The organism is Novosphingobium sp. TK71, assembly GCF_055361505.1.
The window spans coordinates 292,283-405,683 of sequence record NZ_JBSZKA010000001.1; the positions used below are offsets into that span (position 1 = coordinate 292,283).

At 62.1% G+C, this 113,401-nt stretch carries 111 protein-coding genes and 2 pseudogenes (2 of these 113 cut by a window edge); 68 read left to right on the top strand and 45 right to left on the bottom strand.

Annotated features, from left to right (window positions below; all coding sequences use genetic code 11):
- Window positions 1-71 carry the start of a class I SAM-dependent methyltransferase gene (locus ACXJ16_RS17690; RefSeq protein ID WP_463922871.1) on the bottom strand. Its footprint begins 511 nt before the window's first position, so only the first 71 of its 582 coding nucleotides appear in the window; the start codon lies at window positions 69-71; its stop codon lies beyond the left edge, outside the window.
- Between the two features lie 426 nt (window positions 72-497).
- Window positions 498-662 carry a hypothetical protein gene (locus ACXJ16_RS17695; RefSeq protein WP_463922872.1) on the bottom strand — a complete coding sequence of 55 codons (165 nt, stop codon included), beginning with the start codon at window positions 660-662 and terminating at the stop codon, window positions 498-500.
- On the opposite strand from ACXJ16_RS17695, the gene ACXJ16_RS17700 reads away from it, so the two are divergent.
- Complete coding sequence (locus ACXJ16_RS17700; protein WP_463922873.1) at window positions 643-1,401, top strand: SIMPL domain-containing protein; 759 nt, start codon at window positions 643-645, stop codon at window positions 1,399-1,401. The two genes, ACXJ16_RS17695 and ACXJ16_RS17700, sit on opposite strands and share 20 nt — an antisense overlap.
- 230 nt (window positions 1,402-1,631) lie before the next feature.
- Here ACXJ16_RS17700 and ACXJ16_RS17705 read toward each other — a convergent pair whose 3' ends face one another.
- Window positions 1,632-2,747 carry an aminotransferase class I/II-fold pyridoxal phosphate-dependent enzyme gene (locus tag ACXJ16_RS17705; RefSeq protein WP_463922874.1) on the bottom strand — a complete coding sequence of 372 codons (1,116 nt, stop codon included), beginning with the start codon at window positions 2,745-2,747 and terminating at the stop codon, window positions 1,632-1,634.
- Window positions 2,748-2,963: 216 nt separating this feature from the next.
- Here ACXJ16_RS17705 and ACXJ16_RS17710 point away from each other — a divergent pair, with 216 nt between their 5' ends.
- From ACXJ16_RS17710 to ACXJ16_RS17795, 18 genes are all read left to right on the top strand, one after another.
- Window positions 2,964-4,160 (top strand): DUF932 domain-containing protein, encoded by a 1,197-nt coding sequence (locus tag ACXJ16_RS17710; RefSeq protein WP_463922875.1) that lies wholly within the window; start codon window positions 2,964-2,966, stop codon window positions 4,158-4,160.
- Window positions 4,161-4,170: 10 nt separating this feature from the next.
- Complete coding sequence (locus tag ACXJ16_RS17715) at window positions 4,171-4,788, top strand: hypothetical protein (protein WP_463922876.1); 618 nt, start codon at window positions 4,171-4,173, stop codon at window positions 4,786-4,788.
- 101 nt (window positions 4,789-4,889) lie between these two features.
- Complete coding sequence (locus tag ACXJ16_RS17720) at window positions 4,890-5,093, top strand: hypothetical protein (RefSeq protein ID WP_463922877.1); 204 nt, start codon at window positions 4,890-4,892, stop codon at window positions 5,091-5,093.
- Window positions 5,094-5,170: 77 nt separating this feature from the next.
- On the top strand, window positions 5,171-6,043 hold the full coding sequence (locus ACXJ16_RS17725) for a Mom family adenine methylcarbamoylation protein (protein ID WP_463922878.1): 873 nt from the start codon (window positions 5,171-5,173) through the stop codon (window positions 6,041-6,043).
- 77 nt (window positions 6,044-6,120) lie between these two features.
- Window positions 6,121-6,342 (top strand): hypothetical protein, encoded by a 222-nt coding sequence (locus ACXJ16_RS17730; RefSeq protein WP_463922879.1) that lies wholly within the window; start codon window positions 6,121-6,123, stop codon window positions 6,340-6,342.
- Window positions 6,343-6,384: 42 nt separating this feature from the next.
- Window positions 6,385-6,615, top strand: a complete 231-nt coding sequence (locus ACXJ16_RS17735; RefSeq protein ID WP_463922880.1) for a sigma factor-like helix-turn-helix DNA-binding protein — start codon at window positions 6,385-6,387, stop codon at window positions 6,613-6,615.
- A gap of 55 nt (window positions 6,616-6,670) precedes the next feature.
- Window positions 6,671-7,357, top strand: a complete 687-nt coding sequence (locus ACXJ16_RS17740) for a DUF5983 family protein (protein ID WP_463922881.1) — start codon at window positions 6,671-6,673, stop codon at window positions 7,355-7,357.
- 11 nt (window positions 7,358-7,368) lie between these two features.
- A complete protein-coding gene (locus ACXJ16_RS17745; RefSeq protein WP_463922882.1) occupies window positions 7,369-7,881 on the top strand; it encodes a hypothetical protein in 513 nt (170 codons plus the stop codon).
- A 45-nt stretch (window positions 7,882-7,926) separates the two neighbouring features.
- Window positions 7,927-9,060, top strand: a complete 1,134-nt coding sequence (locus ACXJ16_RS17750; RefSeq protein ID WP_463922883.1) for a phosphoadenosine phosphosulfate reductase domain-containing protein — start codon at window positions 7,927-7,929, stop codon at window positions 9,058-9,060.
- 110 nt (window positions 9,061-9,170) lie between these two features.
- On the top strand, window positions 9,171-9,632 hold the full coding sequence (locus ACXJ16_RS17755) for a hypothetical protein (protein WP_463922884.1): 462 nt from the start codon (window positions 9,171-9,173) through the stop codon (window positions 9,630-9,632).
- A gap of 18 nt (window positions 9,633-9,650) precedes the next feature.
- Entirely contained in the window at window positions 9,651-9,971 is a 321-nt protein-coding gene (locus ACXJ16_RS17760) for a hypothetical protein (protein WP_463922885.1), read from the top strand.
- A 136-nt stretch (window positions 9,972-10,107) separates the two neighbouring features.
- Window positions 10,108-11,688, top strand: a complete 1,581-nt coding sequence (locus ACXJ16_RS17765; RefSeq protein WP_463922886.1) for an ATP-binding protein — start codon at window positions 10,108-10,110, stop codon at window positions 11,686-11,688.
- Window positions 11,689-11,736: 48 nt separating this feature from the next.
- Window positions 11,737-12,081, top strand: a complete 345-nt coding sequence (locus tag ACXJ16_RS17770) for a DUF5983 family protein (protein WP_463922887.1) — start codon at window positions 11,737-11,739, stop codon at window positions 12,079-12,081.
- Window positions 12,078-12,284, top strand: a complete 207-nt coding sequence (locus ACXJ16_RS17775; RefSeq protein WP_463922889.1) for a hypothetical protein — start codon at window positions 12,078-12,080, stop codon at window positions 12,282-12,284. The genes ACXJ16_RS17770 and ACXJ16_RS17775 overlap by 4 nt, the downstream gene beginning before the upstream one ends.
- Window positions 12,285-12,338: 54 nt before the next feature.
- Window positions 12,339-12,692, top strand: coding sequence for a hypothetical protein (locus ACXJ16_RS17780; protein WP_463922890.1), 354 nt, complete (start codon window positions 12,339-12,341; stop codon window positions 12,690-12,692).
- A gap of 76 nt (window positions 12,693-12,768) precedes the next feature.
- A complete protein-coding gene (locus ACXJ16_RS17785; RefSeq protein ID WP_463922891.1) occupies window positions 12,769-13,179 on the top strand; it encodes a hypothetical protein in 411 nt (136 codons plus the stop codon).
- Between the two features lie 48 nt (window positions 13,180-13,227).
- Entirely contained in the window at window positions 13,228-13,737 is a 510-nt protein-coding gene (locus tag ACXJ16_RS17790) for a hypothetical protein (protein ID WP_463922892.1), read from the top strand.
- 11 nt (window positions 13,738-13,748) lie between these two features.
- Complete coding sequence (locus tag ACXJ16_RS17795; protein WP_463922893.1) at window positions 13,749-13,919, top strand: hypothetical protein; 171 nt, start codon at window positions 13,749-13,751, stop codon at window positions 13,917-13,919.
- Window positions 13,920-13,952: 33 nt separating this feature from the next.
- Here the strand turns inward: ACXJ16_RS17795 and ACXJ16_RS17800 are convergent, their stop codons facing one another.
- Together ACXJ16_RS17800 and ACXJ16_RS17805 are read right to left on the bottom strand one after the other, a co-directional pair.
- Complete coding sequence (locus ACXJ16_RS17800; RefSeq protein WP_463922894.1) at window positions 13,953-14,573, bottom strand: UPF0149 family protein; 621 nt, start codon at window positions 14,571-14,573, stop codon at window positions 13,953-13,955.
- Between the two features lie 139 nt (window positions 14,574-14,712).
- Window positions 14,713-15,102 carry a hypothetical protein gene (locus ACXJ16_RS17805; RefSeq protein WP_463922895.1) on the bottom strand — a complete coding sequence of 130 codons (390 nt, stop codon included), beginning with the start codon at window positions 15,100-15,102 and terminating at the stop codon, window positions 14,713-14,715.
- A 150-nt stretch (window positions 15,103-15,252) separates the two neighbouring features.
- Between ACXJ16_RS17805 and ACXJ16_RS17810 the strand changes: the two genes are divergently transcribed.
- On the top strand, window positions 15,253-15,456 hold the full coding sequence (locus ACXJ16_RS17810; protein WP_463922896.1) for a DUF5818 domain-containing protein: 204 nt from the start codon (window positions 15,253-15,255) through the stop codon (window positions 15,454-15,456).
- Window positions 15,457-15,508: 52 nt separating this feature from the next.
- On the opposite strand, the gene ACXJ16_RS17815 is transcribed toward ACXJ16_RS17810, so the two are convergent.
- Window positions 15,509-16,444 (bottom strand): fused MFS/spermidine synthase, encoded by a 936-nt coding sequence (locus ACXJ16_RS17815; protein WP_463922897.1) that lies wholly within the window; start codon window positions 16,442-16,444, stop codon window positions 15,509-15,511.
- Window positions 16,437-16,655, bottom strand: coding sequence for a hypothetical protein (locus ACXJ16_RS17820; RefSeq protein ID WP_463922898.1), 219 nt, complete (start codon window positions 16,653-16,655; stop codon window positions 16,437-16,439). The genes ACXJ16_RS17815 and ACXJ16_RS17820 overlap by 8 nt, the downstream gene beginning before the upstream one ends.
- 161 nt (window positions 16,656-16,816) lie before the next feature.
- Here ACXJ16_RS17820 and ACXJ16_RS17825 point away from each other — a divergent pair, with 161 nt between their 5' ends.
- The 4 genes from ACXJ16_RS17825 to ACXJ16_RS17840 are packed head-to-tail and all read left to right on the top strand — an operon-like array spanning window position 16,817 to window position 18,455.
- Window positions 16,817-17,080: a helix-turn-helix domain-containing protein gene (locus ACXJ16_RS17825; protein WP_463922899.1), complete on the top strand. Its 264-nt coding sequence runs from the start codon at window positions 16,817-16,819 to the stop codon at window positions 17,078-17,080.
- Between the two features lie 21 nt (window positions 17,081-17,101).
- Window positions 17,102-17,410 (top strand): alkylphosphonate utilization protein, encoded by a 309-nt coding sequence (locus ACXJ16_RS17830; protein WP_463922900.1) that lies wholly within the window; start codon window positions 17,102-17,104, stop codon window positions 17,408-17,410.
- Complete coding sequence (locus tag ACXJ16_RS17835; RefSeq protein ID WP_463922902.1) at window positions 17,410-17,715, top strand: DUF167 domain-containing protein; 306 nt, start codon at window positions 17,410-17,412, stop codon at window positions 17,713-17,715. The genes ACXJ16_RS17830 and ACXJ16_RS17835 overlap by 1 nt, the downstream gene beginning before the upstream one ends.
- Window positions 17,709-18,455 (top strand): YoaK family protein, encoded by a 747-nt coding sequence (locus tag ACXJ16_RS17840; RefSeq protein WP_463922903.1) that lies wholly within the window; start codon window positions 17,709-17,711, stop codon window positions 18,453-18,455. Before ACXJ16_RS17835 ends, ACXJ16_RS17840 begins: the two co-directional genes overlap by 7 nt.
- A 124-nt stretch (window positions 18,456-18,579) precedes the next feature.
- Here ACXJ16_RS17840 and ACXJ16_RS17845 read toward each other — a convergent pair whose 3' ends face one another.
- Entirely contained in the window at window positions 18,580-18,954 is a 375-nt protein-coding gene (locus ACXJ16_RS17845) for an ArsR/SmtB family transcription factor (RefSeq protein ID WP_463922904.1), read from the bottom strand.
- 158 nt (window positions 18,955-19,112) lie between these two features.
- On the opposite strand from ACXJ16_RS17845, the gene ACXJ16_RS17850 reads away from it, so the two are divergent.
- Genes ACXJ16_RS17850 through ACXJ16_RS17860 form a run of 3 tightly spaced genes read left to right on the top strand, consistent with a single transcriptional unit; the run spans window position 19,113 to window position 22,085 of the window.
- The gene (locus ACXJ16_RS17850; RefSeq protein WP_463922905.1) at window positions 19,113-21,062 is read left to right on the top strand and encodes an FTR1 family protein; all 1,950 of its coding nucleotides are present in this window, start codon (window positions 19,113-19,115) and stop codon (window positions 21,060-21,062) included.
- Window positions 21,059-21,337 carry a hypothetical protein gene (locus tag ACXJ16_RS17855; RefSeq protein WP_463922906.1) on the top strand — a complete coding sequence of 93 codons (279 nt, stop codon included), beginning with the start codon at window positions 21,059-21,061 and terminating at the stop codon, window positions 21,335-21,337. The genes ACXJ16_RS17850 and ACXJ16_RS17855 overlap by 4 nt, the downstream gene beginning before the upstream one ends.
- A gap of 55 nt (window positions 21,338-21,392) precedes the next feature.
- A complete protein-coding gene (locus ACXJ16_RS17860; protein ID WP_463922907.1) occupies window positions 21,393-22,085 on the top strand; it encodes a hypothetical protein in 693 nt (230 codons plus the stop codon).
- Between the two features lie 108 nt (window positions 22,086-22,193).
- On the opposite strand, the gene ACXJ16_RS17865 is transcribed toward ACXJ16_RS17860, so the two are convergent.
- Genes ACXJ16_RS17865 through ACXJ16_RS17875 form a run of 3 tightly spaced genes read right to left on the bottom strand, consistent with a single transcriptional unit; the run spans window position 22,194 to window position 27,006 of the window.
- A complete protein-coding gene (locus ACXJ16_RS17865) occupies window positions 22,194-24,626 on the bottom strand; it encodes an AAA family ATPase (protein ID WP_463922909.1) in 2,433 nt (810 codons plus the stop codon).
- On the bottom strand, window positions 24,623-25,252 hold the full coding sequence (locus tag ACXJ16_RS17870; protein ID WP_463922911.1) for a hypothetical protein: 630 nt from the start codon (window positions 25,250-25,252) through the stop codon (window positions 24,623-24,625). Before ACXJ16_RS17870 ends, ACXJ16_RS17865 begins: the two co-directional genes overlap by 4 nt.
- Window positions 25,249-27,006, bottom strand: coding sequence for an SIR2 family protein (locus tag ACXJ16_RS17875; protein ID WP_463922912.1), 1,758 nt, complete (start codon window positions 27,004-27,006; stop codon window positions 25,249-25,251). The genes ACXJ16_RS17870 and ACXJ16_RS17875 overlap by 4 nt, the downstream gene beginning before the upstream one ends.
- 495 nt (window positions 27,007-27,501) lie before the next feature.
- Between ACXJ16_RS17875 and ACXJ16_RS17880 the strand changes: the two genes are divergently transcribed.
- From ACXJ16_RS17880 to ACXJ16_RS17890, 3 genes are all read left to right on the top strand, one after another.
- Window positions 27,502-28,818, top strand: coding sequence for a hypothetical protein (locus ACXJ16_RS17880; protein WP_463922913.1), 1,317 nt, complete (start codon window positions 27,502-27,504; stop codon window positions 28,816-28,818).
- Between the two features lie 757 nt (window positions 28,819-29,575).
- Window positions 29,576-30,067, top strand: coding sequence for a DUF736 domain-containing protein (locus tag ACXJ16_RS17885; protein WP_463922914.1), 492 nt, complete (start codon window positions 29,576-29,578; stop codon window positions 30,065-30,067).
- An 81-nt stretch (window positions 30,068-30,148) separates the two neighbouring features.
- Window positions 30,149-31,162 carry a DUF2493 domain-containing protein gene (locus tag ACXJ16_RS17890; RefSeq protein WP_463922915.1) on the top strand — a complete coding sequence of 338 codons (1,014 nt, stop codon included), beginning with the start codon at window positions 30,149-30,151 and terminating at the stop codon, window positions 31,160-31,162.
- 150 nt (window positions 31,163-31,312) lie between these two features.
- On the opposite strand, the gene ACXJ16_RS17895 is transcribed toward ACXJ16_RS17890, so the two are convergent.
- The gene (locus ACXJ16_RS17895; RefSeq protein WP_463922917.1) at window positions 31,313-31,669 is read right to left on the bottom strand and encodes a hypothetical protein; all 357 of its coding nucleotides are present in this window, start codon (window positions 31,667-31,669) and stop codon (window positions 31,313-31,315) included.
- A 467-nt stretch (window positions 31,670-32,136) separates the two neighbouring features.
- Between ACXJ16_RS17895 and ACXJ16_RS17900 the strand changes: the two genes are divergently transcribed.
- From ACXJ16_RS17900 to tnpC, 12 genes are all read left to right on the top strand, one after another.
- Window positions 32,137-32,439 carry a hypothetical protein gene (locus ACXJ16_RS17900; protein WP_463922918.1) on the top strand — a complete coding sequence of 101 codons (303 nt, stop codon included), beginning with the start codon at window positions 32,137-32,139 and terminating at the stop codon, window positions 32,437-32,439.
- Complete coding sequence (locus ACXJ16_RS17905) at window positions 32,436-34,484, top strand: type IV secretion system DNA-binding domain-containing protein (RefSeq protein ID WP_463922919.1); 2,049 nt, start codon at window positions 32,436-32,438, stop codon at window positions 34,482-34,484. The genes ACXJ16_RS17900 and ACXJ16_RS17905 overlap by 4 nt, the downstream gene beginning before the upstream one ends.
- On the top strand, window positions 34,481-37,456 hold the full coding sequence (gene mobF, locus ACXJ16_RS17910) for a MobF family relaxase (protein WP_463922920.1): 2,976 nt from the start codon (window positions 34,481-34,483) through the stop codon (window positions 37,454-37,456). The genes ACXJ16_RS17905 and mobF overlap by 4 nt, the downstream gene beginning before the upstream one ends.
- Window positions 37,446-37,994, top strand: a complete 549-nt coding sequence (locus tag ACXJ16_RS17915) for a restriction endonuclease (protein ID WP_463922921.1) — start codon at window positions 37,446-37,448, stop codon at window positions 37,992-37,994. Before mobF ends, ACXJ16_RS17915 begins: the two co-directional genes overlap by 11 nt.
- A gap of 44 nt (window positions 37,995-38,038) precedes the next feature.
- A complete protein-coding gene (locus ACXJ16_RS17920) occupies window positions 38,039-38,599 on the top strand; it encodes a lytic transglycosylase domain-containing protein (protein ID WP_463922922.1) in 561 nt (186 codons plus the stop codon).
- A complete protein-coding gene (locus tag ACXJ16_RS17925) occupies window positions 38,596-38,778 on the top strand; it encodes a hypothetical protein (RefSeq protein WP_463922923.1) in 183 nt (60 codons plus the stop codon). Before ACXJ16_RS17920 ends, ACXJ16_RS17925 begins: the two co-directional genes overlap by 4 nt.
- Before the next feature lie 36 nt (window positions 38,779-38,814).
- Window positions 38,815-39,060 carry a type II toxin-antitoxin system Phd/YefM family antitoxin gene (locus tag ACXJ16_RS17930; protein ID WP_463923292.1) on the top strand — a complete coding sequence of 82 codons (246 nt, stop codon included), beginning with the start codon at window positions 38,815-38,817 and terminating at the stop codon, window positions 39,058-39,060.
- On the top strand, window positions 39,057-39,521 hold the full coding sequence (locus ACXJ16_RS17935; RefSeq protein WP_463922924.1) for a PIN domain-containing protein: 465 nt from the start codon (window positions 39,057-39,059) through the stop codon (window positions 39,519-39,521). Before ACXJ16_RS17930 ends, ACXJ16_RS17935 begins: the two co-directional genes overlap by 4 nt.
- On the top strand, window positions 39,518-41,353 hold the full coding sequence (locus tag ACXJ16_RS17940) for a recombinase family protein (RefSeq protein WP_463922925.1): 1,836 nt from the start codon (window positions 39,518-39,520) through the stop codon (window positions 41,351-41,353). The genes ACXJ16_RS17935 and ACXJ16_RS17940 overlap by 4 nt, the downstream gene beginning before the upstream one ends.
- Window positions 41,354-41,386: 33 nt before the next feature.
- On the top strand, window positions 41,387-41,755 hold the full coding sequence (tnpA, locus tag ACXJ16_RS17945; RefSeq protein WP_454798499.1) for an IS66-like element accessory protein TnpA: 369 nt from the start codon (window positions 41,387-41,389) through the stop codon (window positions 41,753-41,755).
- Window positions 41,746-42,093, top strand: a complete 348-nt coding sequence (gene tnpB / locus ACXJ16_RS17950) for an IS66 family insertion sequence element accessory protein TnpB (protein WP_142633893.1) — start codon at window positions 41,746-41,748, stop codon at window positions 42,091-42,093. The genes tnpA and tnpB overlap by 10 nt, the downstream gene beginning before the upstream one ends.
- Before the next feature lie 72 nt (window positions 42,094-42,165).
- Entirely contained in the window at window positions 42,166-43,809 is a 1,644-nt protein-coding gene (gene tnpC / locus ACXJ16_RS17955) for an IS66 family transposase (RefSeq protein ID WP_463923293.1), read from the top strand.
- Window positions 43,810-43,983: 174 nt separating this feature from the next.
- Here tnpC and ACXJ16_RS17960 read toward each other — a convergent pair.
- The 4 genes and pseudogenes from ACXJ16_RS17960 to ACXJ16_RS17975 form a co-directional block, all read right to left on the bottom strand.
- Window positions 43,984-44,214 (bottom strand): annotated as a pseudogene (locus ACXJ16_RS17960) (SDR family NAD(P)-dependent oxidoreductase); the annotation flags it as partial.
- Between the two features lie 31 nt (window positions 44,215-44,245).
- A complete protein-coding gene (locus tag ACXJ16_RS17965; RefSeq protein ID WP_054436067.1) occupies window positions 44,246-45,076 on the bottom strand; it encodes an alpha/beta fold hydrolase in 831 nt (276 codons plus the stop codon).
- Window positions 45,077-45,134: 58 nt separating this feature from the next.
- Window positions 45,135-45,854: a hypothetical protein gene (locus ACXJ16_RS17970; RefSeq protein ID WP_463922926.1), complete on the bottom strand. Its 720-nt coding sequence runs from the start codon at window positions 45,852-45,854 to the stop codon at window positions 45,135-45,137.
- 11 nt (window positions 45,855-45,865) lie between these two features.
- Window positions 45,866-46,690, bottom strand: coding sequence for an alpha/beta fold hydrolase (locus tag ACXJ16_RS17975; RefSeq protein ID WP_054436069.1), 825 nt, complete (start codon window positions 46,688-46,690; stop codon window positions 45,866-45,868).
- 148 nt (window positions 46,691-46,838) lie between these two features.
- Here ACXJ16_RS17975 and ACXJ16_RS17980 point away from each other — a divergent pair, with 148 nt between their 5' ends.
- Complete coding sequence (locus ACXJ16_RS17980; RefSeq protein WP_132470080.1) at window positions 46,839-47,780, top strand: GlxA family transcriptional regulator; 942 nt, start codon at window positions 46,839-46,841, stop codon at window positions 47,778-47,780.
- Window positions 47,781-47,873: 93 nt separating this feature from the next.
- On the opposite strand, the gene ACXJ16_RS17985 is transcribed toward ACXJ16_RS17980, so the two are convergent.
- The 7 genes from ACXJ16_RS17985 to ACXJ16_RS18015 all read right to left on the bottom strand — a co-directional run bounded on the left by ACXJ16_RS17985 (window position 47,874) and on the right by ACXJ16_RS18015 (window position 54,293).
- Window positions 47,874-48,905 (bottom strand): zinc-binding alcohol dehydrogenase family protein, encoded by a 1,032-nt coding sequence (locus ACXJ16_RS17985; RefSeq protein WP_463922927.1) that lies wholly within the window; start codon window positions 48,903-48,905, stop codon window positions 47,874-47,876.
- A 64-nt stretch (window positions 48,906-48,969) separates the two neighbouring features.
- On the bottom strand, window positions 48,970-49,689 hold the full coding sequence (locus ACXJ16_RS17990; protein ID WP_463922928.1) for a hypothetical protein: 720 nt from the start codon (window positions 49,687-49,689) through the stop codon (window positions 48,970-48,972).
- A 692-nt stretch (window positions 49,690-50,381) separates the two neighbouring features.
- On the bottom strand, window positions 50,382-51,254 hold the full coding sequence (locus tag ACXJ16_RS17995) for a prenyltransferase/squalene oxidase repeat-containing protein (RefSeq protein WP_443486866.1): 873 nt from the start codon (window positions 51,252-51,254) through the stop codon (window positions 50,382-50,384).
- Window positions 51,255-51,599: 345 nt separating this feature from the next.
- The gene (locus tag ACXJ16_RS18000; protein ID WP_463922929.1) at window positions 51,600-52,502 is read right to left on the bottom strand and encodes a dihydrodipicolinate synthase family protein; all 903 of its coding nucleotides are present in this window, start codon (window positions 52,500-52,502) and stop codon (window positions 51,600-51,602) included.
- An 18-nt stretch (window positions 52,503-52,520) separates the two neighbouring features.
- Complete coding sequence (locus tag ACXJ16_RS18005) at window positions 52,521-53,138, bottom strand: LysE family translocator (protein WP_463922930.1); 618 nt, start codon at window positions 53,136-53,138, stop codon at window positions 52,521-52,523.
- A 1-nt stretch (window position 53,139) separates the two neighbouring features.
- Complete coding sequence (locus ACXJ16_RS18010; protein WP_463922931.1) at window positions 53,140-53,460, bottom strand: DMT family transporter; 321 nt, start codon at window positions 53,458-53,460, stop codon at window positions 53,140-53,142.
- Window positions 53,461-53,672: 212 nt separating this feature from the next.
- Window positions 53,673-54,293 carry a LysE/ArgO family amino acid transporter gene (locus tag ACXJ16_RS18015; RefSeq protein WP_463922932.1) on the bottom strand — a complete coding sequence of 207 codons (621 nt, stop codon included), beginning with the start codon at window positions 54,291-54,293 and terminating at the stop codon, window positions 53,673-53,675.
- 73 nt (window positions 54,294-54,366) lie between these two features.
- On the opposite strand from ACXJ16_RS18015, the gene ACXJ16_RS18020 reads away from it, so the two are divergent.
- Window positions 54,367-55,257 carry a LysR family transcriptional regulator ArgP gene (locus tag ACXJ16_RS18020; protein ID WP_463922933.1) on the top strand — a complete coding sequence of 297 codons (891 nt, stop codon included), beginning with the start codon at window positions 54,367-54,369 and terminating at the stop codon, window positions 55,255-55,257.
- Between the two features lie 162 nt (window positions 55,258-55,419).
- Here ACXJ16_RS18020 and ACXJ16_RS18025 read toward each other — a convergent pair whose 3' ends face one another.
- A complete protein-coding gene (locus ACXJ16_RS18025; protein WP_463922934.1) occupies window positions 55,420-56,052 on the bottom strand; it encodes a tyrosine-type recombinase/integrase in 633 nt (210 codons plus the stop codon).
- Between the two features lie 422 nt (window positions 56,053-56,474).
- Between ACXJ16_RS18025 and ACXJ16_RS18030 the strand changes: the two genes are divergently transcribed.
- The 3 genes from ACXJ16_RS18030 (at window position 56,475) to ACXJ16_RS18040 (ending at window position 61,681) form a co-directional block, all read left to right on the top strand.
- Window positions 56,475-57,983 (top strand): ATPase domain-containing protein, encoded by a 1,509-nt coding sequence (locus ACXJ16_RS18030; RefSeq protein ID WP_454797971.1) that lies wholly within the window; start codon window positions 56,475-56,477, stop codon window positions 57,981-57,983.
- A gap of 1 nt (window position 57,984) precedes the next feature.
- On the top strand, window positions 57,985-60,831 hold the full coding sequence (locus ACXJ16_RS18035) for a PAS domain-containing protein (RefSeq protein ID WP_463922935.1): 2,847 nt from the start codon (window positions 57,985-57,987) through the stop codon (window positions 60,829-60,831).
- 604 nt (window positions 60,832-61,435) lie between these two features.
- Window positions 61,436-61,681, top strand: coding sequence for a hypothetical protein (locus ACXJ16_RS18040; RefSeq protein ID WP_463922936.1), 246 nt, complete (start codon window positions 61,436-61,438; stop codon window positions 61,679-61,681).
- Window positions 61,682-61,811: 130 nt separating this feature from the next.
- Here the strand turns inward: ACXJ16_RS18040 and ACXJ16_RS18045 are convergent, their stop codons facing one another.
- Window positions 61,812-62,399 (bottom strand): hypothetical protein, encoded by a 588-nt coding sequence (locus tag ACXJ16_RS18045; RefSeq protein ID WP_463922937.1) that lies wholly within the window; start codon window positions 62,397-62,399, stop codon window positions 61,812-61,814.
- A gap of 102 nt (window positions 62,400-62,501) precedes the next feature.
- Complete coding sequence (locus ACXJ16_RS18050) at window positions 62,502-63,563, bottom strand: SDR family oxidoreductase (protein ID WP_463923294.1); 1,062 nt, start codon at window positions 63,561-63,563, stop codon at window positions 62,502-62,504.
- A gap of 104 nt (window positions 63,564-63,667) precedes the next feature.
- Here ACXJ16_RS18050 and ACXJ16_RS18055 point away from each other — a divergent pair, with 104 nt between their 5' ends.
- A complete protein-coding gene (locus tag ACXJ16_RS18055; protein ID WP_463922938.1) occupies window positions 63,668-64,048 on the top strand; it encodes a winged helix-turn-helix transcriptional regulator in 381 nt (126 codons plus the stop codon).
- Window positions 64,049-64,362: 314 nt separating this feature from the next.
- Here ACXJ16_RS18055 and ACXJ16_RS18060 read toward each other — a convergent pair whose 3' ends face one another.
- Together ACXJ16_RS18060 and ACXJ16_RS18065 are read right to left on the bottom strand one after the other, a co-directional pair.
- Window positions 64,363-65,793: a dihydrolipoyl dehydrogenase gene (locus ACXJ16_RS18060; protein ID WP_463922939.1), complete on the bottom strand. Its 1,431-nt coding sequence runs from the start codon at window positions 65,791-65,793 to the stop codon at window positions 64,363-64,365.
- 43 nt (window positions 65,794-65,836) lie between these two features.
- Entirely contained in the window at window positions 65,837-66,595 is a 759-nt protein-coding gene (locus ACXJ16_RS18065) for a hypothetical protein (protein WP_463922940.1), read from the bottom strand.
- A gap of 593 nt (window positions 66,596-67,188) precedes the next feature.
- On the opposite strand from ACXJ16_RS18065, the gene ACXJ16_RS18070 reads away from it, so the two are divergent.
- Window positions 67,189-67,503, top strand: coding sequence for a UCP036055 family protein (locus tag ACXJ16_RS18070; RefSeq protein WP_463922941.1), 315 nt, complete (start codon window positions 67,189-67,191; stop codon window positions 67,501-67,503).
- A 39-nt stretch (window positions 67,504-67,542) separates the two neighbouring features.
- On the opposite strand, the gene ACXJ16_RS18075 is transcribed toward ACXJ16_RS18070, so the two are convergent.
- From ACXJ16_RS18075 to ACXJ16_RS18090, 4 genes are all read right to left on the bottom strand, one after another.
- Window positions 67,543-68,544, bottom strand: a complete 1,002-nt coding sequence (locus ACXJ16_RS18075) for a hypothetical protein (protein ID WP_463922942.1) — start codon at window positions 68,542-68,544, stop codon at window positions 67,543-67,545.
- Window positions 68,541-72,470: a hypothetical protein gene (locus tag ACXJ16_RS18080; protein WP_463922943.1), complete on the bottom strand. Its 3,930-nt coding sequence runs from the start codon at window positions 72,468-72,470 to the stop codon at window positions 68,541-68,543. Before ACXJ16_RS18080 ends, ACXJ16_RS18075 begins: the two co-directional genes overlap by 4 nt.
- Window positions 72,467-76,468: a hypothetical protein gene (locus ACXJ16_RS18085; protein ID WP_463922944.1), complete on the bottom strand. Its 4,002-nt coding sequence runs from the start codon at window positions 76,466-76,468 to the stop codon at window positions 72,467-72,469. The genes ACXJ16_RS18080 and ACXJ16_RS18085 overlap by 4 nt, the downstream gene beginning before the upstream one ends.
- A 536-nt stretch (window positions 76,469-77,004) precedes the next feature.
- Window positions 77,005-77,451 carry a MarR family winged helix-turn-helix transcriptional regulator gene (locus ACXJ16_RS18090; protein ID WP_054436096.1) on the bottom strand — a complete coding sequence of 149 codons (447 nt, stop codon included), beginning with the start codon at window positions 77,449-77,451 and terminating at the stop codon, window positions 77,005-77,007.
- A gap of 310 nt (window positions 77,452-77,761) precedes the next feature.
- On the opposite strand from ACXJ16_RS18090, the gene ectA reads away from it, so the two are divergent.
- The 10 genes from ectA (at window position 77,762) to ACXJ16_RS18140 (ending at window position 87,543) form a co-directional block, all read left to right on the top strand.
- Window positions 77,762-78,253, top strand: a complete 492-nt coding sequence (gene ectA / locus ACXJ16_RS18095) for a diaminobutyrate acetyltransferase (RefSeq protein WP_132470082.1) — start codon at window positions 77,762-77,764, stop codon at window positions 78,251-78,253.
- Window positions 78,254-78,270: 17 nt separating this feature from the next.
- Window positions 78,271-79,587 carry a diaminobutyrate--2-oxoglutarate transaminase gene (gene ectB / locus ACXJ16_RS18100; RefSeq protein ID WP_463922945.1) on the top strand — a complete coding sequence of 439 codons (1,317 nt, stop codon included), beginning with the start codon at window positions 78,271-78,273 and terminating at the stop codon, window positions 79,585-79,587.
- A 30-nt stretch (window positions 79,588-79,617) separates the two neighbouring features.
- Complete coding sequence (locus tag ACXJ16_RS18105; RefSeq protein WP_463922946.1) at window positions 79,618-80,004, top strand: ectoine synthase; 387 nt, start codon at window positions 79,618-79,620, stop codon at window positions 80,002-80,004.
- Between the two features lie 18 nt (window positions 80,005-80,022).
- Window positions 80,023-80,949 carry an ectoine hydroxylase gene (gene thpD, locus ACXJ16_RS18110; protein WP_463922947.1) on the top strand — a complete coding sequence of 309 codons (927 nt, stop codon included), beginning with the start codon at window positions 80,023-80,025 and terminating at the stop codon, window positions 80,947-80,949.
- Window positions 80,946-82,385, top strand: a complete 1,440-nt coding sequence (locus ACXJ16_RS18115) for an aspartate kinase (protein WP_463922948.1) — start codon at window positions 80,946-80,948, stop codon at window positions 82,383-82,385. The genes thpD and ACXJ16_RS18115 overlap by 4 nt, the downstream gene beginning before the upstream one ends.
- Before the next feature lie 51 nt (window positions 82,386-82,436).
- Complete coding sequence (locus ACXJ16_RS18120) at window positions 82,437-83,705, top strand: MFS transporter (protein WP_324699394.1); 1,269 nt, start codon at window positions 82,437-82,439, stop codon at window positions 83,703-83,705.
- Window positions 83,706-83,722: 17 nt separating this feature from the next.
- Entirely contained in the window at window positions 83,723-85,051 is a 1,329-nt protein-coding gene (locus ACXJ16_RS18125; protein WP_463923295.1) for an MFS transporter, read from the top strand.
- A 104-nt stretch (window positions 85,052-85,155) separates the two neighbouring features.
- The gene (locus tag ACXJ16_RS18130) at window positions 85,156-86,394 is read left to right on the top strand and encodes a mechanosensitive ion channel family protein (protein WP_463922949.1); all 1,239 of its coding nucleotides are present in this window, start codon (window positions 85,156-85,158) and stop codon (window positions 86,392-86,394) included.
- A 3-nt stretch (window positions 86,395-86,397) separates the two neighbouring features.
- Complete coding sequence (locus tag ACXJ16_RS18135) at window positions 86,398-87,237, top strand: hypothetical protein (protein WP_463922950.1); 840 nt, start codon at window positions 86,398-86,400, stop codon at window positions 87,235-87,237.
- Between the two features lie 63 nt (window positions 87,238-87,300).
- A complete protein-coding gene (locus ACXJ16_RS18140) occupies window positions 87,301-87,543 on the top strand; it encodes a hypothetical protein (protein ID WP_054436102.1) in 243 nt (80 codons plus the stop codon).
- Between the two features lie 13 nt (window positions 87,544-87,556).
- Here the strand turns inward: ACXJ16_RS18140 and nhaA are convergent.
- The 6 genes and pseudogenes from nhaA to ACXJ16_RS18170 all read right to left on the bottom strand — a co-directional run bounded on the left by nhaA (window position 87,557) and on the right by ACXJ16_RS18170 (window position 92,607).
- Window positions 87,557-88,650 (bottom strand): annotated as a pseudogene (gene nhaA, locus ACXJ16_RS18145) (Na+/H+ antiporter NhaA).
- 790 nt (window positions 88,651-89,440) lie between these two features.
- A complete protein-coding gene (locus tag ACXJ16_RS18150; protein WP_463922951.1) occupies window positions 89,441-90,196 on the bottom strand; it encodes an HvfC/BufC family peptide modification chaperone in 756 nt (251 codons plus the stop codon).
- The gene (gene bufB / locus ACXJ16_RS18155; RefSeq protein ID WP_463922952.1) at window positions 90,193-91,023 is read right to left on the bottom strand and encodes an MNIO family bufferin maturase; all 831 of its coding nucleotides are present in this window, start codon (window positions 91,021-91,023) and stop codon (window positions 90,193-90,195) included. Before bufB ends, ACXJ16_RS18150 begins: the two co-directional genes overlap by 4 nt.
- Before the next feature lie 59 nt (window positions 91,024-91,082).
- Window positions 91,083-91,355, bottom strand: coding sequence for a BufA2 family periplasmic bufferin-type metallophore (bufA2, locus tag ACXJ16_RS18160; RefSeq protein ID WP_054436105.1), 273 nt, complete (start codon window positions 91,353-91,355; stop codon window positions 91,083-91,085).
- 74 nt (window positions 91,356-91,429) lie between these two features.
- Window positions 91,430-92,071, bottom strand: a complete 642-nt coding sequence (locus ACXJ16_RS18165; RefSeq protein WP_054436106.1) for a DUF1109 domain-containing protein — start codon at window positions 92,069-92,071, stop codon at window positions 91,430-91,432.
- Entirely contained in the window at window positions 92,068-92,607 is a 540-nt protein-coding gene (locus ACXJ16_RS18170) for a sigma-70 family RNA polymerase sigma factor (RefSeq protein WP_054436107.1), read from the bottom strand. Before ACXJ16_RS18170 ends, ACXJ16_RS18165 begins: the two co-directional genes overlap by 4 nt.
- Window positions 92,608-92,799: 192 nt before the next feature.
- Between ACXJ16_RS18170 and ACXJ16_RS18175 the strand changes: the two genes are divergently transcribed.
- The 4 genes from ACXJ16_RS18175 (at window position 92,800) to ACXJ16_RS18190 (ending at window position 96,067) form a co-directional block, all read left to right on the top strand.
- On the top strand, window positions 92,800-93,072 hold the full coding sequence (locus ACXJ16_RS18175; RefSeq protein ID WP_054436108.1) for a BufA1 family periplasmic bufferin-type metallophore: 273 nt from the start codon (window positions 92,800-92,802) through the stop codon (window positions 93,070-93,072).
- A gap of 70 nt (window positions 93,073-93,142) precedes the next feature.
- Entirely contained in the window at window positions 93,143-93,616 is a 474-nt protein-coding gene (locus tag ACXJ16_RS18180) for a DoxX family protein (protein ID WP_054436110.1), read from the top strand.
- 947 nt (window positions 93,617-94,563) lie between these two features.
- Entirely contained in the window at window positions 94,564-95,577 is a 1,014-nt protein-coding gene (locus tag ACXJ16_RS18185; RefSeq protein WP_463922953.1) for a serine hydrolase domain-containing protein, read from the top strand.
- Between the two features lie 13 nt (window positions 95,578-95,590).
- Entirely contained in the window at window positions 95,591-96,067 is a 477-nt protein-coding gene (locus ACXJ16_RS18190; protein WP_463922954.1) for a nuclear transport factor 2 family protein, read from the top strand.
- Window positions 96,068-96,540: 473 nt separating this feature from the next.
- Here ACXJ16_RS18190 and ACXJ16_RS18195 read toward each other — a convergent pair whose 3' ends face one another.
- The 3 genes from ACXJ16_RS18195 to ACXJ16_RS18205 all read right to left on the bottom strand — a co-directional run bounded on the left by ACXJ16_RS18195 (window position 96,541) and on the right by ACXJ16_RS18205 (window position 100,734).
- Window positions 96,541-96,846 (bottom strand): Rossmann-fold NAD(P)-binding domain-containing protein, encoded by a 306-nt coding sequence (locus ACXJ16_RS18195; RefSeq protein ID WP_463922955.1) that lies wholly within the window; start codon window positions 96,844-96,846, stop codon window positions 96,541-96,543.
- 67 nt (window positions 96,847-96,913) lie between these two features.
- Window positions 96,914-97,966 (bottom strand): MBL fold metallo-hydrolase, encoded by a 1,053-nt coding sequence (locus tag ACXJ16_RS18200; protein ID WP_463922956.1) that lies wholly within the window; start codon window positions 97,964-97,966, stop codon window positions 96,914-96,916.
- A complete protein-coding gene (locus ACXJ16_RS18205) occupies window positions 97,966-100,734 on the bottom strand; it encodes a TonB-dependent receptor (protein WP_463922957.1) in 2,769 nt (922 codons plus the stop codon). The genes ACXJ16_RS18200 and ACXJ16_RS18205 overlap by 1 nt, the downstream gene beginning before the upstream one ends.
- 362 nt (window positions 100,735-101,096) lie before the next feature.
- Here ACXJ16_RS18205 and ACXJ16_RS18210 point away from each other — a divergent pair, with 362 nt between their 5' ends.
- Window positions 101,097-101,249 carry a type 2 periplasmic-binding domain-containing protein gene (locus tag ACXJ16_RS18210; protein ID WP_463922958.1) on the top strand — a complete coding sequence of 51 codons (153 nt, stop codon included), beginning with the start codon at window positions 101,097-101,099 and terminating at the stop codon, window positions 101,247-101,249.
- Window positions 101,250-101,257: 8 nt separating this feature from the next.
- Here ACXJ16_RS18210 and ACXJ16_RS18215 read toward each other — a convergent pair whose 3' ends face one another.
- Window positions 101,258-101,902, bottom strand: coding sequence for a TetR/AcrR family transcriptional regulator (locus tag ACXJ16_RS18215; protein WP_231635480.1), 645 nt, complete (start codon window positions 101,900-101,902; stop codon window positions 101,258-101,260).
- A gap of 200 nt (window positions 101,903-102,102) precedes the next feature.
- On the opposite strand from ACXJ16_RS18215, the gene ACXJ16_RS18220 reads away from it, so the two are divergent.
- The 3 genes from ACXJ16_RS18220 (at window position 102,103) to ACXJ16_RS18230 (ending at window position 108,890) form a co-directional block, all read left to right on the top strand.
- Window positions 102,103-104,406 carry a TonB-dependent receptor gene (locus ACXJ16_RS18220; protein ID WP_463922959.1) on the top strand — a complete coding sequence of 768 codons (2,304 nt, stop codon included), beginning with the start codon at window positions 102,103-102,105 and terminating at the stop codon, window positions 104,404-104,406.
- 13 nt (window positions 104,407-104,419) lie between these two features.
- Complete coding sequence (locus ACXJ16_RS18225; protein WP_463922960.1) at window positions 104,420-105,739, top strand: glycoside hydrolase family 1 protein; 1,320 nt, start codon at window positions 104,420-104,422, stop codon at window positions 105,737-105,739.
- Between the two features lie 70 nt (window positions 105,740-105,809).
- Window positions 105,810-108,890 (top strand): alpha-L-rhamnosidase, encoded by a 3,081-nt coding sequence (locus ACXJ16_RS18230; protein ID WP_463922961.1) that lies wholly within the window; start codon window positions 105,810-105,812, stop codon window positions 108,888-108,890.
- On the opposite strand, the gene ACXJ16_RS18235 is transcribed toward ACXJ16_RS18230, so the two are convergent.
- The gene (locus tag ACXJ16_RS18235; protein WP_463922962.1) at window positions 108,887-109,816 is read right to left on the bottom strand and encodes a LysR family transcriptional regulator; all 930 of its coding nucleotides are present in this window, start codon (window positions 109,814-109,816) and stop codon (window positions 108,887-108,889) included. The two genes, ACXJ16_RS18230 and ACXJ16_RS18235, sit on opposite strands and share 4 nt — an antisense overlap.
- Before the next feature lie 101 nt (window positions 109,817-109,917).
- Between ACXJ16_RS18235 and ACXJ16_RS18240 the strand changes: the two genes are divergently transcribed.
- The gene (locus ACXJ16_RS18240) at window positions 109,918-110,967 is read left to right on the top strand and encodes a Rieske 2Fe-2S domain-containing protein (protein ID WP_463922963.1); all 1,050 of its coding nucleotides are present in this window, start codon (window positions 109,918-109,920) and stop codon (window positions 110,965-110,967) included.
- Window positions 110,968-111,418: 451 nt separating this feature from the next.
- Here ACXJ16_RS18240 and ACXJ16_RS18245 read toward each other — a convergent pair whose 3' ends face one another.
- Window positions 111,419-112,900 carry an alginate export family protein gene (locus tag ACXJ16_RS18245; protein WP_463922964.1) on the bottom strand — a complete coding sequence of 494 codons (1,482 nt, stop codon included), beginning with the start codon at window positions 112,898-112,900 and terminating at the stop codon, window positions 111,419-111,421.
- An 86-nt stretch (window positions 112,901-112,986) separates the two neighbouring features.
- Window positions 112,987-113,401: the final stretch of an MFS transporter gene (locus ACXJ16_RS18250; protein WP_463922965.1), read on the bottom strand. It continues 893 nt past the right edge of the window; the window shows 415 of its 1,308 coding nt (coding positions 894-1,308); the start codon falls outside the window, past its right edge; it ends in the stop codon at window positions 112,987-112,989.

Consider the following 113,401-nt stretch of genomic DNA (forward strand, 5'->3'; position numbering starts at 1 on the left):
CCGATCTCGGATCGGATCGCTATGAACCTGTCGGCAACAGCTTCCCAGCCTAGGGAATGGTCGGTCGTCACCAAATGCCTCCAGCTTATTGTGAGGATCAGCGTAACAACCGCTCAACTGGCGGAGAAGTGCCTATTTTGCCAATATCGTCCAAGTTGATCGAGAAACAGGCAATTATCCCTGTCCGTCATACTATTACGGGTAATGCACTGGTGCGCAGACCTAACGGATCGCCGATGTTCGCGCTTCTCCGGTTCCGCTGGCCAACGTCAATAAGAGCGGTCAGATTCGACAGATGACGTTTGATCGGAAATCAGGCGCTCTCTCCGACTATCAGGTGTTTGAGGGGCCAATCGGCATCGTTGCACGCAATGCCTGGACAACCTGCAAACCCGGCAAACTTTAACGGGACAGACGTCGCCAACCGTCGCTGTCCCGCAGTGAGCTGCCATTTTGCAGGGCACGACATCAGGACCTCGCACTCAATATGAACCCGCTCAACTGGCGGTAAAGGCCAAAATCGCGCCGATCCACTGCGATTTACCGATAATCAGCTCGTTTCGGCAACCTGTAGCAATCCCGCCATGGGTTGTGCCGGGAGTGCTGACAGCTACACTGGCCGTGCCATCATCGGAGATATCCATGCGCCGCTTCGCCGTCATTCTTCTTATCCTCCTACCATCCGCTGCTATCGCGCAATCCGATGGCGACGCGCGGCCCAGGATCGTTGTCACCAGCGCCGCAACGATCCCGAGTCCGCCCGACCGTGCCGTCGTCAACTTCTCCGTCCACGGCGAGGGCGCTACCAGCGACGAGGCCGTGCGCGCCATGGTGGCGAAACGCGAAGCGATCGAGAAGGGGCTGGCTGGCGTTTCCGCCCAGCCCGACATACGTGCCGCGCAGGTCGGCATCGCTGAGGTCCGCGGTCGCGATTGCAATCGCAACGGTTACGGCAATCCGCGTCTGTCGACAGGCGAATGCGCCATCATTGGCTATACCGCCGATCTTCAGGTCGAAGTTCGCACCGCAGCGGTGAACGAGGCCGGAACGATGGTGTCGCTTGCCGGCCGGCTCGGCGCAACCAACCCCCGCATCGACCGCTTCTTCCTTGCCGAAGATAAGGAGATACGGCGGCGCGGGGTCGCAGAGGCGCTGGCCGAGGCCAAGCTACAGGCCGAAGCCATTGCGCGCGCCTCCGGTGTCAAGTTGGGCGGCATACTCAGTGTCTCAAACCTAAGCTTCAACGGTCCAGGCCCCTATGACGACATCGTTGTCTCGGCGCAGCGCGTCAGTGCGCCTCCGCCGCCGCCACCGCCGCCGCCGCCAGTCGCAATCGGACTGAAGCCCCGCGCGATCGAAACGCAGGTGCGCGTGCAGGTAGTCTACGCGATTGTGCCCTGACCGTCAGTCGTCGTTGTCGAAATCAACAGGAGCGATAGGCGACGTTCCCCATGTCGATTGACGAATGACCGCTCCATAGAGCACGACAAAAAGACCAATCCCGACGCGGCGCGCCCGCGCGGGGGGACCCTATCCGGTTCCCTGGAGGCCCGCGATCGTTAGATCTTACACGCTCCTGTTTCCCCTTATGAAGCAGCCTGGGAACGGGCAATTGATTACAGTCATATCGTTCAGTTCGATATCGCCCCAAGGAGATGAGCTCGCATCGTCGAAACCGCGCCCTCGAAACCGTCCGCCTGTTGCGCGAAGCCGATGCGAAGATGTGCCGGGTGGCCGAAGCAGTCGCCGGGAGCGACGAGCACGCCATTGTCGGCAAGAGCCCGACAAAATGGCCGGCTGTCGCGGCCGTCGATGAACCACGGGAAGCAGGTTGTGCCGCCGCGGGGCCGCACCCATGCGAGGATACCATCGACCGCAACCATGAGATCGTCCAAAAGCGCCAGATTTGCAGCGGCGATACGATCAAGACGCGACAGGACGCTGTGCCGCTCGCGCAATGCCTGCGCTGCCAGCCGTTCCGTCAAGGGCGAGCCACTGATCGTGAAATAGCTGCGGGCGTCGATGATCCGGCGACGGCGGGCGGCGTCATGATCCACGATCCAGCCGGTGCGAAGGCCAGGCAACGAGAACGCCTTTGAAAGGTCGCTCGTCACTATCACACCATCGATGCTGGCCGCCGAGGGCAGCCGCTGCCCGAAATAGAGCGGATGATAGACTTCGTCGACGATCAGCGCGATGCCGCGCGGGGCTAGCTGGCAGGCAAGTCTTTCGATCTCGGCCCGCTCCATCACGGATCCGGTGGGATTGTGCGGTGTGTTGACGACGACGACGACGGTATCGGCGTCGGTCATCGCCAGCACCGCCTCCGCCCCCAGTGTGAAGCCGGTCTTGGGTGAAAGGCTATAGGAACGGACGGCAAGACCCCACACTCCCGCCATTGCCGCATAGGCCGGATAACCGGGATCAGGCAGTACGACGTTGCCACCCGGCCGGGCATGCAGGCAAAGCAGGATCGACAGCGCTTCGGACGAGCCTGTGGTGACGACGACGGCCTCCGGCGTGACCTCCTGAAAGTCGGCGATCGCCTCGCGTAGTTCGCTTCCTCCCTCGGGCGGCGCATAACTCAGGACGGTCGCGCCAATGTCGGCCCCGGTCGCGTCCAGGGCGGCGATTTCGCCGGCCGACCATCGAGGGCCGGTGCTGGACGCGAGATTGAACGCGATGGGCGGCTGCGCGAAATCATAGGCTGACAGCCAGTGATCGAGAAGAAAGGGGGGCAGCTTCATAGCTTACCCCTATCGCACGCGCTGATCCATGGCGAAACATCCATGAGCCAATCAGACTGAAGAGGCATTCAACAATTCCGCAATGGCCGGCGACATTTCCCGCGATCGTATCACGCGCCAAGCCCCGAGCCGATACGGGACAGGATGGAGGGAAGGGGGTGGGGGAAGGTTGGCCGGTCCGAAGCGGATCGGGCTGTTCCAACCAGGAGATGTCCCATGGCAACGCTTGCCCAGCATATCGACGCGCCCCAGGTCTCTGGCGCCTACAAGGTCGACATATCCCGCGGTCGCAACATCGGGCGGGTCTCGTCCGAATGGTATTCGCGTCCCGACGACGAAAAATTCCTCTCCCTCGACGATCTCTATGAAAGCGTTCGCCGTCGCGCCGACCGCGCACGCACGCGCATCGTCGAAAGTCGCGACGTCCGCGTCGAGGCGAGCATGGACAATGCCGAGCGCCTCAGCCTCATCGTTCCCGGCGAAGCCGAACCGATCGCCCCCACCAACTGGTCGTTCGGGCAATTGTCGAGCCTGGTAGGCGCTCCCGCCTCATATTTGCGGAGCCTGCCTGCCGCGCTCGCCGGCATCAATCTCCAGCATGGCCTCCTGAGCCATCGTGGCGAGCAGGTGAAGCTCCTCAAGACCGACGAGGGGCGTGCCGAACTGCGCGCCGTCACCGGGCCCGATTATGGCCGGATCTGGGACCATGAACTGGTCGCGGCCGTCCGGAAGTTCGCGGGCAACGGTGTTTCCGATACGCGCTGGAAGGTTCCGGGCGTGCTCGACTGGCGGTCGATGCGCTATAACCCCTATGTCGACGTCACGCGCGAGACGACGACCCTCTATGCGTCGGATCGCGACGTTTTCCTGTTCCTGGTCGATGACACGCATCCGATCGAAGCGGGAAAATTGCCGAATGGTGACCCCGATCTCTTCTTCCGCGGCTTCTATTGCTGGAACTCGGAAGTTGGCTCCAAGACATTGGGAATTGCGACTTTCTATCTGCGCGCCGTGTGCATGAATCGCAATCTGTGGGGCGTCGAAAATTTCGAGGAGATCCGGGTACGCCACTCGAAATTCGCCGCCAACCGCTTCGCCCATGAGGCGGCGCCCGCGCTCGAGACCTTCGCCGACTCTTCGGCGCTGAGCTTCATCGAGGGCATCAAGACGGCACGCGGCCGCATCGTCGCACGGTCCGACGAGGATCGCGACTCCTTCCTGCGCAAGAACGGCTTCTCCAAGACCGACACCGCGAAGATCATCCAGTCGGTGATCGCCGAAGAAGGCCATCCGCCCGCCAGCCTGTTCGATTTCGTGCAGGGCATCACCGCGCACGCCCGCGCCAAATCCAACCAGGACACGCGGCTCGAAATCGAGGGCAAGGCGCGCAAGCTCTTCGCCAAGGCTAACTGAGGAGGTCGCCATGCGGAGCTTCACGATCGAAAGCACCTACCGGCTGCCGGTCTTCCGCCACCGGACCTATGAGGCGGCCACCCCCGAAGATGCCTGCCGGCTCGCTATCGAGGACGGGGACTGGACCGGTCAGAAGGAGGATTATGAGAATAGCGGAGCCGCTTACCTGACCGGTATCTGGCCCGGTGTGGACAGCGCCTATATCGCCCCCGCGTTGGCGCTTCCGCCCGGTTTCGCCGAGAACGAATATCCGCCACCGGCGACCGGGATGGAATCGGACACGCCGATAGCGGCTCCCCTCATGCCGCGCTGTCGCCATTGTGGCAGCGCGGACATCTGTCGGGACGCGAACGCCATTTGGGACGAGATCGCGCAAGCCTGGTCGCTGCTCGCAACCTATGACAGCCAGACCTGCGAGCGTTGCGGCGCGGACAGCAACAACCTCGCTCTCTGGGTTCCGGTCGCAGAGGCTGGCTCGGCCACCGCTTTCCTGTGGGAAGTTGTTCAGGCGCTCGAAGCCACGTCCCTCGCCTGGGAAGCGGAATTCCAGCGCTTCTGCACCGAAAGCCATGGCCATCTGACGGCTTATGAAGCCGCTAGCCGATGGCGCAGCGCCGCGGGCGCCTGACCGTCCGGTCCTGTCACCGGGCCGATCTTCAATACCCGCTCACCTCAAGGCGGCTTCGACCCAGGTCGGAGCCGCCCTTTTCATATCGAAAGGATCCGATCATGCACGCATTCGCTCAGGTCGAAATGCAGACCTTCACCGTCACCGTTGAATTCTCCAGCGGCGGCGAGCCCTATGCAATCGAGACTTACATAGTCGAGGCAACCGACTGGTATCGGGCCCAGCGCGACGCGCTCGAAATGTCTGTCTCCAGTCCCTACGACAATGTGCGCATCCCCGACCTCACGCGCCGCGTGATCGCATAGTAGCCAGCCCGGCGTTCTCCCGCCGCCGATCGCGGCATGGGCGGGAGAAGTCGCCGCCGCAACCGGAGTGTCGCCAAATGATCACCACCAGAAGCCAACGCTGGCGCGATCGGCGCTGCCGCTGGGTGCCCGGCGCCACCGAGATCGACCCCAGGCGGTTCGCCGTCGATATCATCGACACCGTCAAACAGGCCGCCCCCTTCGTGCGCCAGCATCACTATGCCGCCTCGATGCCGGTCACTCGCCTGTCGATCGGTCTTTTCCGAAACGGCGCCGGCGGACGATCCGACCTGGTCGGCGTCTGCGTCTTCGCCCACCCGGTCAACAACGCCAGCGTCCCCAAATCAGCGGGCCTTTCCGATCCGCGCAGCGCCTGCGACCTCGGACGCCTCGTGCTGCTCGACGACACCGGCGGCAACGCCGAAACCTGGATGCTCTCGCGCGCCTTCAAACTGCTGCGCCGCGAGAAGCCGGAGATCGTGTCGGTCATCTCCTATGCCGATCCGATCCGCCGCACCGACGAGCAGGGCCAGGTGTTCATGCCCGGCCATGTCGGCACGCTCTATTGCGTGATGGGTAGCCGCTATACCGGCCGCTCGTCCGCACGCATCGATCTTATCCTGCCCAACGGCCAGCCGATCTCGAGCCGGGCGATCTCGAAAATCCGTAACGACGAATGCGGTCAACGCTATGCTGCCGAGCAACTCGCCGCCGCCGGTGCCCGGACCCGTCGCTCCGGCGAGGATGGAGCGCACTGGCTCGCCGATCTCGAACGCTCCGGCTTCCTGCGCCGTCAAAAGCACCCGGGCAACCATGTCTATCTGTTCCCGCTTACCAAAGCGGCGCGGATTGCGGCGCGGGCGGTGCCGAGCCTGCCCTATCCCGAACTCGATCGCGGCACGTCCGCCGGAGATGTGACAGCGCTCCCACTGCTTGCCCACGCAGCCTGAGGCAAATCGAAGCAGTCGGAGGGAAGGGGGCGGGAATGGGGTGCCGGTCAGGGATCGGCCCGACGGAGAACCCCACCATGTCCGATCATGACGCCCGCGCCCTCCTTGTCGAGGCGCTCGATTTCTTCAACGACCATCCCCGCTTCAGCCTTCGACGCGACCGGCGTCGGACGAGCTACGAACTCGCCGCGCGGATCGATGCCTTCCTTGCGCCCGACACTGCCGATCTGCCGGTCGTGGCTGCCGCCGGCGAACGCTGGCCTAACGCTCATATCCTACGGATCGACCCTGAGGAGTAGATCGTCCAGCGCGATGGCGACGGCTATTGGGTGCGGGCATGGGTGCGCGTGGATGCAGCCGGTCTTGCTGACGTCGGCGCTGCGTCGATTGACCGATACGCCAGCGCGGTCGCCGCACTGCCGGAGATCACCCGTCAGCTTCTCCTGGCGGATTTCCTTGGCGACGAGGATTTCACTACGATCGCGGCCCGTCTCGGGATCACCACGCACGAGGTCGAGCAGCATATTGCCGACGCACTCGCCGCCATCGCCCAGGCGCTTGACCGGGCCTGATCACACGCTCGGAGTGCCCGTTCGCGCACCCGGCACATCCCCAGGGAGACAATTCATGACCCATATGACAAGGGACGATTTCGCGCGCCTGCTGGCCCGGGCACGCACGACCATCGCCGACGCTGCTCCGACGGCCCATATCCTCTGCGATGAATTGGCGCAGGCCGAGCGGCTCGTGCACGATCACGTCGTTCCCTGGGCGGCCGACATCCACGCCGCGTTCATCGACCATCGTCATGGAGGTGATCTCTACGCCGCCTTCACGCGCGAGGCGCTCATGGCCGAGGTGGCCTCATTCTGCCGCGAATGGTGGCCGGACATCCGTGACGGGCGTGATCCCTCGACGCTCTCAGACGAAGACGCAAGTTCGATCTACTTCGACGCGCAAGAAGAGGAATATCTCTGGACAGACCGCATCTCAATCGAGGCACCCGCGGTCGACTCATCTCATGCACTGCGTGTCGGTCGCCATCTCGTGATCAGCACCAGCCATATCCGTCCCGCCACCGCGGAGCTTCTCGACCAATGGGCGCAGATGATCCCCGAATCCCGCCCGCTCGGTGTCGCTGAGGCCGGCTATGGCTGGTTCGTTCTGACGGGTCCGCGTGACAGCCTGGAGCGCGAAATGGTCCCGAACGAGCTTTGGGCCGCTGTCGAGTTCGCGCGCGCACAGGGCTGCCGTTGGCTTCTTCTCGATCGTGATGCGGATTGCGTCGACGATCTCGAAACGTTCGAGTGGTGAAGGGCGGCGCCATGACCCACCGCTCCTCCCGGGCCGAGGTTCGCAATCCGGTCCTCGGTCTTCCCGCCGCGCGGCTCATCCTGGCCATGCCTGCCGATATCCGCGCTCTGCTCGCGGTGCTGCTGCTCGACCTGGCCGCCGATTCGCGCCGTCGTGCCCGATCGAGCTGGGACAGCCGCAAGGCATTTGTCGCTGCTTACTGGGCCACGCTTGCCGTCTATGCCGGACATATCGCCCGCATCCTTGCCGGCGCCGGGCGGCGAGCTGCTTCGCGCAAGCCCTTTCGCGTCATCCAGCGCGGCTTTCCAGAGCTTTCTGCAGCGAACTGGGCGGAAGCCTCCAGCCTCTATTGCGAGCGCCGCGACCGTTCGGGTCTGGGCGCCAGCATGTTCCCCGAGGCTCTGCTCCTGATCGCCGAAACGCCCGTGGGGCGGATCAGCTATAACGGCCGGATCTGGCTGCCCGGCGAATGGGAGCCCGGCGCGGAGCCCCTCTACGACAACAGGCCGCCTGTCGACCGCTGACCGGCGCGCGGTCGCGCCGATCCACCGCACCCGAGGAGACCCCGCATGGGCGCAGCTCTTGCGCGCGGCTTGTTCGCCGCACCTGACGATCCATTGCCCGCTATTGACGAGACGGTGCTGGCGGCCATCAGGGGTGGTGCCTGGTTCGCCTTCAATCTTTCGGGTGGCAAGGATTCCACCGCCTCGGCCCATGCTGCTATCGCGCTGCTTGATGCCTTGGGCCATCCCCGCGATCGACGGATTGCAATCCACGCGGACCTCGGCCGGGCGGAATGGCGGTCGACCCCGGCTATGGTTGCAGCGATCGCCGACAGGCTGGGGATTCCCCTGCTGGTTGTCAGCCGATCGGCAGGCGACATGGTGGCACGCTGGGAACAACGCTTTCTCTCCGGCAAGCGCCGTTACGAGGCGCTCGAGACCTATAATCTCATCGGCCCATGGTCATCGGCATCGCTGCGTTTCTGCACGTCCGAACTGAAGGTCCAGGTGATCGGCCCCGAACTGGCGCGTCGCTATCGGGGTGAGACTATCGTTTCGGTCATCGGCCTGCGCCGCGACGAAAGCCCGAGCCGGCGCTCGACCCCGATTTCCCGAAGCGACGAACGTTTCGCGAAGCCACGCAATGCCGCTGGTACGCACATGCTCAGCTGGCATCCGGCGGTCGACTGGAGCGTTGACGATGTGTTCGGGATCCATGAGCGCCACGGGCTGCCGTTGCACGAAGCCTATGTCCGCTACCGCACGACGCGTCTGTCCTGTGCTTTTTGCGTGCTTGGATCCGCGCACGATTTGGCTGCCTCCGCGCAAGCTCCCGGCAATCTCGATCTCTACTGCCATCTCGTGGCGATCGAGCTGGATTCGACCTTCTCCTTCCAGCCCCAACGATGGCTCGCCGATGTTGCGCCCCAATTGCTGTCAGCCGCACGTCTTCGCGAGGTCGCCCGCGTCAAAGCGCGGTCCCATGAGCGCCGGACGCTCGAAGCGGCAATGCCCCCGGAACTGCGGTTCGTGAAGGGCTGGCCACCACGCATGCCGAGCCTGGCCGAGGCCTCGCTGATCACCAAGGCCCGCGCGCCGATCCTCGCCCATCACGGCCTCGCCGACCATTTTCCCGACGCTGCCGCAGTCCAGGCGCGGTTCGCAGACCTCCTTGCCGCGAAGGCCGAACGGTCCCGGTAGCGAGCCGGAGGGGAGGGCTCCTGTTGAAGATGCGTCGGGCGAGTTTCGCCTGTGCGTCCCCCTGCTGCCGAATGCGCAGCCCCATGCCTCCATGATCGAAGGAACAGCCAATGGACATCATCGTCTCTCGGTCCCGCATTCCGGGCACCGCCTCGACCTATCACTATCGCGCCCTCGTGCCACTGGCCGAAGTGGCGCTCGAGCGGCGCCCGCGCTGCGTCGTCATCCAGGCCCGAATCGGCTATGGACGGGCGCCCTCGACCCGCATCGCCGATGTCGTCGCACCCGCCGCCTGGTATGAGCGTGATCTGGCGACCCCCTTGGGCCTCGCGGCGCGGCTCAATCTGGTCGCGCGGCGGATCGAGGCGCTCATAGTCCGCGCCGTCTATCCTGAGATGACGGCACGGCTGACCCCGCTGATGCTCGCGCTCGACTTCGATCCCGGCGAGGCCAGCTACCGCGTCGCCGTCGCTGACCTCAATGCAGCGTTCGACCGGTTCGCGCCAGGCATCGACAGGCTCATGGCAGCTGATCTCGGCCTCTACCAGGGCTGCGACCTGCGCGCCGCCTGACACCGAAAGGACCCCGTCATGGCCCACTATTCCGAAGGCAGCCTCGAAACCGCCGCCTGCCTCTGGGAGGCGGTTCTGGCCCTGCGCTCCCGGCCGATCACGGATCCCGATGCGATCGGCCTCGCTCTCGCGATCGGCAAAACGTTCGATGCGCTCGGCACCGCTGCGCTGCGGCTGACTGTGGTTGGCTGGACCGATGCCGTCGAAGCGTCCTGGCGCAAGGTCGAGAAGGACTATCCGCTCTGCTTCGACTGGGATTTTGTGCCTGGCTGGATCATCGACCACATCGACTGGTCCGATCCATTCCACCCCGCCGTAATGCAAAGGGGAGGGGGATGAGGGCTCATGCGGCGGGGAATTGGTCTCCGTCAGACAGGAGTCCCATCCCATGTCCTTTCCTGCCACCATCCGGCCCGAGGTCGGCAAGTCGCTCATCACCAAGGTCTCACGCCTGTTCAACGGCACGCTCGGCGATGTGCTGCTGGAGCTTTTTCAGAACGCCCGTCGTGCCGGTGCGCGCGCGATCCATGTCGCGGTCTATAATCTCCCCGCCGGCATTGCGCTGTCCATCTATGACGACGGTTGCGGCATCGACGATCCCGCCAACCTTCTGACCCTCGGCGTTTCGGGCTGGCAGCAGGATATCCGTTCCCGCGAGGATCCAGCCGGCATGGGGGTATTCAGCCTCGCCGGCCGCGATGTGGTTGTCCGCTCCTGCTCGCGAGCGGCCGGACGGGGGTGGTCGGTCCATATTCCGGCTGATGGATGGGAAGGGGCTGTGCCGCTCGCAATAGAGTCGTGCGGGATCGTGCGCGGCACCGAGGTCCAGATCATGCTGCCGGCCGCCTGGGAGGAGCAGCTTGGGTCAGCACTGCGCGTCGCGGCCCGATATTTCCCGCTGCCGGTTCATTTCGCGGGCGCGCAGCTTCCGTGCGAAGACTTTCTCGCCGGTGCGGAACGGATCGAGTTGTGGGAAGGCTGTCGCATCGGTATCTTCCACGACGGCACGACTGAGGCAGTCCACACGCCCCGGATCAATTTCCATGGCGTCACGGTCGCCTCCCGGCTTCCCACTCTGAGCGAAATCGAGAGTCCCCATAGCTGGCGGGTACGGGTCGATATCGCCGACGCGCCGGCGCTTCAGCTCGTGCTCCCCGCGCGCAAGGAAATGGTCGAGAACGAGGCACTGTCCCGGCTCAGGGAAGCGGCCGAGGTCGCGCTTTACCGAACCATCGCCTGTGAAGCGTCTCATCGCCTTCCCTATAAAGCATGGGCCAGAGCCAAGGAACTTGGTGTCTTTCTCCCCGAAGCGGAAGCATCCCTCAATAGCTGGATCCCTACCGTTGCTGACACAGCCAACCGATATCAGGGAACGGCCGTCCGGTCAGGGCCGATGATCATCATGACCGACCATGAACCAGATATCGAGCAGGCGCTCGCCCGCGCGCTCGACAAGGCCTCGCCCCTTGAAGGCAAACTCGTGCAGGAAAATCGCGATTTCGAGGGCTACCAATGGTATGACGGACTGTCACGTCTCCTGTCCTGCGGCTTCGTGATGAAACGGAACGGAATCCTGCATCGATATGCGGATGACGTCGCTTTGCCCGACGACTTCGAATGCGGGCCGGTCGAGGCACTCAGTGCCGAAATCGTTCTACAACATGGCGCTACCTCACCGACCGAACCCGCCATCTACCGCGTGCCCACGGACATGCTGGTCTGCAAAAATGCCTCCTGGACGCTCGACGAGGCGACCATCCTGTTCGACAGCGAGGCCAATGTGCAGCCGGACGCGCTTGCCGACCTGATGTACGCCAGCCTGTTCTGTTATTCCGACGATTGCGAGCGCGATAGCTGGGATACGCAATCGCTCGCATTCGAGCGTGAAGCCCACAATCTCGCCAACCTGCTGTTGCTTGGCGAGGACGAAGCGCTGCTCGCCCAATTGCGCGAGGCGGTTTTCGAACACGTCCAGTGGCTCATCCCGGATGGCCAGTTCCTCACGATCTCCGCTGACAGGAGCAGGCTCTCGCTCTCGCTCGATCAGGCGGCCTGACCCCATCGGCCGAACCTCGCGCAAACCCTCAGGAAGGAGAGACACCTCATGCGCCGTTCCTCGCTTTTCGTCTGCTCGACTGCCCATCTGCCCGTGGCTGAGCGTCGTCACATCGATCACCTGATCGCCGTCGCGCCGCGCGGGGCGGATGGACGTGTCGAAGTCGGTCATCCCGATCTGGTGTTCGAACCCTATGTCTATGGCTTCTTCGTCCACACCTGCGTCGTCGGGTGCGGCGGCGAAGCGCCCGACATCAGCCCGGAATTCTGGGCAACCCTGAAGGCGGCATTCGACAGGGATGCCTCCTGGGTCCTGTTCGACCGCGACGAGCCTGTGTCGCCTGGCCTCCCTGTCTTTCCAGTTCCCGAATGTCCTGAGGAGCATCCGTCATGATCGCCGCCACCCAGACACCGTCCGGTGCGTCCGCGCCTGCGACGCTTGCAACCTTCGATCGTGCCTACGCCGTTGCTGTTCAGAAGCGCCGCGAAACCGGACGGCCGCAATTCGTGTTGCGCACGGGCGACCCGCTCCAGCCCTTCCGCGTCTCTGCCACCGGCCCCAAGCGCAACCAGTCACTGATGACCCTCATTGCCTGATGCATGCGAGCCGGCCTCGGACCGGCTCTCCCACCTTAATCAAGGAACAGGGAAATGTCCAACAGCGCCACAAGTCGGTCCGCCGGCCAGGCAGATCCAACGCCACTGGCGGAGCCATATCTCGAACTGACCGAGGAAGAATTCCTCGATCGCTTCCAGCCGCTCCCGAACCATCTTTCCGACACCGCCGGATTTGATTTCGGGGAAGGGGGATGCCTCTTCGAGGCCTCGAGCCCGGAACTTGCCTTCGTTCGCGCGCAGCCACCCGCAAAGGTCTGGACGATCGTGGAGGGAGACGATGGCATGGAGATCACCGACGGCCTGCATATCGTCAACCGCCTCGGCTATCTGGTGACCGCCCGGTGCTGCCCTGCGAACACCACCATCAGCGTCTCCCTCGAGGGATGACCACAGTCAAGCCAGGTCGCGCTTCGTCGACCAATCGACCTTTCCAGTTTGAGTCTGTCGCTTCAGGAGCGCGATCATGTCTGAACCTCTCCGTGCGCCGTTCGCGGCCGCAAACGATGATGCCGTCCATGCCAAGCTGTCCGATACTCCCGTGGTTGCCGCCTGGGGCATGGGTGTCGACAGCACCGCAATGATCATAGAGTGGGTCAAGCAGGGCCTGCCCTTGTCAGTCGTCCTCACGGCCGACACAGGGGTAGAGCGCGAGGAGACCTACGCCTATCTTCCGATCTTCCAGCGCTGGATGGACAGGCATCATATCGAACATCATGTCGTGCGCTATGTCCCCAAGCGCTTCAAACACTGGCCGCCTTACTTCTCGCTGCTTGAAAATTGCCTCACCAACGCGACGCTGCCGTCGATCAGCTTTGGTCGTCATTCCTGTTCGCAAAAATGGAAGATTCAGCCTCAAGATCAATGGGTTGAATGATGGACTCCCGCCCAGCAAATATGGGCCAGAGGAGGTCGTGTTGTAAAGTTGATCGGCTATGATAGCTCCCCAGCCGACAGTCGGCGCTATGCCCATCGCGAAGGTCATATCAGCGACCGCTATGATTATCACTACCCCTTGCGCGAATGGGATTGGGATCGGGAGGCCTGTATCAGGCGTATTCGCGCTGAGGGCCTGCCCGTGCCGATCAAATCGGCCTGCTGGCTTTGCCTGGCCCAAAAATCGACCGAGTTGATGACGCTGCCCCCGTGGTGCCTCAGGCTCATCGTGCTGGTCGAGGCGCGCGCCGCTCCACGTCTTGTGACCGTCGAGGGGTTATGGCGCAAGTCTACTCGCGAGAGGCCCGGATCCATGACGCGCTTCATTCGCGAACGCGGCCTGCTGCCAATTGCAGAAGTCGATGCCATCGTTGCCGGTGCGCCGGTTGATCTCATCGATTTTCAGCGCGTTGCCGCACAAATCCCGCTCGCCGAGCGCCCGACGATGCGTGACTGGATCGAGCGCTTCAACGATGGTGTGGTGCGGCTCGCTGCCTGACGATCATTGTCATGCTGCTGGCCAACCCGCTGCACCATGATGGGCCCAATCCGTCGGACGAATTTGTCCGAGGTGCCTTCATGGTCAATGCGTTCAAAAGGCACGATATCAACGTCGCCGAGCAGCGTCTGCTGGCAACCCGAGGACTCGATGAGCCGCGGCACGTCCTGTCGATTTCTTGAACAGGCGCAGACTCCTGTTTCCACTGTCGGCCCTCAATGGACACCGCAGCATTTCTTATATTTGCGGCCCGACCCACAGGGGCAGGGATCGTTCCGGCCGACCTTGGTCCGCCGAACCGTCGCAGGACGATAGACATCGTTCTCAATCCGCCACTGATGCAACATCTCCACCCAGATCGGGAGGAGATCAGCCGCCTCTGCATCCCATCGGTCTTCCTCGGACCGATCGAGATCGCGGTCGCCATTGGCGAAGTCCCGCAACGTGCCGATGCCAGCCAGCGCCGCGTGACAACCAGCATCATCGTCCGCTTCGATACGACCCCAGCCGGCCGGCGACAGCGCCATGGCTTGCGCAAACCCGTCGATCCACATCTCCCACAATGTCTCACCGGTGCGGGTGTCGGTTTCGAGCACGGGCTCATAGGCGCCCGGATGCTCAAGCGAATCGACAATCGCGTGATAATGGATCATCACGAGGTTGAGGAATGCCTGCAGATCTTCCTCGGACTTGAAGTCCGGTTCCCCATCGCCTTCATCGCCTGCCCAGATGAGTGGAACCCATTGGCCCGGCGTGATGAGGTCCGGGCTGACCACGATTCCTGTCAGGAACCCGTCCAACTGCGAAATCAGCATCGCGCCGGGCTGATCGAGCAACTGGCGGTCCAGCACGTCGAGATAGTCGGGTTCGCACTCCATGGTCCCTGTTTAACGCCAACCTCGGCGGCAGTCATCGTACCGCTGCTGACGGGTGCAAGACAGGACCATCTTCATTCGCGGCCCAGGGTTGCCATATCTACCGATCCAAAGCCGCCGAGATGACCGGCGCCATATCGACGCGCCGCTTCATGATATCCGTGAGCCAGACCAGATGTGCAGCGGCTTCGGCCAGAGGCAATTCACAGACCTCCCCGAACAGCTCCCTCTGATAGTCGAGGTCCCGCTCCAGTATATCGCGTAGCCGAACCCGCGCCGGGCTGTCATCCTCGTTGACCTCGGCATTCGCCTCGCGCGCCGCATCGAGAAACGCCTCGGCCAGTTCCTGGGCCTCATAATAGCCGCCGTTCAGCCCCTCGCTTGCGGCTAGGCTCGCCAGCCGCCGGCGCACCAACGGCAAGTCGGGATCCACCGCCGCGTCGTTCAGCGGCAGGTTGAAATCATAGGCAGCAAGAAAGTCCCGGATCATGCGGCCTTGCAGAACATAGAATGAACAATATTGCAACCCTTCTAATTCGCGTGGCATAGTCAATTGCATGTCCGGTTCTGTTTTTTGCGCCCGTCTTTTTCTTGTAGCGCGCCGCCCGAAAGTGGCAGCCGATGCGGGGAACCAGCACCGATGACCGCGAGCAAACCGCCGCTGCGACTGCGCGGGATCGTGCGAATCAGTGAGCGCGGTCCCCTGCTCGAGATCGATGGCGGTCCGATCTGGCGGCTCGATACGAGCGAAGATCTGGAATCCCACCGTGACCTGGCTGTCCGCGTAGAGGCCTGGCCTCGCGGGGCGAGTCTCCTCGAATTGCTCTGGATCGGGCCGGCCTGAGCCCTGCCAGCCCATGCAACCTTGATCCGGCCCACCTCACAGGTTCCAGCGTTCACTGGCCGCGACAGCCGGGTCCAGCGCAGCGCATCCAGCGCTGCAACTCCGGTGCGATTCGCCGCGCCTTTGCCGCATAGTCGACGACCTCGTGCGACATGAAATCCTGCGCCGAGCGACGGAGCGCCTCGGGCGAAGGCGGAAAAATCGTATCGGCGCTTGCAAAGACGATGCGGTTGCCGCGTCGTTCGGCGGGGATGGCGATAGCCCTCCCGTCGAAGCTGGCCGCAATACGGCGCTTCAGGAGTGTAAAGGCCGTCGCATTGTCGCAGAGATTTGCGACCAGGAGACCCTCGCTTCCGAGCCTTGACCGGCAGCTGTCATAGAAGGCGCGCTCGCTCAGCGCCTGCGGAAGCCCACGGCTGTCGAAACCGTCCAGGAGCAGCACATCGGGGTGGCCATTGGCCTTCGCCACATAGTCCACGCCATCGGCGCAGATGACCCGGAACCGGTGATCGTCCGCCGGCACATGAAAATGATCCCTGATCGCAATGACCTCCGGGTCGATCTCCACCACCGTGATGTCACAGTCGGCAAGGCAGCGATAGCAGGCCTTCGCGAGCGACCCGCCGCCCAGGCCGATCATCTCGATATGCCGGGGAGCCGGGCGGAAAAGCCGGAACCCCATCATCACCCGTGTGTAATCGAACAGGAGATGGTCGGGGTCGCTCAGCTTCATTCCGCTCTGCACCGTTGTCCAGTCGAACAGCAGCGACAACATGTCCCCGAACCGGAACAACATCGGTCCTGCCGCGCCGAACGGCGCATCGAGCGCTATCGGAATTTGTCCGGCGCCATCTAACCGGCCCTGCAGGTTCGAACCCGGCTGCGGCCGCTCGAACCGCAGGTCGAAGATCAGGTCGTGAAACTGGTCGAGATCGACCTCTTCGCAAGGCGACGCCTGTTCGATCGCGCGAACCACCGCGTCATCCATCCTGCATCTTCCCGGACGAAGTTTGCGCAGGGGGACCGGACAGGTCGCGCTCCCATCGCACGCGTTCCGCAGCGTTCAGCGCCTCCAGCCGCGAAAGCCTTTCGGCGTCGTCACGTCCAAGCGACTGCTTGGCCAGACCCTCGCGAACGAAATCGCGCAGCAGCATATTCTGCAGCAGGAGAAACCCCATGAACCGCGTCGCTGCCTTCATCAGATCGCCATCCGCTGTGCGGAACGAGAACGCGCGACGCGCTTCACCTTGGTGGTCACACAATCATACCCGATTTGATCATTGAGATGAGTTAGTATGTAGCACATGGAATATTAAGTTGTAAGATTGCATTATGATGTTTTATACATCATATGTCCTCAATGATCACCTCTCAGCAAATGCGGGCGGCGCGGGCGCTGCTTGGAATCGACCAGAAGCGACTGGCGGAGCTGTCCGGCGTGTCGCTTCCCACGATCCAGCGGATGGAAACATCCGACGGGCAAGTGCGCGGCGTCGTGGAGACACTGGTCAAGGTTGTCTCTGCACTGGAGCGCGAAGGGATTGAGTTGATCGGTGACAATGCGCCGAGCCATGGCACCGGGCGTGGCGTGCGCTTGCGCCACACCGCCTTGGTCCAGAACTGACAAACGAGTGGAAACGGACCGATGACCGTTAGCGGCGAAAATTATGTCTATGACGAGGAGAGCGCCGAATGGATGCCCGCCTCTGAACTGGCGGAGCGGCAACGCGCCAGCAGGCGGGTGGAAGTCCGTGACGCGGTCGGCAATCTGCTAGCCGATGGCGACCAGGTCACGCTCATCAAGGATCTGGACGTCAAAGGCGCCGGGCAGACACTCAAGCGCGGCACGCTCATCAAGTCAATCCGCCTGACCGGCGACGATCAGGAAATCGACTGCAAGTTCGACGGCATAAAGGGCCTGGTCCTGCGCGCCGAGTTTGTCCGCAAGCGCTGATGGCGCGGCGCAAGATCCCGATGCCGTCCGCCGCGGCCATTCGCGATCTGGCGGACGGGGAGGGGCGCCTCGCGATCCGGGCGGTGCCCAATGCCTCGGCCGACGCCATCCTTCTACCGTCCGATCACGGCGCATCCGCACTGCTCGTTAGGACTACGGCAACAGCGCAGGGGGGCAAGGCGAACGCGGCGATTCTACGGCTTCTCGCCGAAGCGCTGGACGAGCCGGCCTCCGCGCTTGCATTGCTGCGCGGCGGCAACGGCCGAAAGAAACTTGTTCGCATTGGGGTGAGGCCTCCGTGCTGATCCGCCAGGGCGATGCGCGTGACAGTCGTCTCGACCGGAAGCTGGCTTTCGCGCTGGCCGCCGTAGCGGGTGGACTCAATGCCGCCGCCTTTCACGAGGTCGGCTTCTACTCGGCCAATATGACCGGTAATCTATCGGCCCTGTCCAGCCTGCTGGCCATGGGACAATGGGCCCATGGCCTGGGCTATTTTGCCGTCGTCCTCGCCTTCATCGTCGGCGCATTGGTCTCGACGCTCGCGATCGGCGCGGGCCTGCGACGCGGTATCATCACCATCTACGCCCATGTCATCCTGGGGGAGGGCGCACTGCTCGCCATGCTCGCAGCTTCCCGCATGGCGCTGGATCGCGCGGCCGGTGTGCCCTTGCTCATCATCGGTCTGGCCTTCCTCATGGGGCTGCAAAATGCCATCGTGACGCACATCTCAGATGCTCGCGTGCGCACGACGCACGTCTCGGGCATGTCGACCGATATCGGCATCGGGCTCGCGCGAGTCATCGATATCCTGCGCGGGAAAGCGCCGGGGACCGATCAAGAAGCGATCATGACCCGGTTGCGCCTCCATGGCGGCACTGTGCTGTCCTTTTTTCTCGGTGGTGTCATGGGGGTACTCGCATGGCGTATCGTCGGCGATCTCTGTTTCGCCCTCGCTGGAGTTTTGCTGGCCATCACTGCGCTGGCCTCGATCGGAAGAGCCCCGCAAATGGCGGTGCAGTGTGAACCGCCAGACTGCGGCCGGTAAATAGAACGCAACCAGATATATGCTAAGCGTCGGCAGGCCTCCCAAGCGTCGCAAAACCATCTGTTTGTCGTCACTCCTGTCGCTTTACTGAAAGCGATCGAGAAAAAGGAAACGCTCGGTCTCTCTATCGTTGCTCGACAAGCGACGCCGCTGGCCTCGGCCGCCCGGTGCATTTGGCGAACAATGCAATGGCTTGGTCGCAAACCTTGCAATGGCCTTCGCAGCAATCGTGCATGAGGAACGCCACAAGATCGGACAACGCCGTTAAAATGGCACTGTAGATAATCGGCGGGCCCTCGCGACGGCTTTCGATCAAGCCGGATTGCTGAAGCTGATTGAGGTGAAACGATGGGCGCGATGGGGACGTGTCGCCCAGCGCCTCGCCGATCGCTCCGGCAGACCGTCCATCCGCATCCGCCACCACAAGTAACCGGACGATCCGGAGGCGGGCTTGGTTGGAAATGGCGGCGAAGGCAGCGAGTGCTTGATTATCGTCCACCTGTCGCCCAACAGTTCAAGTTCATTTGAAATATAGCCGTTCCCGGCGGACGGCGCAAACGAGGCGTTCGGATGGATAATCATCGGATCGCCACGCACGGGCCATCAAGCGGCTTCGTTTCGTGGCTCAACAGACTGCTTCGAAACTTATCCTCGCTAATGCGCCGCAATCGCGATACGTATTGCCCGCTAACGCTCGGGTTGCTGGCCGTCGCCGTCCTTAGCATCGCCACGCCTGCGGCGGCTCAAACCGCACCCGCACAAACGGCGTGGCGGCTGCTCGACTATATCGCGGTCGATTATCCCGAGGCGGTCACGGACGGGAAAATCGCCAACGCTGGCGAATATGCCGAAATGCAGGAGTTCTCCGCGACGGCCGCCAAGCTGATCGGGGAGCTGCCGGCGTCCTCGGCACGCGCAGGCCTCGAGCGCCAGGCCGGCAACCTGCAACGGATCATCGCCGCGAAAGCGCCGCCGCCCGCCATCGCGACGGCTGCGCGCGGCCTCGCCGCCGATCTCATCAAGGCCTATCCAGTGCCGCTGGCGCCGACGAGCGCGCCCGACGTGGCGCGCGGGAAGGCGCTTTACGCGCAGCACTGCGCAAGCTGCCACGGCGCGACCGGCCACGGTGACGGCCCGCAAGCGCATGCCCTTGATCCCGTGCCGATCGCCTTCGCCGATGAAGCGCGGGCGCGCGAGCGCAGCGTCTTCGCGCTCTATCAGGTGATCGAACAGGGGCTCGACGGCACAAGCATGGTGAGCTTTGCCGAGCTGCCTGCACAAGACCGTTGGGCGCTGGCCTTCTATGCCGGGTCGTTCGCCTATCCGGAGCGCGAGGCGAACGTCGGCAAGGCGCTGTGGGATGGCGATGCCGATCTTCGCAAGCGCCTCGATCTGGAAAAGCTGGTCGGCACGACGCCGGCCGCGCTGGGGACGCAAATCGGCGACGACAAGGCCCGTCAGCTCATGGCCTATCTGCGCCATCATCCCGAAGCGACGATCGCGGCCGAAGCGGCGGGAACGCTGGCGCTGGCCCGCACCCGGCTTGACGACGCCCTGGGTGCCTATGCCCGGGGTGATCGCAAGGCTGCGACCGATCTGGCGCTTTCGGCCTATCTCGACGGGTTCGAGCGGGCCGAGGCGGTGCTGTCGGCGCGGGACAATGCGCTGATGATCCGCATCGAGGGCGCGATGGCCGATCTGCGCGCCGGGATCGCCAAAGGTGAGCCGGTCGCGACCGTCAAGGATCGCGTCGCCACATTGGACGGCCTGTTCGCCGATGCCGAAACGGCCCTCGCCCCAAGCGAGGCATCGGCCACGTCGAGCTTCGTGGCCGCGTTCACCATCCTCGCGCGCGAAGGATTGGAAGCCCTGTTGATCGTCGTCGCCATGATCGCCTTCCTGAGCAAAGCCGACCGACGCGACATGCTGCCCTATGTGCATGGTGGTTGGGTCGCCGCCCTCGTCGCCGGGGCCGCCACCTGGGCGGCGGCGACGTGGATCATCGAAATCAGCGGTGCGAGCCGCGAGCTGACCGAAGGGTTCGGCGGGGTGTTCGCCGCGATCGTGCTGCTGTGGGTCGGAATCTGGATGCACGGCAAGAGCAACGCCGATGCATGGCAACGCTATATCCGCGATAAGCTGAGCAAAGCGCTCAACCGCGGATCGGCATGGTTCCTGTTCCTGCTTTCCTTCGTCGTCGTCTATCGTGAGGTTTTCGAGACGATCCTGTTCTATGCCGCCATTTGGGGCCAGGGGAATGGCGGCGCGGTCATAGCGGGCGCGCTCGCGGCCGTTGCGCTGCTCGCGGTCATCGCCTTCGTGATGATGCGCTACAGCCGCACGCTGCCGATCGGCAAGTTCTTCGCCTACAGTTCGGCGCTGATCGCGGTGCTGGCCGTGGTCCTGATCGGCAAAGGGAGCGCCGCGCTGCAAGAAGCCGGCTATCTCCCCGTCACCCCGTGGCCGGGGCTTCCCCGAAGCGAGTTGCTGGGGATCTACCCGACGCGGGAGACGATCGTGGCGCAGCTCGTCATGGCCGTGCTGCTGATCGCCGGCTTCCTGTGGAACCGGCGCAGCGCCGCAAAGGCGGGGGAGACGCCGGCATGACGATCGCAACCACGCGCGACCATCTCAAAACGCACCAGGTCGCAATCTACTTCGCGGCGGTGATCGCGGGCGACGCGAGGGCCAAGCGACGCAAGCTGGACCCGAAACTCCGCGTCGCCATCTTTGCCCTGCTCGGTCTGACCGACGAGACTAAGGGGAGAGGGATCAGCCTCGTTTTCACTAATGCCGCGCTCGAGACAATGGGTGTACCGGTCTTCCGACTACCGCCCTGGCGCGGCCTGGGTCATGATGGCACGTGCACGCGCAACCCGTAATGATCGCAGACCACGACTCTTGACCCAGGATATGCCGCCGCCGAGGCCACCCTTCATGTCCGAGCTTGTCGGTACCCTCATAACCCCTGTCGTGATCTTCTACGTGGCGGGATGCCTTTTGAGCTTCGGCTATTTCCAGGGGATCAGCCCTGCTTTGCTGACGGTCTTCACACCCACCGAACTTGCGATGGCAGGGCTGGCCCGTATCACGGCGAGTCTGGCGAGTCTGTCGGTGTTCGCAATGTTCCTGGCCCTGATTGCAGCGGCTATAGCGCGGCGCGTTTCGACTTCGAGGCCAAACCCTGTATGGAATCGTCTGATCGGCGTCCTTTGCATTCTCAACACCGCCATGATGGTCTTTGGGCTATTCTCCATGGGCATCTTCAGCAGTTTGCTGGGCATCGCGGCCATCATGCTGATCGGCATCATCGGTGTCGCCTTGCTATTCGGATGGGAAGAGAGGTTGCGGGAAACGGCAAGGCCCTTTTTCTATGTCTTCGTCCTCATGGTGTCGCTGCTTGGGCTCCTCGCCCTTGGCGAGGGGAGTTTCACGTTGGCCATGACCCCCCGTTCGGCTGAAAGGATCAGCGTGCCTGTCAATGGTGTAATGCGTGAAGCAGCGCTCATGGCCTTGGGGTCCGGTGCGATGATCTACCATCTGGACAATTGTTTCTATGTCTCCGGGCCCCGTGGCGAAAGTCCTCTGAAAGTCAATTGTCGACCGCAAGGCATGGCTGCCAATAGCTGAAGCGGTAAACAAGGCGAATGCCCGCAAACAGGCACCAGGTATCTCCGCTTCGGTCCGACAATTCACTGAAAGGGACTTGGAGCGGCATCCTCTGCCTTGATCGCAAGCTCAGGCCGCCACGAGAAGCGCGGTCTCTTCCTTGAAGGCGTACCGGCGCGAAATGCAAACGCTGTCGCGGCGCGGACCGCGCGACAGTTCGAGCGTCAGCAGGCTGTCCTCGGCAAAGGCGGGGCTGAGTTCAAGCTTGAGATACTCGAACAATTGCCGGTCGTGCACCGCGATCATGATCTGCCGACCATGCTCTTTCGAAAGCGTCCGCAACAGCGCGGCAAAATGCGCAATATGCACATCGTCCATCGACTGGACCGGGTCGTCGAGGATCAGCCAGGGCAGTTCCTTGGGCACCGAAAGGTGCAACGCGATGAACAGGGTCAGGGCGGCCGTGTTGAGATTGCCGGCGCTGAGCATCGCACCGGGAGTGCCGCCGGCCGCGCCGCCGTCGCGATGCTCCGTGATCAGCCTGGGCTGAAGCTTCTGCGTCGATTCTGACGGAATGCGAAAGGCCGGCACGAAAGGCTCGGCAGGCGCGAGCCGTACGAACAGGTCCCGCCAAACGCGGTTCAGCCTGTCGTTGAATTCCCGCCTGATGATCCCCGAGCGGACGCTATCGACCGTATTGCGAATCAGATTGCCCTGATCCCTCAGCATCTGCGCACGCTCAAGTGCCTGGTCCGCCCGTTGCCAGGCGGCAAAGTCCGTCGCGATCCGCTCATCGATCTCCTTGCGTCGCGTGAGCGCCGACCGGATCGTCGCGATGAAATCGCCGCCCCTCCGCCGCTTTGCCAGCCGTGCCTCCAGTTGCGACGCCTGACCAGAAAGCAGCGTATCCAGCCGGGACACGCCCGCTCCGAAGCTCTCACCTTCGGCCAGCGGATCGGCACCGACCGCAAGCGCGAACTCGCTCAGCGTTTCACGGGCGGCCGTCAGCGCCATATGACGCGTCTCTTGTTCCGTCACCGCCCTGCGGCTCGCCACATCCGCCGCGCGCAATCGCGCGCCCTCTGCCAGCACATCGGCAAGGCCATCGAGTTCTGTGATAAGGGCATCGACAGACGCAAGGCGCCGGTCCAGATTGGCCAGCGCTTCCTCGTCCGGCTTGCGCGTGCCGATCGTCTCGATTTCCCGCTCCAGCCGCTCGATGACGACCTGCACTTCACTTCGTGCCCGGCCCAAGGTCAGCAGCCGCTCGGCAGACGCCGAAAGACTACGCACCTTATTGTGAACATGGTCGCTCAGCGGCACCTTGCTCACTTCGCTGAATTCTCGGTCGCAGACCGGGCAGGCCTCATCCGTGATAAAGGCGGTAAGCTCCGCCAATGCGGACCCGAGGCTGCCGGCGCTACTCGCCAATTGCCCCACTTCGGCATCGATCGTGTCGCGTTGGCGCAGCGCAACATCGCGCTCATCCTGCGCAACCGTGTGGCGGGAAATATCTCCGCGGGCCTGGGTCACCCGATCGGTCAACTGCTTCTGTTCAATCCGCAGCCGGCTGAGCGCCGTGCGCGCTGCCTGTTCCGGCGCGCTCTCCAGTGAGACATCGGGGAGCAGGGCCTCGACCCGCGCCCTTAACACCGTGACTTGCCCTTCATGCGCGTCCTGCCAGGCCGCATAGGCCTCCCCACTATCCATATCATCCGACTGCCGGGCCGGATCGGTGCTCTCTGCCGCGCTTTGTGCGCTCTCGATCTCGCGGCGCAGCGCGGCAAGCTTTCGCTGCTGGTCGCTGAGGGCCGCAAAAGCTCCTGTCTCGCTCTCGTCCTTCAACGCTCCTTCGACCGCTTCGAGATTGTCCTCGCGGACCTCGAGCGACAGGCTCAGTTCGATCGCAATCGCCGCCAAATCCGCCAACGCGCTTGCGACCTGCTCCTGCTCGAGCTTTTGCGACTTGCGCTGATCCGACAACAGCCGATCGATCCGGCTCCGCTCATTCTCGGCCGTCTGCCAGCCATCGACTGTCTTGCGGACATTGCGCACGTCGGCGAGCGGCTTCAGGCCCCCCTCAAGCGCATCGAGACGATCGAGCCCCAGCAGTTTGCCCACGAACTGCGCGAGCGGGGAGGCGGCATCATTTCCTGCATCCTGATAGATCTGAAGCAATTGCCCCAGAAGCGATTGCGGCAGAAAGGCGCGCTCCCTGAAAAATGTGGCCTTGGCCTCGCCGAGCGCCGACAGCGATTCCACCCCGGAGGCATCGAGGACCGCCTTGAACGATTGCTCGGACTCTCCAAGCAGGGTCTTGACCAGCACGCTGCCCACCGCTGCAGAGCGATGAAGCAGTTGCTTCTCATAGCCCTGGTCCGCCCGTTCCAGAGATTGCACCCTGCCGGTCAACGCCAACTCTATCGCAGAAAGCAGACTCGTCTTGCCCGCTCCATTCTCGCCGTGAACAAGCACCACCTTTGCATCGAGCGGCGCGTGCACCTGTCCCCGGATGCTTCGGAAGTTGGTGATGTCGAGGCTCTTCAAAAGGAGATCGCTCATGATTGCTTCCCAGCCGCGTCCGCCTGGAACGCTTGATCGATCGCTGTCGCGACCGCATCTGTCACCGCCTGTTCGCCGTTGCTGGAGGCAGCGATGACGGCTTCGAGCAGGGCCTGGTCTAAATCCTTTGGAAGCGCCTTCACCAGCTGCTCCATGGCCGGACCGCTATCTGGCCCCTCGGCGGGAGCTACCGGCAAGGTAAGAGGCAGCAGCACGCGGATGCGGTCACTCAGTTGCTCGCGTGCAATGTCGTCGACCGGTGTGCCATCGGCATCGAGGGCGATCCCTTCCACCGGCAACACGCGGCAGGTCTCCGACAAAGCCTCAACGCCTTCCGCCAGGACAGCACCGGCAAGAATCAGCGTCACAACATAATGCGACCCGGTCACGTCGAGCGCACGGCTCAAGGCCTCGACGCGTTGCCGAACGCGCGCGCCGTCCCGGTCCCCGAAATCCCCCGTCGTGGTGTCGACGAACAGCACCAGATCGAGGGCCCGTCCTTCGCTCCCGCGCATCGCGCCCGTAAATCCGAACTCTACACCGGCGACCTTGAACGGCGTCGCGAGATCGACGTAGCCGGCCGCCTTCAGGCATTTCCGGATCGCCAGGACCAGCGGCGCGCTCACAGCATCATCTCCGTCGCGAAGGCCTGCTGAAGCTCGGCACCATCGGCACAGCGGTTGAGTAGCGCGCCCACGCTGACATGCGTTTCGCCAATATGGCCGGTTCGACCCGGCGCCCCCCGCACGCGCCGTGCCGACGCGCCGCCGCCGACCAGTTGCTGCCAGGCATCGTCGCCGTGGACGATGATCGGATTGTCGTTCGCAAAAGCGCCTTGCGCTTTGAGCGCGATGGCCTCGGTGGCGGATTTAACGAGAAACACCGGGCGATCGATGCCGTTGGCCCGGAGCGAGCGGGCGGTCATCGCGCCCGCGTTCAGATCATCGGTCAGCGGCGCCCGCAGTTCCCACTGGCCTGCGGTGCGCCCGTTTTGCAGAAGAGCCAGGGCTACGCCGAGCTTCGCGAGCCCCGAGCCCAAAGCATTAGCGTCCGCCGGCATCAACTGCGGCGTCGAACTGCACAGCGCTTCATAGCTATCCGCATTATGGGGCAAGGCACCGCCACGAAACAGGGACAAGGTTCTCGACCACAGCGCGATCGCCCGATTGACGAAGGCGGTCCTGTTCGTTTCTCCCGGCGCCGGCAAAGCGGCGGCGGCTATATCGTCCCGCAAATGCGACAGCGCCGGCGCGAGCGCAGCCGCGATCGGACCTTTCCCGGCTTGAGCGAGGCCAAGGTCCATGAGGCGCGCCAGCTTGTCGGTCAGCAACTTCAGAACCAGGGCGATCAGGACCTTTTCGCCCCATGACCGCAGCAGGGATGCGTCGTCGATGACCCCCATATTGTCATTATAGATATCGCCATAGACAAGCGTAAGGACGTCACGCTGCCCTTGCTGGATCTCATCCTCGCAGAAAACCTGCGCCATCGCATTGGGCGCGCAGGGCCAGGGCCATGCGTTCGCCTCCGCTGCCGATGCAAACACCGTCTGGAGGTTCATGTCCTGGATCGACAGGCCCATGACCAGCGTCTTGCTGTTGGTCGCAAGGCCCAGAATCTGATTGCGCATGGCCGCAAACTCATTGCCGACCGGCCATCGCAAGATCTGCGGGTGACTGCCGATCAGATGGCGCCTGAATATATCGGGCTCATTCGTTGCGTGGACGATACAGCCATGAAACTTCAGCAGCCGCGCGCGCCCTGGCGCGCTGCGCAAATGAGCGGGATCGACGACCACCTGCAATATGCCAGGCACGCCATTGCCCAACCGTTCGACCGCCGCTTCGATGAACCCGTCCCAGTTGGCTGACGCCACCGTCTGTACCGCCCCTTCGAGAATAAGAATGGCGATGCAAAGATGCTCCGCAGCCGGGGCGGCTGAATGCTCGAACGCGCGCCTGATATCGACCGCATTCCAAAGCACATAATCGGCGGGCTTGCCGTTTATGCGTACATCCAACACCCGCGAATATTGGTTCCAGAGGCGATCAATGATTGCGTCGTGCTCCGGCCATGCAGCGAGCGGTTGCGCATATTGGGCTTCCACCGTCGCCGGGTCGATCTGCGCAAGCATCAGAATGCGCTGGAGCGCGGGCAGGAAATCGGCGGAGGTGGCGGGATCGACGACGCCCTCCCGGATATGGTCGAAGGCCCGCTCGATGAGCCCGCCGAGATTGGGGGCCTGCCGCGAGATGCCCGAACCCACCCACAGCGCGAACTCACCATTTTCGACAGCGTTCGCTACCGCCTCGAACTCGGTTTCGAACTTGGCAAGCACCTCGCGCACCGAAATCTGATTAGCCGTCGGAGGCAATGCCACGTGTCTACATCTCCCCTTGGCAGCACTGTCGCGCCACCTTAGCCAAGACACTATCTTTCCGAACGCTTTTGTCCAGCTTTGGAAAGACCAATCTGTCGATGACCACAATTGCTTCAGCAAGGTAAAGACATAACAAATAACGCCGCGCCATGAAAATAGGACGGGGGATGCGGTTGTTGGCTGGCCGCACAGGGATATTGGCGGGACCGACGCGCCGCCGTCCCTCCAAAATTCGCTCCTGCGCACGTCGCCGGAAAGGATATCTTTGCGCCGACGCCCTGTCGGATATGATGCGCCCATGCTGATCTCTCAATCTCCCGGCGATATCGCGCATCGACGCAATAGACCGCCCCTCTCTGAGATCGCCGGTGACTGAAGGCCCGGTCGATCCTCATCCGGAACTCGCACCCTTGCGCGGACCGGCGCATGACCTCTTCCGTCGGATGACGCTCGAGCGTTTTCGATGCCCTGACCTTATGGGGCCGCCCCCCGGACATGCGCCTGGCGACCCGTTGCGCGTCCGCCTGGAGCACAGGCGACGAAGCTGTACTCGCCGGCGTCTTCCATCTCTTTCAAACCAAGGAGTTTCTCTGCATCGCTTTTATGCGCGACGGGAGCGGTCGCTATCGGCCCTTCCAGCGGTCGCCGATGTTACCCTCGTGCAGAGCCGGAGACCTCGCCATCGCGCACGACCTCGGCGCGGGCTTCGCCCAAGCCGCGGGCGAGACTGAACCCGATGCGTTGCCCGCCGGAATCGACCTGTTCACGCCGGCTCCGGGTGTGACGCGCTTTCATCCCGCCTTCGAGATGCTGCGTGATGGCTTCAATCAGCGCTCGGCGCGGCAGTTGCTTGAATATATCGCCCCTTGGGTCGTCGATCGTGACGGCAATTTCGTGCGGGACTTTCAGACCAGCGGCTATAGTGCGCGGGTTTGGGAACTCTATCTTTGGACCGCTTTCATGGCCCTCGGCTTCGAGATCGACGTCGGTTGCGCGGTTCCAGACTTCCGCTTGGTGAAGCAGCGGCAGACGCTGTTCGTCGAAGCGACCACCGCCAATGGCCCTGACCCATTCCTCTCCGCCATGGCACCGGGCGAACCTCGCTTACCGGACGGCGACCTTGCCGCCTTTCTCGAACATGAGATGCCGATCATCTTTGGTTCGCCGCTCTTTTCCAAGCTCCAAAAGCGATATTGGACGCAGCCGCATGTCGCGGGTCATCCCTTGATCCTCGCCATAGCGGATTTCCATTCGCCAGCGTCCATGCGTTGGTCCCACACCGCGTTACCGTTCCTCCTTTATGGTTTCGGTATCGATTATGGCGTGAACGCTGCGGACGGACTTTACGGGATTGAGAAGCCCCTCGCCCAGCATATCGGCCGCAAAACGATCCCAAGCAACTTCTTTGCCCAGCCCGGGACCGAGCATATCTCCGCCGTGCTATCTTCCAATGCCGGAACCATCGTGAAGTTCAGCCGCATGGGATTGCGGGCAGGCTTTGGTGATCCGTGGGTCAGTCTAGTGCGCAAGGGCGTCCTCGATAATCCCACCGGCGGCTTCGAAGGAATCCCCTTCAATATCGATGTGGAAAGCCCTGACTATGAGGAGGGATGGGCTGATGAACTCCATCTCTATCATAATCCCAATGCTCTCCACCCCGTCGACGAATCCCTGTTTCCCGGTTATTGCCCACATCGGCGTGCAAGAAGGCGAGCGCCTCATCAGAACGCCAGCCACACAGGTCCTGTGGTCCCACACGGTCTCCCACGATTTCCTCCGTCGCACCGCCGGTCGGCCGCAGGGATGGGATGAAGGGACCCAGCTATAGTGGGGCAAGCGGATCAGTCCGGGAACCGGGATCGGTATTAACAGGGCGGATGCCCGCAAGGGCGGGCACCGGGCTCTATCTCCGCTTCGCTCCGACCAAGCCCCCTTCGGGGTCTTGTCCGCTGCGCGGTCACGATCCCTTCCGCGGGGGTGTGGGCAGGAAAGGTGGCATGCAAGAGCCCCCGCATTGAGGCACGACCTGTGCTTCTGCAGGCTTCGCCTAAGGAATCGCGCTAGTCGCGCGATGCGGATCGTGGAGCCAGCAGACAAGCCATCACCCCCTTCGCCGCCTCCGCAGGATCCGCGCGTTGCAGAACCGGTTTCGGACACAACGAGTTGCGTCGGGACCAAGCTGCGCTAGGCGAAAAGGGGCCGGCGACGTTTGTCTGTTTTCAACAGAAGCGCCGGCCCCTTTTCACCAAGCTCCGCTAAGTCCCTCCCGTGCCTGTTGTGTCCAAGGGCCCGGTCCTGCGCCTTCGGACCTGCGAAGGCGGCTCCGGGTGCGATGACTTGTCAGCCGGTCCACGCTCCCTTTCCATTCAAGCGGAACCGACCGCTTACGCGGCCGGTGCGTCTTCGTCTTTTTTAGGCCGCTGGCGCGGCCGCTTCTTGCTCAGGCTCACCAGGTACGATGGATTTCTGTCAAGAAATCAATGTCATAGAAGTAATGGAGGGGAGGGAGTATGGTTCTAATGTGGCCGGGAAAGATGAACGGGCCACGCTACAGAGAAAGGATGAAGTCATGAAGATCGGTAGCTTTAAGTTTGACGAGCGCGCTAGCGATATTATCGGCAAGATTGCCACACGCGAGATGCGCTTTCCCTACCTCATCATGCGCCGCGTCGAGGATCGACAGAGCGATAGCGCCCCCGTCTATGAGATTTACGAGACGAACCGCGCTGGCGACGAAATCCAGATCGGTGTCGTCTGGGAACGCAAGATGCGCTCCAATGACGAGGTTTTTCTGTCCGGTATGATCGACGATCCGAGCTTCCGCGAACCATTGCCCATCGCCCTTTTCGGCGACGAGACCAACGGCTTTGACGTCCAGTGGCGGCGCGAACGGGAGCGCGAGGCACAGGGCGGCGGCTTTGGTGCGCGCAGCGGCGGCGGTCAGCGGCAAGGCGGTTTCGGTGGACGGTCGGGCGGCGGTTTCTCCGGCGGCAGCACCGCAGGGCCGGACGGCGGCTATACCGGCGGCGGGCGCGGCCTTGACGATGAGGTGCCCTTCTAAGGGCTAATCAAGGCGGGCCGGGGGAGCGCTGGAACGCTTCCCCGGTCCTGAACCGTCATCCCGTCACAAGGAGTGCATCCCATGAGCAAGCCAACGGCCTTGCGCAGTGTTAGCAGCTTTGCCGACCTGCCGGAACTCTATGCCGAACTTACCGCTACGCCCGATTTCGTGGCGTCCTTCGGCGATCCTCTCCCGCTATCCATCATCGAACCCGACGAGGAACCGGGCGAATTTTTCATGCCCGATCCCATCGCCGCACAGGCAGAATGCGGCGGCATCATCGCCGCCATTTTCGACTTGCTAGGCGATACGCGGCTGGACCCGCTCGCCCCGGAACTCGCATGGGGCTTCGTCAACAGCTTCCATTTCGTCGCGAACAAGCTGGAAAGCCGCGAGGACAGGCTGGCCGATACCCTGCGCGACATGGCCCGCCGACTGGAACCGGGCGAAGTGTTCAACAAGGAACTGGAAGACACCCAGCTTGAATGCCAGTCGGTCGCCGAACAGCGCGCCGCCATGGAAGCGATGCGCGACTATGCCGCCGCCATGTATCGCGCCTATGCTGGTCGCCCATGGTCGCCTGCCAAGGGATCGCGCGCGTCCCATGTCACCACCGCCAGCCAGATTTCGGCGCTCGATTTCCTCCGCGCACGATCCGAACGGCGGCGCGACCGATACGACCCGCAAGGCCCCGTCGTCGTCGTTTCCGGCCCGCAGGACTGGCACGATTGGCGCATCATCTGGGGGCGGCTCGACCAGATTAGGACGCGCATTCCGCATATGGTGCTTGTCACCACCGGGCAGCGCGCCGGAGTGGATGCAGCCGCAGCCGCATGGGCCGCACAGCGAGGCGTTGTCTGCATCGCCTTCGGTCTTTATGGGCGCGGCAACGGAAAAGCCTTCAAGCGCAACCGGAACATTGCCGAGCTTATGCCGGTCGAGGCGCTCTTGTGCGAAGGGTCGGGCATCCAGTCGAGCCTCTATGACCTGTTTAACCCGCAACAGGGCCACCGCGTCCCGACCCATGTTTTCATGCGGGCGGATCAGGAAGCCGATGTGCCGATCAAGCGCAAGCGGCGCGTCATAGCGGCCTGACCGTATAGACACCACCAGAAGGGCCGGGGCGGGTAACCGCTCCCGGCCCCTTGTCGTGCCTTTGGCACGAGCGGGGGAAACCCGAACGGTTTCCCTTGGCAGCACTCCTTTTGCCGGGCGTACCGCCCGCCAACGTCGCTCCCCTTTCCGCTAAGGATGCACAGCCGCCTGGCTCTCGCCTCCGGCATCCGATCCGGAGACCTGACCAGCACCGGACTTGCGCCTCGCCGTACCACCACCCTTCGTGGAGGTGCTACGCTCTGCCGGACTATCGACAATAGCAGGAAGCGCCTTCAAGGCAGTCAACGCAGCACCGCCGCCAACCCTGATCGCTTGGCCCAGCACATCGCGAAATTCGCGCTCGCTCAGTCTTTCCACTGCTAGCTCGGTCGCCAGCTTCCCATAATGTGAGCGCAACGTGCGCCGCACCGTCTCGGCTTCCCGTGCCAGATTCTGCTGATCGGCCTCAATCTTCGCCAGCCGCTCGCGTTCCGTCATCTTCGGCATTCTTCGACTCCTTACACAAGGAGGTCTGTCCGCCGCCACCGACTATCTATCAAGAAGCATCGCGGTGCAATGGTTTCCCCACAACAGGACCACGATCAGCAAGCCCGCTTTCCCCGATCGGGGAGGCCCGCCGCGACCGGGATCGCACGGGCGCAGCGGGCAGGCGCGCTGCGGAGAAGGCACGCACGCCGGAGGCGGGGAGAATGCACCCCACGCACGGGTGCTGCGGGCGCGAATCGCGCGGATTTCCGCCAGTTTTCGTTGGCACAGTCCGGCAGTCGCTTTGGCACACATCGTCTGCCAGTGGCAGCCACGCCGGATCATCGCTCGGCCTAAGCGATTGTTCTGCCGTGGCACTCAGTGGCTGCCAACGGCAGTTTTCATAAATTCTTGTTATTGCATAGTAAATCGGCTATAAGAGAAGCGCTTCACCACGTTGCTGGCGTGTCGGACAAGGAGTCCGCCGCTTGGCACGCATCACTATCCGCATAGACGACGACCTCTATGCGCGCCTTTCTGTTCAGGCGCGCAATGCCGGTCTCGGCGCCGCGACCTACTGTCGCGATATTCTCGAACGCTTCGAAGGCACCGATCCTTCTGGCTATCACGCCCGCTTCGACGAGCTCCATGCGACGGCCATCCAGGCCTTCGCGATTCTCGCCACGTCGGTCGGCGAGCGGTCCCCCGACATCCTCCAGAAGGGATTGGGCGAAGCGCGCCGACTCCTCCGTGAAAGGGGGCTGCTCGATCCTGAGCAGGACCGGTCATGAGTATCTTCCGTCACGACACGCTGGGCTCCTGGACGAGGGGAGGCCAGGCCATCGTCCACAACGTCCGCATGACCACGCAGGTCTTCTACCAGACCTTCCTCGCGGGGCTGGTGATCTGGATCGGCGGGATCATCTGGTACGCGCTCGAGAAATCATCCGAGTACGAACGCTTCGTTCTGATGAAGCTCGGACAGGCTGCCTTCATGGGGGATGCCGTCCCCGGTAACGTAACCCCGATCCTGTTCAAGACACCGGAAGGCAAACAATACTGGACCAGCCCTAAGGCGCTTCTCGATTCCGGTCTCGCGCACAAGACGCTCGAAGCTTTCGAGACCTATCTTCTGCACGGGGCCGCGATATCCGGCCTTTTCGCCCTGGCCATGCTGGGGTGGGCCTGGTTCTACTTCACCCGGACGGGAAGGGGCCTCGGTTCCAACCAGTTCCTGCGCGGCGCGCGGTTCGGAACGGTGCGGCAGGTGCGCCGGGCGCTGTGGCGTCATGCCAAGGGCAGTTTCGAGATCGGTGGTGTCAACGTCCCCGATGCCTTCGAGCCGGAGCACATCCTGCTCTGCGGTGCGCCCGGCACCGGCAAAACCAACATCATCGTAAAAATGCTCGACGGGATTCGGAAGCGGAAGCGCCGCGCGATCGTCTATGACACGGCCGGCACCTTCGTCGAAAAATTCTACCGGCCGGGGATCGATATCCTGCTCAATCCGCTCGACGCACGGGCGGATTGCTGGTCGCCCTGGGTCGACGTCCCGAGGGACTATCATTACGACCAGATCGCCGAGTCCACGATCCCTGACAAGACCGGCGATCCCTTCTGGGCGAAGGCGGCGCGCGGTACGCTGGTCGCCGTCTTGCGGAAGCTGGCTCGGCAGGAACGCACCCTCGTTTCGATCCTGCTCGACACGCTCCTGCGCTCCAAGCTGAAGGATCTCGCCGCTTTTGCAGCCGGCACCGATGCGGCGGCATTCATCTCGACCGAGGGCGAGCGTACCAGCGCCGGCATTCAGGCCGAACTCGCCTCCGTCATGCGCAGCTTCTCCTATCTCGATGATACCGCAGACGGCTTCTCGATCCGTGACTGGGTCGCCAACGAGAAGGACGACAGCTGGCTGTTCATCACCGTGAAGGCGGATCAGCTTCCGTCCCTCCGCCCCCTGATCACGGTATGGCTCGACATCGCCATCAGCGCGATCATGAGCATGACGCCTGATCGCAACCGGCGCCTCTATTGCGTCATCGACGAACTGCCGACGCTCCAGCGTTTGCCCTCGCTCGGCGACTTCCTTGCCCGCGCGCGGAAGTATGGAGGCTGCGGTATCCTCGGCTTCCAGAGCTACCCCCAGCTTGAGGCGACCTACGGCATCCAGGATGCTGCGGCCATCACAGGCTACTGCTCCACGTGGGTGGCGCTGCGGGCTAACGACACCCCCACGGCGAAGCATGTCAGCGAAAATCTCGGCCAGGCAGAGCAGGTCGAGGCGAACGAGGGCATGTCCTATGGTGTGAACGACATGCGCGACGGCGTAAACCTCTCGCGCATGCAGGTGACGCGGCCGCTGGTCATGCATACCGAGGTCACCAACCTGCCAAACCTGATGGGCTATCTGCGGTTCGGTCGCAGTTTGCCGGTGGTCCGGTTTGAGGACAGCTACAACAAAGTCGATTCCATTGGTGAGGCGTTTGAGGAGCGGGGCACTGCGCCCATTCGGATGGCGGTTCCAACGCCAGCGGAGCCCCCAACGCCGACAGATCCCACAGCACCGGCCAAGCCGAAAACGACCCCGGCGAAACGGCGGCGTGCTGTCCCCGGCGATCGGGGAGCCGAACTGCCTCTGGTGCCCCCAAGCGAGCCGACCGAACCGGCCAGCACGCCCTCTGATGATGGACCGGCGTCTCCTCCGGCGCAAAACGACCGGGAAGAGGACGCGAGCAACCCGCCACCACCACTCGAGTTGTTCGGGAAGCCGGCCGGCTTCCGTCTCAGCCAGCACGGCCGCCATGACGGGGCCCGCAATGCAGCGAGGCCGGCATGATCAATCCGATCCGCCTCAAGGGCAAGCCCGCCAACATCGCCCGATATTACACGGTCGGTGATTATTATACGAAGGGTGCCAACGAGCATTCCGAATGGGGTGGCAAAATCGCCACCGAACTGGGACTGGAAGGCGAAGTCGATCCCGTCGTCTTCAAGGAACTCTTGGCCGGTAAGGTCGGCGACCAGCAACTAGGCCGTCGCCGTAAGGACGGCAATATCCAACATCATCCAGGTTGGGACTTCGCGGTCAACGCACCCAAATCGGTATCGATCATGGCGCTGGTGGCCGGTGATGACAGGATCATCGAGGCCCATGAGCAGGCGGTCGGTGTCGCACTCGCCTATCTTCAGGAACATGCCACGATGCGGCATCGCGTCAATGGGGAGGTCACCGAGAAGACGACCGGCCGGCTGATCTGGGCGCGCTTCACCGAGCACGCGTCTCGAGAGCTCGACCCTCATCTCCACACGCACGTCGTCGTCATGAACATCACGGACGAACGGGATGAAGCGAAAAAGGTCAGCCTGGAAACGCGCGCGATGTTCGCCGAACAGATGGCGGCGGGACAGGTGTACCGCAATGAACTGGCGCATCTCCTCCGGGAGCGCGGCTACGATGTCGAGTTCGACCCGCGTCGTGGCCTGTTCGAGATCAGGGGCGTCCCCCAAGACCTGATCACCGACATGTCGCAGCGCGCCGAACAGATCGATGCTCATGCAAAAGAGCATGGCCTGACCGGGCAGGCGGCACGTCAGAAGTCCTTCTACGCCACCCGAGGACCAAAGCAGAAAACCTCCCTGGAAGAGCTGCACCAGCGTTGGGACGGGCGGCTCGGTCAATATGCCGAGACGGTGAAGAACGTGCGCGCCGAGGCAGAGAAGATCGGAGAGCGCAGTATCGATGTCGAGGCGCAGACGGCGGCGCGGGCCATGCTGTTCGGCTTGCGTCAATCTGAAGGCAAGGAGGCGGTCAACAATCTCGGCCGGCTGTTGCAGACGGCCCTGGCTTCACATGTCGGCGAGGTTCGCCTGTCTGATATTCGTCCCGTGATCGAGGAACATCAAGCCCGGGCTAAACTTCTCGAAACCCGGCACCGTACCGGCGACGAGATCCACACACGTGGTCGGACGTCACGCAGGACGGCGCGCCTCGAAATGGCGCTCTCCGATCATCTTGCCCTGGCCCTTACGGACGCCAACCCCCTCGCATCTATTGAAGCCCTCAGGGATGCAGGTCTTGCCCACAACCTCAACCCCGAGCAGCGCACCGCCTTGCTTCACCTGGGTCGGAGCGAAGACAGGATCGTAGGTGTCCACGGTGTCGCCGGCTCGGGCAAGTCGACCATCATCGGCGCATTGCGGGACGCAGCCGGTGAGGATGCGACCCTCATCGCCCTCGCTCCGACTTCTTCGGCGGCAGCGGAACTGGGAAAGAAAGCCAACATCGAGTCGCGCACTGTCGCCAGTCTTCTTGCGAGTGGCGGCGCGAGAATCGATGAAGGTCATGTCCTTGTCGTCGACGAGGCCGGGCAGCTCGGCAACCGCCAGGCGGTGCGTCTGCTCGAGATCAGCAGGACCACAGGCGCACGCCTCCTACTGATCGGTGACACCCGTCAGACGGGAGCGATCGAACAGGGCAAGCCGTTCTGGTTGATGCAACGCCTTGGCCTTCCCAAGGCGGAGTTGCGGGAGCCGGTTCGGCAAGAAACGGATAAGATGACACAGGCCGTGCGGCTGGCACGGCTCCAGAACTACGACGGTTCGCTTAGCTCGCTGGACAAAGTGACGACCGCGGACGACAGCGAAAAGCTTGCCGTGTCGCTCGTTGCGGACTGGACGCGCCTCAGTCCGGAAAGACGCGAGAAGACGAACATTCTCGTGCTTGAGAATGCGACCCGTCTGATCGTGAACACCAAGATCCGCGAGGCGCTGAAAACGGAAGGTGCGATCGCTGCCGAGGAAACCCGGCTGGCGATTTTGGCGCCATCCGGCATGACCGAGCAGGAGAAGCATTTTGCGCGCTTTTACTCGCGCGGACAGGTCGTGGTGTTCTCGCGCGACAATGTCGGGCTCGGGATCGCCCGGGACGCGGAATATAGGGTCATCGGTGTGGGGCGAGACGTTCGAGGGCGCCAGACGGTCAACCTTGTCGATGAACACGGCCGCACCATACAATGGGATCCGCGTCTGGGACGGGCCTCCCAGATCAATGTTTTCAAGGAGGAGCAGCGCGAGCTTGCAGCCGGCGACCGTATTCAGTGGCGTCTGGTCAACAAGGAACTGGATCTCAAAAACGCGGAGCGAGGCACCGTAGAACGTCTCGACGGTACGGTGGCCACGATCCGATGGGATCGCGATGGTCGGAGCCAGGAAATCGATCTCTCCCGGCACAAGAACTGGGACCATGGCTATAGTGAAACCATCTACTCCGCGCAGTCCAAGACTTACGACTGGGTTTATGTGTTGGCGCCTGTCAACTCGTTGCTCGTTACCGGGCAAAATTTCTACACAGCGATCACCCGCGCGCGATTCGGCGCCAGTCTGTGGACGGACAATCGCCAGAAGCTGGTCGAAAAGCTGAAGCAGCGTACGGGCGAGAAGACATCTTCGCTCCAGGCGCTGGGACGGATCGAGCGGGACAGCGTGAAGGGCCGGTCGGCCCGCCACGCCGAACGCTGGGACAGGCTCCGCGACGAACAGCGCGCCGAACGCGAGGGGCGCAAGGACAATACGGCGGCGCTAAGTGACTCTGCACAGAGTCCAAAGCCCTCGGGACTGGCTGAGCACATCGCCGATCGCGCGTTGTCAGCCGCGTCTTTCATGGACCGGTGGGTTACATCCATGCTCGAACGAAGTCCCCATCGAGGCGATGACCGGGAAGATGGGCGCGCCGCCGCGACGGCGCCTCAACCGTCTTCCGAGCCTGCCCATGCTCCTTCCCAGGATCACGGAGGCGGTCATGATCGCTGATTGGGCTATATGGCTTGTCGTCTTCGGGGCTGTGCTCCTTTTCTGGCTCATTCGTGGTTCGCAGATTCCAGTAAAACACCGATGGCGACGCCGTCAGGCACGCATCATGTGCCGGCAATTGCAGGGTCGCGACCGCTCTCAGCCTCCGGCCGTTGTTTTCGCCCGGTTGCGCCGCATGGATCCCTTGGCTTTCGAGGAATTGCTTCTGGAATGCTTTGAGCGTCGCGCGATCCACGTAGTCCGAAACCATCGCTACACCGGCGATGGAGGTATCGATGGGAAGGTTAGAATCTGCGGTTGGGTCTGGCTAGTCCAAGCCAAGCGCTACGCAGATACGATACGGCCGGAACATGTTGAGGCGTTCGCGCAGCTATGTACCGCAAAGAGTATGCCGGGGCTGTTCATTCATACTGGACGAACCGGACCATCGACACGAACGCTGCTCAATCGCCATCCTCATATCCAGATCATATCGGGAGATCAGCTTCTCGCCCTCATTCGCGGTGAACCCGTCCTGGTCAGGGGGAAGCGCATATGAGAGTCCCCCTTGTGCGCCCACGCTGGCGGCCGGGGCTCTATGGCTTGCCGGCGCTCGTAGCAGGCGTCGTCGTCCTGTCCGGTTCAGCTGCAGCAGCGTCTCCTCCGATCGGGCCTGCCGCCGCAGAACGTGAGATCGGCCGATGTATTCAATTCGCATCGGCGGGCAGATCATGGCTTGAAAAGACGCTTTGGGGCCTGCGTGATCAGGAAGCCGGATGGATCGGTGCCGAGGTTCCGAACCGCAACGGAACACATGACCTCGGGCCACTCCAGGTAAACAGCTCCTGGGTAGCCAGGTTGTCTGTTCTGGTCGACCGAGATCCCGGCCAAGTGCGCAACTGGCTGATCCACGATCCGTGCTTCAACGTGCAGGCCGCCAAGTGGCTGTTCCTTTCGGGGTTGCGCACAAGCGGCAGCTATTGGCAGGCTGTAGGCATCTATCACAGCCCGACACAGTGGCGGCAAGAACGCTATCGCAAAAACGTTGCACGGCGCCTGATTTCAAGGTTCGGGACGAATGTATTTTCACCCATGCCGCCGAGGCCCGCCTCTCAACGACCGGAAAACCGTTCCTCTCCCCTTGCTGAGGGGAAGCCGCAATGACCGGTTCAAACGGCGAGCCACAGGTATCGCGGAACCCTGCGGACGATCTGGACGAGCGGATTCTTCGCATAGCAGCCGCAATTGGCCGGCACCTTGCCAGAGAGGAGATGGCGCGGAAAGGGCGCGCAAATGGCGTGCCGGAAATCAGCGATCCCCCATTGGAAGAAAGAGATGATTGAGGTATAGTTCTAGCCGAAATAGCAGAGGGTTTGGATATGCGTGCCTGGCAACTTCAGGAAGCGAAAGACCAGCTCAGCGAAGTGATTGAAACGGCACAGGCCCGTGGACCTCAAATGATCACGCGCCATGGCCGACCTCGCGCGGTGCTGCTTTCTGCTGCGGACTATTCTGCCATGACGTCCCAAAGGCCGGACTTTCAGGAATGGTTGTTGGGCGGTCCCAAGGCGAACCTCGCGTTACCTGAGTCGACACTCCGCGCCATAGGGGAGGGAGAGGGTTGAAAGGCAATGAGAACTTCCTCCTGAGCACCGACGTGCTGGTCGAAACCCGAAGAATGCCGATGCATCCGAACGTCGAGCGGTTTCTGAAGGAAACGGAATCAAACAGGCTGTTTCTCAGTGTTCTCAGCTTGGGAGAACTGCGTCGGCGGGCAAGGGATCTCCGCGAGGCTGATCCCGAAGCAGCAGTCCGTTTCCAGGATTGGCTGGATGAGGCAAAGCACAGCTTCGAGGATAGGCTCCTGTCGGTCGACGCGGAGGCGGCAGACGCATGGAGCGCCTCAGGAAATGACGACGTTCATTCGGTCATCGCTTCGCTCGTTGCTGCGACGGCAGCGTCCAACAGTCTCATTCTCGTCACCCGCAATGCCAAAGAGGGCATAGGGATGAACATTCGGACTCTAAATCCTTGGCATGCAGCCTTCCGCACAAGGCCGGCACCCACGACCGGAGACGCATCTTGACCCGCACTGTGCTTTACGCCCGATACTCGACCGATATGCAAAGTCAGACCTCGATTGACGACCAGTTCGCCATTTGCCGCGATCAAGCAGTCCGGGAGGGATGGCGCATCATCGGAACCTATCAGGATGCAGCAATCTCTGGCGCCTCCGTAATTCTGAGGCCGGGAATTCAATCGCTGCTTCAGGACGCACAACTCGGCAAATTCGACACGATCCTTGCCGAAGCGCTCGATCGCATATCCAGAGATCAGGCTGATGTCGCGACTCTGTATAAGCACTTTCAGTTCGCTGGCGTGAAACTGATTACCATCGCAGAAGGCGAGATATCGGAGCTGCACGTAGGACTGAAGGGTACGATGAATGCCCTTTTTCTCAAGGATCTTGCGAAGAAAACGCACCGAGGGCTAAGGGGTCGGGTCGAGAAGGGCAAATCGGGCGGCGGTCTGTGTTACGGCTATAACGTGCTGAAGAGGGTCGATGCGAGCGGCGAACTGGTTCGCGGCGAGAGATCAATCAACGAGGCGGAAGCTCTCGTCGTCCAACGGATCTTCCGAGAGTTCTCCAATGGCAAGAGCCCCCGCGCGATCGCGTGCGACCTAAATCACGATAACGTCCCCGGCCCATTCGGCAAACAGTGGTCGGATACGACAATCAGAGGACATGCGGCGCGCAAGACCGGCATCCTCCACAATGAACTCTACATCGGCGTGCTGGTCTGGAATCGGCAGAGATTCATCAAGAACCCGTCGACGGGAAAGCGGGTCTCCAGGCCCAACCCTGAATCCGAATGGATCAGGAAGGATGTGCCGGAAATGCGCATCCTGACTGACGAGCTGTGGCAGGCGGCGCGTCAACGCGCGGAAGAAATTGGCGAGCGTTATAAGGCCGTGGCGGATGGAATTCGCGCATCCAAAGGAAAACGGCTTCGCAACCTGCATCGGCCGGTCTTCCTGTTCTCGGGTATGATCGAGTGCGGCGTTTGCGGCGGGAACTGCACGATCATCGTCAACGATCGATACGGCTGCAACAACCACTTCCGAAAGGGCATGTGCAGCAACAATCGAACGATCCGGCGTGAGATGCTGGAGAAACGTGCGCTTCATGGAATATCGGAGCGCCTCGTCTCTGCGGACGCAGTGAAGCAGGCCGTGGCCAGTTACATCGAGCAAATCAATTCCGCCAACCGGGAGCAACGCGCTCAGGCGGAACTGGACCGCCGTAGTTTAGACAAGGTCGAACGCGCGATCGCAGGGATTCTCTCTGCGATCGAGGATGGCATGTATCAGCCATCCATGAAGGCCCGATTGAGCGATCTGGAACAGCAGCGTGATGAACTGCAACATCGACACGTTGAACATTCGGTAGTGGTCCCGGACATCCATCCGAACGTCGCAGAGCTATACCGGCGGCGCGTTGCATATCTGATAGAGGCTCTGAAAGACCCAGCGCTGCGGGATGAGGTGGCCCAGGATATTCGATCAATCGTTGGGAAAATCATCATATCGCCCGGCCCTGACCGAGGACAGGTTTACGCGGAGTTGTGCGGGCAACTCATGGGAATTCTCAATGCTGTAAGCAAGGAAGGCGGGGGAGGGGGCCAATTATACCAACGGGGACTGCGCCCTCCCGCAACCAACGTCGGTATAACTCCGGGATCCAAAGTTATACCAACAGGGGAAGCCAGCCCCCGCAACCAACACTTACAATCAAAACAGCATCTTAAGGCAATCGTCGAAATCGGCGAGGGCTCCGATGTGCCTAGCACAACGCTAGCACATTTGTACCCATCCGGTGGCTCGCGCCTTGTCGATGAGGTAAGCGACCGGTCTTAAGTACGCTCTTAAGAGTGCGCTTAGGAGCGGTCGATGGGTCAGATGACAGTGTTTTCCGGGCCTGAGCGGCGTCGCCGTTGGAGCGACGAGGAACGGCTGAAGATCCTGAGCGAGGCCTTCGCGCCCGGGGCCTGCGTCGCCGAGGTCGCACGGCGACGTGATGTGTCGACTGCGCTGGTCTACACGTGGCGGCGTAAGCTGCGCGATGCTCACTCCGAGCCCGAACCGGACGATTTGGCGGCTCCCGGTTTCGCCGCGGCCGTGATGATCGAAGATATCGACGTCGCTCCTTCCGGCTTGCAGCCCGCGATCGTCATCGACCTGGCGCGCGGCAAGCGGATCAGCATTTTTGCCTCGGCTTCGCCGGCGCTGGTGGCCTCGGCGTTGAAGGCATTGCGATGATTCCCTCAGGCGCCCGTGTGTGGATCGCGATGGGGCACACGGATATGCGCAAGGGGATGCAGGGACTCGCTTTGCTGGTCCAACAGGGCCTCAAGCGCGATCCCCATGGCGGCGATCTGTTCGTGTTCCGCGGGCGGGCCGGATCTCTGGTGAAGCTGATCTGGCACGACGGGATCGGTATGTCGCTCTACGCCAAGCGGCTCGAGAAGGGACGCTTTGTCTGGCCATCGGCGAAGGACGGGATGGTGTCGCTGACAGCTTCGCAACTCGCCTGCCTGCTCGACGGGATCGACTGGCGCAACCCGCAGTATTCCTGGCGTCCGCAGAGCGCTGGATAGGGACGTCGTTTTCTTCTCCAGCGGAGCATTTTGCGCTTCATTTGGGTGGGTTTCTGTGATTCCATCGCGGTCATGGAAGCCGTCGTTTCGCCCCTTCCTGACGATATTGAAGCGCTCAAGGCGCTGCTGGCGAGTGCGACCCAGCGGGCCGATGAGGCCGAAGCCAAGCTCGCCAATGCCCATGCCCGGGAGAGCGCCACCGAGGCGGTGATCGCGCACCTCAAGCTACAGATCGCCAAGCTCAGACGCGAGCAGTACGGTGCCAGCGCCGAGCGCACCCGCCGCCTGCTCGACCAAATGGAACTGCAGCTCGAAGATCTCGAAGCCGACGCCGCCGAGGACGATCTTGCTGCCGAGGTTGCGGCCGAGAAGACCGCTACCGTCACCGCCTTCGAACGCAAGCGGCCGGCCAGGAAGCCGTTTCCCGAACACCTGCCGCGCGAGCGGGTCATCGTGCCGGCGCCGTGCTCTTGCCCGGCCTGTGGCGGCAGCAGGCTGTCCAAGCTGGGCGAGGACGTCACCGAGACGCTTGAGGTAATCCCGCGCGCCTGGAAGGTCGTCCAGACCGTGCGCGAGAAGTTCTCCTGCCGGGACTGCGAGACGATCACACAGCCGCCGGCGCCCTTCCACGTCGTACCGCGTGGCTGGGCTGGCCCCAGCTTCCTCGCCATGCTGCTGTTCGAGAAGTACGGCCAGCACCAGCCCCTCAACCGCCAGGCCGAGCGCTTCGCCCGCGAAGGCGTGCCGCTGAGCACCTCGACGCTTGCCGACCAGGTCGGTGCCGCCGCCTTTGCGCTGACGCCGCTGTATCGCCTCATCGAGGCGCACGTCCTCGCTGCCGAGCGATTGCATGGCGACGATACGACCGTGCCCGTCATGGCCAAGGTGAAGACCGATACGGCCAGACTCTGGGTCTACGTGCGCGATGACCGACCGTTCGCCGGCGCCGATCCGCCCGCAGCGCTGTTCCACTACTCGCGCGATCGGCGCGGAGATCATCCAAGAGCGCATCTATCGTCGTGGTCAGGGATCCTGCAGGCCGATGCCTATGGTGGTTACGGCGAGCTCTATGCTCCCGGACGCATGCCTGCGCCCGTGCTCGAGGCCGGCTGCTTTGCCCACGCGCGGCGCAAGTTCTTCGAACTGGCCGACGTTGCCAGTGCGGCCCGCAAGAAGAGCCGCGGCAAGCATGCTGGCATGATCTACCCGATCGCGATCGAGGCCGTGCAGCGGATCGATGCTCTGTTCGATATCGAGCGCGGCATCAATGGCAAGGATGCTACCGAGCGGCTCGCTGTGCGCCAGGAACTGAGTGCGCCTCTTATTGCCGAACTGCATGCCTGGCTCACCACCCAGTTCGCCAGGCTGTCGCGCAACCACGACCTAGCCAAGGCCATCAACTACATGCTGCGCCGCTGGGACGCCTTCACTCGCTTCCTTGAGGACGGCCAGGTCTGCCTGACCAACAATGCCGCCGAACGCGCCCTGCGCTGCGTGCCGCTCGGACGGAAGGCCTGGCTGTTCTGCGGATCCGATCGCGGCGGCCAGCGCGCAGCAATCCTCTACACCCTGATCCAGACCGCCCGGCTGAACGATGTCGATCCGCAGGCCTGGCTCGCCGATGTGCTCGCTCGCATTGCCGAGCATCCGGCCCGCCAACTCGACGAGTTGCTGCCCTGGAAGTGGCAGCCCAACCAGCGATCCATTATCGCCTAGTCAGAGCTGTGCGGCGGCCTTCACCGGATGGTTACGCACATTTGCGCAGTTTTGCGATTTGTAAGACATTCCGGCCCAGGCTCCCCTTGCAGCACTGGCGGTTTGTCATGCAGAGGCACGAGATCTTAGGCGGAAAGGTCCAGGTTTACCGGCGCATCGACGGTCGCCGACGGCGAGGCGCTGCTCGATCTTGGTGACGTCACTGTCCAGCGTGAGGTCTGCCGGGATAATTTCGACGGCGACTCCGTTTTCGCTGCGGAGCCGCTCGCCTAGCTGCGCCATGCGCGCGAAATCGCACGCAACGAGGACGAGGTCGTGACCACGCTTCGCGAGACGGTCGGCATAGACTGCGCCAATCCCGGCCGATGCCCCGGTAACGAGAGCGACGCCCTTGGAACTGGTCATGAGATTTCTCCATTTCGATGAGGGCGATCGTTCAGCCCTGGATGAAGGCGAGCAGGTCGGGGTTGAGCACATCAGAGTGCGTGGTCAGCATGCCGTGGGGATACCCCTTGTAAACCTTGAGCTGACCATGCCTCAACAGCCTGATCGACAGCTCCGCGGCGGCCGCAATCGGCACGACCTGGTCATCATCGCCATGCATCACCAGCGTAGGCACATCGATCGCCCGGAGATCCTGCGTGAAGTCGGTCTCGGAAAAGACGGCGATGCAGTCGTAATGTGCCTTGGCTCCGCCGATCATGCCCTGCCGCCACCAGTTCTGGATCGTGCCCGGATAGAGTTTCGCGCCCGGACGGTTGAAGCCGTAAAAGGGACCGCTCGCCACATCGAGATAAAACTGCGCTCGGTTGGCGGCGAGCGCCTCGCGGAAACCGTCGAACACCGCCATCGGGGTGCCGCTCGGATTCTTCTCGGACTGCACCATGATCGGCGGCACCGCACCGACGAGCACCGCCTTGGCGACACGGCCAGGCTTGGCGCGGGCGACATAGCGCGCTGCCTCGCCGCCGCCGGTCGAATGGCCGATATGGACTGCGTCCTTGAGATCGAGATGGTCGGTGAGCGCCACGACATCGGCGACATAGGTGTCCATGTCATTGCCGGTGTCGGTCTGGGTCGAGCGGCCATGCCCACGCCGGTCATGGGCGATCACGCGATAGCCGTGGGACAGGAAGAACAGCATCTGTGCGTCCCAGTCATCCGCACTGAGCGGCCAGCCATGGTGGAAGACGATCGGCTGTGCGTGCGTGGGACCCCAGTCCTTGTAGAAAATCTCGGTGCCGTCCGCGAGTTTGAGAGTGGGCATGAAAGAAACTCCAGTTTCGAATGTGTCGGATGATGGCGGGTCGCCTTGGCGAGCAGCGTCACTCAAATCGATAATCCGAAAGATCCACCCCGACGATGAGGGGCTTGGCGGCGGGTGTGTTGTCCGGATTGCGCGGATAAACCCGAAACTTGGAGGGCAGCACGATACCCTCGACCACTACTGGTTCGAGAAGATAGCGCGCTGCCGCGTTATCGCCCTGGATCTCGACCTCATAGTCGTGGCGACGCACCAGGCCATCTGGACCGATGTATAAGGTCTGCTCGCTGCTGTGGGTGGCGATGGTCGCGGGAAAGGTCACCCGCAGGCGGCGCCAGGTTTCGCCTTGCTCCAACCAGGGCGCAATCTCCTCCGCCACGACGCCCGGCTGCGCGAGGATGAAGGGCGAGGTCAGGTAGGTCCACATCGTATAGCCCGAGAAATAGGCGAGTTGCGGATCGCTCCAATGCGTCTCCATCGCGAATCCCGCAAAGCTTGCACGCGGCTGCGTGAGCCTCTCGATCACATCGCCTTCCGGCGTCTCGATCGTCACCTCGTCCGGCGTGAAACGCGATCGGTTATGCGTCGGGTGGAACGGCCAGTGGGAGACCTCCTCCTTTCGCAGGTTCACCCGCACATCGGCGTGGGTAAGCGTGTCCGGCCGGCCCTTCAGATCCCAGAGAATGCCGAACTGGTGGAGCCTGGCTGTCAGGAAGGAAAACCGCCGGAACCGCTCAAGGCCACCATGAGCTTCGATCACCTGCTGCTGAAGATCGCGCATCTGTTTTCTCCTCACGCGTCCAGAAAGGTTCGGCAATGGGCGACGAACGTCTCGGGGTATTGGAACAGCGCGCCATGGCCAGAGTCCGGATAAAGGACGAGTTGCGCGTTCTTCATCGCCTTGAACATGGTGTAGGCATTGATGCTGGGAAACATCGTGTCGTCGCTGCCATGTACGATGAGCGCGGGGTGCCCGATGGCGCGCAGCGCCATATCGCCTTCATCCCTCGCGGCGCACCAGCCGATTATCGCCTTCGCCTGCGGCTCGCTGACATCGTCACCGCTGTCCGGGTCACGGTCCTGCGTGCGCGCGGTTGCCCGGGTGACGAATGCCTTGCCCGCGCGCTGACTTTCTTCGGAGGGCGTGAAGAACAAGGGCAGGCGCACATCCGGCGCGTCCTTCGCAAACGCGTCCTCCACGACGGCGAGCAGATGTTCCTCGCCGCCTCGCGGCGCCGCGCCGGCGATGATGATCTTGCGGATCAATCCGGGGTGCTGCCCGGCGAGGACCTGAGCGAGCATGCCGCCGAGGGAGAAGCCGAGAAGATCGACCTTGGAGAGGCCAAGCCCGCGTATGAACGTCTCGGCATCCGCCGCCATCTGCTCCACGCTGTCGGGTGTTGTTCCCGTCGAGGTGCCGATGCCGCGGTTGTCGAAGACGATGACGGGCCGCGTCTCGGCGAGACTGTTAACAACGGCCGGGTCCCAGGCATCCATCGTCCCGGTAAAATGCTGCATCAGAACGAGCGGCGTTCCGGCGGTGGAGCCGAGGCGCCGGTAAGCGTAGCGTACGCCGTCGGCGTCGAGATGATCGGTCCTTGCGGTTTCGAGTGACATGCGGTTTCCTGTGACTGACAACTGAGGGATGGCTATCAGGGGCGTTGCGGCGCCGACAGGACGCAGATGCCATCATTCCGGCCATGGGCATGGCGAGCCACCGCCGAAGCACCTATTTTCCGGCGGAGACAAAGTTTTCGGAGAAAGCATGAAGATCGGCCTCGTCCTGTGCCCCGGTTTCCAACCCGTCTGCTTCGGAGCCGTCGCGGCGTTCGACGTGGCCAATAAGCAAGCCGGCAAGACGCTCTACGACATGCGCGTGCTCTCGGAGGAAGGCGGACTGGTCGCCTCCACATCCGGCATGCAGGTCATGACGGAAGCGCTCGATGACACGCCCTACGACACGCTGATCGTCGCTGCGGGCCTGGAGATTCCAACATCCTCGCCGGGTCTCGTTCGTCTCCTTCGCGCCGCCGCGCTTGACGCCCGCCGCGTCGCGGCGATCTGCCTCGGCTCGTTCATCCTCGGAGACGCCGGCCTGTTGAACGGCCGGCGCGCCACGACGCACTGGCGTTACGCCCAGACTCTGCAGGACCGGTTTCCGGGCTGCCAGGTCGACATGGACAAGATCTACGTCGCGGACGGCCCGATCTGGACATCGGCCGGCATGACGGCGGGAACCGACCTCGTCGTCGGCCTTATCGAGCGCGACCATGGAGTCGAGGTCGCCCGCTCGGTCGCGAAGGGCATGGTGATGTACCATCGCCGCCCGGGCGGACAGTCGCAGCATTCCACATTGCTTGACCTCGGCGCCAACGAGGACAGGGTCCAGCGCGCGCTGAACTTCGCCCGACAGAACCTCGCCCAAAGCCTGACGATCGACGATCTTGCCGAGGCGGCCTGCCTCAGCTCGCGACAGTTCACGCGGCTCTTTCGCGCGGAAACCGGCACGACGCCGGCCAAGGCGATCGAGGCGCTGCGACTCGAGGCCGCGAAGCTGATGCTGGAGCAGAGCCGGTTGCCGATCGAGGTCATCGCCCGCGAGGTGGGATTTGCCAATCGGGAGCGGATGCGTATCGCGTTTGCGCGAGTGCATGGCGAGGTTCCGAGGGCGATTCGCAATGATGCCGGGCCGCTCGCCGCCCTCTAGCCCCCCGTGCCGAGAAGTACCGATTCCAGTGCGCGATGGACGTGCCCGCAGCCTTGGCTACTATCTGCGCCATTCGGGCGGCACTTTTTCCCGTCAGCCCGCGCCGGGGGCCGGCCAGCCTGCGAGCACGATCTTGCCCTTCGCACGTCCGCTTTCGATCAGGGCATGGGCGCGGCGCAGGTTTTCGGCCGAGATGGTCCCGAAAATGTCAGCCAGGGTGGTCTTCAGCGTTCCGGCATCGACCCGCCTCGACACCTCGTCGAGCAGCGCCCCTTGCTTCGCGATGTCGGCCGTAGCGAACATCGAACGAGTGAACATAAACTCCCAGTGCGTTGACACGCTCTTCACCTTGAATAGCGACACGTCCAGCGACGCTGGGTCATCGATCAGGGCGAAACGGCCCTGCGGCGCGATGAGCTTAGCGATCTCAACAAGATGTTGATCGGTGTTGGTGGTCGAGAACACGAAAGCCGGCTGTCCGATCCCAAGCCGTTCGATTTCCGCCGAGAGCGGCTTTGAATGGTCGATGACATGGTGCGCGCCGAGGCCGCGGCTCCATTCGGCTGTTTCCGGGCGCGAAGCCGTCGTGATAACCGTGATATCGGTGAGCTTGCGGGCGAGCTGCGTCGTGATCGATCCAACTCCGCCGGCGCCGCCGATGATCAGGAGCGCGTTCGCGGCGCCCGGCACGGCCTTGCGGATGTCGAGCCGGTCGAACAGGACCTCCCAGGCCGTGATGGCGGTTAGCGGCAGGGCGGCGGCCTCCGCGAAGCTAAGCGAGGCGGGCTTTTTGCCAACGATCCGCTCATCCACCAGGTGGAGTTCGGCGTTCGTTCCCGTACGGCCAAGCGCCCCGGCGTAGAACACGGTGTCGCCCGGCGCGAATAGGGTCGCTTCCGGCCCTACCGCCTCGACGGTGCCGGCGGCATCCCAGCCGAGCACCTTCCAGGACTCCGGTTCCGCCGGAGGCCGCATCCGCATCTTGGTGTCAACCGGGTTCACGGATATGGCTTCGATCCGCACGAGAATGTCTCGACCTACAGGGTCTGGCCGTGGCAGATCGATGTCCGCGAGGGAGGCTGGATCGCTGACCGGAAGGGAGGAGCGGAAACCGATAGCTTTCATAACTGTATACCTTGATCGAAGGGGCATGCACAGGGTCAGCCCCGCACTGTGCCAGAGCCGGCGGCTAGCCGAGGCGGATGTTTGAGAGGTCGATCGAGACGACGAGCGGATCGGTGCCGAAGCTGCCGTCCGGCTGGCGGGCATAGATCCGGCGCTTCGTCGGGAATTTGATACCCGAGACTTCCGCATAGTCTTCTATGGTGTGAGCGCCGGGCGTGTTGCCGGCAATCTCGACATCGTAGTCGTGGCGCTTCAACAGTCCCTCAACGTCGAAATAGAGCGTCTGCACGGTGCTATGCGTTGCGATTTCCGCAGGAAATCGTACTGCCAGGCGGCGCCAGTCGCCGTCGTCGGTCGGCCAGGGCTCCAGTTCCTCTGTCTCGGTTCCCGGCCAGGCGAGCAGGAACGGCATGTTCAGATAGGTCCACATGGCGCAACCGGCGAAATAGGCGAGTTGCAACTCCGTCCACGGTGTTTGCAACGTATGGCCGGCAAAGCTTGCCCGCGGATTGAGCAGTTCTTCGAGCATTGTTCCGTCCTCAGCCTCCAGGGCGACGCGGCCCGGCTCGAAGCGAGAGCGTCGATTGTCGGCGCCGAAGGGTGCGTGCGAAGCCCACTGCTTCTTGAGGCCGACCGTGACGGTCGTCCGCTCGAGCGTCTGTGGCTGTCCCTTCAGCGGCCACAAAACGCCGCCCTGCACGAGATCGACAGAGACCTGCCCGAACTGCTGCCAACGCTCGAGGCCTCCATGCGCTTCGATGGCAAGGTCTTTAAGTCGTGTCATGATCTGCTCCCGGCGGACCTCGCGATAGCGAGGCTTCTGCTGCTAAAAGCTAGGCGGTCGATTGCGCCTGCTGAACGACTTAAATGCCTTGATTCAGGCCGCGGGCTTTGAACTGGCGAGGTCTTGTGTGCAAGGGAGCAGACTGGAGCCAGCGCCGATGCAATCAGACGGAGCGCGCAACATCTCAAGGAAACGGCCCAGTCTGATTGGAAAGAGCGAAAGGCTCGGTTGAAAGTTATGCTGCGATGAGCGAGCCAGGAAGCATCTGGTTACAGCGTAGAAACGGCGGTTCTCTATCCCGCTTGGTGTCATGCGGCAATCGGCGGGCCTGGCGGGCCAATAACGCTGCCGACAAACAGGTGATTTCCGGCATGGCCGGTTTGGGGAACGCGCCCTTGGACCTTGAGCGACTGCCTTGGGCGCGTCGCAGCCGGTTCCACCGTAGACCCTTCTCGGACTCTCAGCGGTCATTTTTCGAGCCCCAGTTGCGGACCGGCAGCTTAGCAATTCTGGGTGCCTTGAACGGGCCGATTGCGGACTGACTGCTTTGCGGCGGAAGGGCGCGAGTAGCTGATCGTCCGGTATCGTATTAATTACGGGCGCTTCCGAAATAGTGGGCATTCATTGCAAAAGTACTTTTTATCGCAACGACCTTGAAACGGCCGGCTTTGGTTGAAGTGTGCCGTTGGAATCTATCGACGCATTGCCAGTGCGGCCATGCCGGTCGCTTCGTCGGTCATGAAGAGGTAGGCGTCGGTACCAGGCTTGCGATCCTTATTGATCGACTTTGCCGTTACAGAGCCGTCCTTGTTCTGATGAGCAGCCAGCCAAGTCTGCGCCTTCATGAGCGCCGCCGCGCTGTTCACTCCTCCTACCTCACGCAGAATTGCGGCAAGAATCGCGGTGGCATATCCGTCACTCTCTTCCGGCAGATTGGAGCCGTCGATCCTCTGCCAGGTTGATAGGCTTGGTAAATTCCATCCGCCGTCCGCTCGCTGGGATGCGACTAATTCAGAAATCACTTTGCTTCGCTGATCCGGCGACAATACGCCGCCAAGCTGGTTGTCAGCCCACAGGATAAGCGCGCGGGAATAAAGCGAGCCGGCGATGCCTGTTCGCAGATAGGCACGCAATGCTTCAATCTGCGGAGCAACCGCCGGATCGGCGGCATACCCGTCCGGCGCACGCGCTACAGCCAGCGCGGCCAAAGTAGCTCCCCAATAGGTCGCTGTCGGGGATTCGAAAGGTTCCAGCCGGAAGTTGAGCCAGGTGAAGCCGCCCTTCTGATCGCCTGCCTTCATTTGCACGCCCCACATGTTGGCGAAAGCCTGTCGCGTGTCGGGTCCAAGGTGACCGCGTTCCTGATCGCGTGTCGCCAGTATCAGCGCATTGAGAACGGCCTCGACGCCGCGAGATTCTGCCGACTTAGGTACGCCGCGTGTCTGGTCTGGATAGAACGGCTCTACCTCATCCCAGAGATAGACTCGCTTCACCACATCATCAAACATTGCCATCTCATCGACGCTTTGGCGTTGCTTGCCTGACGGGTTGCGGAGCGATGGCATAGCAAGGACATGCGGCAAGGAGGTGTGGCAAGATACACAGCGTGTGCCATGGTCCCGCTCAGCCTTGGGCCATTGACGCCACCAAGTGAGGCGATTGTCCAGATAGGCTGCTGCAGCGGTACCATTCCAGGTCGACTTCTGTGTGGGCAAGGCGTCTCCACGCGCGACTATCACCACGGCTAGGAGAGCGGCTGAAGAAATGAGCGGCCAGCGTGTCATGCAGCATTCCTGACGATGAGAGGAAAAGGATAATGTCGATGCGCACGGGCGCTATGCGTCATTCGACGTAATCCGCTCAATGGAGCTTGGTCTTCAACCCTTGCTATCTGCAAGGCTGTGCATGGTTCAGCTGGCAATCAAATTCATGCTATCGATGGCAGCCGGTAGCTCGGCTAACTGGTCCTTGCCGACATAGGCTTGCACCGGCATCGGGGCCGTCCCGACTTCAAGGTCGAGGATTTCTGCAATCCCATAGATGGTACGCAAGCTGCCGTACCTTTCGAAGATCGCCCACATCGGTGCGCAGAGCGCCTGCAACCTTTTGGTTTCGGCAGCATCGCCAACCATTGCAGCTGTGGTCAAGCGGACCGCCGGCTCCGGCAGCACACCCGCAACGACGCTGTGCCAGGCATCGGCGCCTGCCATGAATGCCGGCGCAGCACACCAGTCGCCGCTATAGCCAATCCTGAAATCCTCCGGCACGCGGATGCGAAGCTCTTCGATTTCGGAAGCATAAGCTTCGTCATCGAGCGGCGGCATCTTCACCCCGGCGATGTTCGGCACGTGGGCGAGCTCGACGATCAGGTCGTGCGAGAACTTGAAATTCGTCGTGCCCGGATTGTTGTAGATGCACAGCGGCATATCAGTCGCAGCGGCGACTGCTTTGAAGTGATGCTCGACCTCCCTGGCGGATAGCTGCGCGTAGGACATCGGCGCAAGCAAGAGTCCGCTGGCCCCGGCACTCTGGGCTGCAACGGCAAGTTCGCAGGACCAACTGGTTCGCAACGCTCCGACCCCTGCGACCACAGGCACACGGCCGGCAGCCGCTTCAACCGCAGCCGAGACAGCGCGATTGCGCTGATCCCGGTCAAGATAGGCATAAGTCCCCGTGCTACCGAGAACGCTTACCGAATTGACGCCTGCACCCGCAAGGCGATCGACAAGAACGCCCAGCGCATCGGTATCGACAATGCCGTCCACGTTCGCCGGCGTCGGCGGGAAAGCGGAAAGACCCGTGAAAACCGTCATCTCTGTTTATCCAATCCTCTATCGGCTGAAAAGCAGGCGTGCGCCGGCGCCGGCGAAAACGATACTGAGCGTCCCGTCGATCCAGCGTCGAGCTCTGGCATAGCCTTTGACCATCGGTGCCGTCGAAAACAGCGCGGCGTAGCCGAAGAAGATGAGCATTCCGAGAAGAACACAGCCGCCGAACGCCAAGGCCAGATGCTCTGCCGAAGCATGTGCTCCAACGCCGAGTGACATCAGGGCAACCCAGGCGAGGATCGCCTTCGGATTTCCAACGTGCATGAGCACGCCGCGCCGGAACACGGCACCCAGATTGTCCTCTCCTGCTGAAACCATCAGCGGCGCCGCATCCTTTTGCATGGCGCACCGGGCGGACTTGAAGGCAAGCCACAGCAGGTAAAGACCGCCGGCGATCTTCAGGATGGTAAGTGCCTGTGCGTAGCGAATGACCAGGGCTGCAAGGCCGGTGACGGCGATCAAGCCCCATGCGAACGACATCGTCACCACGCCGGCGGCCATGGCTGCAGCGGGCCTGCGTCCGTGACGCATGGCGATCCCCATGATGCCCATTGTGCTAGGACCAGGGCTGCCTGCCGTCAGGACATAGGCGCCGTAGACGAGGACCAGATCTTTCCACATGCTACGCGGTCGCGAAGAACTTGGTGCCGACGACGCCGACAACGACGAGAGATATGAAGACTATCTGCACCGGATTCAAACGCTCCCCGAACAGGACAACGCCCATGACGGCGACGCCGACCGCGCCAAGACCGGTCCATACCGCATAGGCGGTACCTGCCGGAAGTGTCCGCATGGCGAAAGCCAACAGGCCCATGTTAACGAAATTCAGGATGATGGGGAGGGACGCCGACGTCCAGTTTCCCTGCGTTGCCGTCCATTTCATACTGAGCGCCCATGCGATCTCGGTAACCACTGCGATCCCGAGTACGATCCATGCCATGGCCTATCGTCTTCCCGTTGCAATCATCCCCGAGCGCCGATCGTCCTGCTCCCACGGGGATGCGTAACCGTGCTTCACCGCAACCTCGGATATTGAGAGCAGCCAATGCCGGATCGATGCCACCGGTGACGGCATGCGGTTGTCGGCCGGCGCGGTGCCTGGATGCCGGGGCTGCAAAGGTCTGCGCATGTCCTGCCTCGTCATCAGTGGGGTCATAAGAAAATCCTTCCAGTCAGAGATGCCGCCAGGGTCAGCATGACGATACCAACGATGGCATCGAGGACCTTCCAGGCCGCAGGCCGGGCGAAGAGCGGGGTCAGGATGCGCGCGCCGTAACCAAGCGCTGCGAACCAGGTAATGCTCGCCGTCGCAGCACCGGCGACGAAGACAGGACGCAAGGCCGGTGCGTGCGCAGACCCCGCTGCCCCCATCAGCAGCACAGTATCTAGATAGACGTGCGGATTGAGGAACGTGAACGCGGCCGTCGCCCCCAGTGCGCTGCCCAACGTTAGCTTGCCTTGTGCCGATACCGCCATGGCTTCGGGTGCCATCATTCGCTGAAATGCCTTGAGGCCGTACCACGCAAGGAATGCGGCGCCGCCAAGCGTGAGAACCAACGTCAACTGGGGCATCGCGCCAAGCAGCGCCCCCACACCGCCGACACCGGCGGCAATTAGGATAGCATCGGCGCAGCCGCAGAACAGGACGATTGGTCCGACGTGCTCACGCTTCAGCCCCTGTCGCAGGACGAACAGGTTCTGGGCACCGATTGCCATGATCAATGCGGCCGACATTGCAAAGCCGGTGACGAAGGTGGGCAGGACGTTGGTCATGGACCAGCCTATGCCTGTACGCAGCGATTCAGGGAAACTTGTTCTTCTACATCTGATGAAGTACAGCTAAATCATGCTCGACTATCCCGCACTGGCCGCCATCGCTACCGTTGTGCGTGAAGGAAGCTTCGAGCGGGCGGCCGAACGACTGGGCGTTACCCCCTCGGCGGTGTCCCAGCGAATTCGCGCTCTGGAGGAGCGGCTAGGCAGCATCGTGATTGTGCGGGGGCAACCGTGCCTCCCAACCGAACTCGGGCGCAAGCTTTGTGCCCATGTAGACATGGTGCAGTTGCTGGAGGCCGACCTTGCTCCGGTGTTGTCGTTCGCAGTTGGTCGAACAGAAAAGCCGGTCACGCTGAAGCTCGCTGTAAATTCCGACAGCATGGCGACGTGGTTCCCGGAAGCCGCAGCGAAATTCTCTCATGCCACGGGTTACCTTCTCGAGTTTATCATTGAGGACGAGGCCCACACTGCGGACCGCTTGCGCTCCGGCGAGGTCATCGCTGCAGTCTCTGACGACCCAGGGACGGTCCAGGGCTGCAAGACGATTGAGCTTGGCAACCTTCAGTACTTGGCTTGCTGCAGCCCGGAATTCGCTGATCAGCACTTTCCCAACGGCGTCACTGCAGAGGCCCTCCAGAATGCTCCTTGCCTGCGGTTCGAACGCAGGGACGGCCTCCAGGCGCGATGGGTGCGTGAGAATTTCAAGATCGGACTGGACGCGCCGATGCACTGGGTGCCGTCAAGCATCGGGTTCTTGAACTTTGGATTGTCCGGCCTGGGATGGGGCATGCATCCAGCCATGATTGCAGAGGCCAAGATTGCTGAGGGCCAACTCGTCGAGCTGGCGCCAGGGCATCCGCTTGAGGTGAAGCTGTACTGGACGGTCACAAGACTACATGCTTCCGCCCTGCGCACGTTTACCGAGGCGGTACGCAGCGTTGCTAAGAAGACCCTGATCTGAATTCGACGGGCGCACAAGCGGCCGCTCACCTCTCCGTCGCTTCCGCGCTGAAGGTCGGCTTCCAGCATCGTCAAATCGATCCGTGAATGGCTGGAATGGGCGCAGAGCTGCCGCCACGCTGTAAGCCTTGGGTCCTTGCAGCGGCAAGGACCCAAGGCAGTTTCAGATTTCAGTGCCCTCTGCGAGGGTCAAAGCGTCCTCCACGTCCACGCCGAGGTATCTGACCGTGCTTTCGATCTTCGTGTGCCCAAGCAAAATCTGGACGGCGCGGAGATTTCCAGTCGCCTTGTAGATGATCGACGCCTTGGTTCGGCGAAGAGAGTGGGTGCCATAATCTTCGCCAGGAAGTCCGATCCCCGTGACCCATTCGTCGACAAGGCGAGCATATTGCCTGGTGCTAATGTGGGCCGCGTGATCGGTGCGGCTAGGAAATGCAAAATCCTCCAAGGACCCACCTCTCAGTTCCAGCCATTTGAGCAGGCTAGCGCGGGCATCAGTCATCAGTTCAAACTGAACCGGTCTGCCGGTCTTTTGCTGTACGACCGTAGCCCGTGTTCGAATTTTCCCATCACAAACGATATCGCTGATCCTGATCTTCACCAGGTCGCATCCGCGAAGCTTGCTGTCGATCGCTAGGTCAAAGAGGGCCCGGTCGCGGACCCGCCCATGCTGGTCGAGAAAGAAGCGGATCGCCCATATCTGACGGGGCTTGAGCGCTCGCTTTGCTCCAACCTTACGCCCAGCGTTCCAAGATACCCGCTCGCGAGCGGCGGGATCAAACTCTGACAATCCCATGACACATCTCCTGGGGCCGTGACGGCCATAGGTAGAACGCTTCAGGAGAGGCCGACCCTTTCCGGCCGCTCAGCGGCCAAATTTGGCTTCCCAACTGCAGACCGTCCGCTAATCCGGCAGGCGCCGACCAAGATGGGTCGTTCGCCGGTCGCGCCTTTAATGACGGCCTCCGACAAAAGCTTCCGCTCGGTCGTCGTAAAACTGTTTCGCAGCAATGCGCCTCAAGTCCGGACATTTCGGCACGAGCTATCCGAGGCCCGCAAACGGACAGACCAGGGCAAAGACGGGCGTCGTACGGGCCGAAGGCGTTACCACGAACGAAGTTATGATCGCTTCCGCTCGCCGATGACGCTATCATATTGGTTTGATCCAACCTTCGGCGGCCGAGTCTGCGCGTGGGCGGCTGCAAAGGAGGAGCGAGTGTGGCGCCCAACAATAAAGAGACCGGATTAGCTTCGACCGGCACAAGCGGCCTGGATCATATTCTTAACGGCGGCCTCACGCCCGAGCGCATGTACCTAGTGGAAGGCACACCAGGCACGGGCAAGACGACGCTGGCAATGCGCTTCCTGCTTGCCGGCGCCGCTGTGGGAGAGCCCGTCCTCTACATCACGTTGGCGGAAACCGAAGTCGAACTACGCGCCGTCGGCGACGCGCATGGCTGGTCACTGGATGGTGTTGACCTCTTCGAGATGGTTCCGCCGGACGGTTTCGGCGAGGATCAGGAGCAGACGCTGCTTCACCCTAGCGAGGTTGAACTCGGAGAAACGGTCCGCGATATCATGGCAAAGGTGGACAAGATCCGTCCTGCCCGCCTCGTCCTTGACAGCCTTTCCGAACTGCGATTGCTGGCGCAGAGCCCTATCCGCTATCGCCGTCAAATCCTCGCTCTCAAGCACTTCTTCTCGACGCGTGCCTGCACGGTGCTCGTCCTCGACGATAAGGGCGCGAGCGGGAATGACCTCCAACTACATAGTATCGCCCATGGCGTGATCTCGCTTGAGCAGACGTTGGCGAGTTTCGGCGCTCAGCGGCGTCGCCTGAATGTCGTGAAGATGCGCCAGCGACAGTTCAGGGGTGGCTACCACGATTTCGAGATCGAGCGGGGCGGGTTGTGTGTGTACCCGCGGCTGGTCGCTGCGGACCACACCACCCAGCAAAGCGGTGAACCTGTCTCGACCGGCTCGCCTGAGCTGGATACCCTGCTCGGCGGCGGTCTTGTGCCTGGAACCGCCACGCTGTTTTCGGGACCCGCTGGAGTCGGCAAGACGACAGCTTCGATCCAATGTATTGAGGCGGCGCTAAAGCGCGGCGAGAAAGCTTCCTACTTTCTGTTCGATGAGCGCGCGTCGACGCTGCTCACGCGGAGCGCTGCGCTCGGTCTAGACCTTCAGCCGCACATCGACAGCGGCCTGCTTGAACTGCGTGCCATCGACCCGGCCGAGATGTCGCCGGGCGAGTTCGCTAGTCGCATTCAGGAAGCGGTTGAGAGCGGGGCGAGTATGATCGCGATCGACAGTCTCAACGCTTACCTCCAGGCTATGCCCAACGAGCAGTTTCTCATTATCCAGATGCACGAGATGCTGAGCTATCTCGGACAAAAGGGTATCGTTAGCCTTCTTATCCTCGGCCTCCACGGCATCGCTGGCGACATTCGGACGGACGTGGATCTCAGCTACCTCTCCGATACGGTCGTCCAGTTGCGCTACTTCGAGGCGTTGGGCGAGGTCCGCCAAGCCATCTCGGTGATTAAAACGAGGACGGCGCGGCACGAAAGGACGATCCGGGAGTTTCAAATCAGCAGCGACGGGCTGCGATTGGGTGAGCCACTAGACAGGTTCCAAGGCGTTCTGACGGGCGTGCCCACTTTCTCTGGCACGCGGGATACGTTGATGGCTAGTCAGATCGATCCGGAAAATCCACGCGGTTGACATGCACAAGCGAGTTCTGATCCTCGCTCCCCGCGGTCGGGACGCTGCCATCGCTGCCGAGCTCCTGGCACGACACGGCATCGACGCACAGATTTGCTCTGATCAGTCCCACCTCGTTGAAATGCTCGAACAAGGCGCGGGCACAATTCTGATCACGGAAGAGGCGTTGGCGACGTCGCCGCTTTCCGAACTCGCCTCGTGGGTTGCAGCACAGCCTGCATGGTCGGACGTCCCCTTCGTGGTGCTGGCCAACGGATCACGCTCGCCGCGGTCGATATCCGCTACCGATCGCCTTGCAGAGCTCGGCAATGTCGTATTGCTGGAGCGTCCTCTTCATGCGGAGGCGATGCTCGGGGCGATACGCTCGTCCCTCAAGGCCCGAGACCGTCAATACCAGTTGCGCGACACAACCGCGCAGCTTCGGGAAAGCGAGGAAAGGCTCCGACTGGCGGTCGAGAACGCCGAGATCGGCTTTTGGGATGTGGATGTTGTCAACGACCGCTTGATCTGGCCGGCACGTACCAAGGCGATGTTTGGTATCTCACCGGACGTTCCGGTCACAATGGCCGACTTCTATAATGGCCTACATCCCGACGATCGCGAAGCGACGAGCTTGGCCTACGCTACCGCCGCCGACCCGGCCACGCGTGCCTTGTATGACGTCGAATATCGCACGATCGGGAAGGAAGACGGCGTCGAGCGTTGGGTCGCTGCCAAAGGCCGTGGTGTGTTTGACGCAGCAGGCCGTTGTCTTCGCGTCGCAGGTAGCGTGCTGGAGATCACCGAGCGAAAGGCGGCCGAGATCCGGCGCGTGGCTCTGGTCGACTTCGCTGAGGCACTGAAGGATGTACAGGAGCCGGCCGGCATCGCCAGTGCCGCCGCGCGCATCTTAGGTGAGACGCTGCGCGTTACGCGCGTCGGGTACGGCGCGATAGACCATTACGCCGAAACGCTGCACGTCGATCGTGACTGGACGGCACCTGGGGTCGAGAGCCTCGCCGGGATTACTCCGCTGAGGGATTATGGCTCCTTTATCGACAGCCTCAAACGCGGCGAGTTCACAGTAATAGCCGATGCTCGGTCTGATCCGCGGACTTCCGGCGCCGCCGCCGACGCGCTGGAAGCCAAGTCCACACGTTCCTTCGTGAACGCGCCTGTCTTGGAGCTCGGACGGCTCGCGGCGGTGTTCTTCGTCAACGACGGGAAAGTGCGGAACTGGAGCGATGCCGACCTTGCGCTTATCCGCGAGTTCGCGGAGCGCACGCGCAGCGCCGTCGAGCGAGCCCGGGGCGAGCAGGCACTCCGTGATAGCGAGGCGCGCCTGCGCGAGCTAAACGAAACACTTGAGCTACAGGTCGAAGCGCGTGTGGCGGAGCGCGATCGACTGTGGAACCTGTCGCAGGATATGCTCGCCCGGGCCGACTATGGCGGCATGATGTCAGCGGTAAGTCCCGCTTGGACGCAAGTCCTGGGCTGGTCTGAGCGCGAATTGCTCTTAAACGGCTATGCCACTTTCATGCATCCGGACGATGCTCCACCCACACTGGCGGCAATCGAAAATATGCGGGGTACGGGGCAGCCTACACGTTTTGAAAACCGCATCAGCACACGCGATGGCGGGTGGAAGCCAATCGAGTGGACTGTGGCGCCCGAACCCGATGGTGTGAACTTTATCGCGATCGGCCGCGATCTCAGCCACGCAAAGGCGCGGGAGGCGGAGCTGGCCCGCGCCCAGGACGCGCTGCGCCAGAGCCAGAAGATGGAAGCGATGGGGCAGCTCACCGGTGGCGTTGCCCACGACTTCAACAATCTTCTGACGCCGATCGTCGGTTCTCTCGACATGCTTCAGCGCAGGGGGATAGGTAGCGAACGTGAGCAGCGACTCATCGCTGGCGCGGCCCAATCAGCGGAACGCGCCCGGATACTTGTTCAGCGATTATTGGCGTTTGCACGGCGTCAGCCACTCCAGGCCGTGTCTGTCGACGTGGCGGCGCTCGTCGCCGGAATGGGTGACTTGGTCGAGAGCACTACGGGGCCACAGATCAGGGTTGTCGTGGATGTCGCCGAAGACCTGCCACCGGCCCGAGCGGACCCGAACCAATTGGAAATGGCGCTTTTGAACCTTTCGGTGAACGCACGCGATGCGATGCCGGACGGGGGTACGCTGCGAATAACGGCGAGCACGGAGACTGTAGACGGCGACCATCGATCGCAGCTCTCTAGCGGAACCTATATTCGCCTTTCAGTCGCCGATACGGGTATGGGGATGGATGAGGCGACGCTCGCCCGCGCAATCGAGCCATTCTTCTCAACCAAGGGCATCGGCCAAGGCACTGGCCTCGGCCTGTCATCGGTGCACGGTCTGGCTTCCCAGCTGGGTGGAGCGCTGACAATTCAAAGCCAACCGGGAATGGGCACCACTGTCGAGCTATGGCTCCCCGTCAGCAACGAGGACACGAATCTGCCGTCGAACGTAAGCCGGTTTGAAGAAGAAGGATCGGACCGCGGAGTAGCCCTCCTTGTCGATGACGAAGAGTTGGTGCGAATGAGCACCGCCGACATGCTCGCCGATCTCGGCTTCGCCGTGATCGAAGCGAGTTCTGCTGATGAGGCGGTGCGAATGCTGGAACGTGATCAGGCATTCGATGTCATCGTTACCGATCACCTCATGCCGGGCATGACGGGGACCGAGCTTGCCCGCCATGTGCAACGCATCCGCCCTGGACTTCCTGTTCTCTTAGTGTCCGGCTATGCCGAAACGGCCGGCGTCGATGCGGATCGCCCAAGGTTGACGAAGCCGTTTCGTAAAGATGAATTGGCCACGACGCTCCTGGCGTTGTTGCACTGAGCAGTCAGCTCCTCATAATACCTGCGCGCGGCGCTCAGGCTGACTCTCATTCATTGCCCGGCTGATTGTCCGTTCTTGCCGCTCTGTTCGGCCGCTTGTGATAAGAAGGCCGTAATCGGATCGGAGCCGAACGACCGCGCCTTGTCGACAATTGCCGCTTGAAGGGCAGTCGCTTACGGCAGCTGTGCCGACCTTCGCCGGAAAGCGGGCTGGCAGCAAGCGGCCAAGCTTTGTTGCGACGCGTATCGGCGGGGCAGGCGCAGTATGTTCGCTCCGGAGCAAACTTGCCATCCAGCCTTTCGCTCGCGAATGTCAGAAAAGTCCCAGGCCCTGTCCATCATTGTCGACCAGCTCAAGACATTCAGAGTGGTCGATGCGAGCGTCGGCTTTCGCTGAAACCCGCCATACGGGTCTGACAAATCGGCCGGTCGGCTTCGCGCCCGTTTTCGCCATTCCGGGCGGGGAGCGCCGCGCTCGAAAGCCGTACGTCCGGTGCTCGCCGCTCGGGAAGAAATGCAGCCTGATTGGACACGCTCCATTGCGGACCTTGGTTTCTGGCAACGAGGCGCTAGCGTAGACCGAATCGGAGGTGGATGTGCCCAAGTTGAACAAGCCGCGCTTAAGTGCTCAACCAGACGAAGCATCTGCCCGCCAGTTTCTGATTGAACATGAATTTGACCCCTCCGAGATCAAGGAAGTTATCCATTTTTCAGACGGCTCGATGTCCATCATCCTGCACCGTGGCGAGGGCATGTGGCACCACGGTTTTGAGTTCGATCCTGCACTCACGACTGATCTCGCGCTGGCATTCAAGGCAGTTGGCATCCGCGTTGAGCGCAGTTCAGGCTGATAGACTTTAAGGCCTACTTTCCACCCATCGTCGCCGCTAAGGCTACGGATTTGGGCTGCCTGAAAACGGACGGGCGGCTTTACCTCGCCAAGCGATGCGATCGGCGCCCCGAAAAGGCGATGAGGGGTGGCTAATTGTCACTCGCTTCGCTCAGGCCGCCGAATATTTCTCGGTGCCAAATCATCGTATTGTCACGTAGCCATACCGTGTTTTCAGGCGTCTCGAATTTAGCAAGCTGGGCCATGTTAACGCCGTACCTGCGGCAGAATCCGATGATCTCGAACATATCATCATCTGTTGGTAACCGGTTTAGGTTGATGAATAAATCCCTCACTTCGCCACGGTAATCCGCGACAAAGGCCATGCGGTCCAGCCACTCAAAAAAGGCTCTTTCGTCGGCGTCATGATAATAAAGCACGTCAGTCGCGATGATTTGAAGAGGCTCGGTCATGCTAACTTGGTGCCAGTGCAACTCAAGCGAAGCAAGGTCCGCAATGGGGCGTCTGCCGACTGGCAGGAAAACTCCTTTGCCGACGATGCGCCACACCGAAGGCGACGGGCAGCTATCTGCCAATCTGGGCCAGTAAGCCGTCGTTCCGCAATCGGCCAGCGTTGCCCGTTCCCTGCAGCTACTTGCTGTCTCTTGGAACGTCTGGTGTTCGGCTGAAAGCCGCCATTTCGACGCCTGCCTGGGAATGGCGGCAATGTCCCAATCCAAGGCGTTGCGAGGCCGACGAAGCCGACCCTTATAAAACATTCAGCCAGCGATTTTGGTTACTAAGGTGCGGAACGTCCGCTCATCTCTCCCACATGTACAGGATCACGGGATGAGGCGATCCGCGCGAAGCCGTTCAAATAGCGCGTAAAAGGCCTCATCCGTCGACTGATATGCCATAAAGCCGAGCCGCCGGCTTTTTGACATGTCCGTCACGACCTCGATCGGTCGGCCGAGATCAGCATCGGTGTGCCAGGGCGATGCGAGGCGCGACAAATCCGGCTCAATCAGACCCTCCCGCTCGGATATCGCCCGCCAGATCTCGGCATGATCCGCCATCTGCTCTGCCAATGGCCGAACGGTTCCATGAAAGGGCTCTACCTCGATGCCGAACCAGTCTGCTATCCGGCTCCACATCCACTGCCAGCGGAATACATCGCCATCGACTACGTTGAAGTCTTCGTTATGGGCAGCTTCGGTCTCCGTCGCCCACAGCAGATGACGCGCCAGCTGCCCGGCGTCAGTCATGTCGGTCAGGCCGTTCCATTGGGCCGCCGAGCCCGGGAAGATGAATGGCTGCCCCGTATCCCGGCATAAGGACGCATAGACCGCGAGGGTCGTCCCCATGTTCATCGCGTTTCCCACCGCCTTGCCGATGACCGTATGGGGGCGATGAACACTCCAGGTGAAACCATCGCGCTGCGCCGCCGCGAACAGTTCGTCTTCCTGAGCATAGTAGAAGTTCTCGACATCGAGCCGACCTTGCTCTTCACGAAAGGGCGTCTGAGGCAGGGTGCCCTTACCGTATGCCTCGAACGGCCCCAGGTAATGTTTGAGCCCGGTGACCAGCGCGACGTGGCGAGAGCCTGAGGCCTTCGGCAAGCCCGCCAGCAGGTTGCGAACCATAGCGCCATTCACCCGGATGTTTTCCGCCTCGCTGTCCTGGCGTAACCATGTGGTGATGAAGACCGCCTCGGGGTCGATTTGCGCGAGTGCCGCAGAGGTAGCCTGCGCATCCTGCAGGTCGGCAAGGATGGGCAGCACGCCGTCCTGCTCGACCGGGCGCCGGGACAGCCCATAAACCGTCCAGCCCTGCTCGACCAGCAATGCGGCCGTCGCGCTTCCCACTATGCCGCTCGCGCCAACTACCAACGCCGTCTTCGCCATGATCGTCACCTTCGTCTCGTTCAAGAGCAACTCAACTAGGCACGATGCGCTTTTGGTTCTAGACGGCACCAAATAGGTCACTAGGCACCAAAAGGTAACCAGTCATGCTCCCCGGTACCGCTGAAGAAGAATGGCGCGAGGACTGCGCCCCGCGCCGGGTCCTGTCGCTTTTCGCAACCAAATGGACCAGCATGGTGCTGCACACCCTGCATGCGCGCCATGGTGGCGCTTGCCGCACTGGTGCCTTGCAGCGAAGCCTTCCCGGCATCTCAAAAAAGATGCTGACGCAAACTCTGCGCGATATGGAAGAAATCGGCTTGATCAGCCGTCATGTCCAAAGCGATATTCCGCCGGCGGTCGAATACCGCCTGACCGCGCTGGGCATGCGTTTCGTTGAGCCGGTCGAATTGCTCTATGCATGGGGGCGCGATAATCCCGATGCGCTCGATCAGCTTGGCACCAGACCAACGAGCCGACGAAACTGACATCTTCAACTAAGGATTGACCGAGGTCGCGATTGTGGCCGCGGATCAGAGGTCATCGTGGTGCGACAGGTCATCTTCCTTGCCAGGACCGCGGAACACCTTTGCTGTGCGGTTCAAGCGAGACGTCGGCATACGACCCTCCCTGGCCACTCAAGCGCCAATCTTGCGCTCCCAGGAGCGGTCTGTTTGCTATGTCGATATCTGTCTCCCAACACGCGCTGTTCCGATGGGATAGCGGCATGCCCGCTTCCGCCGGAACCGACCATTCCCAACGCCCATGTTTGGCGGGCTGGTGAGTTTGCAGAATCGTGCCTTCAGGCACCGGCGGGCGTACCTGCGTCCTGGTCGGGCGGGAGCGCGATCGGGGTCGCGGCGCAGATCGTGCGCAGCGCCTGTTTAAGTCCCTCCTCGACGGTCGGGTGATAGAATGGCATGTTCAGTAACTGTGTCGCGGTGAGGCCTGCCTGCACCGCCCATGCGAGCATGTGTGCCAGATGCTCGCCTGCGGGCGCGATAAGATCGGCGCCGATCAGCCTGCCATCGGGCGCTGCGGCATAGAGCGTCAGCGCCCCGCGATTGACCCCATCGACGCGCGAGCGCCCTTGGTCCGAAAAGTCTGCCGTGCCGGTGATGGCCCCGTTCTCTTCCGCCTCGCCGATGGTGGCCAGGACCGGCTCGGTGAAGGTGATTGCGAAAGGCGTGTTACGTTCCACGGGAATAGGTGCAGGAAAGGCGGCAGCGTTGCGCCCGGCGATGGCGCCTTCGTGCGAAGCTTCGTGCAGAAGCGGCAGGTCCCCCGCCGCATCGCCCGCAAGGAAAATGCTGCTTTGCCTGCAGCGCATGGTCGCCCGCTCATGACGGGGAACCCCGCGGTCGTCCAGTTCGAGTCCGGTACTGTCGAGACCAAGCCCGTCGATCTGCGGTTTTCGTCCAACCGCGACGAGCACCTTGTCAAATGTCGCCTCTCCCTCGCTTGCACCGCTCCAGCGAAGACCTGCACCATCGTCGGCAGCGTACGGCGTGACGTTGACGCCGAGGTGCAAGGCGAGGTTCTCCGTCAGCACCTCACGCAGTTGAGTGTGAACTTTTCTGCAGCGCACCTTGGCCATGCGCTCGCCCTTGTCGAATAGCGTAGTTTCGACGCCAAGGTGGGCAAACGCCTGCGCTAGCTCCAGCCCGATGGCACCCGAACCGATCACGGCAAGGCGCCTTGGCAGGTCGGCCAGGTCGAAAACCGTGTCGCTTGTCAGCACAGCTTCGCCGAGCGCCGCGAAAGGTTCTGGCAGGATCGGCGCGGAACCGGCGGCGATCACGATGGCACGCGCTTCCACCGCTCGCCCGTCATCGAGTACGAGGCGGTGCGCTCCATCGAACCGGGCGCGGGCACGGATCGTCACGCCGTTTGGCAGACGGGCGATGGACTCGCGGGTTAGGCGGGCAAAACGATCACGCTCTGCGCGTACGCGCCGCAGGACCGCAGGTCCATCAATCCTAACGCCTGCCACCTCGATGCCGAACAGCCCGGCACGTCCGATGCGAGCGGCTTCGCGGCTGGCGGCGATCAGCAGTTTGGAGGGCATGCAGCCCACCCGCGCGCACGTGGTGCCGCTGAAAGCAGGATCGATCAGCAAGGTCGAGGCCCCGTTCTTGCGCGCGGCACGCTCGGCGGCGAGCCCGGCCGTTCCCCCGCCGATCACTGCTACGTCGGCCCGCAGAACGGTCGCGACGGCTTGGTTGTCATTCATGGGTTGGTGTCTTCCGATCGGGTTTCAGAATAGTTCGCCGGGATCAGCCGTGTCGCGTTCGGTGTTGGTCGAGTGTCTTGCGGATGGCTGAGAGTGCGTGTGTCACTTCATCGCGCCATCCGCCTGGCGGCAAGTGACGGACGGCGGAATGAGCGGCGCAGACGATCGGCGTAGTCGCCCACGTCTGCGCCAGATCCTGGGTCCATGCGACGAAATCGTCGACGGCGCCGGAACGATGCTGCAGCGCCTTTCCCACCATCGGATGAAAGCGCAGCCGCGACTGGGGCAGGATGCTGCCGAGCAGGCCGGGCGCTGCAAGAACCATCAGCGTATCGTCGACGTGAACGATTCCACTCGGTCGGTGCCGCACGAGAACGGACGCGGCATGGACGCTGTCGTCGCCGGTCACCAGATCGAGCCCGGCGGGAACCGAAAAGTCCAGATCCTCGAACTGGGCCTGGGTTGCCGCGTTCTCGACAGTCTCCTCTTCCCAGGGCAGTTCCGGCGCCTGCTCGCGATGCCGACGCGTCCCAAACAGCTTGGCGCGGGGCGCCAGTTCATTGGCCGCCGCGCAATGCAGGGTGTGAAAGGGGTGAACGTTGACGATCGTATCTATCGCGGCGCCGTTTTCGGTCATTTCCAGCAGCGCCTCGCGGTCAGCGCCCGAGACGCCATAACTGTCGATCAGCGTGAACCGCCCGCCGGTCCGGCGCACCAGCGACATTTGCGTGCCCAGGTCAATGATCTTGGCGACCTTGAACGAGCCTCGGAAATTCCAGAAATTCTCGGCAAGTTGCTTCATGTTCGGCTTGGCTCCGACCCTGACATTGCGATCGATTGACCGAGGGATACGAGTGCAAATCGCGGAAGCCGCCATCGTTCCTGCTCAATATTCCCGAAATCGGGCAGGGGCCATGTGCCGTAGTGCAGCGAGAAGCTGTGACAAGACACCGACCGGAAAGCACAAAGGCGGATCAGCGTGCCAACCGACGGACTGGGGCTGACCCTGTATGAATCGCCCGGCGTGTGCTCGCGCGCCACCGGTTTCGAGACCAATGTCGGCAAGGCTTCATGCCACGCAGCGGTCGGCCGCGATAAGGCCCGACCCTTCTCGGACTCTCAGCGGTCATTTTTCGATTCCCAGTTGCGGACCGGCAGCTTACCAATTCTCGGCGCCTTGAACTGGCCGGTAGGCGACTGTCGCGTATGGAGCGCAGATACAGAGATAGTTGCCGCTCAGCTGCGTCGCCTGCCGACCCTTCCCAGTCGTCCAGGCGCCGATTTCGCGTCCCCAGGTCCGGACTGTCCGGTAACCGGCAGGTCGCGACCAGAGCCGGTCGTTCAAATCAGCCACCGCGAACGTCTGGTCCTGACGGAACCTGCCGATGGACTGCGGTGAAGCGGACCTTCACGAAGCGCCTGATAGCGGTCATCCAAGTTGCGGATGGCTACAATAAACCTTACGGGGAACGGGGTCGTCGTCACCCAATTACCCTGATCTTCCGGCTCGACACGGTGCTTTGCTTCGAATTCGTCGAGGTGCCCGAGCCGGGCCAGATCCTCATCCTGTCGACGTCGGGGAGCGCCTCGGAGCTAGAATATCTTTCCGCCGACGTGGCGGCGGAGGACGCATGGCTGGCGCGCAAGCAGCTGGCGAAGGTGCGGCTGGAAGTCGTCCTCGAAAGCCTGGCGGACGAGGGCGGCGGCTGACGAGCCGGCGAACCGCGATAACGGGATCAAGGTGAGCGGTCAGGGCGCAATCAAATAGGGCGCGTACGGATATTTCATCTCCAGATCCCAGAGCTTGGCGCAATCGAGCGCCTTCTCTTGCCCGGCCTCGAAGGGAAAGGGCACAGGCCCGTGATTGTCGAGGCTTCCGCCCGTCACCTTCAAACCCCTCTTTGTGACGAAACCGCGGAACTCGGAGAAAAAGCCCTTCCAGAACTCGTGGCCCATGCAAAAAAGCTTGTTAATATGAGGTAGAAGCAGAAAATTCTTGAAGGCACCCGACCGGCGATCCGCTGCCATCGAATAGAAGATCCATTGGTTCGGGTTGGCTGGGTCGGTCATCAATCCGAAGCCCCGATGCCCCGAAACGGGGTGCCAGCCGCCGGACTCGGTGCGAACCGTCGAGAAGACGAAATCGGTGTCGGAGGCACAGATCACCTCAACATCGCCGGCCTTTTCCACGATCCAGTTCGTCTGCCCGGCCTGGCGATTGGTTGACGGCCATGCGGTGCCGAGATTGAAGCTCATCACGGCACCCTCGGTCTCCGCCGTATCCTTTACCCAGATCTTCGAGTTCGCATCGCTGATCCGGGTGCTGGGCGTGCTCCCCAAGCGGAAGCGGTACCACTTTCCTTCCTCGCCAAAGTCGAAGATCGTATATTGCCCGCCATAGGGCGCGAAGTTGAACTTGCCCTTCTCGCCGCGCGCGAAGGCCCCGAACGACAGGCGGATATCCCTGAAGAAGTCCTTCGGACTGATGTTCGCCGGCTTGGTGAACGTCACATAATAAAAATCGACGTTCGCCTTGAGCCAGCCATCCTTGATCGGCTGGAACTCGATCACCCCTTCTCCGCCTTTGGCAGGGTGACCAAGTTCAGATAAATCTTTGAAATACAGAGGGTTTCGGTCCGCGAAGTTGGTGAGAGGCTTGAAGCAAGTTGCAGAAGATTGCGCGGCAGCCTCGGAAAATTCCCCCCCGCCGGCGCAGATGGCGGCCAGAACCAGCAGTCGCATCGCCTTCATGCCTTCGTCTCCAGCCTGAACGATGAAATGTCGTTGCCGAGGCGGCGGCGGATAATCTCGATACCGTCGCCCGAGACCGCAAAGCGGCCCTCGAAATAATATTTGCCGTCGACCTTGAAGCGCCGGAATTCCTGCCGCTCGCCCGCCTTGTCGTCGCCGAGAGCACTCACCCCGCCGCGATAGATCCGCTCTTCGGCCTCGAAGCTCAGCGTCGTATCGAACACGGGTCCGATGGTGACCGCGGTGATGCCATTCTGACGGACCCAGGTGACGCGCTCGCCCTGGAGCAGCAGGCTGTAAACCCACGCAGCCGAAGGCGACAGCTGCAGATTCTCATGCGCCTGCGGCTGGTGCCGGTAGAGCGCGAGACCGATCCATCCCGTGAAATCATTGCCAAGTTCGACGTCGCAGAACCAGAGCTTCTGGCTGTCATCCCAAGCCAGCGCGTAGCTTGCGAGCGACAGGCGTCCATCGCCGTCGGCTCCCACGTCGGCATCGCGCACCACATCGTCGAAGTAAAGGACGGCGCCATGTCCTTCCGGACTGTCGGCGGGGTAGAGCTGCGGGTCGAGGACTGGGGTTCCTGCGATCCGGAAGTCCGCCGCCCGCGGCAGCCGGCGGCTTGCGCCGGCCTTCGAACGCGCGATCGGATCTTCGCCCCATTGGGTGATGACGCGGTTGAGCGTGTCGCGCGGGCCGGTCGGCGGCACGCCCGTGTGGCAGCCGATCGCCAGCCGTTCGCCGTGGCCCGACAGAAACCACGGTCGCCGCACATAGATGCGAAAGGCATAGATCCGCTGCCGCGTCCGGCGTCTCCGGTCCTGCTCATCGATCTGCCGGACGAGCGGCATGACATGACTGATGATCGGCGCCGGCAACTGCATCGAGGCGGGGACCTCGGCATCGATCGGGCGCGATACGAGGCTCGAACTTTTCTTGGGGTCCGGCGCGAACAGATGGGCATAGCGGCTCTTTGCCACGGCCGTGAGTTTGAGGCGCGCGCGCTTGGGGCTGCCGAGCGTCAGGATGCAGGGAGGCGCCTCGGTATCGCCGGGAACGGCTGCCGGCTTGGATCCACCCAGGAAGACCCTGTTCTCGGCACACTGGAGGCCGATCTTCCCTTCGGCTTGCGCAAGGGCCGACACGGCGGAGCCGCCTTGCAGCATCAGCTTCAGCGCCATGGCCGGTGCCGGAGGCCGATAATCCCGAAACTGAAGGCTGCGCGGCCGCGACACCGACCGGCCCTGCTTCAGCAGGTAGCGATCTTGGACCGGGTCGTCGTCGATCTCGGGCCAGGCGCCCTCGATCTGAAGGTCGCCGCTCGAAGCCGCATCGACCTGCGCATAGCCCGCGAGCTCGGCGCGGTCGGTGAACGGCTCGCGCTTGAGAATCGCAAGCGGCACCGCATCCGAGCCGCCTTGATGGACTTCGCTCACAAGGACCGGAGCCGTCACGGGCGTGCGCGTACAATGGACGACGCGTATGCGGTGCTCGACCACGGGCAGGCCAGCTGCCGCGGTCTCGAGCCCGTCTCCGGCGCGTGCGGCCACGCTTGTCGAAGACAGGAAACTGGCCGAACCGGCGATTTGATCGGTGGGAACCACGGGGGTCAGGACCAAATCCAGATCGGCCGCCACCGGCACCGAAACCCGGACCTTTCTTCCGCCATTCTCGACCTTGATCATCGGACGTAGTGCGGTGGCGGCGCTCACGATGATTTCGATCGGCCGGAATCCCCGCCAATCGTCTGCGGCACCGAAGCGTGCGATTACCGGACCGACGTGGAGCGGCTCGACCATCTCGCAATAGACGCCATCCTCGAAATCATATTGCCGCTCGGTCGAGTGCGGATCACCATTGCGCATCCAGAGCTCGACCTTGATCGCGCTGACATCGGGGTCGCAATAATAGGGTGCGCCCTCTCCTGCAGTTCCCAGAAAGGCGGGGAGATCGACGACGAAAGCGCGTGTGGCGTCCATTTTCGATTCAGACCCACCGGTCAGGAACTGGCCGTTGTAGCGCGCGAGATCGGCATCGACCGGCGAAGGTGCCACGAGAATCCGGCGGCTGCGCTCCTTGTCGGTGAGAAAGACCGACATCTTGTTCTCGCCCTGACGCTCGCTGTCGCCTGGTGCCACCAGCTCGCCTGGCCTGAAGTGGCGCGCGCGCGCATAGGTCGCGCTCTGGACGAACTGGGCATCGAAGCCGGCGAGCGCGGGATCGTCGTCGCTGTAGCTGATACCGCCCTGGAAGATATTCCGGAGCCGATAATCATAGCGCTGTTTGAATTCGAGCCGGGTGGCATCGGAGTAGCCTTCCACCTTCATGGTGAAGGGAGCATCCTTGATCTCGGGGGGCTGCTCGTAGATGCCCAGGAATTTGGCATAGTCGACATTCTGGGCGGCACTGAGGCCGTTATAGCGGATGATCTCGGTGCTGACTTGGCTGGTGCCGCTACTGGGGGCTTCGCGCGGCCAATAATCCTCGCTTTCCCCGCTTATGGTGCGCCCGGCGCCAAATGTAATTCGCTGCTTCTGCCTGTGAACGCTCCTTAGCGGCCTGCCCGACTTCGCCAGGTCGAGACGGTACCCGATCCACAGATCTTCAAGGAAGAGGCAGGGCAGATCTGTCTCGCGATTAGGCGCCTTGAGCGCGTCGGGCGTAACGAGATCGACGGCGGGTGCGGAGATCGTGAGACCCGCTGCTTCGAGCTCATTATAGCCATATTGCTGTTCGGCAAGCTCCACCGCCGGGCGGTCGTCGCGTCGTCCTCGCTGCCCTTGCAGCATGGACGGCATGTTGGCCGGGGCCGCAATCGGCGAGTTCTCGGCCTGCAGCAAGGTGGCTTGCACGATTGCCATTTCGGCGTTGATTCCGGTGCACGAATAGCGGGGCCGGCCTCCCGCATCGTTCAGAATTGCCAGTCCGCCGTTCGATGTCGTCGCCAGTCCGATATCCCTGAAGCTTAATGGATGGGTCGATGCCTGTCGCCGGAACGCGGTGGCCTTGCACGCGGCGCCACTATTCGCGTCGAAGCTGGCGGGGTCGATTGCCACGACCCAGTCGCCGATCAGGTCCGCGACATCGTCGACGGTCCATTGGGTTACGATACCGCACGACCGGGCGATGAGATTATTGGTCAGGGCAGCGTGCATGGCGGCGTTGGGGTCGCGGGGGTCGACCTTGGTTTCACCCCCTGCGCTCTTTCCGTACAGATCATTGCCCCGATCTGGTGTGGCAGTGATGGTAAGCCTTTTGCGCAGCCTCGAGATATCGCCCCGTAAATCGGCGACGATTGCGGCTCCTCTCTTGTCGAGACTGAGGTCCGCCGCAGCCGTGCTCCCGAACAACAGCTCGCTCACGCCCGCCTGGACCTGGCCGTCGACCCAGCGTGTGCGCATATAGCCGACCGCTCGATCCGAAAGGTCGTCTATCCTTGCGGCTGCGCGCAATCCTGCGCGAGCCGTCGCACTCCCCCTGAGCATCGCGCGCAGTGACGCAATGCGGTCGTGCATGGCCGCGATGTCGAGCAAGTCTTCCTCGGCCCTCTGGTCATGCGCTGCATCGTGCTTGAGGTTGGCAACTGCGAGGCTGCCGGACCGCGCCATATAGTCCGCCAGCGACGACTGCAGCGACTTGAGTGCCGTCGACCCGGCAAAGGTGAGGCCAACCCGGCGCACCCCATTGGCGCCCGCCACGATCGTCTTCGTTTTCGCCCAGTCCGCGTAGGACATGACCAGACCGAACAGCTGTGAACCATTTGCAAGGCCGAGCAGGGGGTGGCGTTTGACGGCATCGGCTATTTCGTCACCCGAAGTGGTCCCTGCGGGAAATCCGATTGTCGACAGAAGATGAAGCTTGAAGGACGGCCCGGTCGCGGAAGACGCATCGAGCGGGATGGGCACGAAATTATAGGTGACGCTCATGCCCGTCCTTCCGTCCGGTAGCCTGCAAGAAGGCGATTGAGAGCCTCGCGTGCTTCGCTGTCATAACCCTCGCCATAGGGCATGACCGCAACCTTGTCCGCGCCGCCGCCGCGGCCCGATTTGAGCGTCGGAAGGCTGTCGCGGCCCGTGATCGCGGCAGCACGACCGCCGTCATTCCGCTTCTGCAGATGCGTTGCCGTGAAGCTGTAGGAATAGCGCACGAAGCCGATCTTGATTGAAACGGTAACGGTCGATTTGCCGACGACGTCGGAACCGCTGGGGCCGTCCTTGCTCTCCAGCGAAATATAGACGAGGCCGGTGAAGCGGATGATTCCGGCCACCGACAGATTCGAAGCGGCCTTCACAAAGCCGGTCAGAGTTACGGTTGCGCTGTCGCTGCCGTCGGCCCGGAGCTGGTAGATGATCCCCGCGGTGAGCGAGGCTTCGCCTCGGGCGATCCCCCAGTCGATCGGAATCAGCGCGCCATATTCCATACTCATTTCGACAAGGCGGCAGCCTCGCGTGGTTGCCTCGATGAGCACATAGGCTTTCCCGCCATACCAGGGCGGTACGAAAATGGTCAGCGGCTTCGCCTTCGAGGATATGCCGAAGGCGACGCTCAGCACGTCGCGACCCATGAGCGGCACCGTCACCGCCCAGAAGAAGGCCAGGTTGGTGACTTGCGCCGGCCCGATGAACAAGGGGCCACCGCCGACGGGGAAAGCCAGCGTCTGCGAGATTTTTGCCTGCTGGGGGCTGATGTCGATCTTGATCCCACTGTCGCCGCCGAGACCGCCGAGCATGCTCTGGAGCTGGTTGATGAAGTCGAGCGGCGGCAGCAGCTCGACCGATTTCAGCTTGGTGGCAAAGGCTTTCGAACCATCTTCGTCGACCGTGAAGGAGACGGACTCGAAATGGATGCGGATGATCTTGAAAATCTCGATGGCGAAGGAGGTTATCTTCGTGCTGGCCTTGATCCGCGGCGTGCCGGGAGTGAAACGCAGCTGCGGCGGATTGCCGGCGATCGTCGGGATACCAAGGTCGATACGTGCCGCCGCGTCGATGTCGATCCGGCAATTGTCGGGGATAAACTTCGTCGGGCCGATCGAGACCTCTTCGAACGCGCTGTTCGTCCAGTCGAGCGTTGCCTCTAGACCGAGCGATGCCGGCGCCCCCGACCGGTTTGGCCCCGACTGCGAGATCACATCTGCGAGTATGGTCGGCAGCGGGGGCGACCGGCCTTCCTGGACGTCGCGGAGCCACTCGACGCCGAGCAGCTTGATGTCCCAGGCGAGCGGACGGGCCGGCCCCGGACCCGTGTCACCTGAGATCATCGGGGCGGCAGCATCGTCTTCGGAGCCGGCCAGAGCGATCTTCTCAAAAATATCGGAGAAGCGAAGACCCGGGATCAGTTCGGCGTCGGCGCCGAACAGGTCGCCAAGCTTGAGACCCGGCGCAAACGGGCTGGCCGCTGCCGATTTGTCCATCAGAGCCGCGGACGCCGGCGGGAAGCCCATCAGCGTGCGGGCGGCAGCTACCGTCCGCGCGCGATCGGCTGGCGTCCGCGATGCATCGAACGGGGTCAGGTCGTAGGGCGGTCTCCCGGACTTCGCGAAGGCCGCATAGTCGAGGCGATTTGTACGCTCGAGCTTGGGCTTCGCGCTCGCCATGCCGGGCCAGCGGCGCTCGTTGAAACTTGCATCGCCGACGATCCCGAGCCGACGCGTCGCGAGGCTCGCGTGAGTGTCCGGGACCGACAGGCCGCCGATACCGTCCGAAGACTGACTGTGACCGAACCGCATCTCGTTCGAAATGCCCGTGAACAGGCCTTCCGGCACAGCCTGTGCGCCGCTGGTCCGATAATAGAGATTGCGAAGATCGGCGGCGACGGTCTGCGGGTCCCTTTCCTTGGGCGCCACCTGCTCGCCGACGAGCGGCCGCGATTCGAGAAAATAGAGATAGGGAGTCTCGGGGTCATCGAGCGCCGCGGACACATTGGCGAAATAGTCGGCCGGCGGTGTCGTCGGCTCGGGGTCGAGAAAGGGCTGCGAGGTAAAGCGGGTATCGCGGTAGGTTGCGAGCATCGCGGTCTTTTCGCCCGACAGATGCTCGGCCGCCTGCGCCTCGATGCGCATGGTTCGCGCGCGAGGACGGAACGGCGGGTAGACGACGACGTCAGGATCGAGGTCGGGGCTGTTGCCGCGCACCCACTCGACCCAATCGAGCTTTTGTGCCGTACTGCCTCTTTTTGTTGCGGCGCGGGCGAGATTGGCCACTGTGCCGCCATAGTCGGCGAAGCGTCCGGGGACGGTGGTCCAGACCCGGTCGACGACGCGAAGACCCTCGCCGTTCTTGGGTATGGTGTTGAGCGGAAACGCGATGGGTCCCGGCGGGCCGCTCCGCGTCCAGGGATAGCCTGGCTCCCAGATCAGGCCGTTGCCGGCCGTCACCGAACTGCTGACGAAAATATGCGGCATCGAAGCGCGATGCGTTTCGCCGGCCCAGTCGGTTCCGACATGGTCGAACGCGAAAGGCTTGCCCTTCACCATCGGCAGGAAGAAATCATAGTGATTATAGTCGTTGGGGTTCCCGCTGGCCGGCAGATCGAGCGGCGGCGACTGCTCGGTCGTGATGCTGATGGTCCGGAAGGGGCTCTCGCCATGGGAGATTTCGAGCAGGTTCGGCTGGTGAACCCGCAGAAAGGCCTGCTTGAGAAGCGGGGCGACAAAGTGGCCGCTCTCGTCCTTTCCGAACACACGCTGCGACACGGTGATCAGCTGGCACGGCGTGCCGAAGGGGAACAGGAACCCTTCCCGGATGACCTGGACGAAGGTGTCGCGGCCGAGCGTCGCGGAATGCGCCCAACTCGAGATTGCAGCCCCTGGATAGGGCTTGAACTTTGCGAGCAAGTCGAGCGAACCTCCGCGCGAACTGAGGCGAAGCTGGTCGACTGCAATCGTGCGGCCCGGCGCATAGGCTGCGGTGAAAGCCTTCGCCGGGGAGGGAAGCCGGATCTCGGCAGAATCGAGCACCGGCTTGACCTTGCCCGAATAAGGGAAGCGCCGCGAAAGGCTGGCGGCTAGCTCCGCCCGGTCCCGGTTTTCGAGCGGCGGCATTTCGGGCGGGAGTGGTCCCGATATATTGATGCTATAGGTGATGACGAGGTTGCCGGCATCCGCGGACCCCGTCTGCCCGAGCCGCTTGAACCCTCGCACGCTGAAGATTTCCATCGCGACCGGGCGAAGCCGCGCCTCGGGCGCTTTCGCCTGCAGTGCGGTCGACCAAAGCTCCGTCCACCCGCCGCCTGTCCGCGCTCTCGACGAGCCGGTGAAGCCGAGCGGCGGACCATCGGGTGCCGGTGCGAGCTCGACGCCCCAGGGGAGCTCGATCCGCGACACAGCCTCCTCGTCGCTGCGCGGAATCTCGAGATCATATTTCTCGCCGGCGTTGTTCACGTCGGGCAGCAGCAGCTCGAACCGCGTCCAGTCGAGTAGCTCCTCGACACGCAGGCCGATCGCCTTCGCTGGAACGCGAAAGACGAGCTTGCTTGTCTCGCTCGGCGTCAGCGAGATGCGTTCGAGGTCCTCCTCGGCAAAGACAGCCGGAATTTCGTCGTCGCCTATCGTCCGCTCGGCAAAATGCTGCGGCGGCAAGGTGAACTCGAGAAGATGGTCGTTCGTCCAGCGGAGCGGCTGCAGCGTCTTCGAGCCGCGCTTGGCGCGAAAGCCGATCGCGCGCATTCTGATAAACAGCTCGTCGGATTCGCGCTTGATGAGAAACTCGGGCCAAGCGCCGCCGGGTCCGCCGCGCGCGGTAGTCTCCGTCGCGATGTCGGCGCCGACCGCGATGACAGGCGCCCCCGCCGTAATGATCGAATATTTTATGAGGTCGCGGCGGGAAAGCTGGAATTCCGTTCGGAAGCTCAGGCTCTTCTTGTCCACTGCTTGCCGCCCCCCCCTGAACGGTGCCGTTATTAAGCCACAGCTTATGATTAACATCAACCAAAACTCATTCCATTATTGAGGCGACGAGGCAACGTTCCCGCAAGATTTGACGGCTGCTTACGGTTCCGATTTCCCAAAAGCCGACAGTCTCCAACTGCCGAGAGCCGTCGTTCGACTGGCGAGCCGGAACGATGTCTCTATCCCAGTCCAAGCCGCCGATCTGGGATCACGCAGCCACGGAGCGAACGAAGGCTAAACTTGGACGGTCGCCGATAAGCCGACAGACCGGAAAGTCCCATTGCCGGCCGTTCATCGTGGCAGATCTCTCGGTGAACGAATGACCGCTTCGGAGACGCTCGTAGAAGGCGCTGAATGGCGGCTCTGTCCGCGTCTCAAGTCACCCTGACAGGGGTGGGGTTGGTTGCACTTGCATTCAAAGCGCTCGATGACCTTTTCGGCCATTCCGCCCAATGTTCAGTGTTGTTTGTCGGTCTGTCTCCCCAGCGCTCCAGCGACGACTTCGATGTGATGGGAAGGATGCGTGGCAATCTCCGCCGATTCTCTAAATCCGTCCGTTCGAAGCAGTTTAATCAGACCAGGCCTGCGCTCTCGGGCGTAAGCAACCCATCGAGCCGTTCGAGCGCAGCCAGGATCATCGCCTGCTCCCAGGAGGCAAGGCCGGCATAACCCTGGCTGAAGCGCATCTGGAGCGGAAACGGCGAGGCCTTCAGCTTTTCCCGGCCGAGTTCGGTGACTTGCAACAATACCTGCCGCTTGTCGGTAAGGCCGCGCGTGCGCGTCACGAGCTGCGCCGCCACCAGGCGATCGACGATGTTGGTGATCGTCGCCTGTCCAAAACCCAGGGCGCTCGCGACCGCGCTCGGCGTGATCGTCTCGTTGCCTCCGATCTGCCGTAGCACCAGTGCCTGCGAGGAGGTCAAGCTCGTCGCAGCGGCCATTTTCCGGTTCTCTAGCTCGGCTGCGTCGAGAATTTTTCGCAGGGCCAGAAGTGCCGCCGGTGTGAGATCGATTTCCATGCCCGATAGCTAGCTTTCCTGCGGGTTTGCGCCAAGCGTGAAGATGCTTCGAAAATCGAATTAATTGCAGTTCCATGACGGTGTGAAAGCGAACTTTTGAAACCGTACTGTTGCGCATACTCTCACAATCCCTATGGTATTACGCGAGAACCACGAATGACATGGCAGCGGCCAAGCACGCGAACGTGCTTCGGAGGGTGAAGTAATATTCGATGATAATGTGAATGAAGTTGGCCCGCAGAGCGATTCCGCGAGCCCGATCCGCGCGCGCGACGAGGGCGGCGTTGCGGAAGGAAATTCCGGCGCTGCTATCGTCCTGCGCGAACCCAAAGCCGAGGACGGGCCGGCCATTTCCGCCTTGATCGCGGCATCGCCGCCGCTCGACGGCAACTCGGCCTACTGCAATCTTCTCCAGTGCAGCGACTTTGCCGGCACTTGCGTGGTCGCCGAAAGGGAAGGCCGGCTGCTCGGCTGGATTTCCGCCTATCGTCCGCCCTCCCGTCCCGACTGTATCTTCGTCTGGCAGGTCGCCGTGGCGGCCGAGGCGCGCGGGGAGGGCCTGGGTGGGCGCATGCTCGACGCATTGATCGCCCGCAGCGCTTCGCGCGGCGCGCGTGAACTCACCACGACCATTACCGAGGCGAACTCGGCCTCCTGGGCGCTTTTTTCCGCCTTCGCGCGGCGCCACGGCGCCGTCCTGACGCGCTCCACGCGCTTCGAACGCGATGCCCATTTCGCCGGAGCGCACGATACCGAATGGCAGGCGAGCATTTCGCCGCTGCCGTTCATTCCGTCCAACTGAACAGGAAATTCCTCCAGATGACGACGATTCCCCAACCGAGCGCGCATGCGCCGGACACCAGCATCTATGACCGCCGCGAATCCCAGGTTCGCAGCTATTCGCGCGCCATGCCCCGCCAGTTCGACCGCGCCGAAGGCGTCTGGTTGCACGACAGCAAGGGCGGGCGCTATCTCGATTTTCTGTCGGGCTGCTCCTCGCTGAACTACGGACACAATCACCCGGTATTGAAGCAGGCCCTGATCGACTATATCGCCCGTGACGGCGTCACGCATGCGCTCGATCTCCACACCAAGGCCAAGAGCGAGTTCCTGCGCACGTTCGAGGAAGTGGTCCTGGAGCCGCGCGGGCTCGACTATCGGGCGATGTTCACCGGCCCCACCGGCACCAATGCTGTCGAGGCGGCCATTAAGCTGGCGCGCAAGGTCACCGGGCGCGAGATGGTGATTGCTTTCACCAACGGCTTCCACGGCATGACTCTGGGCGCGCTGGCCTGTACCGGAAATGCGGGCAAGCGCAGCGGTGCGGGCGTTCCCCTCAACCATGTCAGCCATGAACCGTTCGACGGCTACTGCGGGCCGGATGTCGATACGGCCGAACTGCTGGAACAGCGCCTGTCGGATCCGTCCAGCGGGCTCGATGCGCCTGCTGCCTTCCTCGTCGAGACCGTGCAGGGCGAAGGCGGCCTCAATGCCGCTTCGCCCGAGTGGCTGCGCCGGATCGCCGCCATCGCCCACAAGCACGGCGCTTTGCTGATCGTGGACGACATCCAGGCTGGTTGCGGCCGCACCGGCGACTTCTTCAGCTTCGACGGCCTGGGCTTCACGCCCGACATCGTCACTCTGGCCAAGTCGCTCTCCGGCATGGGCCTGCCCTTCGCGCTGACCCTGATGCGGCCGGAATTCGATCAGTGGTCCCCCGGCGAGCACAACGGCACGTTCCGGGGCAACAATCACGCTTTCGTGACGGCCACGGCGGCCTTGCGCGAATTCTGGGCGGATCCGGCCTTCGTCGATGATATTGCCCGCCGCAGCGGCATCCTGGAACGCCGCCTCGAAGCGATCGCCGCCCGCCACGGTTTGTCCACCCGCGGCCGGGGCATGATGCGCGGCATCGATGTGGGGAGCGGCGAGGTGGCCGGAAAGATCACCGCTGCCTGCTTCGCGCAGGGCCTGATCATCGAAACCAGTGGCGCTTACGACGAGATCGTCAAGGTGCTGGCGCCGCTGGTGATCGACGATGCCGTGCTCAACGCCGGTCTCGATATCCTGGAAGAAGCCGTGGCCGAGGCGCTCCCCGCGCTCGCAGCGACGCGCAAGCTCGGCGTCGCCGCCTGAGCCCGATCCCAGCATTAAAGGAACATACCCATGATCGTTCGCAATCTCGAAGATATCCGCAAGTCCGACTGTCACATCCAGGGCAAGGGCTGGGTCAGCGACCGTCTGCTGCTCAAGGATGACCGGATGGGCTTCTCGTTCCACGTCACTACAATGTTCGCGGGCGAGGAACTGCACATGCACTACCAGAACCATCTGGAAGCCGTGCTCGTCCTTCAGGGCAGCGGCACGATCGAGGATCTCGGCACCGGTGAGACCCACGAACTGAAGCCGGGGGTGATGTATGCGCTCAATGCCCATGACCGCCACATCGTGCGCCCGGTGGAGGACATACTCTGCGCCTGCACCTTCAATCCGCCCGTCACCGGCCGCGAGGTCCACGACGAGAACGGCGCCTATCCGGCTCTGGCTGACTGAGGGAGGGACAGGCAAACGATGCAGGATCTCTATCCCACCCGATGCGAAAGCGAACCCAGGCTACAGCCGCGGGACGAACCCGTCGCGCGGCGGGCCTGGCACCCAGCTGCGCCGCTGACCGCAACCCAGGTCGAACAGTTCGACCGGAACGGCTATCTCGTGCTGGAAAACCTGTTCTCCGCGCAGGAAGTTGCCACGCTGCAGGCTGAAACCGGACGCCTCCTGGCCGATCCCGCCGGTCTGAAGGACGAGACGGTCATTGCCGAACCCGGCAGCCGGCAAGTCCGCTCGATCTTCGAGATCCACGCCCAGAGCGACGTCATGGCCCGCCTTGCCGCGGACCGGAGACTGGCCGGTGTCGCCGTCTTCCTGCTCGACGACGAGGTCTACCTTCATCAGACCCGGCTCAACTACAAGCCGGGCTTCGCGGGCAAGGAGTTCTACTGGCATTCCGATTTCGAGACCTGGCATGCCGAGGACGGTATGCCCGTGATGCGGGCGCTGTCCATGTCGGTCCTGCTGGCGGAGAACACGCCGAACAACGGGCCGCTCATGGTGATCCCCGGCTCGCAGGGGACTTTCGTGTCCTGCGTCGGCGAAACGCCGCAGGACCACTACCGCCAGTCGCTGCGCCGCCAGGAATACGGCGTTCCCGACGAACTCAGCCTGGCCGAGCTGGCCCATCGCCACGGGATCGACGCGCCAGTCGGCAAGCCGGGTACGGTGGTGGTGTTCGACTGCAACATCATGCACGGCTCCAACGGCAACATCACGCCTTTCCCGCGCGCCAATGCCTTCCTGGTCTATAACGCCGTCAGCAACCGGCTGACGTCGCCCTATGCCGCGCCCGCGCCGCGTCCCGAATTCATCGCTGCGCGCGATTTCTCACCGGTAGTGCCGATTTCCGGCGCAATCGAGGGACTTGTCGAAGGAGTAGCGGCATGACGGGAACGCACAGCGTCGAGAAGATCGGCGGCACGTCCATGGCCGCCACCTCCACCGTGTTCGAGAACGTACTGGTCGCCGGACGCAAGGGCGCGGATCTCTACAATCGGATTTTCGTCGTCTCGGCCTATGCCGGGATGACCGATCTGCTGCTCGAGCATAAGAAGAGCGGCGAGCCGGGCGTTCACGGCCATTTCGTGCGCAACGAAACGCCGGGCGCATGGCGCACCGCGCTGACCGAAGTGCTGGGCGCCATGTGGGCGCGCAATGCCGAAATGTTCGCGCGCCCGCAAAGCCGCGAGGAAGTGGACCGTTTCGTTGCAGAGCGGATCGCCGCGCTGGAATCCTGCCTCGACGATCTCGACCGCCTGCGCCGCCACGGCCATTTCCGCCTCTCGGAGCAGATCGCCACCATGCGGGAAATGCTGGCCGGTCTGGGCGAGGCCCATGCCGCGCACTCGACGGCGCTGCTCCTACGCGATCGCGGGGTCAATGCCGTCTTCGTCGATCTTTCCGTCTGGAGCCAGGACGATCTGGTCGATCTCGACGAACGCATCCGCACCGCCTTCGCCTCGATCGATCTCTCTCGCGAGATGCCGATCGTCACCGGCTACGCGGGCTGCGAAGGCGGCATGGTGCGCCGCTATGCCCGCGGCTACTCCGAGATGACCTTCTCTCGTATCGCCGTCGTCACCGGCGCGCGCGAGGCGGTCATCCACAAGGAGTTCCATCTATCCAGCGCGGATCCCCGTCTCGTCGGCGAAAGCCGGGCGCGCAAGATCGGCTGGACCAACTACGACGTGGCCGACCAGCTCGCCAACCTCGGCATGGAAGCGATCCATCCGCGTGCGGGCAGGGGTCTGCGCCAGTCGGGTATCCCGCTGCGCGTCCGCAACACGTTCGAACGCCATGACGAGGGTACGCTGATCGAGGGCGACTACGTTTCGAAGGCACCGCGCGTGGAGATCGTCACCGGGCTCGCTTCGGTCCAGGCCCTGCAATTCTTCGAGCAGGACATGGTGGGAGAGAAGGGCTACGACGCGGCGATCCTGGAAACGCTGACCCGCCACGGCGCCTGGATCGTCAGCAAGAGTTCCAACGCCAATACCATCACCCATTACCTCAGCGGCACCGGCAGCGAACAGGCCGCGCAGATCGTCGACGATTTGTGCGCGCAGTGGCCCGGATCGGTGGTGACCGCGCAGGAAGTGGCGATGGTCTCGGTGATCGGCACCGACTTGTCGGAGCCCGGACTGGTGCCCCGCGCTCTTGCCGCACTGGACAGCGCGGGCATCGGCCTCGTCGCGCTCCAGCACCAGATCCGTAACGTGGACGTCCAGTTCATCGTTGCGGCGCCGGACTTTGAGGAAGCCGTCCGTGCCCTTCACGCCGCGCTGGTCGAGGCGGGCACCGCCACCGACCGCGCCGCGGCCTGACCGGAAAACGCGCCCTTTTCCGCATTTTGGCGGAAAGGGCGCCGCATCATCATGCTAAAGGCCATCCTTCCCGTCCGCAGCCTGCTGATCGCCATCTTCCTGCTCATGGCGGGCGGCGGGTTCCTCAACACGCTCGTCGCGTTGCGGCTGGAGCGGGCGGGAAGCGGTGCGCTGGCGATCGGTCTCGTCGGGACCGCCTATTTCGCCGGCCTCACCCTGGGGTCGGTTCGTGTGCCCGCGCTGGTCGGGCGCATCGGCCATATCCGGGCCTTCGCGGCCTTCGTCACGCTGCTCAGCGCAGATACGCTGGCCTATGCGCTCCACACCAACCCGGTGTTCTGGGGCGCGCTGCGCTTCCTCGATGGCCTGTGCCTCGCGGGGATCTACGTCTGCGTGGAAAGCTGGCTGAATGAGCGCGCCGAACCCGATCGTCGCGGCATGGTGCTGGCCGGCTACATGATCATGCTCTACGGCGGGCAGGCGGCGGGGCAGTTCCTTATCCGCCTGGGAGCGGGGGGACCGGCAGTGCCGCTGCTGGTGGGATCGATCCTGATTTCCCTGGCGGCGATTCCAGTGCTGCTGACCCGTATCGCCGCGCCCGAAACCGGCGATTTCGCGCCGCTGCCGTTTCGGGAACTCTACCAAACCTCGCCTCTCGGTATGGTCGGTGCCGGGCTGACCGGGGTGATGCTCGGCGCTTTCTATGCGCTCGGCGCCGTGTTCGCGCGCCGGCTGGGCATGGATCTTTCGCAGACCACCCTGTTCATGAGCGTGGTGATCCTGGGCGGCGTGGTGCTGCAATGGCCGCTCGGCTGGCTGTCCGACCGCATCGACCGCCGCAAGGTGATCGTGCTCGCTTTCGCCGGAACGCTGGCCGCCGCGCTTGCGATCGCCCTCACGGCGCAGGCAGGGATGCTGCTGCTCGGGCTCGGCGCCCTGTTCGGAGGCTTGAGTTTCGCGCTCTATCCCTTGTGCGCGGCCCATACCAACGATCACCTCGCGCCGGAAAAGCGCGTGGCGGCGAGCGGCGGTCTCGTGCTCGTCTATTCGCTTGGCGCCGCTGCCGGACCGGCCACGGGATCCTTGGCCGTGTCCCTGACCGGGGCTTCAGGACTGTTCCTGTTCATCGCCGCCTGCGCGAGCGCCGCGGCTTCGTTCGCACTGCTGCGGCAGGCGAAGTCGGACCCCGTGCCCGCCCACCTTCAGGAAAGCTACATCGGCCTGCCGCGCACCTCGCCGCTGGCCGCTTCGCTCGATCCGCTCGCCCCGGAAACATCCGCGGCACCGGACGAGTCTGGACAAACAGGGAGCCGTCATTGAATCCGCCCGCCAGAATACTGCCCGCCGTAACAGGGCCCGCCGTAACAGGGCCCGCCGTAACAGGGAGAGCCGAACCGCGCGACTTGCGCCGAGCCATCTGCGCATCCGCCATCGGCAATGCCACCGAGTGGTTCGACTACGGTATCTACGCCTATGGCGTGAGCTACATTTCCGCCGCCCTGTTTCCCGGCGAGACGGCGGAGGCGACGCTATTCGCGCTTGCCACTTTTGCGATCTCGTTCCTGGTGCGTCCGCTCGGCGGCCTGTTCTGGGGGCCGCTGGGAGACCGCTATGGCCGCAAGGCCGTGCTCGGCCTGACGATCCTGCTCATGGCCGGTGCCACTGTCGGCGTCGGCCTCATCCCCTCCTATGCCGCTATCGGCGGCTGGGCACCCGCGCTGCTCGTGGTCCTGCGCATGGTGCAGGGCTTCTCCACCGGCGGCGAATACGGCGGTGCCGCGATCTTCATGGCCGAATATGCCCCGGACGAGAAGCGCGGCTTCTACGGCAGCTTCTTGGAAGTCGGCACTCTGGCCGGATTCAGCGCCGGCGCGCTGCTGATGCTGAGCTTCTCGCTGCTGCTGGGGGATACGGCGATGCGCGAATGGGCTTGGCGCCTGCCGTTCCTGCTGGCCGGTCCGCTGGGGCTGGTCGGCTTCTACATGCGGGCGCGCATGGCGGAGACGCCGCTGTTCCAGGAAGCGGAGGCGCAGCGCGAGAGCGGAGAGGCGGAACCAGCCGGACTTCGCCACCTGCTTTCCCGCTATCGCCGCCCCCTGCTGGCGATGAGCGGCCTCGTCATCGCCCTCAACGTGGTCAACTACACGCTGCTGAGCTATATGCCGACATATCTGGAGCGCCGCCTCGGCCTTGCCACCGACACGGCTCTGATCGTGCCGATCTCGGGCATGCTGTTCATGATGCTCCTGCTCCCGTTTGCAGGTGCCCTGTCCGACCGGATTGGTCGCAAACCGATGTGGCGGGCATCGCTGCTGGGGCTCACCCTGCTGGTCATCCCGCTCTACCATCTTATGGGCATCGGCCCGGTACAGGCGGCGATCGGCTACGTCCTGCTCGGCCTGCTCTATGTGCCCCAACTCGCCACGATTTCGGCGACCTTCCCGGCCTTCTTCCCCACCTCGGTACGATTTGCGGGCTTTGCGCTGGCCTACAACCTGTCTACCTCGCTGTTCGGAGGCACGGCGCCCCTAGTCAACGCCTGGCTCATCGATGTGACGGGCAACCCGCTCGTACCGGCTTACGTCATGATACTGGCCTGCCTCTGCGGTCTTCTCGCGCTGGAATTAACACCCGAGAGCGCCGGAAAACCACTGCCAAGGACTTGAACAGGTCGCCGTACCGATCCTTTTGAGGAACCGTCTTGCCTACCCGATCCCCATCAACTTTCCGTTTTCCAACCCTGGACCTGCCCTGGGCGAGCGAGCCCTGGATGCAGACGGGCATCGCCCTGCTGGCGCTACTGGCCGGTGCGGCCCTGGCGAACTGGGTCGCCAAGCGGATCGTGCTCAAGGGCGTGCTTCGCCTGCTCGGGCGTAGCCCGTTCGAAGCGGAAGCCCGCCATGTCGGCGCCATCGCCGCGCGCCTTTCGAACATCCTGCCGACCGTGATCGTGCAAGTGGGCATCGCCGCTGTGCCTGGCCTGCCGATGGAGTTCGTTTCGCTCGTCCACGGCCTTTGCGCAGTGATCATCATCCTGACGCTTGCCCTTGCCGTCACGGCGACGCTGACTCTCGGCAACGAGCTCTACCAGCGCCGCCCCGATGCCAGGAACCGGCCGATCAAAGGCTATGTCCAGGTGGCCAACCTGCTGGTCTATGCCGCAGCCGCGATCCTGATGCTGGCGGCGCTGATGAACCAGTCGCCGCTACTGCTCTTGTCGGGCCTCGGCGCCATGGCGGCGGTTCTCATGCTGGTTTTCAAGGACACGATCCTCTCGCTCGTCGCGTCCGTGCAGATCGGTTCCAACGACATGGTCCGCGTGGGCGACTGGATCGAGATGCCCAAGCTCGATGCCAACGGCGATGTGATCGACATCGCCCTGCACACCGTGAAAGTTCAGAATTTCGACAAGACGATCACCACGATCCCCACCTATCGCCTGATTACGGAGAGCTTCCGCAACTGGCGCGGCATGTCCGAGTCCGGCGGCCGCCGGATCATGCGAGCGTTGATGATCGACCAGAGTTCGATCGGCTTTCTCGGTGAGGCCGACCTTGCGAAATTCGCGCGGTTCGGTGTGCTGCGCGATTATCTCCGGCAGCGTCAGGACGAAGTGCAGGCGTGGAACCGGGAGCATGCTCCCAGCGAAGTGCTCGATGCACGGCGGTTGACCAACCTCGGCACTTTCCGCGCCTATGTACTGGCCTATCTGAAAGCGCGGCCGGATATCGCCGACGACAAGACCCTGCTGGTGCGTCAGCTGGCGCCCAGCGAGAATGGCCTTCCGCTCGAAATCTACGCTTTCGCAACAACTACGGTCTGGGCGCAATACGAAACGATCCAGGCCGACATCTTCGACCATCTGCTCGCAGTCATGCCGGAATTCGGGCTGAGGGTTTTCCAGCGGCCAACGGGGGCAGATTTTGCCTTTCTCTCGCGAGGTCCAGGGCGTAGCCCTGAAGGCAAGTTCCTCTCGCCCACCCCTGTATCCTTTCAGCGGAACCCCTGAACTATGCCCGCTCGCCTCCCAATCCTGCTGATCGGCCTGGCGGCCGCCACCTGCTCGCTCATATCCAGTGCCTCGAGTGCGCAGGTCCGTTCCCTTTCCGCGGACCAGGCAACCTACGTGGACACAGTAGAGCTCTCGAAAAAGGCCGACCTTGTCGTGCTTGCGCGGATAACGCAATTGAAGCCCGTAGCGGGCACTGCACCGGGCACAGGGCTGCCAAATCATCGTCGCTACTATGCCGAAGCCAGCACGCGGGCGCTGCTATACGGCAAGAACGGGATCGGTGGTTCGCTGCAGTATCTGGTCGATCTGCCCGAAGCTTCAGCGCAAAGCGCCACCGATTGGATGGGGAAGGATGTTTTCCTTTTCGCATCGCGCGTGCCTGGTCGACCCAAAGAGATCAAGCTGGTGGAACCCGCCGCGCAGCAGCTTTGGTCTCCAGAACGGGAGAGCCGCCTGCGCGGGGTACTTCGTGCGCTGGTCTCGCCGCGTGCGCCAGCCCCCGTAACCGGTGTAAGGGAACTGGGCTATGTTCCCGGAAATCTTGCGGGGCAGGGTCGCACGCAGATCTTCCTTGATACGAAAAAGGGTCCGGTGACCATCGCCGTGCGTCACATGCCCGGCCAGCCCGAAAACTGGGGTGTCTCGTTTTCGGAACTGACGGGAGGCGATCTGCATCCCCCCACCAAAGACACGCTCGAATGGTACAACCTTGCCTGTTTCCTTCCGGCGTCACCTCCGCAAAGTGCTTACGTCTCGGGCGCTTTCCCCTCCAAACAGCAAGCTTACGCAGACTATCGCATGGTTCTGGCGGCACTGGGGCCATGCGAGCGGAGCCAATAGATATCCACGCATCGCATCGCACGGGATTGATACCAGCGGACTTTAACGGAGATCAGCATAGCGTTGCATGCGTTCCTGATCCGATCGGACAGGCCGGGGCCACTGGCGATCGATGCAGCAAACCTCCTGCATGTAAGTCCAGATGCCGCGCTGCTGGCGCTGCTGATCGGCGCCTCGTCGGATTTCCTGACGCCGAACGGTCATCAGAACAATCTCCTGGTCACGGGGCCCGGAGGCTACCGGTTCAGCGACTACGCGCACATGGGTGCGCCGCTGGTTGCGCTCGTCGTGGGCTGCGCGCGCTAACCCTCTCGCTCCTTTACGCCTGATCCGGGATTTCCCGGTGCGCCAGGCGCAAAACGATGAAGCCGGCCAGCCCCGAGAGGAGGGAGCCTGCAAGTATACCGATTTTCGCTTCTGACTGGAGTATCGGAGCACCGGGGAACGCCAGCAGCGTGATGAACAGGCTCATGGTGAAACCGATGCCGCACAGCAGGGCGACCCCCGGCATCTGCATCCGGCTTGCGTGGGCAGGCGCATCGGCAAGACCAAACCAGACAGCAAGCGCGGTAAATCCGAAGACGCCAATCGGCTTGCCGAGAAGCAACCCCACTGCGACGCCAAGCGTCACCGGCTCGGCAAGCGCGCGAAGCGGCAGGGTGAGTACCGGGACACCTGCGTTTACGAGCGGCGAACAGCGGGACGATGATGAAGCCCACCGGCACGTGCAGCGCCTTTTCGAGCCGGTGCAGTGGACTGGCGGCGTCGCTGTCGTGCTTCCTCGGCGTGATATCAAGCGGAATGGTCAGGGCCAGCGCGACACCGGCCATGTTGCATGGATACCCGAGCGGAAAACAAAGAACCACAGCAATGCGCCGACGAGTGAGTAAGGCAGCAGCCTGAGCACTTTCAGGCGGTTGAGAGCGATCAGGATCGTCACGACCTCGCCCGCGCAAGCGAGCTCAACCATGGAGATTTGCGCTGTATAGAGGAGCGCGATGATGATGACAGCGCCGAGGTCGTCAATGATCGCCAAGGCTGCAAGGAATACCTTTAGCGATGCCGGAACACGGGTGCCGAGCAGCGAGATCCAAAAGCAATATCCGTCGCAGTAGGAATGGCCCATCCGCGCGCCGTTTCACCGCTATTGAGGCCAAAGAACAGCAATGCGGGGACAAGCATTCCGCCAAGCGCGGCGATGCCGGGCAAGAGACGCCGCGGCCACGAGGCGAGCTGCCCGTCGAGCATTTCGCGCTTGATTTCCAGTCCGACCAGCAGGAAAAACGCCGCCATGAGCGCATCGTTGATCCAATGCGCCAGCGAAAGTGGTCCGACATGAAAACGCAGGATTGTCTCATAGTCCGGGGCAAGAGGCGAATTGTCCAGGACGAGCGCAAGCGCTGCCATCGCCATTAGGATCAGGCCGGCATTGGCCTGACCGTCGAGAAAACGACGAAGCGCACTGGGGGATTTGAGGCGAGCGAGGGCCAGACGGACTCCGGGCGTGGTCTGAGATGCAACGGCGGCCCGACCGATGCTACAAAACCTGCCGCCATTAATGGCGAACACCCGGCTGTCGCTATTGAAGACCGGAAAAGCATGACGCAAGGGCCATGGTTTCTGAAACTGACAACGTTCGCTTGTCCTTGAAACTTCAAGCAGTGCCGAGATAGGGGTTCGCGGTTTTCCCGAAACCTTTCCACGGGATCCACCGATCTCTTCACGGCCCGTCTCGAAAATCCTGAATGGGCAAACAAATCTGGACGCACGAAGGCTAGAAAGATCAGCGACGGAAAGACCGGTAAGCGGCGCTGTAGACGGACATAGGAGTTCGATCAGGCCGCACCTCTCGGTCAACAGCACGCAAGCCGGCATCGACGTAGTTCTTTCTGGCCACGGGATCGTCCGGAGTTTTGCTTATCAGGTAATGGATCATCTGAAGAACGGCAGGTTGCAGGAGATATTACCCAAGATTCCGAACCCGATCCTGCCGCTCATGCCATGAAGGATCGTCTCGAAGTGCTCCGGCCAGCGCGACAGTTAGAGGCAGCCATGCTCCAAGAAGCCGAAGCCGACGATCAGCCGAAGTCGCACCGCGGTCCCGTCTCCCTGAAGGAACAGTGCGGCAGTCGTCAATCTGCTCAAATCCGCGATAATAGCTCCTTCCTTTAAAGGAAGGCCTACGCAATGCAACTTTGCCGAGTTACAGTTTGGCGTCAGCTATTTCGGCAACGATGCTGTCGGACAGCCATTGCCCGAGGTAGGCGCCTGCCATTGCAGGGCCTGCTTTCTCCCCAACATGCGCCACCAATTCGGCACAGAATGCGCCAAACGTGCCCCCCTTCGACAGGCCTGCCAACGCGTGCCCTTCGGCCGGTTCGAGTGTGCGGAAGGCCGGCGTGAACCCTTCACGCCAGACGAGGATCGTCGTCGGTTCAGGAAGCGGCTGCGCTGCCGGTGGCGCCGTGCCCTGCGAAAGGGCCGACCAAATCGCGGCGGCATTGCTGGTCGTGGTCAGCAGGGTCAGACTGGGGACGAAGTGCAGCCGGGCGTGATCCCACTCGATCGCGCCCAGACTGGCCGGATCGAGTGGAGCGGCATCCGGCGCGGTGAAGGCCTGTGCCAGCGCGTGTTCCAGAACAGCCAGATCCGCGACCTCCGGATCGCCCGGATAGAGCCGCCGGAGCGTGACTGCAAAGTCCGCACCGTAGGCATCCAGCGTCCAGCTGGTCGGCGCGGCGCGGTCGATATGCGTGGCTGCCGCAGCCTCGAAAGCGGCATCGCCCAGCCAGGCGTGGACGGTGCCATAGCTTTCTTGCAGGCAATCCATCAGCTGGGCACGGTAGTTATTGAGATAGATGCTTAAGCCGGCCTCGAACCGGGCTGCGCAGAGAGGAGCGGGCCGCGCTTCGTTGGTGAGCCACTCGCGGAATCCTGCCTGCAGGGCCTGAAGGCTCATGCTGTCCTCCTCGCCGGATCGCAGGCGATACGGCGTGCCGTGTCCAGTTCGGCCAGCAGGTCGGCAAGCGGGGGGATCGCGTCGTCACGTTCGATCATTGTCGCGACCTGGCCGATGTGGGCGATCGCTTCGGCATAGAGCGACCAGACCGACGGCGGCACCGGCTTGTCGTGGGTGTCGATCAGCAGCTCGCGGCCTTGGCTGTGGCCGGCCAGATGGATCTGACGCACCCTGTCTGCCGGAATGCCTGCAAGGTAAGCGACGGGATCGAACCCGTGGTTGCGGGCGCTGACATAGATGTTGTTCACGTCCAGCAACAGCTCGCAGCCGGTTCGCTGGCACAGTGCGGCGAGAAAGGCCCATTCGCTCATCTCACCCTCAAGTGCCAGATAGCTCGACGGGTTCTCGATCAGAATCGTGCGGCCCAGACAGTCCTGCGCCCGATCGATATTAGCGCAGACCACGTCCAGCGCCTCGGCCGAATAGGGCAGCGGCAGCAGGTCGTGCGAGTTGAAACCACAGATTCGCGACCAACTCAGGTGATCAGAGACGAACAGCGGATCAATCGCATCGACCAGCGAGCGCAGGCGCCCGAGGTAGTCCAGATCTAGACCATCTGCCGAGCCGATCGACATCGAGACGCCGTGCAGGGCCACCAGATGACGCTCCCGAACGCGGCGCAGCACATCGAGGGGGCGCCCGCCATCGACCATGAAATTCTCCGAGATCACCTCGACGAAATCGACCGGGACGGCTGCTTCGCCGTCCAGGAAATCGCTGTAGTGCGGCTTGCGCAGGCCAAGGCCGAACCGGTGGGTCGCGAACATCGTATTGCTCCTGAAAAAATAGCCCGGCCAACGACAGAAGCGACGGCCGGGCCGCTCGATCACTTCGGCGGGGTCAGGCTGCCGCCATCGGCTGCGCACTGCTTGGCGCTCTCGGACTTGAAACCCTGTCCTTTGCAGTCGTTCTGGCCTTTGCAGTCATGGCTGGCGGTCTTGCAGTCTGACTGGCCCTTGCAGGCGTTGACGCCGAAACATTCGACCTGCTTGGCGCTGCTCTTGGCAAAGGCAGGCGCGGTGGCTGCGGTGCCGGACAGGGCGATGAGGGCGGCCATGGCGGCGAAACCTGCGGTGGCAGTGCTTTTGGATGGGGTCATGATGCTCTCCTGTAGGTAGATTTGCCGGATTGGCCCTTCTCCTACGCAGGTGCGTCGGCCCCGGTTACACACACCTACCAACGAAGAAGACGCGGCCCGAGAAAGGCACCGGCAAGTGCGGCCAACAGGATGCCCAGGCTGTACCAGGTGAGCACGAAGATCGCCGATACTTCAGGGCAATGCAGGCAATAGATCGTCGCTGCCCATGCCCCTGCCGCAAGTCCCGCAGCAGCGCCCGCTTCGCGCAGGCGCGTGGGCGCGAGACGGCGGAAGGACCACAGCAGGCCGATGAAGATCGGCATTGCCAACGTCAGCACCAGCCACGGACAGACCTTCCAGCTCGCCCCCAGCCACATGCCGAGCCATTCGCGCGACGGGGTGGCGGCAAGCTCGGCGATGCCGATCCCGGCAAGCAGCAGGACCGGCACGATCAGCCACCACAATCCGCGCAAGCCGGAGGATGTCGGGCGCGACAGGCGAATGACGGCAACGATTGCGCCGATGCCCAGCGAAGCGGTGTAGGTCCACTTCATCCAGAACGAGAAGCCGTGCATTGCGGTGTGGAGATCGGGCCGGATGCCCAGAACCTTCGCTACCAGCAGCGCCGTGACGAGCCCACCACCCACGATGCCAAGCCCAATCCTGCGGCCCATCGCTCTTCGCGATACGCGCGGCGCGTCGCGGCTGAGGGAACGGATGAGGTCTTCGGTCTTCATGTCCGCTCTCCCCGGATACGGGCGGCGAGCGCCTTCAGTCCACGATGCACGGATACCTTAACGTCGGATTCCCCGATGCCGGCGCCGGCGGCGGCTTCGGATATGCTGAGGCCATCGACATGCGTATCATGGATCGCGCGCGCCTGCTTGGGGGACAGGGTGGAGAGCAGCGCGTCCACATCCATGCGTGCCGATGCCGCATCCTCGAACCCCTCGACGATCAGGATCGTCTCTACATCCTCGATCGACACCGACAGGCGCCGCCTGCGAAAATGGTCGATCAGCCGATAGCGGGCAATGGCGTAGAGCCAGGCGGTGAACGGCCGGTCGCGATCGTAAGTCGCGCGTTTGCCATGTACCGAGATCAACGTTTCCTGCACCAGATCCTCGACATCGTCCTGTGCGTCGCGCATCCGGCGACGGTAAAAGGCCCCCAACAGCGGCACGAGCGCGCGCAACAGCGCCTCGTGCGACGCGGCGTCGCCATCGAGACCTGCGGTCATCCAGTGTCTGAGTTGTGCTTCGCTCGCCTGCATTCGGCCTCCAGCACATGTCTACGCGGCATGGTGGCGCAAGGTTACACGCCGAGCGTATATCCATCAGAGAAACTTTCTGCCGAACTCTGTGTAACCGGCCTGCGACCCGCTGCGTAAGTCCCGGCATGGACCGCCGATCCATCGATGCGGCCCTGAAGAGTCTTTCAGACACCCCATTCGAGGAGATTTCCGATGAACCGCACTCATGCCGCTTTCGCTGCCACTCTTGCCCTTACCCTCACCGCTGCCAGCGCTCATGCCGCGGATGGCGCGAAGGCACCGATGGAAAAGTGCTACGGCGTCGCCAAGGCTGGAAAGAACGACTGCAAGGCTGGAGCCGGGACCAGCTGCGCGGGCACTTCGAAGGTCGATTACCAGGGCAACGCCTGGAAGCTGGTGAAAGCCGGAACCTGCGCCGCGATCAAGACGCCCAAGGGCATGGGATCACTGAGCCCCAAGGCCTGAATAGGCAAGCCTGAGAAGGACGGCGCCGCCTCGCTACGGACGGCGCTGCCCCTCGATTGAGAGGATCACTATGGCATCCCCCCTTCAGATTTACCGCCGCGCCCGAGACGGTGTACAGGACGCTCTGCCAGATGCAGCACTGCTGCTCGTTGCCCGATTCGGTATCGCTGCCGTATTCTTCCAGTCGGGTCGGACCAAGGTGGAGGGGGTGCTCTCTATTACCGACAGCACCTACGAGCTGTTCCGCAGCGAATACGCCTTGCCCTTCATCGATCCGGTGACGGCCGCCCGCCTCGCAACATATTCGGAGCATCTCTTTCCGTTGCTGCTGGTGCTGGGTCTATTCACCCGGCCTGCGGCCCTCGCGCTGTTAGGCATGACATGCGTGATCGAGATCTTCGTCTATCCCGCTGCCTGGCCGACGCACCTGAGTTGGGCAGGGCTCCTGCTTCCGCTCATCGCGCGCGGAGGCGGGGCATGGTCGCTCGACCGGCTCGCCACCGTTTCATATCTTTTTTACCGGAAAGAACCTCGTCATGCATGACATCGAGGCCAAGGGAGCCTTCATTCGATACAACCACATGCGACGTGGAACATGATGACCGTCAGATTCTCATAAATCAGCGTCGTCCCGCCCAGCCACCCGGCCTTCAAACCGGGACCAGATTGGCGTTATTAGCCACAGTGACGCGGGCACAATCGATGGTCATGTCGAGGCTGCAATGCGCAAGATGCTGCGATAACTCCAAACAGCCCACAAGCTCACCGTGACTGGCAAGATAACGCAGCAGGCACTGGATTTACCGAAAATTGCGCGCAGCTGACCTGCTCACCGGATACCGCCCTGCAGTTGTAAGACGGAACCTCAGCACTTATCAAACGACGTTTTGGCGCCATGCGTATGGGTTGGGTCGGCAGCCAACGCCGCCAAGACGTCAGCTATCGACCAAATTAGGTTGTTCAGAAGAGGGTGAAGATTGGTGAACGGAAGGCTGCTTTGAGGGTTGGCAAGTGATGCGCTGAACGGCAGGCCTGTCGGCGTTTTGGATCGGGAGTGCAGGGCAGGGGCTTGGCAGCTACGCGCCCCATCCAAGCCGTCCGACCGAGATTTTGCCGTGCTTGGAAGCGGTCATTCAAATTATGACTGGGTCTGGGACAAGCCCGCCATTCGCGAAGCATTCGACAAACGGCAGCTCCGGTCGGCAGCGGTCATTCCACTCGAACGCTGGTGTCGCGACTATGCATGCTGAACTGTCGACCTGGGCAACTCCCAAGCCGAAGATCGTGGACGGTTTTAGAGCAGTTGCGTCCCATAAACGATGTAAAATGGGAATCTCGCTTTCCTTCCCAACGCACGCAGGACGATACAGCCGAGCAATCCGTGTTGCTGCCGCACATCCACTTCGCTAACTGTTGCGCATGAGTAATACAGTTGGTGTGCTGAAACGGATAGCTCCGAGCGTCATTATTGCGGTTCTGGCTTGCGTATCGATGGCAGAAGCCAGAACCAATGCATTGTTGCCGGACATGACCACAACCCTCCGCGAACAGCGCGTGGAGAGCGCGTCGGTCGCGCTGATCCGGCACGGGCGGATCGTCTCGACGGGCGCATGGGGCATGGCTGGCCCAAGCCGAGCGGCGACCATCGCCACACCATACAACCTTGCATCGCTGACGAAGCCGCTGACGGCAGAAGTCATCTTGCGTTTGGTATCGGCCGGCAAGCTGTCGCTCGATGAGCCGATGGATCGCTACTGGAGCGACCCCGATCTGTCGTCCGATCTCCGGCGGACGAAGCTGACGGTCCGCATGTCGTTGAGCCATCGCAGCGGGTTGCCGAACTGGCGCGATGCGAAGGGGCTGGCGTTCGATTATGATCCCGGCACAACCACCGGCTATTCAGGCGAAGGGTATCAATATGCGGCGCGCTACGCAGAGCGTCGCACCGGGCAGTCGTTCGAGGCGCTTGCGGAGCGGTGGCTGTTCGCCCCCGCCCATATGCGTGCATCCGGCTATGTATCCGCTCAAGGAGCGACCCAGCCACTCGCAGTACCCTATGACGAAACGGGCAAGCTGCTGCACGTCGAGCCGGTAACGCGCTTCAATGCTGCCGATCTGGCCCATGCAACGGCGCGCGATTATGCGCGCTTCCTAATCGAGGTCCGCAATGATCGGGGCATTACCGCTTCCATCGCGGCGGAGCGCAACCGATCGCAGGCCGACCTGACGCCCGACATATGCGTCGGAGCGAAGGCAACCACCTGTCCGCCTTGGACTGGTTTCGGGCTAGGCTGGCAGCTTCTCGGCTTTCCTGGCGAGACGACCATGCTCCACACCGGCAAGGATGCCGGGGCTTTCACCTTCGCCGCGATCAATCGCGCGAGCGGTGACGGGATTGTCATCCTGACCAACAGTGACAACGGATGGCGGGTCATCCTGCCCATTCTCGAACGCACCGGCAGCGATCCGAGACTGATCGCCTTCCTCCGCGGCCAGATGAACTGACAGGAGCATGAGCATGATGACCGCCATCGCCGTTGCCACAGCGCTGCTCGCGGCGCCCGTGCCGCCTCCGGCCGATCAGTTAACGACGGAGATCGGCGCCCTCGATGCCAGGGTATTCGACGCCTACAACCGCTGCGACCTGCCGACCTTCTCCGGATACTTCGACCCCAAGGTCGCCTTCTATCACGACACCGGCGGTGCGACGTTCGAGCGTGACGCGATGGTAGATGGTGTGCGCAAATACATTTGCGGAAAGGTGAAGCGCGAGCTGATCCCAGCCACGTTTCGCGTCTATCCGATCAAGGATTATGGCGCGATTGAGGAAGGCGAACACCGCTTCTGTGAACTCGCTACAGGACGATGCGAGGGTATCGCCAAGTTCGTGATGGTCTGGGCGAAACAGGACGGCATCTGGCGGATCACCAGCGTCCTCAGCTACGGCCATCGCGCCGCGACGCCCGCCGAGCAGCAGGGCGCTGCTGAAAAATAGCTCACAGTCCGCCTCCCGATTGGGAACATCCAATGGGACAGCTTGAGCGCAGCACGCGCCATGTTAGCCCAATGGAAGTCGTTCACGTTCGCTCGCGCTTCGGTTAATGGAGTTCAGCTTTCAGGATGCCCGGATGTGGCATTGAGTGTCAGCTATGTCGGAGGTCAGTGCGTTGATGGAGCGGCCATAACTAAAATACTCAAAGCTGTTCTGGCCGACCCGATCTGCTCGGGCAGCCCTTTTCGATTTGGCGCTCTGGGAGAACGATTGGTCGCAAGCAATGACGAGTGATTAAAAATAAATTTTAGAATAAAATACATATTCCGCTAAAAATGTCCTACCCCCGCAACCAATGATGTACGACTTGAAGCCTCCAGCCCAATAGCCGGGGGCTTTTGCCGTTTTCGGGCCCCGTTTGCGAACGCGAAACAAGTTGGTCAATCTTGGTGCCATGAAGTGCCGCAGAAGTCTCCTCAATAGACACCGTCCGCGCCGACAACGATATCGTATCGCTCCTCAGTTCTATTGGAAAACTTGACCGATAAACCGGCATCGTCTTGACTCAACGCCTCCACTGTTACGCCCAGACGGATGTCCGCTCCGAGCGCTATGGCGCTGTCGCCTGGAACTTTCTGGAGTGCGCGGCGACCGATGCCCACGTTGGCTGGCTTGCCTTCCACCAATGCGGGCGTTGGGACGCGGGCGACTTTCGCACCATCTGGCAGAAAAATCTCGACGGCATCGAAACCGTGGGCGGCATCAAGAAACGTGTCGAGCACGCCTCTCTGCTGCCAACCACGAGAATGTTCAGATTCTGCATCAATAGCTCCTCGAAATGGCAGATGCTCAAAACTCGTCGAGATCCTCGGCAATCACGGTGGGGCCGCGATAGGTCGCCGAGATTCTGGCGAGGTAGTCAAGGAGATCCCCCGCACTGGCTGTCGGCGCGACGATGTGTGTAACGACCACCGATTTGACCCCGGCGCGCGCGGCCAGTTCGCCGACCTGCTCGGGTGGTAGGTGGTGGGTCGAAAGGTGCTGGGTCATCGCTGCCATCGCGCGAACGCTCATATCCGGGCTGTTCCGGCGGACGTTGGCCACGGTGCGATCTACGTCGATCATTTCGGAAACCAGCAGATCCGCGTCCTTGGCCAGTTGTTCCACGGCAGGACTTGGGCCGGTATCCCCGGTGTAGGCGATCGTGCGGTCTGGTGCTGCGAACCGGAACGACAGCGATTTGAAATGCCGGTCGGCCGCAGAGCCTGCCGAAAAGGAATAGTGGGTGTTCTGCCGGACTGTGACGGCCACGTCCTCCAGGTTGAAGGTGGAGCCGTCAGTCAACTCGACGACTGCCACGCTGTTGGCAGGATTGGCGCTGGGTTCGCCAGGCAGCCCATAACCCGCTTCCACTGCCGGCTTCATCGATGCCAGGAGGCCGTCCACCACCGCACGCGTGCCAGGTGGGCCGTAGATGGTCAGCTTATCTTCCACGCCGGTTTGGAAGCGCAGACCCAGCACGGCTTGAAGCCCTGCGGTATGGTCGAAGTGCAGGTGACTCAGGATAACGGCATGGACCTGCTGAAGGCGGATACGGGTAGCGGCAAGCCGCTCGAGCGCGCCGTCACCGCAATCGATCAAGTAAGCATCACGCCCGCGCACCAGGAGATTCGCAGGCTGGCTGCGTGGACTGGAAGCAATCGGTCCTCCCATGGTGCCGAGGGTAAACCAGCTGGTGGAGGCATGCTGAGGCGAAACCGGAGCCGGAGCCGGGGCCGGGGCCGGGGACGGGGCCGGGGCGTCCCCCGACGCCGCTGGCTCTGCCCCCGCGTTGGCAAGCGCCAAGGCGGGGGACATCCCTGTTGTGCAGGCAACCGCAAAGGCAATGAGGCCGAGGCGCATCAGAACTTCACCCCCGCACGGATTCCATAAGTGCGCGGCGGCGACGTGATGATGGTGGACGCAGAAGCCGCGTTGTAAGTCAGGCCGGCCGTGATGACGCGATTGTCTTCGATGTTGCGAACGAATGCGCCGATCGACCAACGATCATTCTGCGGCGAGAACGTGATGTTGGCGTTGCTGGTCCAAGTGTCCCCAACCCGCTGCTCCGGCATGTACTGGAAGGCGACGTATCGGCTCGTCTTGTACTGGGTGTCGGCTGACAGCACGATCTTGTAGTCGCCGATGTCGACCGTCTGCTGGGCGCCCAGATTGATCGTCCACTTGGGAGACTGATAGGCTTGGCGGCCGGAGCAGTCGATCTCGTACTGACCCTGCGAAGTCGTGCTCGCGGCGTATGGACACGATGTCAGCGGCGGCGTCGCGCCGATCGGTTCGCGGTAGACGAAGTCCTTGTACTGCGCATCGAGGTATTGAACCTGGGCGGAAAGCAGCGTGTTTCTGGTCGCCAGGAACTGGGTCTCGATCTCCGCGCCCTTGATCGTGGATTGACCGGCATTTTCGGTGAACTGCCCCTGGTTGCCGGCAAGATCGATGCCGGTGTGGTTCACCTGCTGGTCGCGATATTTCCAGTAGAAGGCTTCCACATTGAACTGGAGGCGGTTGTTAAAGAAGCGGTTCTTCATGCCCAGGGTGTAGGCAGTGATATATTCCGGTTGGAACGTTTCGTATCCGACCGACATCGAGAAGCCGCCCGAGCGATAGCCCGTTTCGACGCTCGCGTAGAGCAGCGAGTTGGGTGCCACGTCGAACTCTGCGCCTGCACGCCACGTCAATTTCGAAGTTTTGAGCGGTTGATCGACGACCGTTTGCGCGCGGATGAGGAGCGCGCCCGAGGAGCCGATGGGCGTGACCCCGCCAGGCGGCGGTACGATGAACGGCGCCGGAAGCTGGGTGAAGCTGTCGGTCACCGGCAGCAGCGTGGCCGTTGGGCAGCTCGGTACGAAGTTCACCGTACGGGTGCACTTTACCAGGAACACGTCGGCAGTGCCGTCGAAGTCTTTCTCATCGCGAGTCCAGCGAAGGCCACCTATCAGGCGCAGGCGATCGTTGAGATTGGCAGTCAGTCGTCCGAAAACAGCGTAGGAGCGGGTATCGGACTTGAATTCCTGGTAGGCGTTGAGCGCCTGCTGGGCGAAAGTGTAGTTTCCGTCGACGCTTTCGTCGAAATAGTATGCGCCCAAAATGGCGTCGAAGATGCCTACGCGGTTGGCTGCAAATCGCGTTTCCAGGCTGAACTGCTCATCCTTCTCCTGGATGTAGCCGATGAAGCCGGGGTTTCCGAAGCTGTTGTCGAGATCCGAATAGCGCCAGGCCGGAACAACCGTCAGCGTGCCCGCGCCCGTACGCCATGTGACCTCGGCATTGACGCCATAATAGCTGTTGTCCTGATAGAGGTTTGTATCGAGCGGATCAGCGGTCCGGCCGGAAAGGCCAAGAAACAGGGTCTGGCGATAGGCTTGCGAAGCGGGATCGAGCAGCCCGGTCGACTTGCTCAGCCCTGACGGAACGAACGTATATCCCGTCGAACCAGAGTTGTAGGCATATTGGCCCTGGTAGGCAGCGCCGACGCCCTTGCCGCCCGTATGCGAATAGTCGCCCGCCACGCGAACGGTGAGATCTGGCGTCAGTTCAGCCAGATATTGCACGCGTAGCGCACCGGTCTTGTCGTCCGACATGCCGTCTAAAAGGTAGCCGTCGTGTCGGGTCAGGCTGCCCGAAATCCGCATGGCGCCGTCTTCGCCGACCGGTACGTTGATGGCACCCTGCAGTGTGAGGGCGTCATAGTTTCCGTAGGAAATGTCACCGAATCCCGAGAATTCACCTGGCTTGGGTTTGGCGGGAATCACGTTGACGGCGCCGCCTGTAGCGTTTCGCCCGTAGAGTGTGCCCTGCGGGCCCTTCAGAACTTCCACTCGCTCGAGGTCGTAGAAAACGCCGGTCGCCGAAGTCGGGCGGCCGATATAGACTCCGTCATAGTTGAAGGCGATCGCTGGATCGGAGTAGCCGTTGACGGTGAAATTGCCGACGCCGCGCAAGAAGAATACCGCGTTCGCACCGCCGTTTTGCTGGACATTGAGCGCAGGCACCAGCTGCCCGAGGCCCGCTGCTTGCGTCAGACCGCTTTTGATCAGGTCTCCCCCGCCGACTACGTCAATAGCGATGCCGGCGCGCTGAGCGCTCTCCGCTTTGCGCTGCGCAGTGACCACGATTTCGTTGAGACCCGCCGGCGCTTCGCTGTCATTTGCCGTGGCCTGGGCCGAATTCGCTGGAGCGCTCTCTTGCGCAAATGCCTGGCTCGATACGAGCGCGAATCCAAGTGCTGTGCCCAGCAGAAGTGCCTGACGCATGTCTTTCTCTCCCCTTTGCCGCTTGGTGCGGCCTCTTGTGGGGAGAGGGATGCAGTTCGATAAATAACAGATCAAATTTTTTGTTTTTGTCAGTTTCCACAAACAAAAATGGTAGTTGTGCTCCGTCCATAAAATGCAGAAGCTGCGGAGAGGGGGGCGCGCGATGCGCCTCGACAAATTTGATCTCAATCTCCTGATCGCTTTTGAGCTCCTTTTGGAGGAGCGCAATGTCACGAGAGCCGCCCAGCGGGCCAATCTCACGCAGTCATCAATGGCGCCGCACTTGCCCGGTTGCGGCAGGCCATGAACGATGAATTGCTGGTCGCACACGGTCGGCGCATGATCGCAACGCCGCTCCACGCGCGAAACAAGTGCAGTCCTCGAAGACGGCAGGCTGGATTTTCAGATCATCCCCGAACAGTTTCTTAGCCCTGAGCATCCCAGCGAGCTTCTGTTCGAAGAACGCCACGTAGTCGTGGGATGGCGGGAAAACAGGGTTTTCGGCGGCGAAATGACGCGGGAGGCATTCCACTCCTGCGGTCATGTGGCGGTAAGAATCACCGGCGTCGCGACGTTCGCGGACAAGCACTTCATGACCGTGGATGTCCAGCGGCGGATCGAGGTGACCGCTCCGTCGATCTCCATCGTGCCCTGACTGCTTCCCGGAACGAATCTCCTGGGCGCTGATGCACGAGCGGCTAGCCCGCGTCTTCGCACCATTGTTGCCGCTGGAAATCCGCCCGGCTCCGAGTGAAGTTCCGCTGATGCGTCAGATGATTCAATATCACGCAGCGCGCTTGACCGATGCGGGGATGCTCTCGCTCAAGAACCGCCTGTTCGCCGAGATGGCGGAAAATGGAATGCAGGAAGGCTAGTTGACGACCTAACTTCGTGCAAGAACCGCGGGCAGGTTCTCCATGCTGCCGTCTGGCGCTGCCAGTTCGAGCAGGCGGGATAGCATTTCGACTGCAGCGACATTCTCTTCGCAAACGGGCAGGTGCCTTTCGGCGATAGTCAGTCCCCGCACCGACCATACCATCAGGCGCATCACTGTCCGGGCAAGCGTCATGTCTCCGCCAAAAGCGCCTTGCATGACTTGGAGAGCTCGCGCTTCCACTTCTTCCTGCATAGGAACCACAAGCGTTTCCAGGTGTGCATCGCTGCGCGCTGCTTGAAGGATCTCCAGAACGGCTAGGCCGGAGGGGCGGCCCAGGACCTGCCAGAGCACCTTCGGCCAGTCTCCCAAGCGATTTCCAAGGCCGGTCGATTGCCTGATCCTCTCGTATTCGACCATTTCGCTGTCGAATACATGGCGGACTACATCAGCCATTAGCGCCGCTCGCGTCCCAAAGTGGTGGAGCATAGCCCCTCGGGAAACGCCAGCCCGCTCGGAGATCATTGACGTGTTGGCTGCCGCATATCCGACGTCGTGAATGACTTCGATTGCCGCTTCAAGCAGCGCAAGCCGGGTCTGAGCCGTCCGCTCTTCCTGCGTGCGCCGAACCTTGTTTTTAACCGTCATCGTCATCCACATGTCCAGAACTGACCGATCCTATCGGTGTTCGAAGCAAGCCAAGTCACAAGTCGATCTCCCTGGGCAAGCGCTAACCAACGACTGGAGCGATCACCAGCCACAAAAAACATTCATGCTTGACCGTTTGTATCTTAAATCCGTATCAGCCCGGTCAAGCGTCGGCAATTGGCGCAATTACATGGGAGGGTATTTCGATGCGAAAGACAGCATTCCTAATCGGCGTCAGCCTCTGCGCCACAGCAGGTCCGGCCTTCGCGCAGGACACGGCGTCCGTTCAGGACGATGGCGGGGTCGCAGAAATCATCGTTAGCGCACAGCGCCGTACCGAGCGCCTGCAAGACGTGCCACTCAGTGTCACCGCGCTGGGTTCGGCCGCTCTCGAGGCGCGCCAGATCAATGATCTGAGCCAGATCGCGATTGCTGCGCCAAGCCTGCAGGTTGGCAGTGACAATACCTTCGCCGTCCGTGGCGTCGGCACCCAGGCCTTTGCCACCACGATCGATTCTTCCGTTGCGACCGCCTTCGACGACGTGAACCTTGGCCGCCCATTTCTGGCGCAAGGCATGTTCAATGACGTCGAACGTGTCGAAGTGCTCAACGGTCCGCAAGGTCTGCTCTTCGGAAAGAACGCCTCGGCAGGTCTGCTGAATGTGGTCTCTACGAAGCCCAGGCTCAACAAGTTCGAAAGCATTACCAATCTCGAGCTGGACAGCCGTGAAACCCCCGACGAAACCGGCTCTGCCTGGTCAATGATCGGTCGCCAGACGATCAACGTACCCGTCGGCGACAGCGCAGCTCTGCGGATCAATGGCAGCTATTCGTGGGAGGAACCCGGCACGACGTTCGTGGGGCTGAGGAACGTACGTAACGACCTGAATCGTGAGCAGTACGGCGTTCGCGCCAAGTATCTCCAGGAAATCTCGCCATCGCTCGAGCTTTATGTGATCGGCGACTACGCTGAATCCCACGGCGTCGCGGGCATCTATGACCGCACCTATCGTTCTGTCGGTGCGGGCAGCGTCAACACTGACGCTCTGGCTATCACCGGCATCACTCCTGCAGACAACAACTTCGCATTCGGCGGCGATGGTGGCTACTGGCGCGACCTCAAGCTGGGCGGGGCACAGGGAACGCTAACCTGGACCGCTCCCAACGGAATAGTCGTCAGCAACATCGCCGCGTGGAAATTCTACAATTTCGACAGCCAGCTCGATACCGACTTCACCAACCTCGACGGTGCTAGCCGTAACTGGTCGCATGCGAACTATGACCAGTTCTCCAACGAGTTGCGCGTGGCATTGCCGGCCGGCAACCGGCTCTCGGGCCAGGCCGGTCTCTACTACTTCCATTCGACAATCGATCAGAAGGGCCAGATCGCGGGCAACAACTATATGCCCAGCTTCCTGTTGCCGGTCTTCCCGTTCTGCGTCGGTGGATCGGCGGCCACCGGTTGCCCATACTCGAACAGCTATTTCCTTGGCCGCGACTACATCTACAGCATGAAGACGGACAGCTACGCCGCCTTCGGTCAGCTGACCTATAACATCACCGACGGCCTCAAGGTCTTTGCTGGCGGCCGCGTGACTCGTGATGAAATCTCGATCGACCTCGATCAGGTCCAGGACGCCTACTTTGTTCCGCTGGCGGTTCCTGGCAGCTTCAATCAGGACTATGGTCACACGGATTTCAGCTGGAAGGTCGGCGGCCAGTACAACTTCACGCCGGACGTGATGTTCTATGGGTCATACGGCAGCGGCTATAAGGGGCCGGGATTTAACGACACCGCTGCAACGGCGGACGCAAACCTCGTTGTGCGGCCCGAAAAGTCCTACACCGGCGAAATCGGTTTCAAGACGAGCTGGTTCGATCGCCACCTTGTGTTCAACATCTCGGCTTTCCACACCAAGTTCGACAACTATCAAGTCCAGTCGCTCGATACCAATCTGCAGGCCTTCGTGGTTCAAAACGCCGCATCGGTCACGACCAAGGGCATCGAGGCCACCATCAACGCTACGCCGGTGGATGGCCTGTCGATCAACGCTTCGGGAACGCTGCTGGATTCGAAGTTCGGCAACTTTCCTGGCGCCGAGTGCTATCCTGGACAGGGCTGTTCTTCTTTCAACGCCAAGGGCCGCCGGACACCTACCTCGGCAAAGTTCACATCGTCCCTCGAAGCGATGTACGAGTTCCAGACTTCGGGCTCCGTGCATCCCTTTATCGAGGCGAACTGGTATCATCGCTCGTCAATCAATTACTTGATCAACCGCGCTCCGGGGGCAAAGGTCCCGACGCTCGACATGATCGGGGCAAGCGCCGGTCTAAACCTCGACAACGGCATGCGGATCTCGATCTTCTGCAAGAACTGCACAAGCGCATACAATCCGAATTTCATCGGCCTGGACTCGGGCGATGCGATCGCCGGCGTCGCTACCTACCAGCAGCAGTTCGGCTTCGACTCGGTTCGCACCATCGGCGCCAGCCTCCAGTTCAAGTTCTGAAGAAGGAAAGCGCGTGATTGATCGCATGACCCGCCGCAACATCCTCAAAACGGCGGGCACCGGTCTGGTACTCGCGGGGGCATCGCCCCTTCTCGGCGCATCTCCGCGAGTGCAGCGCAGACTACCTCGTGATTTTCTGTGGGGCGCAGCCACAGCAGGCCATCAGGTCGAGGGCGGAAACATCAACAGCGACAGCTGGGTGTCGGAACATCTGTCGCCCAGCTCGTTCCCCGAACCGTCCGGCGATGCCTGTGACAGCTGGAACCGCTGGCGGGAAGATATCGCGCTCGTCAAGCGAATGGGCCTGAACACCTATCGCTTCGGGATCGAGTGGTCGCGCATCGAGCCTGCCAGGGGCGAATGGTCGCTGGCTAGCCTCGCACATTATCGAGCGATGGTGGATACCTGCCTGGAGCTGGGGCTGAAACCCATCATCACATTCTCGCATTTCACCGTACCTCGCTGGTTTGCAGGCAACGGTGGTTGGGAGAATCCCGAAAGCGTTGAGCTGTTTGGCCGCTTCTGCGAGACAGCAGCCCGGGCGCTGGGCACCGGCTATGGTCATGCCCTGACGTTCAACGAACCGAACCTGGCGGCCCAACTCTCCTGGCAACCGGAGTTTCGCCAGGCGATGAACTATTTTGCGATGGGCAATCAGCAGGCGGCCAAGATGATCGGTTCCGATCGCTTCGCTTCCACGTTGACCTCGGACCCTGCCAAAACCCTCGCGAACACCATCGCAGCCCACCATCGCGGTCGCGAGGCCATCAAGTCGGTGCACCCGAGCGTGGAAATCGGTCTCAGCCTTGCAGTGGCCGACGAACAGGCATTGCCGGGTGAAAGTGCACTTCAGCGCAAGATTGCCGAAGTGTACCAGCCTTGGTTTGACGCAGTGGCCCAGGACGATTTCGTGGGGGTTCAGACGTATGGACGCGCTGTTGTCGGACCCGATGCGGATATTCCGCCACCTGCCGGCGCAGAAGTCACGCAGACCGGTATGGAGTTCTATCCCGAAGCGCTCGAAGTCACCGTGAAATGGGTCGCCGAAGCAACCGGCCGCCCCATCATTGTCACTGAGAACGGCGTTGCGACCAACAACGATGACCGCCGAATCGCCTATATTGATCGCGCCTTGGCTGGACTTGGCCGGGCAATGGATGCCGGTACCGACGTTCGCGGCTACATTCACTGGTCCTTGCTCGATAACTTTGAATGGAATCGGGCATATACCGCGCAGTTCGGCCTGGTTGTCGTTGATCGAAAGACCTTCGCGCGCACGATCAAGCCTAGCGGGCCGCATCTCGGCCGCTACGCCAGAACCAACAAAATCTGATCGCGCCCGCAACTGAACGGGGGCCAGAAGTGCGGCACACCGCCCAAGGCCCCGGTTGGAGAGGAGACCAATGCCGAACATCGATCGCCGCTCGCTTCTCGTAACCGGGGCACTCGCTGCAACGACGGCGGCCGGATCACGCCCCCGTTCTGCTTTAGCGGCGCAGGCCATGAAAATCGTCGACCTGAAAACCGCCGGACGGTTGAACCCGATTGGCATCGGCGAACATCGCCCTGCCTTGTCGTGGCGAATGGAGGGTCCCGCCGGAACTGAGCAGAAGGCTTGGCGCGTGTTGGTCGCTTCATCGCCTGCAATTCTTGCCAGCGGTCGCGGGGACCTTTGGGACAGTGGCCGCGTAGAAGGCAGCGCTTCGACCGGAATTCGATATGACGGTGCCGAACTCGCAAGCACCCGCCAATGCCATTGGAAGGTTTGCTGCTGGAACTCAGCGGAACAGCGCGCTTGGAGCACGTCTGCAACGTGGGAAATGGGCTACATTGTTGCTTCAGACTGGACCGGAAAATGGCTGGCTGCCGAGGCCATGGATGAGCGTATCGACCGTTTGGCGGCCCCCGAATGGGTGCTTGGGTCATCGCCAGGAACTGACAAGCCTCGAGCCTTCCGTCTTCCCTTTACCAGTGGCAAGGGGCCGGCAGTAGTTACAATCGTCGCCGACGGCGCGCTTTCCAGGCTAGCAATCGACGGCAGACCACTCACTCTGCCGGCGCGCGATCCCAATGCCTTCGGCGGCGCTCCTGCAGCCAAATTCGAGTTGGAACTGGGCGAAGGAGACCATCTGCTCAGCGCATTGGTCGCACCTGTTCCTGGCTTTTTCGTGAAGCCAACGGTGATGCTCGCATCGCTTGTTCGGGTGACGACCCAGAACGGAGCTCAGGCAAGAATCGCCAGTGGTTGGCAAACTCAAATGCCAACGGAAACGGTCTGGAGCATGGCCGACAAGGCGGAAAATCAGCCGAACTTCCCGTGGCCGCCGACGCCTGCTCGGATGCTGCGCCGCAACTTCTCAAGCAAGGCTACAATCGCGCGAGCACGGCTGCACGTTGCCGCGCTTGCCGGTTACCGCTTCTGGATCAACGCCGCCCGTGTCGGTGATGATGAATTGCAAGCTGAACCGGTCGACTACAGCAAGCGGGTTCCTGTCAGAACCTATGATGTAACCCACCTCCTGCGTCAGGGAGACAATGTCGTCGCCGCGTTGGTGGGGGATGGCAACTTCGCCAGCTATCAAGCTCCGGAGGGGCGGTATCCCTACTTGGGAGCGCCCCGACGGTTCCAGGCGGTTTTGGAGATCTTCGGTGATGACGGGGCAATCCAGCGCGTTGTCAGCGACGGCGATTGGCGACACAAGACTTCGCATCTCACGATGTCGGAGAACTACGCGGGCGAAGATCAAGACCTTCGTCTCTTGCCTGATGGCTGGAATGCGCCGGGATATGACGACACTGGCTGGGAAAGCGTATGGGAAGCGCCGGATCCCCAGCTTTCCTTTTCGGCGGCCATTTCCGAACCCGTCCGAGTGATCAGAGAGCTTGTGCCACAATCGATTGTGAAACTCGGCGAAAAGCGTTTCGTCGTCGATTTTGGGCAGAATTTCGCGGGGCGAGTGCAGCTACGAGTCGACGGCAAGGCTGGCGACGTGATCACGGTCAGTCACGCAGAGGTGCTTGGCGGCGACGGAGATCTTGATCGCCGCAACTTGCGCGCTGCACGCGCGCAGGACCGCTACATTCTCAGGGGGGGCAATGAAGTGCTTGCTCCCGTTCTGACTTACCAAGGCTTCCGGTACGCTCGGACCGAGGGTCTGGATATCATCGACAAGACGATGGTTACAGGCCTTGTCCTTTCCAGTGATATTGGTGAAATCGGCACCCTCCGGGTTGAAGAGCCGCGCGTGCAAAAATTGTGGCTCAATGCCCTTTGGAGCCAACGCTCGAACTTCATGGGGATTGCGACCGACTGTCCTCAACGTGACGAACGCCTGGGGTGGACGGGCGATGCGCAGGTATTCTGGGATGCCGCCAGTTTCAACATGAATACCAGCGGCTTCACCCGCTCTTTTTGCCGCGCCATGCGCGATGCTCAAGGCAAGAGCGGCGCATTTCCGTTGTGGGCTCCAAATCCGGCCGGCTTGGGCTGGGGCACGCCATCAGCGACACCGGGATGGGCAGATGCCGGCGTAATGCTGCCTTACATCAGCTACCTGCACAGCGGCGATGCCACGATCGTCGATGAGAACTGGCAAGCTATGACGTCCTACCTCGACGGAATTCTGGCTACAAACCCGGATGGCCTATGGGCAAAAGATCGAGGTGCGGATCTCGGCGATTGGCTGGCGCTTGATGCTAAGAGTCCGATGGATGAAACAACGCCGAAGGCTTTGATTGCCACTGCGATGCTCGCCAGATCGATCGGACAGGTCGCTCAAATGGCGAAATGGACAGGGCGCACCGATGAGGCCGGGCGCTGGCAGGCGCGGCTCGAACAGACCAAGCGTGCATTCCGGCAGGCATTCGTTGCGGAAGATGGGACTGTCGGGAACGGCAGTCATTGCAGCTTTGTCCTGGCGCTCAGCCTTGATCTGCTGACCGATAAGCAACGCGCCTCAGCCGGCGCGCTGCTTGCGGCCGATATCCGCCGTCGGGGTACGCTCCTTTCCACCGGCTTTCTGGGAACGCCGTTGGCGCTCGATGCTTTGGCAAGCATTGGCGAGGAAAAGCTGATTTGGGATCTTCTGCTGCGCCGCGACTATCCCTCCTGGGGCTACATGGCCGACCACGGCGCGACGACCATCTGGGAACGTTGGAACGGCGATACCGGTGACATCGCGATGAATTCGTTCAACCACTATGCGCTCGGTGCTGTCTGCGGCTTCCTCTACCGCCGGGTCGCCGGAATCGCCCCAATCGAGCCTGGCTTCGCACGGTTTGCGGTTTCGCCCGTGATGGATGATCGCATCCCATCGGCAGGCGCCACTCTGGAAACCGTGCGCGGGCGGGTCGAGACGCGTTGGAGCCGAACACGCCAAGGCCGCGTTCTCGAAATTGTCGTCCCCAGCAACTCACGAGCGACCGTGGCCTTGCCAAACGGTCCAGTCGATATCACGGCCGGTTCACACAGGTTTGTGACCTAGGCACTCGTCGGGGATGGGTCGCGGCCGAGAAAGAGTTCAGCGATAAGCCGGCGTAGCCACAAAACGGCGGGATCGTCCTGGGCCCGGCGGTGCCAGAATTGTTGAAGGCTGATCATCGGCGACGGCAGAGGCGGGGCGATGACCTTGAGGTGGGCCATCGTCGCAAAGATACCCCCGACCGCAGCCGGGACGGTGCTGATCAGATCGGACCCAGCTACCAGCAGCGGCACACTCATGAAGTGTGGTGACTGAAGTTGGATTCGCCGTGATAGGCCCATTTCCCTCAGCTTCGCTTCAAAGAGTTCCTGGCTTCGACCGCGCTGCGCGACGACGATGTGCCCGAGGCCCAAGTAAGTCTGCAGTGACCAGCCAACGTTCGCGTGAGGATGGTCAGCGCGTGCGATGCAGGCAAAGGGATGGTCGAAGAGTTTTTGGGTCAGAAAATTGCTGCCATCCAAATCGGGGAAATAGCCGAGAGCAAGGTCCACCGCACCATCCGCCATAGCTGCCTGGAGTTCGTCCGGAGCCATCGACCGCGATTGAAGGGTGATGCCGGGCGCGCGTACTGCCAGTTCGGCCATGAGGCGGGGGAGAAAAACCAGCTCCCCGATATCCGATGTGCTGATGGTGAAGCGACGATCGGAAGATGTTGGATCGAACGTTCGCTGGGCGAATATCTCATCTTCAAGCGAAGCCAGCATTTTGCGCAGCGGTTCACGCACCGATTGTCCAAGAGCGGTTGGCTGCATGGTATTGCCGACTCGGATGAGCAGCTCGTCCTCAAACTGAGCCCGAAGCTTACTCAATGCGAAACTGACATTGGGCTGACTCATCCCTAGGCGTCTGGCTGTCGCATTCACACCGCCCTCCTCGAGAAGCGCGTCAAGGACGATGAGGAGGTTGAGGTCGAAATGTCTGTAGTTCACTGAGGTTATCCGTTTTAGGAATAAGCTATATCAGAATAAACAGTCCTGCAAATCGACAGGTGCCTCGTTATCGTATCCTCATAACGAGAGAGGATCTGGCCGTGGCCGATGCAATTTTTCTAAAGAATTTGTGGTACGTTGCGGGTTGGAGCAGCAATCTGGCACCGGGTGATCGCGTCGGGCGTACTTACCTTGATGAGCCGGTCGTACTGTGGCGTTCGCTGGACGGTACCGCATTCGCGCTGGAGGATCGTTGTGCCCATCGCGCCATGCCGCTTTCGGCAGGCGTGGTCGACAATGGCAGCATTCGGTGCCCGTATCATGGCTTGGAGTTCGGTGGTGACGGCAAGTGCACGCGCATTCCTGCTCAAGATCGAGTTCCAGAAACGGCGCGCGTCCGGGCCTATCCCATCGTTGAAAAGCAGGGGCTCATCTGGATTTGGATGGGCGCTGCCGACCGGGCCGACAGTGCGCTGGTTCCTGATTACCCAATCCATGAAAATCCGGCCTACGCATGGCGAAGCGCTCATTTTCCGGTGAAGGGTAACTGGCAACTGCTGATCGACAACCTGATGGACCTGTCGCATCTGCCATACATTCACGCGAACACCATCGGCGGTGACCCCGAACTGCACTTCAAGACGAAGACGCAGTCAGAAAAACTTGCCAATGGCGTGCGCGTTGTTCGCCACATGCCTGCTTCTGTCCCGCCTCCGACTTATGTGGATGCTGCTGGTTTCAAGGGGCGCATCGATCGTTGGCAAGAAATTGAGTTTGCGCCGATCAATATCAGGATTCACACAGGAGCCTGCGACGCCGGGACTGGCGCCTACGAGGGCAATCAGGAGAGCGGGTTTTCGATGCGCGGTTTTCACGGCATTACGCCGGAAACGGCCACGACGACCCACTATTTCTGGTCCATGGCCACGAATATCCTGGACAACGGTATTCCTGACGAGGTCTTTGAGCAGACGGCGCGGACATTCCGCGAGGACCAAGAGGTGCTGGAACTGCAACAGCTTCGCATTTCCCAAAACCCATCGGCACCGATGATCGACATCGCCAGTGACGTTGGAGGGCGGCATACCCGCCAACTGATCGCCAAACTATTTCGGGAGGAAGCGCCCGCTGTTTCGGCTCAGGCCATATAGAAATCGAATCAGTTCGGCCAAATGAGCCATTCCTGATTGTCGGGAATGACCGCTATCAGGATTCCTTTGAAAGCGAGGGCAGGATCGGGCGGTTGCTGCCGATGCATCATGAGTAACCTGAACGCTGGAGGTGTCTGGTTTCTTTAGCCAGGCCCTCCGAAGCCGAAAATCGCGAGCTTTCCACTCCGGCAGTTTCAGGATCACCTTCGTCTCGGTGAACGGAGGGCGGCTTTCAGAACACCAAAATGGGTGATGAACGGCCGCTATGTTGGCGACAACGATCGTAAAATGAGCGGTGTTGCTAGTGGATTTTGCTCAGTTCTTTGCGGGCTTCGAGTTGCGTTAGCCCATCACAGAATGGAGGAGACGACGGGGGAGCGGTGAATGATCATCATGCCCGATCCACTAGGCGGCGTGTTCGGCGAAACGGCAACCTGCGATCCCGTAGCGATCAGAAGCGGATCTGCTGCCAAACGCCGACGTAATTCGAACTCTTGCCGCCGCCGGCCCGGAAGGCGTCGCTGGCGACCCAGCGCGTGAAGAACAGGCGATAACTGAGGTTTTTGGTGACATTCCAGTCTGCCTGGAAATTGTACCCGGTGCCGATGTAGGAAGAGCCGACGGGGCGAATGCCCGGATAGTTTGTCGGCCCCTGATAGGTCGCATCGTTTTTCGTTTCGCGCCAGAAGAACTCCGGACCTGCCACGAGTGTGAGCGATTTGGCAGGTTTGACCGTCAGGTTCGGGTAGAGATCGACGATGTTCGAGAAGTTCAGGAAACCGGCATCGCCGAAAAGCGGCAATCGCGGGGCAGGAGGCGCAAAAGTGCCCAGCGTGCCGTTGTTCGGCTTACCGTCGCCACTGAACGCGTCGAAACGTAAACCCAGCCGGGGCTGCAGCGGTGTCGATTTCGGCAGGCTGTAGCCAAAGTCGCTGTTGAACCCCCACGCCCGGATATGATCTCCGGCGAAACTGCCGGTCTGGTACGTCCCCTCGGCGTCGTAGTCCCACGCGCCGCTCTTGCCGCCGATGCGCATGCCCCAGCTCCGGCGGTGCTCCTCGCCGGTCAGAAGCGCGAACTTCGCGACTTTATTGAACACGTCGTAGTGATAGATGTCGATCTGCGTGTCCGGCAGGATCAGTCCTTTGGCGGCCGAGATGGTCACGCCGTTGAAGTGGCGGTCCGGGTTCGCCTTATCGTCGAAAGACCCTTCGAACAATTGCATGGGCCGAACGGCAAAGGCGTCAATCCGCAGCTTGTGCTTGAGGATGAAAGTTCCGCGCACCCCCTGATAGGTAAAGCGAACGTTGGTACCGTCGCGAAGGCCGACGAGCTTGCCATTACCGAGCGGCATCTCGAACCGGCCCGGACGGATCGTAACGAGTGCATCCTCGCCAATCGGGATCGTGATGTCCGCAAATATCTGCTGGAATTCCAGCTTGTCATGATTGGGCGGTGTCTTGAGCGTCGCGTCGTATTCCCTGTTGTGCCCCAGTTCGCTGAAGATACGCAGGTAAGGCGTGATGTGAAGGTCGGTGACGAGCCGAAGCCGCTGTCCGAGGTTTGCGTTTTTGTCGTCCGCGTTGGCGCCAAGGCTCTGGTGCGACCAGTTCTGGTAGTAGTAGCGGATTTCCCCACCTACGGAGAAGTAGACGTCGTCACCGATCACCGGGACGTGGCGCAGGCTCTCCAGCGGGTTCTTCCTGCGATATTCGGGATCGGCGGCGGCTTTCCAGTCCTCTGTCCAGCGCAGGCTTTGCGGCATGCCGGAGGGAGCGGGAACGCCGCCCGGCACGGGTTCGGGCACAGGGGGTGCAAGGGGAACCGGCGCCGGCGAAACTTGTGCAAGCGCGGCCCCAGGCAGCGCGGTGGCAGCCAAGCCCAGCAAGGCAGCGCGCAGACGGCGCATTTCGGGTGATTTTTGCGTATTCACGATGCGACTCTCCCTGGGCCGGGCCTCCATGAGCCCGGCCTCGAATTCATTCTTGCTGGCCAATTCCCGGTTTTGCGGGAGCCCGTTCAGGCGATGGTGCTTTCGCGATATCTGAAGGTCAGAAGGACGATGCCGGCGAGCAAGGTTCCGCAAGCCAGCATCACGGCGACAGGGCCAAGCGACCAACCCCACGTGAACAGCAACCCGGCAATGACCGGCCCGAGCGCAGCGCCTGCCCGGCCGGCGCCAATCACAAGCCCGGTGCCGCCGGCCCGCAGATGGGCCGGGAAACATTGCGCGATCACGGCGTAGAGTCCGGCGGTCGCGCCATTGGTGAAGAAGCCGCCCACGCAGGCCATGATGGACAGCCTGGCCAGCGTCGTCGGCCAGTACCCGAACACGCAGAGCGCCGCAGCTCCGCCGAACATCGCCGCAGCGACCAGATAGCGCACACTGAAGCGCTGGCTCAGCAGGCTGACGCCGAGCGAACCGAGTGCGCCC

Bases quoted from the DNA above. Each gene is read 5' to 3' on its own strand.
- ACXJ16_RS17700 (WP_463922873.1), top strand. From the start codon at position 643: ATGCGCCGCTTCGCCGTCATTCTTCTTATCCTCCTACCATCCGCTGCT.
- ACXJ16_RS17695 (WP_463922872.1), bottom strand. From the start codon at position 662: ATGACGGCGAAGCGGCGCATGGATATCTCCGATGATGGCACGGCCAGT.
- ACXJ16_RS17705 (WP_463922874.1), bottom strand. From the start codon at position 2,747: ATGAAGCTGCCCCCCTTTCTTCTCGATCACTGGCTGTCAGCCTATGAT.
- ACXJ16_RS17710 (WP_463922875.1), top strand. From the start codon at position 2,964: ATGGCAACGCTTGCCCAGCATATCGACGCGCCCCAGGTCTCTGGCGCC.
- ACXJ16_RS17715 (WP_463922876.1), top strand. From the start codon at position 4,171: ATGCGGAGCTTCACGATCGAAAGCACCTACCGGCTGCCGGTCTTCCGC.
- ACXJ16_RS17720 (WP_463922877.1), top strand. From the start codon at position 4,890: ATGCACGCATTCGCTCAGGTCGAAATGCAGACCTTCACCGTCACCGTT.
- ACXJ16_RS17725 (WP_463922878.1), top strand. From the start codon at position 5,171: ATGATCACCACCAGAAGCCAACGCTGGCGCGATCGGCGCTGCCGCTGG.
- ACXJ16_RS17730 (WP_463922879.1), top strand. From the start codon at position 6,121: ATGTCCGATCATGACGCCCGCGCCCTCCTTGTCGAGGCGCTCGATTTC.
- ACXJ16_RS17740 (WP_463922881.1), top strand. From the start codon at position 6,671: ATGACCCATATGACAAGGGACGATTTCGCGCGCCTGCTGGCCCGGGCA.
- ACXJ16_RS17745 (WP_463922882.1), top strand. From the start codon at position 7,369: ATGACCCACCGCTCCTCCCGGGCCGAGGTTCGCAATCCGGTCCTCGGT.
- ACXJ16_RS17750 (WP_463922883.1), top strand. From the start codon at position 7,927: ATGGGCGCAGCTCTTGCGCGCGGCTTGTTCGCCGCACCTGACGATCCA.
- ACXJ16_RS17755 (WP_463922884.1), top strand. From the start codon at position 9,171: ATGGACATCATCGTCTCTCGGTCCCGCATTCCGGGCACCGCCTCGACC.
- ACXJ16_RS17760 (WP_463922885.1), top strand. From the start codon at position 9,651: ATGGCCCACTATTCCGAAGGCAGCCTCGAAACCGCCGCCTGCCTCTGG.
- ACXJ16_RS17770 (WP_463922887.1), top strand. From the start codon at position 11,737: ATGCGCCGTTCCTCGCTTTTCGTCTGCTCGACTGCCCATCTGCCCGTG.
- ACXJ16_RS17775 (WP_463922889.1), top strand. From the start codon at position 12,078: ATGATCGCCGCCACCCAGACACCGTCCGGTGCGTCCGCGCCTGCGACG.
- ACXJ16_RS17780 (WP_463922890.1), top strand. From the start codon at position 12,339: ATGTCCAACAGCGCCACAAGTCGGTCCGCCGGCCAGGCAGATCCAACG.
- ACXJ16_RS17785 (WP_463922891.1), top strand. From the start codon at position 12,769: ATGTCTGAACCTCTCCGTGCGCCGTTCGCGGCCGCAAACGATGATGCC.
- ACXJ16_RS17795 (WP_463922893.1), top strand. From the start codon at position 13,749: ATGCTGCTGGCCAACCCGCTGCACCATGATGGGCCCAATCCGTCGGAC.
- ACXJ16_RS17805 (WP_463922895.1), bottom strand. From the start codon at position 15,102: ATGATCCGGGACTTTCTTGCTGCCTATGATTTCAACCTGCCGCTGAAC.
- ACXJ16_RS17810 (WP_463922896.1), top strand. From the start codon at position 15,253: ATGACCGCGAGCAAACCGCCGCTGCGACTGCGCGGGATCGTGCGAATC.
- ACXJ16_RS17815 (WP_463922897.1), bottom strand. From the start codon at position 16,444: ATGGATGACGCGGTGGTTCGCGCGATCGAACAGGCGTCGCCTTGCGAA.
- ACXJ16_RS17820 (WP_463922898.1), bottom strand. From the start codon at position 16,655: ATGAAGGCAGCGACGCGGTTCATGGGGTTTCTCCTGCTGCAGAATATG.
- ACXJ16_RS17825 (WP_463922899.1), top strand. From the start codon at position 16,817: ATGATCACCTCTCAGCAAATGCGGGCGGCGCGGGCGCTGCTTGGAATC.
- ACXJ16_RS17830 (WP_463922900.1), top strand. From the start codon at position 17,102: ATGACCGTTAGCGGCGAAAATTATGTCTATGACGAGGAGAGCGCCGAA.
- ACXJ16_RS17835 (WP_463922902.1), top strand. From the start codon at position 17,410: ATGGCGCGGCGCAAGATCCCGATGCCGTCCGCCGCGGCCATTCGCGAT.
- ACXJ16_RS17850 (WP_463922905.1), top strand. From the start codon at position 19,113: ATGCGCCGCAATCGCGATACGTATTGCCCGCTAACGCTCGGGTTGCTG.
- ACXJ16_RS17855 (WP_463922906.1), top strand. From the start codon at position 21,059: ATGACGATCGCAACCACGCGCGACCATCTCAAAACGCACCAGGTCGCA.
- ACXJ16_RS17860 (WP_463922907.1), top strand. From the start codon at position 21,393: ATGTCCGAGCTTGTCGGTACCCTCATAACCCCTGTCGTGATCTTCTAC.
- ACXJ16_RS17865 (WP_463922909.1), bottom strand. From the start codon at position 24,626: ATGAGCGATCTCCTTTTGAAGAGCCTCGACATCACCAACTTCCGAAGC.
- ACXJ16_RS17880 (WP_463922913.1), top strand. From the start codon at position 27,502: ATGCGCCTGGCGACCCGTTGCGCGTCCGCCTGGAGCACAGGCGACGAA.
- ACXJ16_RS17885 (WP_463922914.1), top strand. From the start codon at position 29,576: ATGAAGATCGGTAGCTTTAAGTTTGACGAGCGCGCTAGCGATATTATC.
- ACXJ16_RS17890 (WP_463922915.1), top strand. From the start codon at position 30,149: ATGAGCAAGCCAACGGCCTTGCGCAGTGTTAGCAGCTTTGCCGACCTG.
- ACXJ16_RS17895 (WP_463922917.1), bottom strand. From the start codon at position 31,669: ATGCCGAAGATGACGGAACGCGAGCGGCTGGCGAAGATTGAGGCCGAT.
- ACXJ16_RS17905 (WP_463922919.1), top strand. From the start codon at position 32,436: ATGAGTATCTTCCGTCACGACACGCTGGGCTCCTGGACGAGGGGAGGC.
- mobF (WP_463922920.1), top strand. From the start codon at position 34,481: ATGATCAATCCGATCCGCCTCAAGGGCAAGCCCGCCAACATCGCCCGA.
- ACXJ16_RS17915 (WP_463922921.1), top strand. From the start codon at position 37,446: ATGATCGCTGATTGGGCTATATGGCTTGTCGTCTTCGGGGCTGTGCTC.
- ACXJ16_RS17925 (WP_463922923.1), top strand. From the start codon at position 38,596: ATGACCGGTTCAAACGGCGAGCCACAGGTATCGCGGAACCCTGCGGAC.
- ACXJ16_RS17930 (WP_463923292.1), top strand. From the start codon at position 38,815: ATGCGTGCCTGGCAACTTCAGGAAGCGAAAGACCAGCTCAGCGAAGTG.
- tnpA (WP_454798499.1), top strand. From the start codon at position 41,387: ATGGGTCAGATGACAGTGTTTTCCGGGCCTGAGCGGCGTCGCCGTTGG.
- tnpC (WP_463923293.1), top strand. From the start codon at position 42,166: ATGGAAGCCGTCGTTTCGCCCCTTCCTGACGATATTGAAGCGCTCAAG.
- ACXJ16_RS17965 (WP_054436067.1), bottom strand. From the start codon at position 45,076: ATGCCCACTCTCAAACTCGCGGACGGCACCGAGATTTTCTACAAGGAC.
- ACXJ16_RS17970 (WP_463922926.1), bottom strand. From the start codon at position 45,854: ATGCGCGATCTTCAGCAGCAGGTGATCGAAGCTCATGGTGGCCTTGAG.
- ACXJ16_RS17975 (WP_054436069.1), bottom strand. From the start codon at position 46,690: ATGTCACTCGAAACCGCAAGGACCGATCATCTCGACGCCGACGGCGTA.
- ACXJ16_RS17980 (WP_132470080.1), top strand. From the start codon at position 46,839: ATGAAGATCGGCCTCGTCCTGTGCCCCGGTTTCCAACCCGTCTGCTTC.
- ACXJ16_RS17985 (WP_463922927.1), bottom strand. From the start codon at position 48,905: ATGAAAGCTATCGGTTTCCGCTCCTCCCTTCCGGTCAGCGATCCAGCC.
- ACXJ16_RS17990 (WP_463922928.1), bottom strand. From the start codon at position 49,689: ATGACACGACTTAAAGACCTTGCCATCGAAGCGCATGGAGGCCTCGAG.
- ACXJ16_RS17995 (WP_443486866.1), bottom strand. From the start codon at position 51,254: ATGCCATCGCTCCGCAACCCGTCAGGCAAGCAACGCCAAAGCGTCGAT.
- ACXJ16_RS18000 (WP_463922929.1), bottom strand. From the start codon at position 52,502: ATGACGGTTTTCACGGGTCTTTCCGCTTTCCCGCCGACGCCGGCGAAC.
- ACXJ16_RS18005 (WP_463922930.1), bottom strand. From the start codon at position 53,138: ATGTGGAAAGATCTGGTCCTCGTCTACGGCGCCTATGTCCTGACGGCA.
- ACXJ16_RS18010 (WP_463922931.1), bottom strand. From the start codon at position 53,460: ATGGCATGGATCGTACTCGGGATCGCAGTGGTTACCGAGATCGCATGG.
- ACXJ16_RS18015 (WP_463922932.1), bottom strand. From the start codon at position 54,293: ATGACCAACGTCCTGCCCACCTTCGTCACCGGCTTTGCAATGTCGGCC.
- ACXJ16_RS18020 (WP_463922933.1), top strand. From the start codon at position 54,367: ATGCTCGACTATCCCGCACTGGCCGCCATCGCTACCGTTGTGCGTGAA.
- ACXJ16_RS18025 (WP_463922934.1), bottom strand. From the start codon at position 56,052: ATGGGATTGTCAGAGTTTGATCCCGCCGCTCGCGAGCGGGTATCTTGG.
- ACXJ16_RS18035 (WP_463922935.1), top strand. From the start codon at position 57,985: ATGCACAAGCGAGTTCTGATCCTCGCTCCCCGCGGTCGGGACGCTGCC.
- ACXJ16_RS18050 (WP_463923294.1), bottom strand. From the start codon at position 63,563: ATGGCGAAGACGGCGTTGGTAGTTGGCGCGAGCGGCATAGTGGGAAGC.
- ACXJ16_RS18055 (WP_463922938.1), top strand. From the start codon at position 63,668: ATGCTCCCCGGTACCGCTGAAGAAGAATGGCGCGAGGACTGCGCCCCG.
- ACXJ16_RS18060 (WP_463922939.1), bottom strand. From the start codon at position 65,793: ATGAATGACAACCAAGCCGTCGCGACCGTTCTGCGGGCCGACGTAGCA.
- ACXJ16_RS18065 (WP_463922940.1), bottom strand. From the start codon at position 66,595: ATGAAGCAACTTGCCGAGAATTTCTGGAATTTCCGAGGCTCGTTCAAG.
- ACXJ16_RS18075 (WP_463922942.1), bottom strand. From the start codon at position 68,544: ATGAAGGCGATGCGACTGCTGGTTCTGGCCGCCATCTGCGCCGGCGGG.
- ACXJ16_RS18080 (WP_463922943.1), bottom strand. From the start codon at position 72,470: ATGAGCGTCACCTATAATTTCGTGCCCATCCCGCTCGATGCGTCTTCC.
- ACXJ16_RS18085 (WP_463922944.1), bottom strand. From the start codon at position 76,468: ATGTTAATCATAAGCTGTGGCTTAATAACGGCACCGTTCAGGGGGGGG.
- ACXJ16_RS18090 (WP_054436096.1), bottom strand. From the start codon at position 77,451: ATGGAAATCGATCTCACACCGGCGGCACTTCTGGCCCTGCGAAAAATT.
- ectB (WP_463922945.1), top strand. From the start codon at position 78,271: ATGACGACGATTCCCCAACCGAGCGCGCATGCGCCGGACACCAGCATC.
- ACXJ16_RS18105 (WP_463922946.1), top strand. From the start codon at position 79,618: ATGATCGTTCGCAATCTCGAAGATATCCGCAAGTCCGACTGTCACATC.
- thpD (WP_463922947.1), top strand. From the start codon at position 80,023: ATGCAGGATCTCTATCCCACCCGATGCGAAAGCGAACCCAGGCTACAG.
- ACXJ16_RS18115 (WP_463922948.1), top strand. From the start codon at position 80,946: ATGACGGGAACGCACAGCGTCGAGAAGATCGGCGGCACGTCCATGGCC.
- ACXJ16_RS18120 (WP_324699394.1), top strand. From the start codon at position 82,437: ATGCTAAAGGCCATCCTTCCCGTCCGCAGCCTGCTGATCGCCATCTTC.
- ACXJ16_RS18130 (WP_463922949.1), top strand. From the start codon at position 85,156: ATGCAGACGGGCATCGCCCTGCTGGCGCTACTGGCCGGTGCGGCCCTG.
- ACXJ16_RS18135 (WP_463922950.1), top strand. From the start codon at position 86,398: ATGCCCGCTCGCCTCCCAATCCTGCTGATCGGCCTGGCGGCCGCCACC.
- ACXJ16_RS18150 (WP_463922951.1), bottom strand. From the start codon at position 90,196: ATGAGCCTTCAGGCCCTGCAGGCAGGATTCCGCGAGTGGCTCACCAAC.
- bufB (WP_463922952.1), bottom strand. From the start codon at position 91,023: ATGTTCGCGACCCACCGGTTCGGCCTTGGCCTGCGCAAGCCGCACTAC.
- bufA2 (WP_054436105.1), bottom strand. From the start codon at position 91,355: ATGACCCCATCCAAAAGCACTGCCACCGCAGGTTTCGCCGCCATGGCC.
- ACXJ16_RS18165 (WP_054436106.1), bottom strand. From the start codon at position 92,071: ATGAAGACCGAAGACCTCATCCGTTCCCTCAGCCGCGACGCGCCGCGC.
- ACXJ16_RS18170 (WP_054436107.1), bottom strand. From the start codon at position 92,607: ATGCAGGCGAGCGAAGCACAACTCAGACACTGGATGACCGCAGGTCTC.
- ACXJ16_RS18175 (WP_054436108.1), top strand. From the start codon at position 92,800: ATGAACCGCACTCATGCCGCTTTCGCTGCCACTCTTGCCCTTACCCTC.
- ACXJ16_RS18180 (WP_054436110.1), top strand. From the start codon at position 93,143: ATGGCATCCCCCCTTCAGATTTACCGCCGCGCCCGAGACGGTGTACAG.
- ACXJ16_RS18185 (WP_463922953.1), top strand. From the start codon at position 94,564: ATGGCAGAAGCCAGAACCAATGCATTGTTGCCGGACATGACCACAACC.
- ACXJ16_RS18190 (WP_463922954.1), top strand. From the start codon at position 95,591: ATGATGACCGCCATCGCCGTTGCCACAGCGCTGCTCGCGGCGCCCGTG.
- ACXJ16_RS18200 (WP_463922956.1), bottom strand. From the start codon at position 97,966: ATGCGCCTCGGCCTCATTGCCTTTGCGGTTGCCTGCACAACAGGGATG.
- ACXJ16_RS18215 (WP_231635480.1), bottom strand. From the start codon at position 101,902: ATGACGATGACGGTTAAAAACAAGGTTCGGCGCACGCAGGAAGAGCGG.
- ACXJ16_RS18220 (WP_463922959.1), top strand. From the start codon at position 102,103: ATGCGAAAGACAGCATTCCTAATCGGCGTCAGCCTCTGCGCCACAGCA.
- ACXJ16_RS18230 (WP_463922961.1), top strand. From the start codon at position 105,810: ATGCCGAACATCGATCGCCGCTCGCTTCTCGTAACCGGGGCACTCGCT.